Source organism: Leucobacter sp. MMO-125 (genome assembly GCF_037148395.1).
Taxonomy (GTDB): domain Bacteria; phylum Actinomycetota; class Actinomycetes; order Actinomycetales; family Microbacteriaceae; genus Leucobacter.
In genome coordinates, this window is the sequence record NZ_JBBCTL010000003.1 from 456,849 (window position 1) to 542,475 (window position 85,627).

Consider the following 85,627-nt stretch of genomic DNA (forward strand, 5'->3'; position numbering starts at 1 on the left):
GAGGGCGGCGCGGATCTGCAACGGCACGATCTGTGAGCCCTGGCTGATGAGCGCTGCCGCGGTCGCATACGACGAGAACGCGTTGGCGAACAGCAGCAGCAGCGAGCCGAGGAACGCGGGCGCGAGCACCGGCAGGCCGACCCGCAGCCAGTACGCGCCGCTCGACCCGCCCAGGGTGGCGACCGCCTCCGCCCAGCCCGGCCCCAGCGCGCTGACGGCGGGCAGGAAGGTAATGACCATGAGGGGCACCTGGAAGTAGAGATAGGGCAGGATGAGGCCGGGCAACTCGTAGAGCCAGACGCCGCCCGCATAGATGTCGACCCCGCCCCGCTCGCGCAGCAGCACCGTGACGATGCCCTGGATGCCGATGGTCGCGATGAACGCGAACGCGAGCATGACGCCGCCGAACTGCGCCAGCACGGAGCTGGCGGAGTCGACGACCCGGCGCAGCGGCCCCGTCTCCGGCAGAGCCGCGAGGGCCCAGCAGAGCACTGCTCCCACTACTGCGCCGATGGCGGCGGTGAGGGCGCTCACCCAGATGCTGGCGCCGAACGCCTCGAGCGTGGCGGGGGCGAGCAGCGCGCCTAGGTTGTCGAGGGTGAACCCCTCGTCGTCGAAGAACCCGCTGCCGATGGCGAGCAGCGTGGGCACGGCGAGGAACAGCAGCACGTAGGCCGCGAACGGGGCGAGCCCGAGTGCTGGGAGGATGCGCGACTTCATGAGGGAAGCGGAGCGGCGCCCCGCGCGACCCGGGTCGACCGGGAGGTGCGGGGCGCCGCGAGCCTTCACTTGATCGTCGCGGCCCAGCGCTCGGCGAGCACCGCGTTCGCGGCCTCGGTCTGCGCCTGGTCGGGCGAGATCCAGTCGTCGCCCTCCGTTCCGAAGGTCGCGGCATCGATGAGACCCTTGTCGGCGGCGCCCGAGGCCTTCAGTGCGTCGACGCGCACGGGCACGGCGTTCCCCTCGAGGAACAGGGCCTGCGCCTCGTCAGAGAAGATCCACTCCTGCCAGAGGCGGGCGGCCGCCGGGTGCGGGGCGTCGGCATTGATTGCCTCGTTGTAGAAGCTGACGTACGCGGCGCCGGGGATGACCGTGGTCTTCCAGCTCGGCTTGTCGGCCGCGGCCGCGACGTTGTTGAACGACCAGTCGAACACGGCCGGGGTCTCGCCCGACGCGATGGTCGCGGGAGTGGGGTCGAGGGTGAGGAAGTTCCCCGCTCCGCGCAGCTGCCCCACGAAGTCGATGCCGGGGCCGAAGTCGTCGACGCCGCCGCCGTTCAGCGCCGCGAGCCAGCCCAACGCAGCGAACGCCGCACCGGCCTGCGTCGGGTCGCCATTCAGCGCGACCGCACCGCGGTAGTCGTCGCTCAGCAGATCGTCGAGCGAGGAGGGCTCGGGCAGCTTGTCGCTGTCGTAGCCGATCGACATGACGCCCGAGTAGTTGTTCACCCACAGCCCTTCGGGGTGCTTGTTCTCATCGGGGATGTCGTCCCAGGTCTCGACCTTGTAGGGCGCGAACTTGTCGGTGTTCTCGAGCGCGACGGCCGCGCCGAGGTCGAAGACGTCGGGGGCGGTGTCCTGGCCCTTGAGGTTCTCGGCGGCCTGGATCTCCTCGGCGCTCGACGCGTCGGGCGACGCGGAGTTGACCGTGATGCCGTACTTATCCTCGAAGCCGGCGATGATCGCGCCGTAGTTGGCCCAGTCCTCGGGCAGGGCGATCACGTTGAGCTCGCCCTCGGCCTGAGCGGCCGCGACGAGGGCGTCGAAGCCGCCGAGATCGGCTGCGCTGGTTGCGGTCGAGGCGTCGACGGCGTTCCCCGAGGCGGTGTCGTCGCCGCCGCTCGAGGAGCAGGCAGCGAGGGTGCCGCCCAGCAGGAGGGCGGTGGTGACCAGGGCTGCGGAGCGCAGGAGTGCGCGAGAGTTCACGTGGATTCCCTTTCGTGACGTGGGTGCGGATCGCCGGGTCGGCGCTCGCGGCACTACACGGGGCGGTGCCGATCCGACACCACGCTAGGGAGCGCGGATGTCCTTGTGGGGCTCGGCGCGTGACGCGCCGGTGAACTCTCGGTGCGCGAAGGGTCAGTCGTAGGAGAGCGTGACGATCGAGCTGGTCGAGGGCGTCGCGGCGTTCGGGTCGACGTAGACGTCTGGTTCGAGGTAGATCACTGTGATGTCGGGCACTGCGGCCAGCACGCGTCGCTTTGCCTGGTGCAGCACGAACGAGACCTCGCGCATGGTGAGCTCAGGGTCGAGGTCGACCTTCGCAGCGAGGATGAGTCCGTCTTCGAGCTCACCGAGGTCGAGGTTGATGACCCGGGAGATCCTGGCGCTGTTCAGCAGCGCCTCTTCGATGTGTGCCCGGTGCTCGCTGCTCGCGGTCATCTCGATCCCTTCGTCGCTTCCGCATATTCTACGGGCGGGGTGCCTGGATCAGGGCATAGAACGCGGTGTCGCGCCGTCTTGGGGGAGCGCTCCGTACACTGGAGCCATGAGCGATACCGAGCAGCACGAGATCCTTCCGCGCACTGCCCTGATCGGCGTCGGATCCATGGGAGGGGCGATCCTTGCGGGTTTGCGGGCTCCCGAGGTCGACATCGAGTTGCCGATCGCGGTCACCACCGCTTCGCTCGCCAGTGCGGCCTTGTTCGATGATGCTGCCGACGTTGTCGCGACGGCCGCTGAGAGTGATCCTGAAGCCAACCGTCATGCGGTGCGCGGTGCGCGCGTGGTGATTCTTGCGGTGAAGCCGTGGAAGATCGTTGGGGTCGCGCGCGAGATCGCCGATGCGCTTGAGCCCGGTGCGATTGTGGTGAGTGTGGCGGCCGGTGTGCCCAGCAGTGCAATTGAGGAGGAGCTGCCCGAGAGCGTTGCGGTGGTGCGGGCGATGCCGAACACACCGGCGCTCATCGGCCGCGGGGTGACCGGGATTGCCGGCGGCCTTTCGGCCGGTGAGGAGCATGTGGCGGTGGTGCAGCGTCTGTTCGAGACCGTGGGCACGGCGATCGTGGTGCGAGAGGAGCAGATCAATGCGCTCGCGGCGGTTTCCGGATCGGGTCCGGCGTATCTCTTCCTGTACGCCGAACATATGACGGCGGCTGCGCAGCGGATGGGGTTCGAAGCGGATCAGGCGCGGTTGCTCGTGCAGCAGACGATTGCGGGAGCGGCCGAGTTGATGGTGCGCAGCGATGACGAGCCCGAGCAGTTGCGGCGAAACGTGACGAGCCCGAAGGGCACCACCGAGCGGGCAGTCGAGGTACTGCAGGCAGCCGACTGGGGTGCACTGTTCGACCGCGCGCTCGCCGCGAACGTGCGCCGCTCCGAGGAGCTTGAGCGCGGCGAGTAGCCCCGCGCGCCGCTGCACGCGCGCCGCGCGCGACCACCCGCCGAGAGGCGGATATCGCAGGTCCGCGAAGCATCCAGCTGCGAAATCCGCCTCTCGATGGGGTGGATCGGGTGGGCGCGCGCCTGAGGCAGGGCTCAACCGATCGCGGCGAAACGCTCCACATCGGCAGCGGTGCCGCTCACGATGATGAGGTCGTGCGGCGAGATCACCGTGTCCTGAGTGGCGTGAGTGAATGGCTGACCAGGGGTTTTCACGCCGACCACGGTGACGCGGTACCGCGTGCGCACCCCGCTGTCGGAGAGCGAACGACCCCTGATCGAACGCGGCGGGTACATCTTCGCGATCACGTAGTTGTCGTCGAACTGAATGAAGTCGAGCATGCTGCCGCTGAGCAGATGCGCCACCCGCTCGCCGGCCTCCCGCTCGGGATAGATGACGTGGTTCACGCCGATCCGCTCCAGAATCTTGCCGTGCGAGAGCGAGATCGCCTTCGCCCAGATCTGGGGGATACCCAGATCGACGAGGTTCGCCGCGATGAGCACACTCGACTCGATGGACGCACCCGTCGCGACCACCGCGATCTGAAACTCATCGGCACCGATCTGGCGCAGCGCCTCCATCGAGCGGGCGTCGGCCTGCACGGCATGCGTCACGCGATCCGCCCACTTCTGCACCAGCTGAGGATCGGTATCGACCACCAGCACCTCACGGTCCTGGCGGTCGAGCTGCCCGGCGGTCGCCGCGCCGAACCGACCGAGACCAATCACGATCACCGGGGCATCACTACGAATATCAACCAACGGTCTGCCTTTCTCGAAGTGCCCTCGACTGGGCGGCGTGAATTCCTACGCGAGTGCTAGCCAACGATCGGCCTTTCCTCGGGGAGCTTGAAGAGACGGGAACGGCTCGACGCCGCCACAGCCGAGGCCAGCGTCACCGTGCCGACGCGGCCGGCCCACATGGTCGCCGAAAGAATGTACTTCCCAGGGTCTGACACCTCGCTCGACAACCCCGTCGAAAGCCCGCAAGTGCCGAATGCCGAGATCACCTCGAAGAGCACCACATCGAGCGGGCGGCCCGTCAGCTGCAGCAGCGCAACCGTCGACACCAGCACGATCGTCGCACCCCAGATGAGAATCGACACCGACACGCGCAGCACCTCGTCGGGGATCCGCCTGTCGAAGACCTGAATGTCACGATAGCCGCGGGCCTCGGCGTACGCGGCGAGGAACAGCACCGCGAGCGTCGTGACCTTGATGCCGCCAGCGGTCGACGCCGATCCGCCACCCACGAACATGAGCATGTCCATCACCAGCAGGGTCGAACCGTTCATATCGAGAGGATCGATGATCCCGAGCCCGCCCGATCGGGTCATCACCGACATGTAGCCAGAGCTCAGCAGCGTCTCCCAGAAGCCCTGCCCGCCGAGCGTCGCAGGGTTCGAATACTCAAGACCAGCGATGGCGAGCCAGCCCACGATCACGAAAATGAGCGTCGTGGCAAGCGTGAGCTTCGCGTGCAGACCGAGACGCTTATGGGCGCGCCAACCGCCGCCGGTGACATACCGGTAGAGCGCGAAAATGACGGGAAAGCCGATGGCCCCGAGAAACACGCCGACAGCGAGCACGCTCAGCAGGTACAGATCGGTGCTGAACGGCTCCAGCCCGCCAGGCAGCGGCACAAAACCCGTGTTGGTGAACGCCGAGGCCGCAAGGTAAAAACCATTCCAGAGGGCGTGCCAGAAGTCGTAGCCGGCCGCCATGAGCCGGGGGGTGATGAGCGCGGTGAGCGCAACCTCGATGACCACCAGGCTCGTCGCCACCGCGACGAGCAGGCCGCCGATCTCACCCAGACCCACAGCCTGGCTCTCAGAAACGTCGCGGCCCATGCGCATCGGGTTGGTATCGCCTGCGGCGAGTAGGCGCTGCCGCAACCCCAAGCGGCGGGTGACCGTGAGACCCAGAATGCTCGCCAGGGTGAGCACGCCGATGCCGCCGATCTGCAGGCCGGCAAGAATCACCAGCTCACCGAACAGCGACCAGTGGCTGGCCATGTCCACTGTTGACAGCCCGGTCACGCAGATCGCCGAGACCGCCGTGAAGAGCGCATCGGCAAGCGGGGTCATGGTGCCCGAGCTGCTCGCCCAGGGCAACGATAGCAGCGCAGTCCACAGCAGGATCAGGCTGGTGAAGACGAGCAGGGCGAAGCGCGGCGGGGAGGACTGGATCATGGCGTTGATCCACGACTTCCCCGAGAGCGAAGCGGAGGCCCGACGGCTCACAGCGCGTGCCCTCACGGATCCTTCTTCCCCTGCGGCAGTGCGAAACCGGGAGGTCCGGTTCGCTCGATAGCAGTCATGCTACACAGGCGGAGCGGATCAAGCACGACGGGCCGTGGGGCGAGAAACGCGCAGGCCGACTACCCTGGGGAGCATGCCAGATATTTTCGGGGTCATCGCCGATGCCACCCGCCGCGACATTCTCCGCGCGCTGCTCGAACGCCACCAGCAGGACACTGAGATGAGCGTCTCCGAGATCGTCGGGCAGCTCGAGATCAGCCAGCCCACCGTGTCGAAGCACCTGAAGGTGCTGCGGGAGGCTGAGCTGGTTACCGTGCGCGAGGAGGGGCAGCACCGGTTCTACGCGCTCAACCCCGAGCCGCTGGAAATGGTCGAAGACTTCGTGATCCCATTCCTCTCAGCAGGCTTCGACACCGAGGTGACCGTCGAATACCTCTCCGAGGACGGCGATCGTGTGCCGGGGCCCGACGGCGACGATCCCTTCGGCGAACCCCACGCCGACGGCGAAGTGCTCTCCGAAGAGACGGCCGCTGCGGCTGAACGCATCGGCCGCGCCGCCGCGCGCGCCGAGCATCGGGTGAAGGAGCTGGTGGCCCGCTTCAAGCTGCGCGCGTAGCACGCTGCCGGGATCCGCTTCGCTCTCGTTTCGCGCTCATCGGCGAGAGTGAGTAATATAAGTGTTTTGTGGGCCGCGATACCTTCGGCCCGAGAGACGTTGTGAGGTAATCGTGGGTTCAGTAATCAAGAAGCGCCGCAAGCGCATGTCCAAGAAGAAGCACCGCAAACTGCTGCGCAAGACGCGTCACCAGCGTCGCAACAAGAAGTAGTCGCACCGGCGGCGCCGCTTGCGGCGTCACCAAACCGCGAGACGCGAAAGGGCGTCGGGCCACGGCTCGGCGCCCTTTCGTCGTATCAGCGGTCTACACTTGTCGATCGTGACAACTGTGCAGATCACCCTCATCGGCAAACCCGGCTGCCACCTCTGCGAAGACGCCCGCGATGTCATCGCGGCGGTGCGCGAGGAGCTGGAGCAGCGAGGGATCAGCACCGAGGTGAGCGAACTCGACATCACACAAGATGCTGCACTCGCGCGCCGTCACGCCGAGGAGATTCCGGTGGTGCAGATCAACGGCCGCCGTCACGCGATCTGGCGTGTCGAAGCTGCCAGGCTCACCGCCGCCATCGAAAAGGCAGCGCGCGGCCCGCGACTGTTCTCACGGAACTGACCACACCTGAAGGAGCCCCCATGACCCTGCGCCACATTGTGAGCTGGAAGTTCGCCGGAGAGACCCGCGCGGATCGCGACGCCCAAGCGGTTGAGGCGATCGCCATGATCGAGCCGCTGCGCGAGCGTGTGGCCTCGGTGCGCGCACTCTCGCTGCACCGCAACGAACTCTTCGACGGCGCCAACTACGACCTGACGCTCATCGCCGACTTCGACGACGCCGAAGGGCTCGCCGCGTACGCCGAACACCCCGAGCACCTGCCCGTCGTGGCCTACATGAAGACCGTCACCGCGGCGCGCGCCGCAAGCGACTTCACCGTCTGAGCAACATATGAGCCACAAGGCCGCACTCACCGCGCAGGAATTCCTCGACCACGCCGACCACACCCTGCTCGCAAGCGATACCACCCCCGAGCAGCTGGCCGATTTCATCGCCGACGCCGAAACGTTGGGGGTGAAGCGCGTCTGCGTGCTGCCCTCGCTGTTGCCCGTTGACAAGCGGGGGCGCGAGATCGTCACCGTAGTGGGCTTCCCCACGGGGGCGCACGCGAGCGAAGTGAAAGCGGCGGAGACGCGACGGGCTGTGGCCGACGGCGCCGACGAGATCGACGTCGTGGTGAACCTGGGCCTGGTGCGAGCGGCAGATTGGCGTGCCGTCGAAGCTGATCTGCGTGCGGTGCGCGAAGCGTGCCCCGGGCTGGTGCTCAAGGTGATCCTCGAAACGGCTGCACTGAGCGACGAGGAGATCGTGGCCGCTTGCCTGGCCGCGGAGGCCGCGGGCGCCGACTTCGTGAAGACCTCGACGGGCTTTCACCCCGCCGGCGGGGCGAGCCTGCACGCCGTGCAGCAGATGGCGCAAACGGTGGGTGGACGCCTCGGGGTGAAGGCCTCTGGCGGGATCCGCACCGCGACGACCGCGCGCGAACTGTGGGCTGCGGGTGCGACCCGCTTCGGCGTCTCCGCCACCGCGCGCATTCTCGCGTCGTGGGACGACGCGGGGCACCCGGAGGCTGGGGCCACCGGCTCCTACTGAGTCGGTTCAGCTGGCCGCGCGCACCCGATACTCGCTCGGGGTGACCCCGAGTAGCCGCTTGAAATCGGTGGTGAAGTGGGCGTGATCGGCGTAGCCGAGATCGCTTGCGAGGGCCGCGATGCTGAGTTCCGGGTGCTCGCGCAGCTGCTCGGCGCCCTCCTGAATCCGGCGGCGGCGGATCATCGAGTGCAGTGACAGCCCGAAGCAGCGATCGGCGAGCCGCTGCAGGGTGCGTGTGGAGGCGTGCAGCCGCTCGGACAGCTGGTCGACGCGCACGATGCCCGGGTCGGCGAGCGCGTCGGCGAGTGCGTTCGCGAGCGCCCCGTCGCACCCCGCGAGCGAGTCGGGCTCAGGCAGGCGCGCCGCGATCCACTCCGAGAGCAGCGCTGCGGCCTCGGCGCGGCGCTCATCGCCCGATGCTGCTGTGTCGGTGATAGCGCGGGTCACGGCTGCGTGCAGCTGCGGATCGTCGACGGGGCGTGCGGAGTCGCGGATCGCGCCGGGGTGCGGGGCGAGCACCGGCACGGCCGCCGGACGCAGCAGGGCCCCCACGGCCCAGCCACGACCCGTCAGCACCCGCTCGGAGCGACGGGTGGCGGGGCCGACAACGCTGACACCGGACGGCTCGACGACGAGATTGCAGGCGGGAAACGGCAGCACCTCCTGTCGAGACTCCTGCCCGGCCGGCAGATCCCACTCGGGAATCCACAACCAGCGCACTGCGCGCTGCACGCTTAGCGGCGGAGGCAGCCTGTGGAAGGAGGGCAGGCGCTTCGGATAGAGCACCCCGCGCCGATCCTCATGCATGGCTTCCTCCGTCATCGGCCGCGGTTCCAGCGCTGCGAGAACGTGGCGCGAATCTGCAAGCCGCACCTCGAAGTCGATCCTACGCTGAGGGCATGAACGCACACGAGACCCGCGCCGCGAACGGCGCCCACACCACCGCAGGCATGCCGCACGGCGCGACAAGCCTCACCCCCTTCCTCGCGATCCCGGGGGCCGCCGAGGCGATCGAGTTCTACCGCGACGTCTTCGGTGCGCGCGTGATCGACGTCACCGAGATGGGCGGGGCCGTGGTGCACGCCGACCTCGACTTCGGCACGGGCCACCTGCAGCTGGGCGAGCCGATGCCCGACTACCACCTCGTCGCGGCGCCCGCCGGTGATGACGACTGCTATTCGATGGGACTGTACGTGCCCGACGTCGACACCGTCGTGGAGCGGGCCGTCGCCGCGGGCGCCACCGTGCGCGAGGCCCCGGCCGATTTCGTGTCGGGCGATCGCTTTGCGAGCATTCGCGACCCCTTCGGCGTGCGCTGGTCGGTGATGACCCGGGTCGAGGATCTTTCAGAGGAGCAGAGCGTTGCCCGGGTGCGCGAGTGGGCGAAGTCGTTCGAGGGGTGAGCCCGCGGCGGGCAGCTACTCGGCCCCGGTTTCCGTTTCGGGCGTGTGCAGGTGCAGGCGCTCGCCGACGGTGTTGAAGATGCTGATGACCTCGGCGGGGCGGGTGCCCGCGGCGCGCATGCGGTGTGGCACGGCCGTGTCGAACTCGGCGGCCTCGCCGCGGCCGAGCACCAGCTCTTGCTCGCCGAGGGTGAGCTGCAGTCGGCCCGACATCACGTAGAGCCATTCGTGGCCAGGGTGGGTCTGGGGAGCCCGCTCGGGTGCATCCGGGTGGTAGGTGATCTTGAACGCGCGCACCTCGGATTCCTCACGGGTGAGCGGTGCGATGGTCATTCCTTCCCGGCGGATCGCGCTGCGGTGCACGCGGGGGTCGCGGTCGCGCGGTTCGAGCAGGTCGTCGACGCGGATTCCGAGCTGCCGCGTGAGGGGGAGCAGCAGTTCGAGGCTCGCCTGCCGCTTGCCCGATTCGAGGCGGGAGAGGGTGCTCGCCGACATGCCGGCGCGCTCGGCGAGGTCGTCGAGGGTCCATCCGCGCTCCTGCCGGGCCGCGCGCAGGCGGGGTCCGAGCCGGCGCAGTTCGTCCATCACCCACCATCCTTGCCAATTCTGCAAACCTAATTGCAAGTATTGCATGGTTGGCGGAGGCTGGTGGCATGAACGATCGAACCTGGGACACCATCGTGATCGGCGGCGGTGCCGCGGGGCTCAGCGCGGCGCAGGCGCTCGGCCGCTCGCTGCGCCGCACCCTTGTTATCGACGCCGGCAGCCCCCGCAACCGCTTCGCCTCGCACATGCACAACGTGCTCGGCCTCGACGGCACCCCACCTCTCGAACTGCTCGCCCGCGGGCGAGCCGAGGCCGAGCGCTACGGGGTCGAGTTCCGTGCGGCATCGGTGCTCGCGGTGCGCGACGGCGGCTCCGCAGGCTCCGGATCGCGGAGCGCTCTGCAGCTCGTGCTCGACGGCGGCGACACGATCGAGGCTCGCTCCGTGATCGTCGCAACCGGTGTCACGGACGCCCTGCCCACCATCCCCGGCCTCGCCGAGCACTGGGGTGAGCGCGCGCTGCACTGCCCGTACTGCCACGGCTGGGAGGTGCGCGGGCAGCGCATCGCCGTGGTGGCCGCGTCGCCGCTGGCGATGCACCAGGCGCGACTGCTGCGGCAGTGGACCGACAGCCTCACCGTCTTCACCGCCGGGCTTGGTGATCTGACGTCCGAGGCGCGCCGCGAGTTCGCGGCTCGCGGCGTGCACCTCGTTGCCGAGCCGGTCACGGAGATCGTCGGCGACGGGTCCCGCATCACGGCCGTGCGCACCGCCAGTGGAGAGGTCGCCGTCGACGCGGTCTTCACCTCTGGCGAGCTCGTGCCACACGATGGCTTCCTCACCGAGCTCGAGCTCGACCGATCGGAAACCCCGATGGGCTCGGTCATCGCGGTTGATCCGACAGGGCGCACGAGCCACCCCCGTGTCTGGGCCGCGGGTAACGTTGTGAACCCCGCTGCCTCGGTGCCGATCGTGATGGGCGCGGGAACGCTCGCCGGAGCCGCGGCGAACGCCGCGCTCGTCGAAGAGGACTACGCGATCGCCGTTGCCGCCGATGACCCAGCCGCAACCGCCGCCGCAGACCCCGCGCCCATCGCCCCCGGCCACCACGGGACCGACCACGAGGCCGCACACGACGCCCGCCACCCGCACCCCGACCCTGACGAGGATCCGGTGGTGTTCTGGGAGCGACGCTACGGCAGCGCCGGACCCATCTGGTCGGGGCACGTGAACCGCTCGCTCGCCGACGCGACCGCGGGCTGGGTGCCTGGCCGCTCGCTCGACCTTGGCTGCGGCGAGGGCGGCGACGTGCTGTGGCTCGCCGAGCAGGGCTGGCAGGCTACCGGTATCGACCTCTCGGAGACCGCCGTCGCACGCGCCGCAGCCGCCGCACGCGAGCAGGACCTCCCGGGAGCCCGTTTCATCGCGGCCGACCTGGGCGACTGGGTCGAGGATCCGGCCGCAATCGACGGCTCTGACCACGGCTTCGACCTCATCACCGCGAGCTTCCTCCAGTCGCCCGTCGAACTGCCCCGCGAGCGCATCCTGCGCGCCGCCGCCGAGCGCGTTGCGCCGGGTGGCAGCCTCGTCGTCATCTCGCACGGCGCGCCGCCGCCCTGGGCGCAGGGGCACGCCGGGCCCTTCCCCACCCCAGAGAGCGAACTCGCGCTGCTCGACCTCGACCCGGAGCAGTGGTGCATCACCGCCGAGTCCCGCAAGCGAGCCGCCACCGCTCCGGACGGCTCGGGCGCCATGCTCGACGACACTGTCATTGTGGCAACTCGCACGGCCGCGGGCCCGCCCGCTCAGTAGGTGGCGCAGGGGCTGCCGGCCTGGGCCGCCTGCGCTGCCGAGCAGCCCGGCCCCACCGAGGCGCGGCCGAGATAGAGGCGCACTCCGTTCGTGCCCAGACCGTCGAGCACCCCCACCCGCATCGCGGCAACCTCGTAGCGGCCAGCCGGCGGTGCTGTCGGCTGCCCGGGCACCCAGTCCGGGGGCGGCGGGCCGCCCGAGGCCGGGAGGTTCTGCGCGTTGACGGTGATGCGCAGAATGTTCGACAAGAACAGGCCCGTATAGAGGCGCGACACCAGCGTCAGCAGCGCGCCGGTCACGCTGGCGAAGCGGGTGGGCAGGCCCGTCACCACCGGCAGCACCCCGTCGACGACCCCGCTGATCACGCCTCCCGTGCCCGCCACAAGCGTGGCACCCAGCAGATCGACCACCGGTTTCAGCACCCCCTTCGTGAGGAGGTCGGTGAGCCCGCTCAACAGACCGCCGAGCAACTGCAGCTCGGTGGAGACGGTGCCTGGCTTGTTCACGCGCAGATCGGCGAGGCTGCCGTTCACCGTGACCGCGATCTGCCCCACATCGACGAACGGCGTGATCGCCAGGAGTCGCGCCTGCAGATGTACCGAGATCGTTGACGAGATCTGAATGTTGTTGACGGCGCTCACCAGGCTGGTCTCGATGTGACCGAGCCAATCGGAGAGGGCGGCCGTGAGGCTCTGGGTCAGTGCGGTGAGGATCGCCGGGTCGGCGAAGAGGTTCGTGTTGGGCGGCAAGCCATTGAGCCCGTTCCCGACTCGCTGCGGGTACGCCTTCTGCAGGAGCGCGCTCGTGCTGATCGCCACAGTGCCGTTTCTGGCGTCGATAGTGACCACGCGGCCGCTGTCGCTGAAGGGGGTGTTGACCAGCGCGCGGGTGGGCCCCAGATCAACGCTCGCCGTCAGCGTGTTCAAGGTGATCGACCCCAGCGACAGCAGCGGGGTGCTGATCAGGCCGTTGAGCAGTGCGGCAACCCCCGACTCGATCCCCGGTTTCACGCCGTTCTGGCCGATGAGCCCGTTGGTGATGCTCTGCACCTGGCCCAGCAAGGTGTCGAGACCGCCCGCAAGAGCGCCCGCGGTCGGCGAGGAAAAGGTCAGATCGGCCGACGACGCCAGATAGCGGCGTTGCAAGCCAGAGACGATATCCGACGCCGCCGAGGAGGCCAGAGCTTGCTGCGCCACACCGCTCTGCGAGCCCCACGCCTGCGCGCAGGTGTCGAGCTCGGCTTCACCCGAGACTGCCCCCACTTCGAGCGACAGATCGGAAACGTCGCTGAGGGTGTTGCCGAGACCCACATTGCCGAGCAGCGGCGAGTTCAGCAGATTCGAGAGCTTGAGCGTTGCGAGACGGGGATAGCCACCGCTCTGAGGGTTGGCGAGGCCGATACCGCCCGAGTTCGTGACATAGCCGCCGGCGCCGTGGGCGAGCCCGTCAGTGCGGGCCTGCCCGAACTGACTGACAACACCCGTGCTGTTGTCGGCAGGCAGCTCGAGCAGACCCGTGAGCGGCACCCGCAACGCGGAGAGCGCACTCACCGTCAACGGATCGATGAATGCCCCCTCAAGCCCCGAGACGGGTGTACCCGCCGAACCCACAGCCCGTGCACCGTTGTTCGTCACCGTGACGCCCTCGGCCCCGGCGAAGCTATCCAGGTTGGTGTTGAGCAGCGCGCCGCTGAGTGAGCGCCCCTCGCCGCGAGTGGCGAAAGCGCTCGCCGCCGCGCTGCACGTCGAAGTGCCGACCGCGCTGGAGTGCACCCACTCGGTATCGTTCCAGCTGGCGTTCGTGGTGATCGCGCTCTGCGCCACCAGCGCAGTCGACACGAGCAGTGCGGCCCCCGCCGCGCTGATGCCGCGCCCCCGACGCTGCCGCTGAGCGCGCCTCACGACCGCGCCCCCGAACGCCGCCGCAACGCGAGCACCGTGCCCACCCCGAGCAGCCCCACCGCCAGGGTGCTGAGCGGCAGCGCATCGGCGCCCGTCACGGCCAGCGGCATCACCGAACCGCTCGCCGGGAGCGAGCCACCGCCGAGAGACGGCACTGGCGGCGGCACCGGTTCGAGGCCAGCCGGAGCCGGATCCGTCAACTCGCCCGAAGCGTGCACGCCGAGCCCGACGATGGCCAGTTTCCCCGTGAACGCTTGGGGATCAGCCGTGGCAGGCAACGCCAGCGTCACCAGCAGCTGGCGCGGCTCCGAAGCCCACAGCTGCGCGAGCTCCACCCGCCGACCGTCGCGCGGCAGCGCATCGAGGCGCGTCGGGGCGAGCACACTCACCGCAGCCGACGAGCAGATGGCCTCACTAGCCTGACCTGGTTGAAACGTGAAAGAACCAGCGCAGCTTTCCACTCGCGCCGTCAGGCCGCGCAGCTCGTCAGGCACCACCGCAGTGACAAGCTCCACCGCCAGCGTGCTCTGCGGGGCACCGCGCAGTTCGGTCTCCACGAGCCAGTGCGCCGTATCACCAGGGGCGAGCTGCGCCCACAACGGAGTCGCGCTGTCCACGCTGATGCGCAGCACACCAGGGTCTCCCGTCTCAGTGATCTCCTCGAACACCGCAGCCGCACGCGACGCGGTCAGCAGCGCCCCCGCGCAACTCAGCGCTACGAACAGCACCAGCAGGCCTGACACTGAACGATGCCTGATCATGCTCCCACCTCCGCTGCATGCCTGGCGCGAGGCAGCGCACCGCTCGCGGGTGCCGGTGGTGCCGCGGGTGCAGGCACGGCCGCGGTGTCGGTGCTGGTGGGTGGATCAGGCTCGGGATCCGCCCCGGCGACCACCCCGGCTGCCGGCTCGGGATCCGCCTCGCGACGGCGCGGCCAGAAAGCCCAGGTGACGAGCACCCCGACACCGATCACGAGCGCCCCCATTGCAATCGGCGTCTGCATCAGCATGAGCGCGCCACCCAGAAATGGCACCGCGGCCACCACACGGCGCGCACTGCTCACCGTGTAGGGCAGTGCATCCGGCGTCTGGTTGGCATCACCCCGCAGTACGATCTCGCGCGCTGCCGGGTCTGCCCAATCCGGCAACGCCCCACCGGGAACCGTCGCCCGCACGTCGATCCCGCCGGTCGGCTGCGCAGACACCTCGCGGATCTCGACAATGCGGTGCGTAACCGGCATCGCAGCACCCGCACGCTGCACAGTCACCACATCGCCGAGCTGCAACTGCGGGGCGTCCACAGGCACCGTCACCGCGATCGAATCCTGCGGCATCGTCGGGCTCATCGAACCGGTGCGAAACGTGATCAGCGCAGCTCCCGAGATCGACGCGTAGGCGAACCACGCGACCAGGCCGACCGCCACGGCGACGAGCACCGCCGTCACCGCCGCTCCCAGAACCCTGCCGATCATGCTTGTCACCCCCTCGATCGCCCGACCCAGTTCCCCCAGTTCCCCCGGTTATTCCAGTTCCTCCGGTTCCCCGCTCACGAAGCCGGAGAGGCGCCCCTGAGTAGCGCCTCGCCGAGCCTCACCCCGACACTGAGCGGAACTCCCATGCCGGCGCGATCGTTCGACCCTGCAAGGCATCGAGCGACGTGGCGGTGAGGCCCGCCTGCAGTGTGGCCGGCAGCCGCAACGCGAAGCAGTAGTGCTGCGTCGACCCGGCCTGGGCGTCAAGCGTCTGCGTTGTCGAAGCCGCCGTGTCGAGGGTGACATCGCTGATCAGCGGGGTGCCCCAGCTGGCAGCGTTCGCAGCGGTGCAGGTGTGGGTCGGCCCCGCAGGCGTGGTGCGCTTCTCTGTGTAGACCGTGACGCGAATCGACTTCCAGAGATCCTGGTTATTGTCGACGACGGTCACCCCCGTTGCGGGCACGGCCTGATTCAGTGTCACCGTTGCCGCAGCAGAGTCGGAGGTCGTGCGCAGCGCGACGGGGGCGTAGATGGTGTCGCCAGGCGACAGTGTGATCGCACCGGCGGTGAAGGTGAGCCCGCCGCCGGAATTCGTCTCCCGGTTGGCCCAGCTGGGCTCCACATCCGAGAACGGCGAAGTGGTGTTCTGCCGCACCTCGAACGTGCTGGTGCCCACACCGGGCACTCCGCCTGCGCCGCCCCAGACCCACTCCGAGTCGTTCCAGCTGGCGAGTGTGTAGGTGGCCCCGATGCCGACCACGAGGGCCCCGGCTGCAATAGCGGCGATCTTCCGCGTGTTCCGCGTTTTTCGCGAGTTCCCCGATGGTGTGTGCTGTGTGGACAACGTCGTCCCCTCCCCTGAAGCGGCGGAGCCGTGCCCGCTCGCACGCGGCGCGTGGGGCTCCTGATGAACCCGCCCCCGGCCCGCGAAGAACATTGGATCGGCTGCGGTGAGCACACACTAACAGCAGAAAAATCCCAGGCCAAAGGCATAATCTGAGATTTCAGATAGAGGATTCTGCGACCTCAGCGGCAGGCGGATCGGCTCTCAGTAGTGCCGTCAGGGAACGCAGTAGCCCCGCGCCTCCACACGGGAGGGCACGGGGCTACTCGACGGTCGAGCTGCTTACGGCAGCAGGCGGTTCGGGCCGCGGAAGAGGTAGGTCACCTCTCGGATCGACGACTGCTGCAGCAGGAGCATGAGCACACGGTTCAGGCCCATGCCGAAGCCGCCGTGCGGGGGAACGCCGTAGCGGAAGAAGTCGAGGTAGAAGTCGAGCTCCTTCGGATCCATGCCCTTCTCGATGGCCTGCGCCTCGAGCACCTCGATGCGGTGCTCGCGCTGCGCACCCGTGGAGATCTCCGTGCCGCGGTAGATGAGGTCGTAGCTGTTGGTGAGCTCGCTGTCACCCTCGTGGCGCATGTGGTAGAACGGGCGGATCGACCACGCGTAGTCGGTGAGGAAGACGAAGTCATGGCCGTACTTCTTCTTAACGTGCGCGGCAATACGGCGCTCGCCCTCGGGATCCATGTCGGCGTCGGCGCGAGGAATCTCGTAGCCTTCGGCCTTCACGATCTCCTTCGCCTCAGCGAGAGGAATGCGCGGGAACGGGCGCGACGGCACCTCGAGCTCGATGCCGAAGAGCTTCTGAATCTCCTCGCCGTGCTTCTCCTTCACGGCGGAGAGGCCCGCGACGATGAGCTCCTCATGCAGCTCCATGACGTCTTCGTGCGAGTCGATCCAGCTCAGCTCGGTGTCGATCGAGGTGAACTCGGTCGCGTGCCGCGAAGTGAACGAGGGATCGGCGCGGAATGCCGGGCCCACCTCGAAGATGCCGCCGAAGCCGGCAGCCTGCGCCATCTGCTTGAAGAACTGGGGGCTCTGCGCGAGGAACGCCTTGCCCTCGAAGTACTCCACCTCGAACAGTTCGGCGCGCGACTCGGAGGCCGAGGCCATGAGCTTCGGCGTCTGAATCTCGATGAAGCCGCGGTCGACCCAGACCTGGCGCAGCGCGTGCAAGAAGGTGGTCTGCACACGGAACACGAGATTCTGCTCGGGGCGGCGCAGATCGAGGAAGCGCCAGTCGAGGCGCACATCGATGCCGCTGTCGGCGGCGATCGGGTTGTCGGGCAGTGCCTTCGCAACGACCTCGATCTGCTCGATCTGAATCTCGACGCCGCCGAGCTTCACCCGCTCGTTGTGCTGCAGCTCGCCCTCGACGGTGATGAAGCTGCCGTGGGTGAGCTCGCTGATCGTGGTGGTGCGCGGCACGAGGATATCGGAGCGCGGGTTCTCGGGATCCGCCTCGCGCAGCACACCGCCGTTCACCAGCTGCACCGCCCCGCTCTCATCGCGCAGCACGACGAACTGCACGTACCGCTGGTCGCGCACTTTCTCGACCCAGCCGGAAACACGCACGGGGCCGTCTTCACGGGCGGCCAGATCCTTGATCAATACACGCTCAGTCACCCGCACAGTCTACCGGGCCGGGCACGCCCCGGCGGCGTGTAATGCGGGGTGCTGCGCCCCCGCAGCCCGGGAACTCCCAGACACGGCGAACGTAGAATGGAGCCGTGAGCGACAAACTGCTGCATCTGGTGCGCCACGGCGAGGTGCACAACCCCGACCGCGTGCTGTACGGCCGCATCCCCGGCTTCCACCTATCCGAGCTCGGGCACCGCATGGCAGAGGCCGCGGCGCTCGAACTGGCGGGTAGCGACCGCGTCGCGGTGAAGCTGATCGCCTCGCCCCTCGAGCGGGCGCAGCAATCGGCGCGGCCCATCGCCAGCGCATTCGGCCTCGAAATCTTCACCGACGAGCGCATCATCGAACCGACGAACGTGTTCGAGGGCATGGTGAAATCGGGTGAGAACTCGGTCTTCAAGAACCCTCGCTACTGGTACCGCTTCGCGAACCCGCTGCGCCCCAGCTGGGGCGAACCGTTCCGTCAGATTGCCTCCCGCATGCGCGAGGCAATGGACGAAGCGTGGGAGACCACCCGCGGCGGAGACATCGTGATGGTGTCGCACCAGGCCCCCATCTGGGTGGCGCACCTCGACGTGACAGGCAAACCGCTCGCGCACAACCCTGCGAAGCGACGCTGCGACCTGTCGAGCATCACCACTTTCGAGAAGCGTGGCGAACGCTGGTTCGAGGTCGACTATCGCACGCCGGCAGCCGGGCTGACCGAGGGCGCCGTCGATGTGGGGGCCGTATGAACGCGCGCATCAGGGGGCGGATCCGCCGCACCGCGCTCGCCGTGCCGCTTGCCGCGGCGCTGCTGCTCACCGGCTGCGGCGGCGGTGAGAACCTCGCGCAGCAGTGGGAGGAATCGAGTGGCAAGAACTTCGTGTCCGGTGACGGCTCCTCGCTGAGCATCGCCCCCGCCGAGCGCACCGAACCCGTCGAATACTCGGGCAAGACCGAGACCGGCGACACCTTCGGCTCGGCCGATACGCTTGGCAGCGTCACCGTCGTCAACTTCTGGTACGCCGGCTGCGCACCGTGCCGTGCCGAAGCCCCCGACCTCGTCGCCGCCTACAACGAGTTCAGCCCGCAGGGCGTGCGGTTCGTGGGCGTCAACACCCGCGACCAGCTCGCGCAGGCGCAGCAGTTCTCCGAGCAGTTCGGCATCGAGTACCCCTCGATCTTGGACAATGCCGGCGGCCGTGAGGTGCAGCGCGCCTTCGCCGGCCAGGTGCCCCTCAACGCGGTGCCCACCACGCTCGTGCTCGACGCCGAGGGGCGCGTCGCGCACCGCGTGCTCGGGCAGCTTGCCGGTGAATCGCAGCTGCGCACCCTCATCAACGAGACCCTTGCCGAGAGCGGCGAGACGAAACCAGGCGAGCAGTAGCGGTGGATCTGCAGCACCTCGTCGCCGACGGCCAGCTGCTCGTCGCATCGCTGATCGCGATTGCTGCGGGCCTGCTCTCCTTCCTGTCGCCGTGCGTGCTGCCGCTCGTGCCCGGCTACCTCGCCTATGTGGGGTCGACAGCGGGATCGACCCCCGGTGAACCGCCCGCGCGCGGGCGCATGGTGATCGGATCGCTGCTCTTCGTAGCGGGGTTCACGGCAGTGCTCGTCGCCTTCCTTGCCGCCGCTGGCACGGTGGGCGTGTGGCTACTGGAGTGGGAGCAGCTCATCACACGCATCATGGGCGTGTTTGTGATCGTGATGGGGCTCGTGTTCATCGGGCTCTTCGGCGCGATGCAGACCACCAAGAAGTTGCGCATCAAACCGAAGTTCGGCCTGCTCGGCGCGCCGGTGCTCGGAGCGGTCTTCGCGATCGGCTGGACCCCCTGCATGGGGCCGACCCTCACCGTGATCATGGGTCTCAGCCTGCAGCAGGGCTCGGTGGGGCGATCCGTGATTCTCGCGCTCGCCTACTGCCTCGGCCTCGGCCTGCCGTTCGTCATCGCCGCTTTCGGCTTCGGATGGATGACGCAGACCATGACGTTCTTCAAACGGCACATCCGTGCCGTGAACCTGATCGGCGGCGCGCTGCTGATCCTCATCGGTCTCCTCATGGTGACCGGACTCTGGAGCCGGATGATGTACGCACTGCAGGCGGTGATCGGCGGATATGTCACGCCCCTCTGACTACGATGATGGATCGGGTGCCCGCGGGGCACTGCAGGTGGAGGCCCCTGAGATCGGCCTGAAGGGGTGGCTGCGCTGGTTCTGGCGGCAGCTCACGAGCATGCGGGTCGCCCTCATCCTGCTGCTGCTGCTCGCGGTCGCCGCGATTCCCGGCTCGCTCGTGCCGCAGCGCAGTGCCGACCCTAACGGTGTGATCCAGTACGAGCAGGATCATCCGAAGCTGTTCCCCATCCTCGATGCCTTCCCGATCCAGGCTTTCGATGTTTACGGGTCGGTGTGGTTCTCGGCGATCTACCTGCTGCTGTTCATCTCGTTGATCGGCTGCGTGCTGCCCCGCATCGTGCACCACTGGAAGGCGTGGCGGGGTCAGCCGCCGAAGACGCCCGCCCGCCTGCAGCGCATGGCCGGATACACCGAGATCCGCGTCTCCAACCCGGAGGCGAGCGAGGCGGATCGCGCGGCCTTCGCCGAGCGCGCCGTCTCTGAGGCGGCCCGCGTGCTGAAGAAGCTGCGCTACCGCGTGCAGGTGCAGCGCACTTCCCGCCGCGGAGTCGAAGAAGTATCGGTCTCGGCCGAGCGCGGCTACCTGCGCGAGACCGGCAACCTCATCTTCCATGTGTCGCTGCTCGGAGTGCTCATCAGCGTCGGTATCGGCGGCGTCTTCACCTTCAATGGCCAGAAAGTGGTGGTCGAGGGTGAAACCCTCATCAACCAGCTGATCGACTACGACAGCGCAACCTCTGGCCGATCCTTCGACAGCTCGAGCCTCGACCCGTTCAGCTTGCGTCTCAACTCGCTCGATGTCACCTACAACACCCCCGATGACGGCAACGTCGACGCGATCGGGCTGGTCAAGGACTACGTGGCGAACGTCACCCTCACCGAGGGCGAAGGTGAGGAGAGCGAGCACACGATCCGCGTCAACCACCCGCTGCGCGTGCATGGCTCGCCCATCTACCTCATCGCGAATGGGTACGCGCCGCAGATCACGATCCGCAACGCCGAGGGCACTGTCGTCTACAGCGAGGCGATGCCCTTCATCCCACAGGACAACCTCAACATGACCTCGCTCGGTGTGGTGAAGGTGCCCCACGGCATCGTCGACGCCGCCGGCGAGCAGACCCAGCTCGGCCTGCGCGGCTTCTTCTACCCCACGCAGACCGAACTCGACTCGGGGGCCTACACCTCGAACTACCCCGACCTTGAGAACCCCGTGCTCACCCTCGACGTGTTCACCGGTGACCTCGGCCTCGACAGCGGAGTGCCGCAGTCGGTGTACGTGCTCGACACCGAAGGCATGGAGCAGCTCACAGGCCGAGCCGTCGATCGCAAGTCGCTTGAGCTGCGCCCGGGCGACAGCGTCGAGCTGCCGAACGGGCTCGGCACGATCTCGCTCGATGCGGTGCCCCGCTACGCCTCGTTCGACGTGATGCAGAACCCCGCCCAGGAGTGGGTGCTGATCTTCGCCCTGCTCGCGCTCGGCGGGCTGCTGTGGTCGCTGTTCGTGCCGCGACGACGCATGTGGGTGAAGGCCGTGCCGAGCGAGGATGGCATTGTGCTGCAGTACGCGGGCCTCGCTCGCGGCGACGACCCTTCGCTGGAACGCGCAGTCGAAGAACTGAGGGAACGCCACCGAGAGGTGCTGTAGGGCTCGCACCTTTGGCGGAGGGGACTTCTTGCCCTTCTCCACACTCTGCCTTTCTCGCAACCTCCCCCTTCCTGCTGTCAGTGTGGGTGTCGAGAGGTGAAAAACGCGGGTGAACTGGGCGGGCCCGCACGCGATAATCGCCTTTCGGTTGCAGCCGACAGGGGCAGGGGCAAACAGGCGGATCGTGAGGCAGGCGCAGCTTGCGCAGGCCAGGCGCCGGTGAGTGCAGCGCAGCTCAGGGGCGGACGCGAAAGGGCGGGGTGCGGATCGCGTGATCCGCACCCCGCCCTGCGGCGCGAGCCGTGTCTAGAAGCGCCAGACAGCGGCCTGGAAGCCGGCCGGGGGTGCGGGGGTCCAGTGCTCGTTCTTGCTGACGAGGCCGGAACCGCCAGGGTTGTTGGATTCGATGATCGTGAAGGTGCCGTCGTCGTGCACCGCGGTGATTAGCACGGTGTGCACGCCCGTCACCCAAGAAGTGGGGGAGTCGATGTACTCGTACTGGATGATGTCGCCCGGGGCTGCCGTAGCCAGGGTGACGCGGGTGGCGTTGTCGTAGTTCGAGACGGGGTTGCCGCCGCCGCCCCAGTTGCCGCCGCCGGCGCGAATCCAGCGCTGGGCCGACATGATGCACTCGCCGGGAGCGCTCCAGCCGGTGGCGCGGCTCGTGCCGATCTCACTCTCGGCGAGGGCAATCGTGGCGGCCACGTCGAAGTTGTGGGGCACTGTCGCGATCTCCTCGAGTGCCACGACGGCCTCGATCGGTGCGCCTGCGAGTGCTTCGTCGGTGGTGGTGTCGAGTGTCTGGCTGAGCTGCGCGGCGGCTGGCTGCACGGCTGCGACGGAGAAGTCTTCGACGGGAGTCGTTGCGACGGCAGGTGCGGCGCCGAAAGCGAACGTGACGGATGAGACCAGGCCGACTACGAATGCCTTGGCGGAAACTCTCACGCGTGTACTCCAGGGATTGTTCAAACAAAAAGCGCCGGGCGGTGGCCCGAACGCCTCATCCAGTATGCGTTACCAATCCGTTATGTTCAAGTGCAGGGCTGAGAACGTTCCCAGTTTCACCCCCGAAGCGTCCGGTTTCGGATGCGCGGCGGGAACCCGCTAGACTGGACGACGTTGATCGTTTCGGTCGACGAGGAGGATTCGCCTAGCGGCCTATGGCGCACGCCTGGAACGCGTGTTGGGTTCACGCCCTCGGGGGTTCAAATCCCCCATCCTCCGCCAAAACCCCACTGCATCGCAGTGGGGTTTTCCAGTTCTTGAGCGATCGGCCTGTCGGAGACGGTTCGGAGCCCCCTCGGCAACACAACGGCGGGATCACCCGAGGGGTGCCCCGCCGTTGCGTTCCGAAACGAGATCGCCGATCCGCCTCCTATTTTGCGTCGCCCGCGGCCGCGGCCTTCTGCGAGAAGTAGACCGGGATGAGCGACAGCAGGATCATCACGGTGGCGACCACGTTCACCTGATTCACCTCGTTGGGGCGCGCCATCTGGTTCATGATCCACAGTGGTAGCGTCTCAACACCGGGCGGGGCAGTAAAGATCGTCACCACGATCTCGTCGAATGACAGCGCGAAGGCGAGCAGGCCACCCGCGATAAAGGCGCTGCGGAACTGCGGGAAGGTGACGAGTCGGAACGTCTGGGCGATGCCGGCGCCGAGATCCATCGACGCTTCTTCGAGGTTCGGGTTCATGCGACGCAGCCGTGCGATCACATTGTTGAAGACCATCACCACGCAGAAGGTGGCGTGCGCGATGATCATGCCCCAGTAGCCGATGTGGATGCCCATCGGCTTGAGCACCTGGTGGAACGTGTTCGAGAGCGCGACACCGGTGACAATGCCGGGCAGCGTGATCGGCAGCACGATCAGGAGGTTGACGGTCTGCTGCCCGAAGAACTTGAAGCGTTGCAGCGCGAAGGCGGCGAGCGTGCCCAGCAGCAGCGCGAAGGCCGTGGCGACGGACGCCACCACCACCGAGTTGAGCAGTGCCGCGTGCACGGCAGGGTTGGCGAGCGCCTTGCCCCACCATTCGAGCGAGAAGCCGGGGATGGGCCAGCCGGCGACCTTGCCAGCGTTGAACGAGTTCATGACGATCACGAACAGGGGAATGTACATGAAGCCCATGACGATGAGCGTGATGATCGCGAGGGCGATCTTGGTGCCGCGGTTGAGGCGAAGCATTGCGGTTCTCCTTTGATCCTTCTCGGGCGTCTACAGGTTGTTGAGGGCGCCCGTGCGGCGCACGGCGGCGAGATAGATGACGACGAGCACGATCGGCACGACCGAGAAGGCCGCTGCGAGCGGCGGGTTGAGGTTGATGTTCTGCGCGATGATGCTGCCGATCATCTGCGTCGATCCGCCCACGTACATGGCTGCGATGTAGTCGCCGAGGCTGAGCGAGAAGGTGAAGATGGAGCCTGCGATGAGCGAGGGCAGCAGCAGCGGTGCGACGATGGTGCGGATCGTGCGGAAGCCGCCAGCTCCGAGGTCGGATGAGGCGTCGAAGAGGTTGGTGGGGATCTGTGCGACTGCGGCGTAGACGGGGATCGCCATGTAGGGGAACCAGAGGTAGACGAGGGTGAGAATCACGGTGAGCACCCCGAGCCCGGGCCCCTCGATCCCGAGCGGCGACAGCGACCAATTGAAGAAGCCGTTCTCGGTCCAGACGAGGCGCATGCCGATGATCTTCACCAGGTAGCCGGCCCACAGCGGCAGCGTGACGAGCACTGCGAGCACGGCCCGCAGTCGCGGCCCCGCAACTTTCGCCATGAACACGGCGAGCGGCACTGAGAAGAGTGCGCAGATCGCGGTGACGGCGAGCGCGATGCCGAGGGTGCGCAGGGCGGTGTCGCGGAAGGCGGGCACTGTGGCGAGTTGCTGGAAGTTATCGAGCGTGAAGCCGGGCTTGACGCGGGAGGTGAAGGGGTCGGTGGTCCAGAACGCGGTGATGAGCAGCAGCGCGAGCGACAGGATGTAGACCCCGATGAGCCAGGTCATCGGCAGGGTCAGCAGCGAGGCCAGGCGGCCTTTCGGGTGCCTGTAGAGCGCGGTCGAGATCGGCTTGGGGCGGCGTTCGAGCAGGTTCTGGGAGCTCATGGGGGTCCTCGCTGACGGTAGAGCTGGGGGCGCTGTGGTGAAACGGGGGGCGGCGGATCGCGGATCGCGGAGGGGGTCAGCCGGTCGGGCGAGGGGCGTCGCCCGACCGGCTGGGGCGGATCGTTAGGATCCGCGCGGGGCGGAGGGGGTTAGCCCTTCACCGTGGCCCAGGCGCTGGTCCAGTCCTGGTAGTTGGTGCACTGCACGTCCTTACGGCCGTCGAGGCACTGATCGATGGGGGTGGTCCAGAACCACACCTGCGAGTAGTAGTCCTCATCGGTGGCGTTGTAGTAGTCGCAGTGGGCCTTGGCCTCGTCGCTGGTGTCGCAGAATGCGCCGTTCGCGGGGGCCATGCCGAAGTTCATCGCGATCTGGCCGTTGACCTCCGGTGAGCTGGTGTAGTCCATCCAGGCGTAGCCGCAGTTGGGGTTCTTCGCGTCTGCGGCGAGCATCCAGGCGTCAGACCATCCCGTCGAGCCTTCCTCGGGCAGCACGCTCTTGAACTTCTCGTCCTGCGTAGCCTTGCGCAGCACCTCCCACGAGGTGCCGACGACGGAGTTGCCGCCGGTGAACGAGGTGACGTTCGTGGCGGGCGACCAGTATTCCGACACCATCTTGTTCTGCTGCTTGAGCAGATCGGTGGCGGCGGCGAGCTGATCTTTGTCGAGCGCGTAGGGGTTCGTGATGCCGAGATCGGGCTCGTGCTCCATGAGGTAGATCGCGGCGTCGGCGATGTAGATGGGGCTGTCGTAGGCGGCGATCTTGCCGGCGTAGGGGCTGTCGGACTCCCACACGACGTCCCAGCTGGTGGGGGCTTCGGTGACGACCTCGCTGTTGTATTCGAGGATGTTGGCGCCGCGGCCGATCGGGATGCCGTAGACGTTGCCGTTGAGGGTGTCGTAGAGCTGACCCTTCATGCCCTCGACGATGTCGTCGCCGAAGTTGGGGATGAGCTCGGTGTTGAGCGGCTGCACATTGCCGTCGACGATGAGGCGGAGGCTTGCGTCGCCGGAGGCCGAGACGAGGTCGTATTCGCCGGTGCGCATGAGCTGCACGGCTTCGTCGCTCGTTGCGAAGACCTTGCGATTGACCTTGCAGCCGGTGTCGGCGGTGAACTGGTCGGCCCAGGCCGGCTCCACGAAGCCCGACCAGGCGAGGATGTTGACTTCCTTCTCCATGTCGCCGAGCTTTTCCATCATCGGCACGTCGGGCACGTCGATCTGCAGGCCGCTGGCGGTGTCGCCGCCGGCGTCGCTGCTTGCGCAGCCTGAGAGTGCGAGGCCCACAGCAGCCAGCAGGGCTGCGGGGGCGAGCAGTTTCTTGTTCATCAGTACTCCTTTGTAGTGAGTGGTGGTGCGGGAGGTTCGAGGGTGATTAGCGGATCCGGATCGGTGTTCCGGGTCTGCGATCAGGCCGGGGCTGGAGCGGTCGCGGGGCTCGGGGCGGCAGTCGCCTCGCCGGGCACGGTGACCGCGTGATCCGCCGCGAAGCGCAGACTCACCGCGTCGCCGCGACGGATCGAGGGCTCAGTGTGGGGTGTCTGGTTGTTCTGCTTCTCGGCGATGAAGCGCGTGCCGAGCTCGGTTTCGACGAGGTAGCGGGTGTGAGCGCCGGCGTAGACTGCCTCGACGACGCTGCCGGCGAGTGCAACGGTGCCTGCTTCGGGGAGCGTCGTCGGGTCTGCCAAGTGGATGCGTTCGGGGCGCACGCTGTGCGGCAGCTCGCTGCCGAAGATCTGCTGCGCCTGCTCACCGGTGATGAGGTTGGTGATACCGAGGAAGCTTGCGACGAATTCGGTGCGGGGGAATTCGTAGACCTCGCGGGGGCTGCCGACCTGCTCGATTTTGCCGTTGTTGAACACGGCGACCCTGTCGGAGAGGGTGAGGGCTTCTTCCTGGTCGTGCGTGACGAAGACGAAGGTGATGCCGACCTCGCGCTGGATCTGCTTGAGCTCGAACTGCATCTGCTCGCGCAGCTGCTTGTCGAGGGCGCCGAGGGGTTCGTCGAGCAGTAGCACCTTGGGTCGCAGGATCAGGGCGCGGGCGAGCGCGATGCGCTGGCGCTGGCCGCCGGAGAGCTGGGACGGGCGGCGTTCGGCTACGTGGGAGAGGCGCACCTGTTCGAGCGCTTCGCCGACGAGCTTTTCGCGATCCGCCTTCGACATACCGCGCACTTTGAGGCCGTAGGCGACGTTCTCGGCGATGGAGAGGTGGGGGAAGAGGGCGTAGTCCTGGAAGACGGTGTTGACCTCGCGGTCGAAGGGGGCTGCCCGCGTGACGTCGGTGCCGTGGAGCAGGATGCGGCCGGCGGTGGGTTCTTCGAAGCCGGCGATCATGCGGAGCACCGTGGTCTTGCCCGAGCCGGAGGGGCCGAGCATGGAGAAGAATTCGCCGGCGCGGATGTCGATGTCGAGGTCTTTGACCGCGACGAGATCGCCGAACTGCTTGTGGACGCCCTGGACTGAGACGGCGATGTCGCCGTGCTCTGCGGGGGAAGTGGTGTGTCGCATGGGGGCGATGCTCCTCAACGTCGTTGTCGAACCGGGCCCTGGTGGGCCGATGTTTAGAAAGATAACATATGGGTTTATAGGTTTGAAACCGAGTGCGATCTTGGCACGTTACGTTTTCATCACGTTGTGGCTCAGGCAATCCCCACTCGAATCGTGGGAAACTCGTCACGGATCCGCAGGAAGACCGGAGGTCGTCGGTGAACAGTTCGCTCGTGCAGTCGCCTCCGAGTCGCCTGCGCACCGCAGCCTTCGCGCCGATCGGCGAAGAGGGGCGCACCGAGCAGGTGGTATCCCGCATCGTGCAGGCCATCTCCGTCGGCGCCTTCACCGAGGGCGAGCGGCTGCCCAGCGAAACCGAGCTCTCCGGCCTGCTGGGCGTCGCCGTCGTCACCGTGCGAGAAGCCCTCGGGGCCTTGCGGCACCGCGGGCTCATCGAAACCAAGCGGGGCCGACACGGGGGTAGCTTCGTGCGGTCGAGCCACGGCGCCGTCGAAGAGGTCAACGCGCGCGCGCTCATGGAGATGCCCCGAGTCGCGCTCGCCGACCTGGGCGTGCACTACGAGGTGATCGTCGGCACCTGCGCCGACTACGCCTGCCTGCGGGCCACCACCGACGAACTCGACGTGGTGCGTGGCATCCTCGACACCGCACGCGCACTGCCCCCCGAACTCTGGCGCCGTCGCATCACCGAGGTGCAGCTCGAACTCGCGGCGCTCAGCCAGTCGGTGCGGCTCACCAACGAGCATGTGCGGGTGCAGACCGAGTTCACCCCGCTGCTCGGACTGCAAGACGTCGACACCGCGGAGCGGCTGCACACGCACGATGCGCTCGCCGCCCAGATCGAGGCGACCCGCGCTGGCGATGCCGTGGCCGCCCGCGCCGAGGTGCGCGAGAGCGTGCGCAACTCGGTGCGCTGGCTTGTGGCCTTCCGAGCCGAACTCCTCGCCGATCCGCGAGACGAATCGTTTCGTGCCACACTTGAGTCACGCCGGAGCAACCGGTGACGGCTCGAAGGGGAGTGACTGAGGTGGGGAAGGCAGCGGATCGAGCGCTCTCCGATGGGATAGCAGCGGTCGACGAGTTCTTCGACGGCGTCTTCGCGCCGCTCGACAGTTGGGCGCCCCGTCTCGCGTCCCAGCTGCAGGAGCACCTGGGCGCCGGCCCCTTGAGCGGGCACCAGCTCGCAGCGATCGTGGAGCCCGAAGCCCACGCGATCCTCGACGTCGCCGACAGGCCGCTCTACGGCGCAGGCTACTGCGCCAGTGAGGCCGTCGTCTCCGAGGGAAATCCGCTCGCCTGGTGGCAGGGGCCGGAACGCAGCCTGCTGGCCTCGTCGACCTTCGGGCCTGGCCAGGCGGCCATCGACCTGGTGCGTCTCGAGTGGTACCGCGTGCCGCAGGCCACGGGGGAGCGGCACGTCGCCGGGCCCTTCGTCGACTATCTCTGCTCGAACGAGATCACCATCACCTCGTCGATTCCGGTGCTGCTCGACGGTCGCTTCTCGGGCGTCGTCTGCGCCGACGTGCTGGTCTCCTCGCTTGAGGGTGTGCTGTTGCCGAGCGTCGCCGAGCTGCCCGAGGCGACGCTGGTCAACACTGCAGGCCGTGTGGTGGTGTCGAGCGATCCAGGTTACGAGACCGGCGACCGCTTCGCCGGCGGCGACATCGCGTCCCTCGCGGATGCAAAGCGCGTGGCCCGATCCGCGCGCTACCCCTTCGCGCTCGTCGCCCCGCGCTAGAGCAGGTGGCCGCCGCCGGTCACCTTCATGCGGTTGACGAGGTTCTTGACGTCTTGCGCGCGGCTCTTGGTGGTGACGAGCAGCACGTCGGCGGTGTCCACCACCACCACGTCGTCGACACCGACGAGGGCGACGAGGCGTTCGCTCTCGGAGACGACGATGCCGCTCGACGCGTCCGACAGCACCTGCGCGCCGTCGCCGAGCACGGCGAGGTCGCTGCCGCGGCCACGGGTGAGGAGGTTGGCGACCGAGGCGAAGTCGCCCACGTCGTCCCAGTCGAAGTGGGCGGCGATGCAGACCATCTTGCCCGCGGCTGCGGCAGGTTCAGCCACCGTGTAGTCGATCGCGATCTTCGGCAGTGTGGGCCACAGTCGCTCCCGGACATCGGCCCCGCGCTCGGTGCCCCAGCTGGCGGCGATCTCGCGCAGCGCGCGCACAAGCTCGGGATCGGAGAGCGCCATCTGGTCGAGCAGTACGGTGGCCCGCGCGATGAACATGCCAGCGTTCCAGAGATACCCGCCGTGGGCGAGGTATTCTTCGGCCATCTCGGCGTCGGGCTTCTCGACGAACTCGGAGACGTCGTACACATCGAAGGGTGCGAGGTCGCCGCGAGCCTCACCGCAGGAGATGTAGCCGAATCCTGTCGCCGGATGCGAGGGGTGAATGCCGATCGTGGCGATGTACCCGCGATCGGCGGCCTGCACAGCTGTGGTGACGGCGCGCTGGAAGAGTACGTCGCCGCGAATCACATGGTCAGCGGCGAAAGATCCGAGGATCGCGTCCGGGTCACGCAGTTCGAGCAGCGCCGCTGCGAGCCCGATCGCGGCCGACGAATCCTTTGGCTCGCTCTCGGTGATGAGGTTCTGCGGCAGCAGCTCGGGCAGCTGCTGCATGACGGAGTCGCGGTGAGAGACGCCGGTCACCACCATCACCCGGTCTGTGGGGGCGATGGGGGCAAGGCGGTCCCAGGTGGCGCGCAGCAGTGAGTCGCCGGACCCGGTGAGATCGAGCAGAAATTTCGGTGCGTTCGCGCGTGACAGGGGCCAGAGTCGGGATCCGACGCCTCCGGCGGGAATCACGCAGGTGAGTCGCTCGATGGCGGGGCGCAGGACTGTGGCGTCAGACATGGCTCCAGCCTAGGGCGTGTGCGGGGATGCGTGGGGCCGGGATCCGCATATTCATCAGATGAATGGGCGGATCCGCGCGCCCGGGCGGGCGTACGGGGGAGGGTCGGAAAAGGTGTCATAATGGGGGGCGCAGCGGATTCTCGGTTTGGAGAGATCATCGGGTGCGCCCGCGCTCGCCGAGACCGCGCCGTCAGCCGCCGAGCCTAGCTCGGCGAAGCAGGACCAAGGAGGAAGCCCGTGTCAGCCCAAACGGCAGAGGCCGCACCCGCGGCAAAGAAGAAGAGTCGCCCGGGCGGCACGCTCTACCGCGGCAACGAGGGCATGTGGTCCTGGGTGCTGCACCGTATCACCGGCGTCGCCATCTTCTTCTTCCTTCTCGTTCACGTGCTTGACACCGCCCTCGTGCGTGTCAGCCCCGAGGCGTACAACGCCGTGATGAGCGTCTACAAGACCCCCATCATGGGCCTCGGCGAGGCAGCGCTCGTGGGTGCGATCGTGTTCCACGCCTACAACGGCATCCGCATCATCCTCGTCGACTACTGGCGCAAGGGTGCCCAGTACCAGCGCGTGATGTTCTGGATCGTGATTGCCGCCTGGGCGATCACGATGGCCGGCTTCCTGCCGCGCCACCTGATGAACGTGTTCGGGCACTAGGCGAGGAGAGACAGACATGACGATGACCATCGAATCCCCCCGCTCGCAGGCACCCGCCAAGAAGCGCACCAACTGGGAGAAGTGGGGCTGGATCTACATGCGCGTTTCGGGCGTTCTGCTCGTCGTGCTCGTGTTCGGCCACCTCTTCTCGAACCTCATCGCGACGCCGGGCGGCGTGCACGCGATCGACTTCGGCTTCGTCGGCGGCAAGCTCGCCAACCCGTTCTGGCAGGTGTGGGATGTGCTGCTGCTGTGGCTCGCTCTGATCCACGGCGCCAATGGCATGCGCACCATCGTGAACGACTACGTCACCCGCCCCGGCCTTGCGAAGACCTTCAAGGTGCTGCTGTTCCTCTCGGCCGCGCTGCTGATCCTGCTCGGCACCTTCGTGGTGTTCACGCTCGATCCCTGCCCCGCGGGGGCCGATCCGGCGCTCGTAGCGTCGTTCTGCAACGCGTCGTAGCGAACCCGGCAGCCCAGGCTTACAGATTTCGAAGAATAGGACTCACGTGACCACAGACACCCATCAGGGCGAGGAAGTCACCGTCAAGGACGGTGTCACCTATCATCAGTTCGACGTCGTGATCGTCGGCGCCGGCGGAGCGGGCATGCGTGCCGCGATCGAGGCCGGCCCCAAGGCGAAGACCGCGGTCATCACCAAGCTGTACCCCACCCGTTCGCACACCGGTGCGGCGCAGGGCGGCATGGCGGCGGCGCTCGCGAACGTCGAGGACGACAACTGGGAGTGGCACACCTTCGACACCGTCAAGGGAGGCGACTACCTCGTCGACCAGGACGCCGCTGAGATTCTTGCGAAGGAAGCCATCGACGCGGTCATCGACCTCGAGAACATGGGCCTTCCCTTCAACCGCACGCCCGAGGGCAAGATCGACCAGCGTCGCTTCGGCGGTCACACGCGCGACCACGGTAAGGCCCCCGTGCGCCGAGCCTGCTACGCGGCTGACCGCACCGGCCACATGATCCTCCAGACGCTGTTCCAGAACTGCGTCAAGCTGGGCGTCAACTTCTTCAACGAGTTCTACGTGCTCGACCTCGTCATGACGGGCGAGGGCAAGAATCGCCGCCCCGCCGGCGTCGTGGCCTACGAGCTCGCGACCGGCGATCTGCACGTCTTCCAGGCGAAGTCGATCGTCTTCGCGACCGGCGGCTTCGGCAAGATCTTCAAGACCACCTCGAACGCCCACACCCTCACCGGTGACGGCGTCGGCATCATCTGGCGCAAGGGCCTGCCGCTCGAGGACATGGAGTTCTACCAGTTCCACCCGACGGGTCTCGCCGGTCTCGGCATCCTCCTCACCGAGGGCGCCCGAGGAGAGGGTGCGATCCTGCGTAACGCGAGCGGCGAGCGCTTCATGGAGCGCTACGCCCCCACCATCAAGGACCTCGCTCCCCGCGACATCGTGGCGCGCTGCATGGTGCAGGAAGTGCTCGACGGCCGCGGTGCCGGCCCGCACAAGGATTACGTCTACCTCGACTGCACCCACCTGGGCGCCGAGGTGTTGGAGACGAAGCTCCCCGACATCACCGAGTTCGCGCGCACCTACCTGGGCGTTGACCCGGTGACCGAGCCCGTGCCCGTGTTCCCCACCGCGCACTACGCGATGGGTGGCATCCCCACGAACAACGCCGCTGAAGTGCTCATGGACAACGACACCGTCGTGCCCGGCCTCTACGCCGCCGGCGAGTGCGCCTGCGTCTCCGTGCACGGGGCGAACCGCCTCGGCACGAACTCGCTGCTCGACATCAACGTTTTCGGCAAGCGCTCCGGCAACAACGCCGCAGACTACGCGCAGACCGCGAGTTTCGTCGATCTGCCCGCCGACCCTGCGAAGGAGATCCGCGAGCTCGTCGACCGCTTCCGCACCGGCACCGGCACCGAGCGCGTCGCCGATATCCGTCGCGAGCTGCAGGAGGCGATGGACCGTGGCGCCCAGGTGTTCCGCACCGAGGAGTCGCTCACTGAAGTGCTCGGTGTGATTCACGACCTGCGCGTGCGCTACATGAACGTGGGCGTGCAGGATCGCGGTCGCCGCTACAACACCGACCTGCTCGAGGCCATCGAGCTGGGCTTCCTGCTCGACCTTGCCGAGGTGCTCGCCTACACGGCGCGCAACCGCAAGGAGAGCCGCGGCGGTCACATGCGCGACGACTACCCGAACCGCGACGACGAGAACTACATGCAGCACACCATGGCGTATCTCTCGGGCGACCCCCACTCGGCCGACCCCGACGATCACATCAGGCTCGACTGGAAGCCCGTCGTGTTCACGAAGAACGAGCAGGGTGAGTTGAACTACCCGCCCATGGAGAGGAAGTACTAGGCCATGAGCACCGCTACCGCTGAAGCGACCGCCGTCGACTCCACCCAGGCCTCGGCCTCGGGCAGCGCTCCTGACGCACCGAAGCCGTTCACCGTCACCCTGCTGGTGCGCCGCTACAACCCGGAATCGGGTCGCGACGCCTACTGGGAAGACTTCGACGTCGAGATGTACCCCACGGATCGCATCCTCGACGCCCTGCACCGGATCAAGTGGGATCAGGATGGCACGCTCGCGTTCCGTCGTTCCTGCGCCCACGGCATCTGCGGCTCGGATGCCATGCGCATCAATGGCCGCAACCGCCTCGCGTGCAAGACCCTCATCAAGGATCTCGACATCTCGAAGCCGATCTACGTCGAGGCGATCAAGGGTCTGCCCCTCGAAAAGGATCTGATCGTCGACATGGAGCCGTTCTTCGCGGCCTACCGTGCGGTCAACCCCTTCCTCATGCCTAACTCGGCGCCTGCTGAGCACGGCAAGGAGCGCTTGCAGACCATCGAGGATCGTGAGCGTTTCGACGACACCACGAAGTGCATCCTGTGCGCCGCGTGCACCACGAGCTGCCCGGTGTTCTGGACCGACGGCCAGTACTTCGGCCCGGCTGCCATTGTCAACGCGCACCGCTTCATCTTCGATTCGCGCGATGACAACGCTCAGGTGCGTCTCGACGTGCTCAACGACACCGAGGGCGTGTGGCGCTGCCGCACCACCTTCAACTGCACCGACGCCTGCCCGCGCGGCATTCAGGTCACCAAGGCTATCGCCGAGGTGAAGGCTGCGATCCGCTCCGGCAAGACGAAGTAGCGCCCGCGCTGAGCGCCGGGCGGCTGCAAGAGACGGTATGACGACGCCCCGCGATCCGCGTCCCTCACCGCAGGGACGGGATCGTGGGGCGTCGCGCGTTTCTGCGGCTGGTCGCGGCTTGGCGGCACGTGGCATGGGCGTGTGGTCGTGGCTGCGCGTTTCTCGCCCGTTCCGCTCCTTTTTCCACTTCACCGATGTCGGTGGATCGGTGCTTGCTGCCGGGATGAGCTATCAGGCGGTGTTCGCTGTGTTCGCGGCGCTGTGGATCGGTTTCAGCGTGTTCGGCATTGTGCTGCGCGGGCGGCCGGAGTTGCTCGATTCGGTGATTGCGCAGCTCAACCTGTTCGTGCCGGGTCTTGTGGGCACGGATGACGACGGTGCGGTGTCGCTGGCGACGCTGCTGCAGGGCCGCACCCTCGATTGGAGCAGTGCGATCGCGGGTGTGGCCCTGGTGTATGTGGCGGTGGCTTGGTTCACGGGAACGCGCCGTTCGATTCGTATTATTTTCGGGCTCGAAGTGCGCCAGTACCGCAATGTGGTGCTGTTGAAGCTGCGCGATCTTGCGCTGGCGCTGGGGTTTCTGCTGGCGTTCATCGTGTCGGCGGCGCTCACGGTGCTCAGTTCGAATCTCACCGATCTGCTGCTGTCGTGGCTGGGCGGGAATGCAAATGGCTGGCTGCTCGGCGGCTTGGGCACCATTGCGCGTTACGGTGCGATGTACCTGTTCGACACGGTGGTGCTGGTGGCGATTTTCAGGCTGCTGGCGGAGGTGCGGTTGCCGCTGTGGAGCTTGTTGCGCGGTTGCGCGCTGGGCGGTGCGGCGATGTTCGGCATGAAAGTGCTGGGGGCGTCGCTGCTCGGCGGCACCCCGAACAATCCGCTGCTGGCGTCGTTCGCGGTGCTCGTGGGTTTGCTGATCTGGTTCAATGTGATCTGCCGCATTCTGCTGCTGACGGGGTGCTGGATCGCCACGGGGCAGAGTCGCGAATTGGGGAGGCCGGATCCCGCACGTTCGCGCGTGTTCGACGTGTTCTGAGGCTGTTGCGCACCGTGTAGGGATCGTGGCCTCGCCGTAGGGTGGAGGTATGGAGCATCTCCGGGATACCGAACCCTTTGACGTCGTCGATCTGATCACGCGCAAGCGTTTCGCCGGTGCGCTGACGCGTCAGGAGATCGACTGGCTTGTGGATGCGTTTACCCGCGGGGTGGTGGCGCCTGAGCAGATGAGTGCGCTGCTCATGGCGATTGTGATTCAGGGGATGGGGCGTGAGGAGATTAGAGATCTCACCGCGGCGATGATTGCGAGCGGTGAGCGCTTGCGCTTCTCGGGCCTCGGCAGGCCCGCAATCGACAAACACTCGACTGGGGGGGTGGGCGACAAGATCACGCTGCCGCTGGTGCCGCTGTTGACTTCGCTCGGTGTTGCGGTGCCGCAGCTGTCGGGGCGGGGTCTGGGGCATACTGGCGGCACGCTCGACAAGCTGGAGTCGATTCCCGGCTGGCGCGCTGCGTTGTCGAACACCGAGATGGAGCGCATGTTGCGTGAGGTGGGTGGGGTGATTTGCGCGGCAGGTTCAGGGTTGGCCCCTGCGGATCGCGCGATGTATGCCCTGCGAGATGTGACGGGCACGGTGGCGTCGGTGCCGCTGATCGCTTCGTCGATCATGAGCAAGAAGATCGCCGAGGGCGCTGATGGCTTGGTGCTCGACGTGAAGTTCGGTTCTGGCGCCTTTCTGCCTGCGGTTGCAGATGCGCGTGAGCTTGCGACGACGATGACGCGTTTGGGTGCCGATTCCGGGTTGCGCACAGTGGCGCTCATCACCGATATGGATGCGCCGCTGGGGCAGGCTGTTGGTAACGCGAACGAGGTGCGCGAGTCGGTTGAGGTGCTTGCGGGCGGGGGCCCCGCCGATGTGGTGGAGTTGACGCTGGCGTTGGCGCGGGAGATGCTGGCGCTTGCGGGGCGTGAAGATGTGGATCCTGCTGCGGCGCTTGCCGACGGCAGGGCGATGGATGCGTGGCGTCGTCTGATCGCGGCTCAGGGCGGTGATCCTGATGCCCCGCTGCCGGTGGCGCGCGACACTGAGGTGGTGCGGGCCCCCGCTGAAGGTGTGGTGCAGCGGGTTGATGCGCGCGCTGTGGGGGTGGGTGCGTGGCGTCTGGGTGCCGGTCGGGCGCGGCCGGGTGATCCTGTGGATCATGCAGCGGGTGTGGAGGTGCTGGTGCGCCCGGGCGACAGGGTACGGGCCGGGGATCCGCTGTTCGAGGTGGCGTGCGATGTTCCTGGCCGCATGGTGCGCGGCCTTGAGTCGCTTGCTGGGGCGGTGGAACTGGGCGAGGCGGATCCGCTTCCGCGCCCGCTCATCGTCGAGCGCGTAACCGCTGACTGAGGGCGCGTACGGTGCGCCCGGTGCACCCTTGTCGGCTGCCGGTTCGGCAGCCGACAAGGTGCCCGCTCAGCTGAGCGTTGCGAAGGCCTCCGGGATGGCCGCGGCGACGTCGAGCGCGGTGATCGGACTGCCGGCCCCGTGGGCCGTGGCGTCTCCTGAGGCGATGCGGGCGGCGGTGTCGTGCAGCAGCGCCGCGGTGGCGCCGAGCGCGGCGAGCGTGGCAGGGGTCTGCTGCACCTCTTCGGCGTGTGCCGTGACGAGCGCGCCGAGTATGCCCGCGAGCACATCACCGGTGCCGGCTGTTGCGAGCCACGGGGTGGCTGGACCTGCGCGCAGGATCTGGCCGTCGGGCGCGGCGCACACCGTCACTGCGCCCTTCAGCAGCACGGTGGCGTCGAGCTGCGTGGCGAGGCGGGCGGCGGCTCGGGCGCGTGCGAGATGTGCGTTGCTATCGGAGGTGCCAGCGTCGACGCGGGTAGCCCAGTCGTGGGGCAGCTCGCCGAGGCCTGCCGCGCTCCACAGGCGCTCGAACTCGCCGCTGTGCGGGGTGAGGATCACGGGAGCTGTTCTGGTGGACGCGGCTGTCTCGCTGCTGCCGTCGGTGTCGGATACGGCGAGGTCGAGCGCACCGGCATCGATCACAAGCGGTGCGCTGCCGCGCCGCAACTGCCGCAGCGCCGCATGCTCGGCAGGAGAACGCTCAGCCGGGTCGGTGCCCGACCCCAGCAGCCAGGCATCGCACGGGCGTGATGCCGACGCGCCGAACACGGTCTCGGGGTGCACCGCGAGCACTGCAGCCGCCGGCGACGGCAGCCCGTGAGGCGACGGCGCGTGCTCAAGCGGGGGCACGTAGCGCAGCAGGCCAACCCCGGTGCGCCAGGCGGCAGAGACCCCCAGCACCGCAGCCCCGGGATAGGTCACCGAGCCGGTGCGCACCCCCAGCACCCCGCGCAGGTACTTGTCGTCGCCCGCGCCCGGACGACGCAGCCACTCGGCTGCGTGCTCCCGGGACCAGTGCGTAATCACTCCTCGTCGCCCTCCGCCAGCTGATCGAGGTAGTCGCGCACCGCGCGCTCTAGTTGGGTCAGCGAACGCTCGGCAGCGGTGCGTCTCGCCCGGGCCGGGCCCTCATCGCTGAAGGTGTCGAGATAGATCTTGAGTTTGGGCTCCGTGCCGCTCGGGCGGATCATCACGCGGGAACCGTCGGCGAGGTCGTAGCGCAGCACATCGGCGGGCACCTCGGCCAACCCGGGCACCAGCAGATCCTGCGAGGAGGTGACCTCGGCATCGCCGAAAGCGGTGGGCGGAGCCTGGCGCACCCGCGCGGCAAGTGCGGAGGCCGCGGCCATGGAGGGAAGGCGCAGTGTGATCTGACCGCTCGCGAAGTGCCCGAAGCGCTCGCTCGCATCATCGAGCAGATCCCAGACCGTGCGCCCCTCGGAAGCCGCCTCGCGGGCCATCGCGATCGCATCGGCAGCCGCCGAGATACCGTCCTTGTCGCGCACGATCTCGGGGTGGGTGAGATAGCCGAGCGCCTCTTCGAAACCGAAGATGAGCCCGGGCACCCGAGACACCCACTTGAAGCCAGACAGCGTCTCGGCGTAGTCGAGACCGTACTCGGCGGCCACGGCGCGCAGCGCAGGGGAGGACACAATCGTGCAGGCCAGAGCACCCGACGACGGGGTGCCTGCGGTGGCAGCCCGCACCCGCTCGCGCTCGGCGGCGCGCCAGCCGAGCAGCAGACCGAGCTCGTTGCCGGTGAGACGGCGATACCCGGAAGCCTCATCGGGGTGCGGCAGCGCGATCGCGAGACGATCGGCATCAGGATCGTGTGCCACCACCAGTTCGGCGTCGATGCTGCGGGCGGTGCGGAAGGCGAGATCGAGCGCCCCAGGCTCCTCAGGATTGGGGAAGGCGACCGTGGGGAACGCACCATCAGGGCGATCCTGCTCGCGCACCGGCACCACCGAAGGCAGCCCCGCCGAGGCGAACACCCGCCTGGCGATATCGGAACCCACGCCGTGCATCGCCGTATATGCGATCCGCAGCCCCGTATCGGCGCCCACGGCCACACCGGGCGCTTCGGGGCGCTGCGGCAGCCCCCCGAGTAGCGCGGCCGCGGTCTCAGCAATGTAGGCGTCGGCGACGCCGCCCCCCAGCACGGTGTAATCGGTGGATCGCGGCAGTTGCGATACCGGAGTCTGCGCGACCCGTTCGATGTGTGCCGCGATCTCGGCGTCGGCAGGCGGCACGATCTGCGATCCGCCATCATCGTCGCCGAGATACACCTTGTAGCCGTTGTCGCGCGGCGGATTGTGGCTCGCGGTCACCATCACCCCAGCAGACACTCCAAGATGCCGCACCGCGAAAGCGGTCAGCGGCGTCGGGCCGGCCTCCGGCAGCAGGAACACCCGCACCCTGGCACCGGCCATCACCTCTGCGGCGTCACGGGCGAACACCGCTGAACCCACGCGGCCGTCATAGCCGACCACGATCGACGGAGGGGTGTCAGCGCGGCCGGCAGCGGCACGCTCCAAGAGATACGCTGCGAAACCGGCGCTCGTCTGCGACACCACCGTGCGATTCATGCGACGCGGGCCTGCGCCAAGACGCCCGCGCAAACCGGCAGTGCCGAACGCGAGCCTGCCACCGAAGGCATCGCTCAGCTCAGTCGCCGCCTCCTCATCGCCGTTGAGCGTCGCCGTGATGAGGCGCCTCGTCTCCGCCTGCGTATCGGGGTCGATGTCCTGCTCGGCCCAGGCGCTCGCCTCGGTGATGCGGTCGAGCAGCACCTCCTCGAAGTGCCCGGATCCGCCATCCCCCTGCGTTGCCTCATCAGGCAGTGCCATCGCGGTTCTCCCTTCCCGCCACGAGTGTTGCGATCGTTTCAAGCTACCACTGCGGCGGCTCGGCGCGCGTTCAGCCAGGCTCAGACTGCAGGCCCGCTGCCGGGACAGCCGTTGCCTCGGAAGGTTCAAGATCACCGCAGCCGATCGCAGCCTGCACCGCAAGCCAGCACTCGGCGGTGTCCTCGATCGATGACAGATCGCGATCGATGATCTTTTCAATGCGAGAAATACGAGCGATGAGAGTCTGCCGGTGCACGAAAAGACGCTCCGCGGCACGCACCCAACTGCGGTTCTCCTCAAGAAACACGCGCAGCGTCTGCGTGAGTGAAGTGCCGCGCTGCACATCGTAGGTGCGCAGCGGGCCCAGCACCTGATTCGCGATGCGACGCAACTGCTCGGCGCTGCTCGGAAGAAACAAGGACGTGCTGTCGTGCTCGCCGAAATGCAGCACCCCACTCTCAAGATGATTGCGGATCAGTGCGCTGCGAGCCTGCTGCAACGCCGTGGGCAACTCACCGAGATCATCGAACGGCGCGCTCGCCCCCACCCGGGTGCCGGAGACCGCAACCGCATCGAGCGCCCGCTCAAGCGGCTCACCCGCCTCGGCGAAGATCACTAGCTGGTCACCCTCCGCAGCGATCAGCACCGGAAGTTGCTGCGCAGCACAGGCCTCGCGGAGCTGCTGCACCGCCCGCCCACCGGCCCCCTGAGCGACCGCGACCAGCGACGGCTGCCGAATGCCGTGCGGTTCGAGCAGACGGGCCGCAGCAGGGCCGGGGATCGCGCCGGTGCAGAGCACCGCAAGCAGCAGTGCGCCATAACGCTGCTCAGTCTGCTGCACCAGCTTGTCACGGCCGCGCTGCACAGCCTCCGCAACCGACATCGCGAGCGTGATGTACCGCACCTCGTGCGCCGTCGACAGCACCGGAAAACCGATGTGGGCGGCATAGGCCAGCGCCGGCTCTGTGAACGAACCGCCCATCATCTGCTCATCAACGGTCACCGCCGCGATCCCCACAGCCTGCATACCGCGCAAATACGCGCACTGCTCGTCGGTCGTGCGCGGCACGCCGATGCCCGTCGTCATCACCAGTGCGCCGTCGCCCAGCCAACGCCACGGGTCTGGCTGCTCGCACACATGCGCCCAGGTGATCACCCGCTCCTCGCCGATGCCCGGCGTCAGCGACACCGTGCGAGCAGCGGGAAGGTCGAGCAGGGACCTCACAGTGAAGGTCATGACTCAAGCGTACATTCGCCGGAGGACATCATGCCTCGAGAGCGCGCTCGATCGCGGCTGCGGCCCGATAGCCAGAGTCGACCGCACCCGAAAGCGACTGGGCGAGCCCCGTGTGCTCGCCGGCGATCGCGACCCTGCCGGCGGCGAGCTCGAACGCGCCGGCATCAGCAGCCTCCCAGTCGAGACCGGGCGCGGTGTAGGAACCACGCGTCCACGGATCGTCGGCCCAGGTTGTGAGCAGCACCTCACCGTCGATCTCAAGCTCCGGGCGCATCTTCTTAAGCGCTGCAACCCAACCATCCGCGCCCTCCGTCACACCCAGCGCATCAAGTGCGAATGGGCCGCCCGCGAACGACGACAGCGCCGAGATGCGGTGCTCGCCATCGATCGACAGCGAACGCCACGACCACCAGGTGTGCTCGGGATGCTGCAGGGCGATGTCTTCGTCAACGCGCGAGAAGGGCACGCCGAGCTTCGCAGCGACACCCATGAAGCGATGGTCGAGCGCGCGCTGCTGCCCCTCAGGCAGTGCGAACCCCAGATCGAGCTCCCGCAAAATCGGCAACGGCACTGCCAGCACCGCAGCGTCTGCGTCGAAGCGCGTGCCATCGATGAGCGTCACCTGCACCGCGGACTCGGACTGATCGAGCGCCGCGATCGGATGTTCCAACCGCACACGGTCGCCGAGACGCCGCGCAAGCTCCAACGAGAGCGCCTGATTGCCGCCGACAAAGCGGCCACCATCCTCGATGTATCCGCCGACCGTCGACGACTCGTGCAGCAGCACCGCCTCAGCGCTGACACGCTCAGGGTCGGCCGCCGCCGAGGTTGTGGTGCGCCGGTAGACAGGGTCGAGCCGGTAGCCGGAGCCCAGCGCCTCCGCGAAGGCGCGCTCCAACGACACCCCGCGCTCGCCGTCGGCGATCATCCGGGCGAGCGTGTCGCGCACCAGCGCCGTTGTCTCGCCGAGCTCGGCGAAGGAAATGACGCGCCCGTTCACGGTGCGGCGTCCGTAGCGCACGTTGTGCGACATGATCGGCACGCCCACCTCGGCCGCGAGCCGGCGGATCGGAAACTCCGTGGGGAAGACGTACTCGCCCCCGCGCTCAGTCACCTCGCCGTTGCCGAGGCGCTGCGACCAGGTGCGGCCTCCCACGCGATTGCGCGCTTCGAGCACGGTGCACCGATGGCCTGCCTTTTCCAGCTCCCACGCGGCGGTGAGGCCGGCAAGACCGGCTCCGATGACGACGATGTCCATTGCGTTCCTCCTTGAACGATGAGCGGTGCCCGAACACCCATGCTAAGGACCGAAACCGGGCATCGAGCGCTCCGCGGGCATACTCGGGGCCGAATCCTTATGTTCGTACTACTGCTGAGGGGCCCGCCATACGAATCTATGAAAGATGCCTCGCAGCGGTAACGAAGGGGTAACGGGGCGGGGGTGGGCCCGAATGCGGCGGCTAGGTTCGGGAAGCGGCAGGGGGGACCACCCACCCGGTCGCAAGCGCCAGCCGGAGCCGCACCAGCAGCCCCGAGTGGCGCGACCATCACGATGAAGTGAGGAAGTTCATGGCACATCTCAGAGACACGAAGACTCGGCGCGGCGTGACACTCGTCGCCGGTTCGGCGGCGCTCGCGCTCGCGCTCGTCGGTTGCAGCGGCGGAGGCGGTAGCGAAGAGCCCGCGCCCGAGCGCGACCTCGGCACCCCGGTGGCGGGCCAGATCAAGGAAGGTTCCCTCGACGGGGTCACGCTCACCTTTGCAGGATCGGGCGGCGTCTTCCAGGACGGCCAGACCGAGGCGCTGTGGAACCCCTTCGCCGAGGCCTCCGGTGCGAAGTTCAACCAGGACGCCTTCGACGCGGGCAAGCTCAAGGCCATGGTCGACAGCGGCAACGTCAGCTGGGACATCGTCAACACCACCCAGTTCGACACGGCGCGCGGCTGCGGCACCCTCTACGAGAAGTACGACTACTCGCAGATCGACACCTCGAAGATCCCCGAGGGCACTATCACCGACGAGTGCATGGTGCCACAGATCCTCTACGGTCTCGTGGTCGTCTACAACACCGACAAGTTCGGCGACAACCCGCCCACCAGTGCGGCCGACTTCTTCGACACCAAGAAGTTCCCCGGCAAGCGCACCGTGAGCCAGTCCACCTACGTCGACCCGCAGACCGTCGAGTTCGCGCTCACCGCGCAGGGCAAAGACGTGAAGAACCTGAAGCCCGAAGATATCGAGGGTGCGTTCGACATGTACCGCAACCTCGGTGACGACGTGATCGGCTGGACCACCGGTGCCCAGGCGCAGCAGCAGCTCGAAGCCGGTGAAGCCGTGATGGGTCTCGTGTGGTCGGGCCGCGGCTACGGTGCGGCCAATGCCGGCGCACCGGTCGCCCCGATGTGGGACCAGTGGATGATCATGGTCGACTCGAACGGCATCCCGAAGGGCGTGAAGGACAAGCAGGCCGCCTTCGCTGCCGTGAACTACTCGATCGGCGCCGAACAGCAGGCGAAGATGACCGAGCTCACCTCCTACGGTGGGGTGAACGTCGACGCGAAGCCGCAGATGGACGAACTGCTCAGCCAGTGGATGACCACCGAGCACCTCGATACGGGCATCGCCCCGAACGTCGACTTCTGGGTGAAGAACTACGACGCACTCTCGGCCGCCTGGGCCGGATGGGCGACAGGAAACTAGCCCATGAGTGATGGCACTGTCACCGAGGCCATTGCGGTCTCTGGTGCGGATGCCGGACGGCGGAAGCGGGGGCCGAGAAATTGGCGCCCGCTTCTGCTGCTCGTCCCGGCATTCGTGATCGTCACCCTGTTCTTCCTGGCTCCCCTGATCGACGTCTTCATCCGCTCGATCACTGATCCCCAGCCGGGAGTGCAGAACTACGTCTGGCTGGTCAGCACTCCGGCGAACCTCAACGTGGTGCTGCGCACCTTCGGCACCGCGATCCTGGTGACCATCGTGTGCCTGCTGCTCGCGTACCCGTACGCCTACCTGATGACCATCGTCTCGGATCGCACCCGCAACCTCATGCAGCTGTTCATCATGATGCCGCTGTGGACCTCGATTCTCGTGCGTACCCTCGCCTGGATGGTGCTGCTGCAAGACACCGGCCCCATCAACGGGCTGCTCGCCGCATGGTTCGGGATCGGGCCGATTCCGCTGATCCGCACCACCTTCGGTGTCGCCCTCGGCATGTCGCAGGTGCTGCTGCCGTTCATGGTGCTCCCGCTCTACTCGTCGATGGCGAAAATCGACAAGCGGCTGCTGCCGGCGGCATCGAACCTGGGGGCGAACCCCGTCACGGCGTTCTTCACGGTGTACCTGCCGCTGTCGAAGCCGGGCATCTTCTCCGGCGGGGTCACCGTATTCATCCTCGGCCTCGGCTTCTACATCATCCCCGCACTGCTGGGATCCTCGAAGGAGATCATGATCTCGGCGCTCATTCAGCAGCAGATCAGCGTGTTCCTGATGTGGGGCCAGGGCACCGCACTCGGCATCTTCCTGCTCGTGTGCACGATCCTGATCCTCGTGGTCGTGTCGCGGCTCAACCGCGGCGGCAGCCTCTTCCCGGGGGTGAACCGCTGATGGTCTCGAAGCGCATCCTCGGCGTCTTCTCGGCGCTGATCGTGGTCTGGCTGATCGTGCCCACCCTCGTCATCATCCCGATGTCGTTCAACGAGGCGTCCTCGTTCAACTTCCCGCCCAAGGGGTTCTCGACCCGCTGGTACGAGAACTTCTTCACCGACCCGTCGTGGCTGCAGGCGCTCGGCTCGTCGCTGCAGGTCGCGATCCTCACCATGATCGTGGCGACCGCGGTCGGCGTGCTCGCCGCGCTCGGGCTCTCGAAGGTGCGGTTCCGGGGCAAGGGGCTCATGGAGGGGTACTTCCTGCTGCCGCTCATCGTGCCCGGCATCGTGCTCGCGGTGGGGCTGTACTCGCTGTTCCTGCGCCTGGACCTGCTCGGTACTCTGCCCGGTTTCGTGCTGGCGCACACGATCGTGTCGATGCCGCTCGTCATCACCAACGTGATGGCGTCGCTGCAGGGCCTCGACCCTCGACTGGAGCAGGCCTCAGCTTCGCTCGGCGCAGGCAGGGTGCGCACCTTCTTCAGCATCACCCTGCCGCTCATCGCGCCGGGTGTGACGGCGGGCGCGCTGTTCGCGTTCGTCACCTCCTTCGACGAGGTGATCCTGTCTCTGTTCATCCAGTCCCCCTCCCTGCAGACGCTGCCCGTGAAGATCTTCAACAGCGTCACCCAGACCAATGACCCCACGGTGGCCGCCGTGGCGGTGATCACGATGCTCACCTCGGTGATCGTGATGCTCATCGCCCAGTTCGCCACGCGGAAGAGAAAGCGACCGGTAGCGTGAACGCTATGACCCACAACGAGATCCCCGTGCCCGAAGGGCACGAGCAGGAGTTGCGCGCCGAAGGGCTCAACACTTCGGCGATCCACCAGATCGGCGAGGCCGGTATCAGCCTGAGCCAGGTGACGAAGCGCTACGGCGACAGCACCGTGGTCGACGAGATCGACCTCGTGATCGAGCCAGGCGAGTTCATGACCTTCCTCGGCCCGTCGGGATCCGGCAAGACGACCACGCTGAACATGATCGCGGGCTTCACTTCGGTCACCGAGGGGCACCTGCACATCTACGGCAAGCCCGTCGCGAAACTGCCCCCGCACAAGCGCGACATCGGCATGGTGTTCCAGAACTACGCGCTGTTCCCGCACAAGACCGTGGCTGAGAACATCGCCTACCCCCTGCAGCGCCGAAAGATCGGCAAGGAGCAGCAGAAGCAGATGGTCGCCGACGCACTCGCGATGGTGCGCATGGGCGACTACGGCGATCGCTACCCCTCGGAGCTGTCGGGCGGTCAGCAGCAGCGCGTAGCACTCGCGCGCGCCCTCGTCTACGAGCCGCGCGTGCTGCTCATGGACGAGCCGCTGGGCGCGCTCGACAAGAAGCTGCGCGAGTGGCTGCAGGGCGAGATCAAGCGGATCCACCGAGAGGTGGGCTCCACCTTCGTCTACGTCACCCACGACCAGGAGGAGGCGCTATCGATGTCTGACCGCATCGCCGTCTTCAACAACGGTCGCATCGAACAGGTCGGCACCTCGGAAGATCTCTACGAAGCACCGCAGACCCTGTTCGTGGGGCGCTTCCTCGGGGAATCCACGGTGCTGCTCGGCAAGGGCGTGCGTGACGGGGATCGCCGCACCGCGATCGAAGTGGCCGGTCACCGGGTAGTGGCGGACGGCCACTCGGCGCACGAGGACCTCGCGATCCTGATCCGCCCAGAAAACCTGCGGCTCGAAACCGCAGGCACCCCCGCGGGTGCGCACGAGAACTCCATTCCGGTGACCATCACCGATGTCACCTACCTGGGAGCCTCGCGGCGCTACTCGGTGCGGCTGCCCGACGGCACTGAGGGGGCGGTGCGGCTCGGCCAGGACGCCCGCATCCACAACCGTGGTGACGAGGTCGCCATGATGTGGAGCATCGCCTCGGGTGTGCTGCTGGTGAACACCGGCGAAGCTGGAGAGTCGACCACCTGAAGTAGTCGCAGACGTCGAAAGGCGGATTTCGCACGCGAACCGAGAGGTTCAGCTGCGAAATCCGCCTTTCGGCGTTTATGGGAGTGGGGGAGAGGAGGCTCCAGGGGGCACCCGCCCAGGAGGCCCTAGGCCTCCATGTCGATGTTCTTGGTCTCGGGGGCCAGGATCAGCGCGATCAGGGTGAGCACCGCGGCGCCGGTCAGGTAGACCCCCACGAAGACGGGGCTGCCGTCGGCGAGGCCCCACAGCCACACCGCGATGATCGGCGCAAGGGCCGCGCCGAGGATCGACGACACGTTGTAGGCCACTGCCGAACCCGTGTAGCGCACATTAGTGGGGAACATCTCGGGCAGGAACGCGCCCATCGGCCCGAAGGTGAGGCCCATGAGGGTGAAGCCGAGCGCCAGGAAGAACATCACCGCAGCGGTGCCGCCACCGAGCAGCGGCACGAAGGTGAACCCGAAGAGCGCGATCACCGCGGTGACGCAGATTAGCGTGCGACGGCGGCCGAAACGGTCGGCGAGTGGGCCGGAGACCAGCGTGAAGATACCGAAGAAGACCACGCCGAACACGAGCATCAGAATGAACTCGTTGTAGCTGTAGCCGAGGCCGGGCACGTAGGCGGCCGGATCGAAGGGAGTGCCGGCAGCTTCGGCAGCGGTCTGCGCGGCGGCAAGGCCGGGGCGGGTGCCAAAGGTGAGGGTGTATGAGGTCATCAGGTAGAAGAGCACGTAGGTGGCGAGCATCGCGAAGGTGCCGAGGATGAGCGCCTTCCAGTGATCCTTGAACGCCACGGCGAGCGGCATGCGCGTCACCTTGCCGCCCTGCTTGGCGTTCTCGAAGGCGCTCGACTCGACGAGCTTCAGACGCACCCAGAGGCCGACGATCACCATGACGGCAGAGAACAGGAATGGCACGCGCCAACCCCAGTCGAGGAATGCCTCGGAGGCGACGCCGGGGTGCTCGGGGTCGGCCAGGGCGTTGTTGATCACGAAGAACAGCATGTTCGCGATGATGAAGCCGAGCGGTGCGCCGAGCTGCGGGAAGGTGCCGTACCAGGCGCGCTTGCCCGCGGGGGCGTTCTCGGTGGCCACGAGCGCGGCACCCGACCACTCGCCGCCGATCGCGAAGCCCTGCGCGAGGCGCAGCACGAGCAGCAGCACCGCCGCCCAGACGCCGATGTTCTCGTGGGTGGGCAGCAGTCCGATGAGGAACGTCGCGATGCCCATAGTGAGCAGCGATGCCACCAGCGTGGTCTTGCGGCCGAGGCGGTCGCCGAGGTGCCCGAAGAACACGGCGCCGATGGGGCGGGCGAGCATTGCCGCGCCGAACGTCGCGAAGGAGGCGATCAGGGCGGTGGTGTCGTTGCCCGTGGGGAAGAAGAGCACGGGGAACACGAGCACGGCCGCGGTGGCGTAGACGTAGAAGTCGTAGAACTCGATCGTCGTGCCGATGAGGCTCGCGAGGATCACGCGCGACGGCGCATTGCGGGGCGCGTCGCCCCGGCTGACGGAAGTGGCGGAGATGGCGGACAAGATTGGAGCAGCTTTCGATCGCGGTGATGCGCCGGCCACGCAACGTCGCTGTAGTGTCGATGGCTCAGCGCCATTGACTGTGCAGCTCCCTCGTGAGGAACCGCACACCAGTGTACGCCCGCAGCTCCGCGTGCGAGGGAGCTGCGGGCGTGAGCCGCTGGGTGCCGCTACTGTCCCACCACCATGATTTCGTGCGGCAGCTTTGACAGGAGGCGCGTGGCATCCTCTTCGATGACGAAGGAGTCGAGGAGGCCGATACCGCACATGCTTTCGAAGTTCGCGACCATCCCGGCTTCGAAGACGCGGTCGTCGTTTTCGCCGTCGACGACGGTGAACTTCCATTCGCCCACCCAGTCCGGCGGGAATGCGATACCCATCTCGTAGCCGCCGATCCACACGCTCGTGTTGAGTTCGAAGACGCCGGCGTCGCGGTAGTAGTTGTAGAGCTCGGCGTTGACGTCGCCGATGCGCACGCCGGGGCGAGCTCGTTCGGTCAGGATATCGAAGGCGCCGGCGAGCATGTGGAGGAGTTGCACGGCACCCTTGGGGGGCTCCTTGAAGGTGTAGAGCTGGGAGCGGTTCGAGTGGTAGCGCTTGTAGACGCCGCAGGGGTCAACGTCGAGGAAGTCGTCTTCGGTGATGATGCGGTGGCCTGAGATCTCGTGGTAAACCCCGAGAGCGGCGAGGCCGACGAAGGCGACCTGGTGCAGGCCTGCGGGTTCTCCGCCTGCGGCTGACAGGCCGCGGATGAGTTCGCCGTGCGCTTCGAGTTCGGTCATGCCTGGGCGCAGCACGCTGGCGAGGTGGAGCAGTCCTGCGTCGCAGATCTCGGCCGCCTTCTTGACGGCGACGATTTCGGCTGGTGATTTGATCATGCGCACGCGGCGGGCGGTGAGCGTCGCGTCGACGACGCGGGCACCGGCGTCGAGGAGGGCGCCCTCCATCATGCGTGAGACGGCGGGGTTGGGGATTGCGGAGAAGAGTTCGACGCCGACGCGCGATCCCGCGACCCAGCCTTCACGGGTGATCTCGGAGACGATGAAACGCAGCATGCCGTTGCGTTCGTAGCGGGGGAGGAGCCTCACGTCGCGGGCGACGGAGGTTCTGCGGATCATCTCGGTGTGCTCGACGCCTTCGAAGAGGATGTACCCGGCATCGACGCGCACGACGGTGCAGGTGAGGGGGCGCCAGTCGCGGGGGCCGTTCGCCTTGTACCAGCGCAGTGCGAGGCCGTGCAGCCAGTTCTGCGCCTCCGGTGACGACAGGATGAGGGTGTCGACGCCGTCTTCGGCCATGGCGCGTTGGAGGCGCTGGAGGCGTGCGGCGTATTCGTCTTCCGAGAAGGCGACGTGTGGCTCGGTGCCTGAAATTCGCTGCTGCTGGTCGGCGAGGAATTGGGTAATCGTTGAATCGAGCATGCTCACCTCTGAGTGTCTCTGGGTCGAATCGGCGACGCCGGACAGGGCTCGACGTCGAGTGATTGTGATAATAACATATTATTGCAATGTGAGTGCGGCTGCTTCGGAGTGGGTGCTGCGGGGCTCAGTGGCGGATCCGCAAGCTTCGTCTGCTCTGCGCCAGGGTGCGTCAGGCGACTGATTCGTGGATGAGCGCGGCGGCTACGAGTTCTGGCGTGAGGGCCGGGGGGAGGTCGGTTTCGGCCTCGCTGGCGAGTGCGGCGATGTGGCGCGCGGCCTCTTCTGCGGTGATGCCGAGCTGGGTTGTGGTCCACTCGTTCAGGATCTGCAGCATGAACTCGGGGGTGAACACCGCAGGTTCGGCGAGGGTGCGGATTGAGAGGCCGTCCATCAGTGCGAGCATGCCAGCAGTCAGGTGGGCTGGATCGGCGCCTTTCGGAAGCCGGCCGGCCTCTGCGAGCCGACGCAGTGCGGCCTCCAGGGGTCGCGCCCAGAGCTGGTACACCTGGGTCGCGACCTCCCGCAGTTGATCCGATCGCCCGGAGGCTGCCCAGAGTTCGCTCCAAAAGCCCCAGCGCTCGGGAAAGCCGACGGTGCCGAGCACGTGCAGGCGGTGCATGGCGAAGATGTAGCGCACGGGATCGCTGCCGGAGCCGGTGCGCTTCGCGCTCTCGTGGGAGACCACGCGCATCATGGCGGCGAAGGTGGCGTCGACGAGCTTCTCGCGGGTGTCGAAGTAGTGCTGGATGAGGCCGAGACTCACGCCGGATTCGCGGGCGATATCTTTCAGCTTGGCCGCGACGACGCCGTCGCGGGCGATCACGCGGATGGCGCCGGTGAGGATCTCGGCGCGACGGCGCGTCGCGAGATCTGGTTCCCCCGCTGGGGCGGTGTGCTCGAGTGCGATAGTCACGGGGTCCCTTCTGGCGGAGTGCGGGCCACCCCGCTCCGATCGGTGTCTTCACCCTAGTGGGAACCAAGAGGGTCTTGCATCAATGCAATAATGCGTTATTATGATAGTCCAATCACGCTGACGAAGGAGTCACGAAGATGAGAAAGTCACCCCTGGTGCTGGTGTCCGTCGCGGCGGCCGCCGCGCTGTCGCTCGCTGCCTGCTCGTCGGGAGCGGCACCCGACGCCGCCGAGGGCGGCGGGTCGCTGGTGTTCGCAAGCTACGGCAGCGCCTATCAAGACGCGCAAAACGAGGCCTTCCTCGATCCCTGGGCCGCAGAATCCGGCGTGACCGTGCAGAACGACGGTCCGACCTCCTACCCGAAGATCCAGCAGATGGTCGAGTCCGGCAACACCATCTGGGATGTCGCCGACACCGAGCCGTACTTCCCCGTGGCAAACTGCGGCACCCTCGTCGAGAAGATCGACTTCAGCAACATCGACACCTCGAACTTCCCCGAGGGCACCTGGTCGGACTGCTCGATCCCGATCGCCCAGTACTCGACGATGATGATCGTCAACACGAAGACCTTCGACGGAGCCGACGCTCCCTCGACTCCGGCCGACTTCTTCGACCTCGAAAAGTTCCCCGGCACCCGCATGGTGCCGGGCTGGGCCGGCGCCGGAGCGCTTGAGTTCGCGCTGCTCGCCGACGGCGTCGCACCCGACAAGCTGTATCCGCTCGACACCAAGCGGGCCTACGCCAAGCTCGACACGATCCGCGACTCGCTGACCTTCTGGAACACGAGCTCCGAGTCGCAGCAGTCGATGGAGGACGGCTCGGCCGACCTCTGGCTTGCATGGTCGGGGCGCGGCTACGAGGCCGAACGCAACGGCGCCGAGATCGCACCGGTGTGGCAGGACAACCTGCTCGCCTGGGCCAGCCTCTCGATCATCAAGGGCACCAAGAACCCGGATGCTGCGCAGAGCTTCATCGAGTACGCCGCCCAGGCCGAGCCCCAGGCCCGCTTCGCAGAACTGCAGCCGTACGCGCCCGCAGACCTCTCGGCGAAGCCCGAGCTCGACGAGCTGCAGCAGAAGTGGAACGTTGCCTCGCCCGAAGTGCAGCAGCAGTCGATCGTGACGAATGTGCAGTGGTGGGCCGACAACTCCGCTGAGGCCGAGGCCGAATGGACAGCCTGGTCCACCAGCTAACCGGGAAGCCGCTGCGCCGCCGATCGGCGGCGCAGCGGCCCCGGCCGGCGCAGGCCGGATTCCGCTCACCCGACCCTGGAGGTTTCATGCGCGCCTCGCGCCTCTTCAGCGGCGTCGCCATCGTACCGGCGCTCGCCATCGTGCTGATCTTCTTCCTGTTGCCGATCGCCGTGATCATCGTGCGCTCGTTCACCGACCCCGAACCTGGGCTCGGGCAGTACACGGCGGCCCTCGCCGACCCCACGACGCTCCGGGTGCTCGGTCGCACCTTCGCGACCGCTGTCATCACGGTGATCGTGTGCATTCTGCTGGGCTACCCCTTCGCCTACCTGCTCACCCTGGTGGGGCCGACCGCGCGCACATTGCTTCTGGTGCTGGTGCTCGTGCCGTTCTGGACCTCCCTCATGGCTCGCACCTTCGCGTGGATCTCGCTGCTGCAGCGCGACGGCCCGGTATCGGCGATCCTCGGCTTCTTCGGCGCTGAGAACACGACCCTGCGCGGCACGCTCGCGGGCGTGGTGCTCGCCATCGTGCAGATCCTGCTGCCCTACATGATCCTCACCCTGTACACCGCGCTCGCGGCGATCGACAGGCGGCAGCTGGCCGCGGCGCAGAGTCTCGGCGCAAATCGCTACCGCGCGTTCTGGCAGGTCTACCTGCCGCAGTCGTTGCCCGGCCTCTTCGCCGCCAGCTCGCTGGTGTTCATCCTCGCGCTCGGCTTCTACATCACGCCCCAGCTGATCGGCAGCCCGAAGGAGGCCATGATCGCTCAGGTGATCGGTCAGCGCGTCGAGAAGATCGTCGACTTCGCAGGGGCCGGTGCGCTTTCCGGCATCCTGCTGATCGCCACGGTCGGCCTGTTCTGCGTGGTGATCCTCGCGGTGGCTCCGCTGCGGCGAGGCGTTTCGCAGATGATCTCCGGAGGTGACGCCCGATGAACGAACCGACCCGCATCCGTCTGCCGCTGCGCATCTGGGCCGCGGTCGCGGCGCTGCTGCTCGTGGCGCCAACGCTCGTCGTAATCCCGCTGTCGTTCTCCGACAAGCGCAGTTTCGCCTTCCCCATCGAGGGCTGGTCGCTGCAGTGGTACGAGAAGTTCTTCACCGATCAGCGCTGGCTTTCCTCGCTCGGCACGAGCCTGTGGATCGCGCTCGTCGTCGCGGTCATCGCGACAGCGCTCGGCACGCTCGCGGCGCTCGGTCTGCGTGGTCTGCGGGCGCGGCTCGCGGCGACCGCCCAGGTCACGATGATGCTGCCGATTCTGGTGCCCGGTATCGTCGCGGCAATCGCGATCTTCGGTATGTACCTGCGCTGGGGGCTCAGCGGTTCGCCGCTCGGCCTCGTGCTGGCGCACCTCGCGCTCGCTTTGCCCTTCGTGCTGATTCCCGTCGGCACCGCGCTGCGCGGTCTCGATGAGACGCTGGTGCGGGCTGCGGCCGTGCTGGGGGCCGGGCCTGTCGCGCGCTTTGTGCAGGTGCAACTGCCGATTCTGCTGCCCGGCATCGTCACCGGCTTCATCTTCGCCTTCGTCACGAGCCTTGACGAGGTTGTCGTGGCGTACTTCCTGCAGTCGCCGACGGTGCGCACGCTGCCGGTGCAGATGTACAGCTCGGTGACCGTCGAAACCGATCCGAGCATCGCTGCGGCCTCCACGTTGCTGCTCGTGCTCTCCACTCTCATCATCCTCATCCCCCGCCTCGTGCAGGTCGTTCGTGAACGACGTGCCGCGAAACGACTAGGAGACGTCGCATGACTGTCACTGCCACTGCCGGCGCGGAGCTTCGGCTCAGCGGCCTCGTCAAGCGCTACGGAGGCGCAGCCGCCGTGCAGCATGTCGATCTCGATGTAGCCTCTGGCGAGTTTCTGACGCTGCTCGGCCCGAGCGGGTCTGGAAAGACGACGACGCTCTCGATGGTTGCCGGTTTCACCACCCCGAGCGAGGGCAGCGTCGTCTGCGACGGCGCTGAGATCACCTCGGTGCCGCCGCACAAGCGCGGCCTCGGCATGGTGTTTCAGAACTACTCGCTGTTTCCGCACCTCACGGTGCGCGAGAATGTGGAGTTTCCGTTGCGGCAGCGCGGTGTGCCGAAGGCCGAGCGCACGGCGCGAGCGCTCGCCGCGCTCGAACTCGTAGAGCTGCACACGCGGGCCCAGGCGAAGCCGGGGCAGCTGAGCGGCGGCCAGCAGCAGCGTGTCGCGCTCGCCCGCGCCCTCGTCTTCGAACCCCGTCTGCTGCTCATGGATGAGCCGTTCGGTGCGCTCGACCGCGCTCTGCGCGAGCGACTGCAGCTCGAGCTGCGCCGCCTGCACCGCGAACTCGGGATCACCGTGGTGTTCGTGACCCACGACCAGGAGGAGGCGCTGACGCTTTCCGACAGGATCGCCGTGTTCAACGAGGGGCGGATCGAGCAGGTTGGCACGCCGGAGGAGCTGTACGAGCACCCCGCGACGCTCTTCGTGGCGCGCTTCATCGGAGAGTCGAACGCTGTCGCCGGCGAGACGATCGGTGGCGAGTTCGTAGGAGCGGCGGGTGTCAGGCTCACCGCGCACGGTGTCGCAGATGGTCCAGCTGTGGCGATCGTCAGGCCCGAGCGGGTGCGGGTGCTCCCGGCGGGGGCCCCGACGGCCGAGTGCGAACTGACGGGCGTTGTCACCGATCTCACCTATCTCGGGTCGCAGAGTCGCCTGGAGATCACCACCGGCGCCGGCACGCTGATCGTGCGCGCAGGCGTCGAATCGCCGACGCCGGCTGTGGGGGCCGAGGTGCGCCTGGGCTGGTCGGCGGAGCGAACCACAGTCTTTCCCACACGCAACGAAGCAACAGAAACGAGGAACCCATGGACCGCAACCCTCGCCCAGTCCACGTCAAGCTCGCAGAGCTGAGCCCAATCGATGCGGTATCCGCGCCAACGAAGGTGCGGATCAAGCGGGTTATCACCCGGGCTGAGCATCAGAGCGAGCTCACCCAGGGCGTCTGCTGGATGGATCCGGGAGAGCAGACGAACCGGTGGTCGAGCCGAGAGCGCTTCGACCCCGCCGAGGCCGACCACTGGTACGGCCCGGTCGACGAGACGTACTACGTGATTCGCGGGCATTTGCGCCTCACCTGGGACGAGGGCGTCTTCGAACTCGGCCCAGACGACACCGTCTACCTCGCCCCCGGCTGGACGTACCACCTGGAGAACGTGGGAGACGAGCCGGCCTTCTTTGTCTACAACATGACGCCGGCGCAGGAGTGAACATGGAAACGACGACATCTGAGGGGGCGCTCGCATGACGCGGCAGCGGCCCCTGGCACTGCACTTCGACGCGCGGGTGCTCGACCACGACACCGGTAGCGCGCTGCACGAGACGACCCCCAGCCCCTGGTTCGCGGTGAACGAGCCGCACACCGAGGGTCGGCTGCGCATCGAACGGATGCACGATCTGCTCAGCCGCGGGCCCGCAGCCGACGCGATCCGGTTCGCGCCGGGCAGGCTCGCTTCCGAGGAGGACCTGGCGCGCGTGCACGATGCCGAGTACATCGCCGAGGTGCGGCGAGCGACTGAGCGAGGTGGCGGATGGGTGACGGGTACCACCCGCCTGGGCGCTGATTCTTATGTGCCGCTGCTCGCCGCGGCTGGCACCGCGCTCGCCGCAGCCGAGACCGTGCTCTCAGGGGCGGCGCCCTTCGCCTACGCCCTGACCCGCCCGCCGGGGCACCACGCGCAACGGGCCCAGGCAGACGGGTATTGCTTCTTCAATGGGGTCGCGCTCGCGGCCGATGCTGCCCGTCAGGCTGGTGCGGATCGGGTGCTCGTGATCGACTGGGATGTGCACCACGGCAATGGCACGCAGGACATCTTCTATGAGCGTGACGATGTGCTGACGGTGAGTCTGCACATGGATCACGGCGCTTGGGGAGCGAGCCATCCGCAGACCGGCCGTCTTGAGGAGCGCGGGGCGGGACCGGGCGCTGGTTTCAACCAGAACGTGCCGCTGCCGCTCGGGGCGGGAAACGCCGGGTACCTGCGCGCCTTCGACGAGGTGATCGCGCCGCTCGCTGAGCGCTTCCAGCCGGACATGATCGTTTGCGCGAGCGGCCAGGACGCGAGTGCGTATGATCCGAACGGCCGCCACAACGTGTCGATGCCCGGCTTCTACGGGATCGGCGCGAGGGTGCGCGAGCTTGCCGAGCGCCACACCGACGGTCGCGCGATCTTCGTGCAGGAGGGCGGCTACAACCCCTCGTATGCGCCGTACTGCCTGCTCGCCACGGTGGAGGGCCTGCTGGGGCTCGACGCGACACCCGATCCGCTCGCCTACGTGCCCGATCAGACCCTCGGCCTTGATGACCTCTTCGCCGAGATCCGTGATCTGTCGGCTTTGCCTGGCGGGCCTGGGGCGGCGGCGTAGCCGCGACGGTTTCGGCGCACGCGGCTGTGGTGGGTGACTGCCGCTTGCGCCGAAGCCGAGGCGGATGTACGTTGTGAGAAGAATACTGAACACACTGTTCAGTGCTCATGCGGCTCCGGCCGCGGCATCAAGGAGGAGCCAATGGGCGCGGCACCGCGCGACACCCCGGGGAATGACGCTCTCGGCCGTCGTGTCGCATCGTTCCGCCACCTGCGCGGTATGAGCCTGCGCACCCTCGCCGCCGCAGCTGGCGTCAGCTCCAGCTTCCTTAGCCAGCTCGAGAACGGGCATACCAACGCAAGCGTCGCCTCGCTGCGCAAAGTCGCCGCAGCGCTCGGCGTCGCCCCGGCCCAGCTGCTTGACGACTCCGCAGCCCACACCCGCGGCGTGCTGCGCGCCGCCGATCGGCCCACCCTGCCCCTCGCCGGAGCACAAAAGCACGTGGTCGCCCTGCCCCCGCTGGGCAACCTTGAAATCTACGCCGGCCGCTTCCCACCCGGCGGTTCCACAGGGGCAGAGGCCTACACCCACGGCAACTCGCAGGAGTTCATCGTGGTCACCGAGGGGCGAGTGGTGCTCGAACTCGACGGCACCCGCTACGAACTCGACACCGACGACTCCATCGAGTTTCTGAGCTCGGTGCCGCACCGGGTCGTCAACGAACTAGACACCCCGGCCGCGATCCTCTGGATCAACAGCCCACCCACTCCCGACGAGGCACCCCACTCGTCCACACCCGACGACACTCGCACCACCCAACAACGAAGGAACCTCGCATGATCAACGGCAACGTGTCCCACTGGTGGCAGCAGATCGGCGCGCCCAAACCGCGCCCCGAGCTGCCAGGGAACCTCACCGCCGACGTCGCCATCGTGGGGGCCGGCTACACCGGCCTCTGGACCGCGTACTACCTGAAGCAGGCCCGCCCCGAGCTTCGCGTGGTGATCCTCGAACAGCGCCACGTCGGCTACGGCGCCTCCGGCCGCAACGGTGGTTGGTTGACCGCAGCGATCACGGGCGGCCGGGGCCAGTACGAGGCGACGCACGGCCGCGACGCCGCAGAGCGCTTCCAGCGCGCGATGAACGAGACCGTCGAGGAAGTCATCAGGGTCGCTGCCGCTGAAGGCATCGACGCCGACATCAAGAAGGGCGGCGAGTTCAACGTCGCCTACACCCCGGCCCAGGAGGCGCGCATCCGCGCCTTCGCTGCCGCCGAACAGGCATGGCAGTACACCGACCTCGAACTCCTCGAAGCCGACGCGGCGAAGGCGAAGATCAACGTCACCGGCACCCGCGCTGCGGTGTGGCACCCCCACGCGGCGCGCATCCAGCCCGCCAAGCTCGCCGCCGGCCTCGCCGACACCGTCGAACGCCTCGGCGTGGAAATCTACGAGCGCACCCGCGTCGTGGAGATCGCACCGCATCGGGTCACCACCACCCACGGCACAGTGTCGGCCGAGTACGTGGTGCGCGCAACCGAGGGATTCACGGCCAACCTCAAGGGCCTGCACCGGCTGTGGCTGCCCATGAACTCATCGCTCATCGCCACCGAGCCGCTCGCCCCCGAGGTGTGGGACGAACTGCACTGGAACCAGGGCGAAGTGCTCGGCGACTTCGCGCACGTCTACATGTACGCGCAGCGCACCGCCGACGACCGCATCGCCATCGGCGGGCGCGGCGTGCCCTACAAGTTCGGGTCGAAAACTGACACCGACGGTCAGACCCCGCCCGTCACCGTCGACACGCTGAGCGAGATCCTGCACCGCTTCTTCCCCGCCACGAAGGGTGCCGCCATCGACCACGTCTGGTCAGGCGTGCTCGGCGTGCCCCGCGACTGGGCCGCGACCGTCGGCCTCGACCGCCAGACCGGCATCGCCTGGGGCGGTGGCTACGTCGGCACCGGAGTCACCTCCACCAACCTGGCCGGCCGCACCATCACCGACCTCATCCTCGGCAACGACACCGAGATCGCAGGCCTGCCCTGGGTGAACCACCGCGTGCGCAAATGGGAGCCCGAGCCGCTGCGCTGGATCGCCACCAAGGGGCTCTACGCCGCCTACGGCATCGCAGATAAGTCCGAACTCGCAGGCCGCCCCACCACCTCGCCCATCGCCCACATCGCCGATGTGGTCACCGGACGCCACTGATCCGCCGCCGTCGCGAGCGACAGCCGAGAAAGGACACCGATGAACGACATCATCACCACCCACGCGGCCCACAACACCGCCGCAGCCGAGCTTGGCGCGCACGCCGCCAAGCCGACCGCGCTCACCGAAGGCCTCACCGAAGCCGCAGTGTCGACCTGGTCGAACGGCCGCATCGACACCGGCCTGTGGGAGTGCACCCCAGGCGACTTCACCGCCGAACGCAACGGCTACACCGAGATCTGCACCATTCTCTCGGGGCGCGTCACCCTCGAAGTCGAAGGCCAGCAGCCCGAAGAGTTCGGCCCCGGCGACGTGATGGTGATGCCCTCCGGGTGGAAGGGCGTGTGGCGCGTGCACGAGCCGCTGCGCAAGCACTACACCACCATCGACGACTAAACGGCACCCAAGGAGCCCCATGCACACCGCCACCACCGGAGGAGACCTCGCCGTCATCGGGGCGCACTTGCGCACCAACTCCGACCGCGACACCACCGCCGATCCCGCCCTCACCGCGATCCTCATCCGTGATGGTCGCATCGTCGCCCTCGGCGACGACGCCACGATCCGCGCCGCCGCCGAAGAACACCGCATCGAGGTGCGCGACCTCGCCGGAGCCACCGTCACTCCGGGCCTCTTCGACGGACACACCCACCCCCACTGGGCTGCGGAAGTCACCGCCGGTATCGACCTCGGCGGCCTCGGCACCATCGAGGAGCTGCGCGCCGCCATCGCCGCGGAGCATGCCCGCCTGCCCGAGGGCGCCTGGTTGCGGGGCTGGAACCTCGAATACGAACCCTTCGAGCACGCCGCCCTCGACACCGGTGGCCCCGGCGGCCTGCGCGGCGAGCTGATCGAAGACGCCGCCCCCGGCCGCCCCGTCGCGCTCATCTGCTACGACCTGCACACCGCCCTCGGCACGGCCCCCGCGCTCGCCGCCGCTGGCATCACTGGGGCCCGCGACTTCGACGACGCGAGCGAGATCGTGGTCGACGCTGACGGCACCCCCACCGGGGAGCTGCGCGAGCCCACCGCGTACAGTCTGCTCTTCGCGGCCGCACCGCAGACCTCGCCTGAGGCCGAGCGCGACGCCCTGCGCGACATGTTCCGCCGTCTGGCAGCCACCGGTCTCACCGGCGGCGCCATCATGGACGGCAAGGAGCGCACCGTCGAACTGCTGGGCGAACTCGAAGCGCGGGGCGAACTCGACCACCGCGTCACTGTGCACCACTGGCACGCCGTCGGCGACACTGACGACGATGTGGCGCGCGTCATCGCGGTGAAGGATCGCCGCGGCCGACTCTGGCAGACGGGCGCCATCAAGCTGTTCAGCGACGGTGTGATCGACACCGGCACCGCCTGGTTGCACGCCCCCGACAGCTGCGGTGACGGCCGCTCGGCGTTCTGGCCCTCCTGGGATCGTTTCGCCGAGGTGGTGCGCGCCTACCACGACGCCGGCATGCTCATCGCGACGCACGCGGTGGGCGACTACGCCGTCAGTCGGGTGCTCGACGTGTATGCGTCGCTGCCGCCGCGCGAGGGCCTCCCCTTCCATTCCATCGAGCACCTCGAAGTGCTCTCCGACGCCGATGTCGAACAACTGCGCAGCTGCGCGGCGGGCGGTGAGGCAGGCACTGTGGCGCGGGTCACGGCGTCGATGCAGCCGCTGCACATGCAGTGGCGTGCAGCGGATCACAGCGACGGTTGGGCGGCCAGGCTCGGCGAGGGGCGCAACGAGACCGGCTACCGGGTGCGCGATGTGATCGACGCGGGTGTCACCTTGGTGCTGGGGTCGGATTGGCCGGTTGCGCAGTACGACCCCCGCATCGGCATGGCGTGGGCGCGCGGGCGACACACGCCGGGTGACGCTTCCGCGCACGTGTTCGAGCCGTCGCAGCGGCTGAGCGGCGAAGAGGCGCTGCTGGCCTACACGCTGTGGCCGGCGCGCGCCCGCGGGCATGCGGATCGCGGTGTGCTCGCCGAGGGTGCGGTGGCAGACCTCACCGTATGGGGTGCCGACCCGGTCGCGGTCTCGCCCGATGAGCTGCCGGAGGTGCCGATCCGTCTCACCGTGGTCGACGGCCGGGTCGTCTTCGAGGGGTAGTGGCCCGGGAGCGCTCGCACCTCGCGTTTCAGCGCGGTGCGAGCGCTTCGGTGACCCGGCGGGCTTCTCGCAGCCCGCTTTCGATGGCGCCGTCGATGAAGCCGCCCCAGAGGTTCGCGTTGTCGGTGGTGGCGAAGTGCACGGCACCGGCGGGCTGCTGTAGCTCGGCGAGGTCGCGGGTGAGCTGGCCGGGGCGGTGGGTCATCCAGGTGGTGCGGGCGAGGGGGTCGGTCATCCAGTCGTGCGCGGTGGCTTCGACGACGGTGACGCCCGGGCGGCAGGCGTCGACGGCGGCCTGGATGCCTGCGAGGTCGTCGAGGTCGATGCGGGTGTGGTCGGGGCCGAAGCCGACGAGGATCGTGGAGTCGCCGCGCTCGTCACTGCAGTAGAACTCTGCTTTCAGCACGGAAATGGGGTCGTGCTGGCTGGCGTAGGCGAAGAACCGGGGTAGGTGCCCTGCGGCCCGGATCCACACTTTGGTGCCCTGCGAGGCGACCGTTTCGGCATGCTGTCGCTGCCAGGCTGCGGGGAGGGGCGGATCGAAGCTGATGCCGGAGATCGCGTTGACGGGCAGGGTGCTGATGACGCGGCGGGCGCGGATCCGCTCGCCGTCGGCGGTCTCGACGATGACGTGCGTGCCGGTGTTGTCGCCGTTCTCATGTTGGGTCACCGACACGACGGCGGTGTTCAGGCGGATCTCGCCTGGCACGTCGGCGGCGATGCGATCCGTGAAACCTCGCATGCCGTCGACCACCCGGAAGGTGGCCGAAGCTTCGTGCATCAGCTGCCAGTGGCCGCCGGTGGCGGCCACCCAGCGCAGCGCACTTGACAGGCCTACCTGATCGAGCGGGGCATTGACGTGCCCCACCCACACCGACTCGTTCGCGGCACGCGCCTCTGGGTCGAGGTCGAGGGTGTCGAAGCGATCCTGCAGGCTCAGTGCGTCGAGTTGCGTGATGCGCCCCGTAGTGGGCTCGGTGCCGCGCGGCATCGCCTCGCGCACATCGTCGATCACCAGCTGCTGGCCTTCGTCGATGAGCGCCATGAACTCGGCGAGATCGCCCTTTCGGGGAGTGCCGTCGGCGCCGCGCCAGTAGGCCTCCTCAGCGGCTGGGCTTCGTACGATCTCGCGACCGTATCGGGTGGCCTCGGCCCAGACGTGCGGCTGCACCCAGTGAATCCAGTTCGCGCCCATTTCGAGGTCGTGTCCGAGGCGGTGGTCGGTCCAGGTGCGACCGCCGATTCTGTCGCGCGCTTCGAGCGTCACCACCTCGAAGCCTGCTCGGCCGAGCTCTCGCGAGGCCACGAGCCCCGCGAACCCGGCGCCGATGACCACGACGTCGACCGACTGCATATGTTCTCCTCCGAGTGGCGACTCTGCCTGCAATGCTGTTCAGCCTAGCCGCCGGGTGCGCCCCACCCCGTCAGACGTTCTCACCGAAAACGGGGCGCTGATCGTACGAAGGTATGCGATCCGCCCCCGCCTTATAGGCGCGTCACGATGCGGGAGAGCAGATCGGCGAGGCGCGGCTCGGCAGCCTTGCCCTCGGCGAGCACCTCATCGTGGCTGAGCGGATCGCCCATGCCTGCGGCGGGGTTCGTGATGAGCGACAGCCCCAGTACCTCCATGCCGGCCTGCCGGGCGGCGATCGCTTCGAGCGCGGTCGACATGCCCACGATCTGGCCGCCGATCACGCGCAGGTAGTGGATCTCGGCGGGGGTCTCGTAGTGCGGGCCCGGCAGCTGCACGTAGACGCCCTGCTGCAGTGCGGGCTCGGCCTCGCGGGCGAGGTCGCGCAGGCGCGATGCGTAGAGGTCGGTGAGGTCGACGAAGTTGGCGCCCTCGATCGGTGATGCGGCGGTGAGGTTGAGGTGATCCGAGATGAGCACGGGCTCACCGGCCCGGAAGGCGGGGTCGATGCCGCCGGCACCGTTGGTGAGGATCATCGTCGTTGCGCCGGTGGCTGCCGCGGTGCGTACACCGTGCACCACGGCGCGCACGCCGCGCCCCTCGTAGAAGTGGGTGCGTGCCCCGATCACGAGCGCATGCTTGCCGCTCGCGAGGCGGATCGAGCGCAGCGTGCCCGAGTGGCCCGGCACACCAGAAACGTGGAAGCCAGGCACCTGCCCGGCGGGGATCACCGCGACGGTCTCACCGATCACGTCGGCGGCTTTGCCCCAGCCGCTGCCGAGGGTGAGGCCGATGTCGTGCCGCGCCACACCGGTGAGGCGGGCGATGGCTGCGGCGGCCTCGGCGGCGAGGGCGGCGGGGTCGGATGAGGAGGCTGCGTGATCCTGCGCGTCGTTCATGGTCACCAGCCTATTCGGCGCGCAGCACCCGGTAGCCGCGGCGAGGGTCGTAGCCGTGGATTTCGCGGGTGTCGAGCACGGCCATGAAGTCGAGCACTTCTGCGGTGATGATCTGCCCGGGCACGAGCACGGGGAAGCCGGGCGGGTAGGGAGTGACGAAGCCTGCCGAGACCGGCTGCTCGCTGCGCAACACCCGCTCGCGCAGCTCCTCCGGCAATACGTGCTCGATGTGGCGGCGCTGCTGGCCGCGGAAGAACGCGGTGCGCACATCGCCGTCGGGCAGCCCTGGGGCGTCGTAGCCCGGCGCGAACGAGCTGAAATCGGGCAGCGGCGGCATGGGGGCCGTGGCGGTTTCGGTGGGCTCTGGATCGCGTTGCGCCCGATCCTCCTCGAAGCGCTCCGCAAGTTTCACGAGCACCTCGATGAGGTAGGCGATCGCGCTGCGCGTGGTGCCGATGTTCGTCATGAAGAGCACCGTATTGCGGCTGGTCTTGTTGACCTGAATGCCGTAGCGGTTCATGAGGTGCTCGTGCTTGAAGGTGTCGCCGTCGACGCCGGTGCGAGTGATCTCGACGGTGACGCGCGATGGGTCGATCACGAACTCGTCGGCCGCCCACGCCTGCCACATCGAGGCGAGGCCGTCACGCAGCGGCATGGGGCGCCGTGTTTCGCGGTGCCCTGCGGGGATGAGCTCGTTCGCGGTGAGCACGCGGTAGGTGCGGCGCAGTAGCGGGTGCCGCGCGATCGCCTGGGAGAGGCTGGTGGCGAGGTCGAGCTGCTGCTGCACGAGGGTGAAGCCTTCGAGCTCGACCTGCCGCCGCCCGAGGTCGAGCGACGCCAGGATCTGGTAGTTCGGCGAGGTGGAGGTGTGGGTCATGAAGGCCTCGTGGAAGGGCTCTTCTGCCTCGCGCACCCAGTCCTGGTCGTAGACGTGGATCATGGAGCCCTGCCGCAGCGCGGTGAGCGTCTTGTGGGTGGAGTGGGTGGCGTACACGCGAATGCGGGCGTCGGGGCTGGGGATCAGCCGTTCTTCGAGCCACACGGCGTCGGGCGCCGGGGTGCCGTCGGGCCCGTGGAGCCGCTGCTGCTGGGCCCGGTAGGCGGCCGCGTGGGCGGAGGTCTTGAGGCGTTCTTCGAGGTTTTTCGCCGACGCCATCGCGGTGCGGCGACGGGTCACCGGGTGGAAGGCCGCGAACGCGAACCAGGCCTCGTCCCACAGGAACACGAGGTCGGGTTTGATGGCGAGGCACTCGGCCATCACGCGTTCCGGGTCGTAGACGATACCGTCGAAGGTGCAGTTGGTGAGCGTCACCATGCGCACCTCGTCGAGGCGGCCGGCGGCGCGGTAGTCGAGCAGCAGCTGCTTGATGCGGTCAAGGGGCACGGCACCGTAGAAGGCGAAGTCGTTGAGGGGGTACGCCTCGAGGTAGGCGGCGCGGCCGCCGGTGAGCATCATGGCGTGGTGGTGCGATTTGTGGCAGTTGCGGTCCACGAGCACCACGTCACCCGGGCTGACGAGCGCCTGGTGCACGATCTTGTTGGCGGTGGAGGTGCCGTTGGTGACGAAGAAGGTGTGTTTCGCCCCGAAGGCGCGTGCGGCGAGATCCTGCGCCTTCTTGATTGCTCCGGTGGGGGCGAGCAGTGAGTCGAGGCCGCCGGAGGTGGCGCTGGTTTCGGCGAGCAGCAGGTTGAGGCCGTAGAAGTCGGCGAGGTCGCGGATCCACTTCGAGTTGACCACGGATCCGCCGCGGGCGATGGGCAGGGCGTGGAAGACGCCGACGGGCCTGCGCGCGTGATCTTGGATGGCGGAGAAGAACGGGGTGTCGTAGAGGTGCGATACGCGGCGCAGCAACGACAGATGCAGTTCGAGTTGGTCTTCGCGGCGGAACACGCGGCGGAAGCGGCGGGTGAGCGCCCCAGCGAGATCCTCGATGTGTGCGCCCGCCATGAGGTAGAGGTCGAGTTCTGGGCGGATCGCGGCCAGGGTGTCGGCGAGGCCCAGCACCCGCTGCACCGAGGCGAGCGAGGACCGTTCAGAGGTGCGGCCGGTGCTCACTTCGGAGCGGGCCAGTCTGATGGCGTCGATGAGGTCGCGGCTGAGGCGCTGTCTGGTGCTGTCGCTGAATCCGGGCCGCACCACGCAGGCGAGAATGTTGGGGTTGGTGAGCACAGCGGCGACGGCGTCGTCGGCGGAGGGCACCACCACGAACTCGTAGGTGAAGGTGTCTGCTGATCCGCGCAGGCGCAGTGCTTCTGAGCGCATCAGGTCGCGGTCGGCGGGGGTGGTTTCGTCGACGATGAGCACTTCGAAGCGGGGCCGGGTGTCGGTGTCGGCTGCTGCTTCGGCCCGCTCCTGCTCGTCGAGGTGCTCGTCGCGCGGTTCTTCGGGCACGGTGTCGCTGCGCAGTCGGTTCACCACGCGGCCGATGCGGTCGAGGGCAGCGCGGTAGTCGCCGATCTCGAGCAGTTCGCCGATGCTGCGCACGTAGCGCTGCCCGAAGCCGGCCCAGTACATTTCAATGGTTTCGAGGGCTCTCAGGCTGCGGTGGATCTCGCTGTCGCCGGCGAGCGCTTCGGCGTCTTCGCCGCCGAGTGCGAGCCGTTTCACTGCGAAGCGCAGGTACTCCCAGGCGTCGCTCCGCAGGCGCCAGGTGCTTGCGGGCATTCCGGGGTCGCGTTCGAGGGCGGCGGATCCGGTGCTGCGGGGCGGCTGCGTCGCGCTGAGGCTGTGCGTCTCAGCGAGGGGGATCCCGTGCTCGATCCTCGTCATGTGCAGTCGTCCTTCCCAACCTCTTTGTTTGCTCGGCACCCGCTCGCGTTGCCGAGATCGATCCTAGGGTGTTGAGAATGCCTGCACGGGCACTCGGATGTGAACGGTAGTCATGTACGTCATACACGACGATTTCGCCTGTTTTTCAGCGAAATGCATCACCATTTCGAAGGTTGCCGCGAGCGTGATCCGCGACGGCGAACGCAGGGCGCAGCGCCTAGGATGGAAGGCATGGCGAAAGCGTATGAACGGAAGCATCGGATCGCTGTGCTCGGCGGCGGCCCAGGCGGATACGAAGCGGCGCTCGCGGGTGCCCAGCTCGGCGCCGAAGTCACGCTGATCGAGCGCGCCGGCGTGGGCGGGGCCGCGGTGCTCACCGATGTCGTGCCCTCGAAGAGCCTCATTGCAACAGCCGGCGGTGTGCAGGCGGTGCGCGATTCAGGTCGTCTCGGCGTCCAGGCCTTCGTGCCGGGCGGCGATGGCAAGCCTGTGCGGCCCGAGATCGCCGTCAACCTCGCAGCCGTCAACAAGCGCCTGCTCGCCATGGCCGGCGCGCAGTCCGTCGACATGCTGCAGAGCCTTGAGACCGCTGGGGTGCGCGTCGTGCAGGGTGAGGGCCGCCTTGACGGCACCGGTGCGGTGCTCGTTTCCACGGCGGCCGGCGACGGCGGCACCGACTTCGACAGGGTCGAGGCCGACACCATCGTTGTCGCTGTGGGATCCAGCCCCCGTGAACTCGACTCGGCGAAGCCTGATGGCGAGCGCATCCTCACGTGGAAGCAGCTCTACAACCTGCCCGCCATCCCCGAGCATCTCATCGTGGTCGGTTCGGGTGTCACCGGGGCCGAGTTCGCCAACGCCTACCGCACCCTGGGAGCCGAGGTGACGCTCGTCTCCAGCCGCGAGCAGGTGCTGCCGGGCGAAGACCCCGACGCTGCCGCCGTGATCGAGCGTGAGTTCAAGCGCCTCGGCATGAACGTCATGTCGAAGTCGCGAGCCGACTCTGTCGTGCGCAGCGCCGACGGCGTTGTCGTGACGCTCTCCGACGGTCGCACCATTGAGGGTTCGCACTGCCTCATGGCTGTCGGCTCGATCCCCAACACCCGCGGTCTCGGTCTCGAAGAGGCGGGGGTGCAGCTCACCGACAGCGGGCACATCCGCGTCAACAAGGTGGCCCGCACGGGGGTGCCCTCCATCTACGCCGCAGGCGACTGCACCGACTTCTTCCCGCTGGCCTCGGTGGCGTCCATGCAGGGGCGCACCGCAATCATGCACGCGCTCGGCGACTTCGTGCGCCCGATCGATCTGCGCAATGTCGCAGCCAACGTCTTCACCTACCCCGAGATCGCAACCGTGGGCTGGAACGAGCGCACCCTCGCCGAATCCGAGGGCCTCGCCCAGCACGTCACCCACACGGTGCCGCTCAGCGTGAACCCGCGCGCGAAGATGATCGGCTTCACCGACGGCTTCGTCAAGCTCTTCGCGTGGAAGGCCTCGGGCACGGTGATCGGCGGCGTCATCGTCGCACACCGCGCCAGCGAGCTCATCTTCTCGCTCGCACTGGCGGTCGAGCATCGCCTCACCGTCGACCAGGTCGCCTCGGCCTTCGCCGTGTATCCGTCGATGACCGGTGCGATCACCGACGCCGCTCGCGCCCTGCACCGCCACTGAGCGGGTGCGAGCGACCCCCGCTTCCCAACCCCAGGAGTTGCACAGTGTTCCGTGAAACCTCAGCGATCACCCGCCGCGCCGTGGTGCTTGGCGCGCTCGGCGTCGGATCCCTCGTCGGCCTGACGGCGTGCTCTGCGTCGAAGCCTGCGGCGGTGCCGTCTGACGACGTCGAGACCGACGTCGTGGTGCACATCATCGACAATCGCTACGTGCCTGCCGAGATCGACATCGCAGCGGGCACCGCCGTGCGCTGGGTGTTCGAGGGCACTGCCGAGCACGACGTCGTCGCAGCCGACGGCAGCTTCGTGAGCGAGCTCATGACCGAGGGCAGCTACACCCACGTGTTCAAGAAGGCGGGCGATTTCGCCTACGACTGCTCTGTGCACCCCGAGATGACGGGTGTGGTGCGAGTCAGCGCGCAGTAGGCCACGATCCACCGCGATCCGCCCTCGGATCTCAGGCAGCTTGACGCGCTGATCCGCTGCCGCGTGGCTGAGGGGCGCGAAGCACCCCTCAGTATCTCCGCTACGCGCGCTGGAAGGTCGCGAGGCTCTCGAAGTGGTGGGTGTGCGGGAAGATGTCGAAGGCGCGCAGGCCGGTCAGCTCGTACCCCGACTCGCGCAGCGTCTTCGTGTCGCGGGCGAGCGCCACCGGATCGCATGCCACGTACACGATGTTCGCCGGGGCGAGTTCGATGAGCTGCCCCGTTACGCCGCCGCCCGCACCCGAGCGGGGCGGATCCAGCACCACCGTGCCACGACGCAGCCTGTCGCGCACCGGGGCCGACGCCCGCAGCAACTCGGAGAGATGCCGATCCACGCGGGCAGTGAGTGCAAGCGCCCCCACCAGCTCCGACAGGTTCTCGGCGGCGTCATCGGTGGCTCCGGGCTCAGCCTCCACAGTGGTCACCTTGACGCCGGGGCCCGCAGCCTCAGCCATCGCAGCAGCCAGCAGGCCGGCACCGCCATAGAGATCAAGGTTGCCCGCCGCGGGGTCGAAGCGGCCCTCATCGATGAGCTCGGCGATCGCGTCACGCACCGCGGTGAACAGCACCGCGGGCGCTTCACGGTGCACCTGCCAGAAACCGCCGGCGCGCACGAGGAAGCCCCGATCTTCCACCAGCTCATGAATCGTGTCGTTCTCACCGGCGCGAGTCTTCTCGCCGGCGAGGCCGATCAACATGCGCGGATCTGCCGCGGCAGGCGCGATCAGGTCGACGGTCGCGACGCCGGGCATCAGATCGCCCAGCGGCGCGATCTGCGCGATGCCCTCGCTCGCGAGCGGCAGCGACTCCACCGGGATCACACGACGGCTGCGCGCCGCGTAGGGGCCGACCACACCCGTTTCGGGGTCGACGTGCAAGCGAACGCGCGTGCGGTAGCCGAGGCCGCCGTTCTCCTCGTCGCCGGGTGCCGGCTCGACGAGCTCGGCCAGCGCTTCGGCGAGGTTTTCACCCTCTTCGGCGGCGAGTTCGACGTCGCCGAAGCGGCGCATCGCATCGGTCAGCACCTCGGCCTTGAGCGCACGCTGGCGCTCCAGCGAGATGTGGCCGAACTCGGCACCGCCCGCCCGATCCTCAGGATCGCGGTCGATCGCGGCCTCGGCCCAGACGTGGTCGCGGCGATCGGCGGAGGCGTCGAGCACCTCGACCGTAGTGGCGCGCGCGAATGACTTCTTCTTCGCATCGGTCACTCGGGCACGCACTCGCTCGCCGGGGATCGCATCCGAGACGAACACGACACGCCCTTCGTGCCGGGCGACGCTCACCCCGCCGTGGGCGATGCCGGTGACGTCGAGTTCGATCGTCTCGCCGATTTCGAGCGGCGTGTGTGCGGAGTGTTCCCGTGAAGACATGGTCACCATTCTCCCATCCCGCCAGCCGCTTGGTGCAACGCGTTAGCGTTGCGCGGCTATGCCGCCGGAGGAGCTTGCGACGACGGTTTCGGGTTCTTGAGGGTTCCCGGAGGTTGTGAAACGGGGGAAGGCCCGCCGAAGCGGGCCTTCTGAAGTGGAGGGACCGACGGGAATCGAACCCCGGCCAGCCGCTTGGTGCAACGCGTTAGCGTTGCGCGGCTATGCCGCCGGAGGAGCTTGCGACGACGGTTTCGGGTTCTTGAGGGTTCCCGGAGGTTGTGAAACGGGGGAAGGCCCGCCGAAGCGGGCCTTCTGAAGTGGAGGGACCGACGGGAATCGAACCCGCGTTCTCAGCTTGGGAAGCTGATGTCTTACCATTAGACGACGATCCCAGGGCGATAGCGCCGCACCAACTATAGCAGTGCGCGGCGTGATCGCCTGCCGCCTGCTACTCGGTGGCTTCTTCCTCTGGTGGCGCCTGGCAGATCGCGGCGCTGGCGAGTGCTGCGGTCTGGTCGGCTGCGGTCCACGGCAGTTCGGGGCCGGCACCCGCCTCGGTCGCGAGCGCGGCAAGTTCGAAGGCGAGTGTCTTGACGAAGGCGGCTCCCGCAGAGGAGTTGTTGAGCGCTACGACCACCGAGAACCCGGACTCGGGGTCATGGTAGGCGGCTGTCAGCGTGCCCGTGATGGCACCGCTGCGCCCGTAGAGGGCGCCGATCTTCTCCATGCCGAAGGCCCATTCGCCTGCTGCGGTGTCGGGTTCGCTGGTGGGGTTGCCTTCGGCGTCGCGCTCGGGGTTCTGGAGGGGCACGGTTTCGGTGATGCGCTTCGAGGCTGCGCCGCCGAACGTGCCGTCGAGGTAGTGCTCGTAGAAGTTCTTGAGGTCGGTGACCGTGGTGACTGTGGCACCTGCGCCTCCGAGCATGGAGGGCGAGACCTCTGGCTTTTCAGCGACGCCGGCTTCGCAGACGGGCGCGCCGCCGCTCGACGGGTAGGCGAGGCCGGAGAGCGTGTTACCGCTCACCGTGGTGCTGGAGAGATTGGGGAAGTAGCTCGAACCCATGCCTGCCGGTTCGAAGACCTTGGCTTTGAGCAGGTCGGAGATGTCTTCGCCGGTTTTCACGTGCAGGGCGCGGGAGAGCACGAGCGCATTGGTGTCGGAGATGTTCACGTCGCGGCCGGGCCAGGGGAGCGGCGAGCCTGCGAGGCCCTGGGCGATGAGTTCTTGGTCGGGCCAGGGGCGGGTGGGGTTATTGACGAAGATATCGGCGATGGTCGCTTTGAAATCGGCGAGCCCTGAGGTCATGCCGCAGAGCTGTTCGTAGGTGATGTCGTCGATGCCGGATAGGCGGGTGAGGTCTTTCTCAACGAGACGGTCGAGCTTGATGGTGCCTTCTGCGACGTAGTCGAGCAGCAGTGCGCACAGCACCGGCTGGGTGGCTTGCGCGCCACGGATCAGGCTGTTGCCGTCGACGCCTTCACCGTAGCCGCGCACGTAGGCGTTGTCGCCTGACCAGACGCCCACGACGGCCTCAGTGGAGCCGCTCTGCTGCATCGCGGTGGCGATCGCATCGTCGATGCTGCTGGCGAGGCCCTTGTCGAGGGTCGCCACGTCGCTCGAGGCTGAGATGGCGGGCCCGCCGGTGCACGCGGTGAGGCCGAGTGCGGCGGTCGCGAGGAGCGCGACAGCCGCGAAGCGGGTGCGCTGTGCAAGTCTCGGGATCAAACTCGACCGCCAATCTCGGCTCGGAACACGAAGAACACACGAGATTCTAGTGCGCGCGGCTGGGAGTCATGCGGCTCGACTTACCAGGTAAGGCTTGCCTGAGTAAGATGGGACGGTGATGAGCTTTGCAGATGACGTGATCGCCGCAGTGACCGGCCACATGAACGGCGACCATCCGGAGGACAATCTGCTGATCGTCCGTGCGTTCGCAGCCCCTGATGCGGTGTCGAGCCGCATGGTCGGCGTGACCGGTGAGGCCGGTGTCTGGCTCGTGACCGACGCCGCGGGTGAGCGCGAGGTGTCGATTCCCTGGCCCGGCGGCGAGATTGCTGAGCGGCCGCAGATCCGCCGCGAGGTGGTGGCTCTCTACAAAGCCGCCTGCGAGAAGCTCGGCGTGCCCGCGCGGGAGGAGCACGGCAGCGCTTCGCACCACGGCGAGGCACACGCCCACGGCGAGGGCCACTCGCACGGTGCCCCGAAGGGCCGTCACGCCGCCGATGCGGATGAGGCGTCGGGCGAGAAGCCGTTCTCCGCGGTGATCCGTGAAAGCTCCTGGTCGGATCACTCCGACAGCGAAGGGGCCACCTTCATGGAGGACATCATGCGGGGCAAGGGCACGCTGCAGGATTACATCGACCTCGTGGCGCAGCACTTCTTCATGTACGAGGCGCTCGAGGAGAGCGCCGCCAGCCTCGCCGCCGATCCGGCGTTCGCGCCGTTCAACGTTGCCGGGCTGGTGCGCATGCCCGCTCTCGAAGCTGATCTGCGCCACCTCATCGGCGACGACTGGCGTGATCGCATCGCCCCGGTGCCTGCGACGGCCGCCTATGCGGCCCGCATCCGCGAGGTTGCCGAGGAGGGGTGGGCTGCTGGCCTCGTCGCGCACCACTACACCCGCTACCTGGGCGACCTGTCGGGCGGTCAGATGATTGCGAAGCGCGTTGCGAAGCAGCACGGGCTCGATCATGACGGCATTGCTTTCTACGACTTCGAGGCACTGGGTTCGCTGGCCGATTTCAAGACCGAGTACCGGGCCTCGCTCGATGCGCTCGGCGTCGGTCTCGACGCAGATGAGCAGGCGCGCATGCTCGATGAAGTGCGTGCCGCATATGCCTTCAACACTGCTGTGTTCAGGGATCTCGGCAAGGCTCGCGACGCCGTCGCTGCCTGATTGGGAACGCGGCCGGGCTGGGCCTGATCGGCGTGCACGGCGCGCACCCCGCTGAGCCGCGGGCGCGGGTGGTGCCGGGCTGCGGCGGCGGGTCGGCGAGTGGCGGATCCGGTTTCGGATCCGCCCCCTGTCAGGAAGCCGCGCCCTGCTCCGTGCCGCGCTCCGCGAAGAACCGCACCACATGGGGGTCGACTATCACGTCGCGCGGTTGCAGCGGGCGCCTGAGAAACAGCCCGTCGAGGGAGCGCACCCGGCTGAGCGCCACGTAGGTCTGCCCTGCGCTGAAGGCGCGCGGGCCGAGGTCGACCACGGCGGCGTCGTAAGTGTGGCCCTGCGATTTGTGCACGGTGACGGCCCAGGCGAGGCGCAGCGGAAACTGCTCGAACTCGGCTACCACCTCTTTTTCGAGCTTCTTCGTTTCGGCGTCGTAGCGGTAGCGGTAGCGCTCCCACGTTGTCGGCTCGACCTCGAACTCCTCGCGATCCACCTCCACCCAGACGGTGCCGTCGACCCGTGAAACGGTGCCGATGGTGCCGTTCACCCAGCGCCCGTCGGGGTCGTTGCGCAGGAACATCACCTGCGCGCCAGGTTTGAGTTCGAGCACCTCGTCGGCGGGGTAGGTGTTCTCGCGGAACTCGCCGTTGACCTCGGCGACGGCTCGCAGCGATGAGCCGCGAATCTCGGCGAGCCGTTCCGCGTTGATGCGGTTGACGGTCGCGTTCGTCGTGGCGAGGGTGATCACATCGCGCGGTGCCGGGCGGGCGCCCGCAGCGTTAAGCTCGTTCGCCTCATCCTCTGCGACGACACCGTGCCGCACCGCGCCCAGAATCTGCTTGAAGCGGTCGTCGCGCTGCCGGTGCACCTCGTTGAGTTCGATCACCGACATGGGCGTCGTCGCCCACACCTTCGCGTCGAAGAACCACAGCGAGCGGTAAGTGTCGGCGAAGTATGCGCGCTCGTGGGGATCGCGGGGCGGCACTGGCGGCAGTTGGAACGGGTCGCCGAACATGATGATCTGTGCTCCGCCGAAGGGGTCGTGCCGCTTGCCGCGGGCGAGCCGCAGGGAGCGGTCGATGGCGTCCATGAGGTCGGCAGAGACCATGGAGATTTCGTCGATGACGAGGGTGTCGATGGAGGCGAGCATCTTCTTGAGCTCGGCGGGCTGATCGAGATCGTGATCGGCGATGATGCCGGTGGGCAGGCGCAGCAGCGAGTGGATCGTCTGGCCGCCCACGTTGAGGGCGGCGACGCCTGTCGGGGCGCAGACCGCGATGATCTTGCTGGTGTTCCAAGAGAGGTGCCCGAGGATCGTCGATTTGCCGGTGCCGGCGCGGCCCGTCACGAAGATGTGCTCGCGGGTGTGCTCGATGCGCTCGTATACGGCGAGCTGCTCGGGGGAGAGGTCGGGGCGTGCCACCGGTCCAGGGTACCGCTGCTGGGGCTCTGGCGCGGTGCGCTGGTGTGGCCGTTGGTGCGCCGGCTTGAGCTGTCGGCTGCCTCGGGCTCAGCTCGCCGGCACCCGCACGGGGAGGAGGAGAGCGAGGCCGACGAGCAGCACGAGGGCGATGCCGATGATGCCGAAGATCGTGGAGCCGCCCAGGGCGACCGCGATGGTGAAGGTGAGCGGGGCGAGGAAGGAGACGGCGCGACCGGTTGTGGCGTAGAGGCCGAACATTTCGCCCTCTTTGCCTGGCGGGGTGAGGCGGGCGAGGAAGCTGCGGCTCGACGACTGCACGGGCCCCACGAAGATCGTGGCGAAGAGGCCCACGATCCAGAATGCTGGGGCGCCGAGGGGTGCGAGGGCGAACATCAGCACGAGCGCGATCACGAGCAGCACGAGCGAGACCGTCATCACGTTCTTGGCGCCCACGCGATCTTCGACGACGCCTCCGAGGATGGTGGCGAGACCCGAGATGACGTTTGCCGCGATGGCGAACATGATGACGGTGGCGGGCTCGAATCCGAAGGAGAGCGAGGCGACGATGCCTGTAAAGGTGAAGATACCGGCGAGGCCGTCGCGGAAGATCGCGCTGGCGATCAAGAAGAACAGGGTGTGGCGGGAGGTGCGCCAGAGCTGGCCGATGCTGCGGAAGATCGCGCGATAGCCGGCGACGACGCCTACGACCCGGCGGTCGCTGTCGGCTGAGATCTCGGGCACTGCGAAGAAGGTGGGGATCGCGAAGACGGCGAACCAGAGCGCGCACACCACCATGGCGAGGCGCACGTTCCAGCCGCCGTCGCTGGTTACCCCGAACCAGCCGGTGTCTGGCAGGATGAAGCCGACGAGCACGATGGTGAGCAGCACGATGCCGCCGAGATAGCCCATGCCCCAGCCGAAGCCGGAGACGCGGCCCACGTTTCGGCTCGTCGAGAGCTGAGTGAGCATCGAGTAGTAGTTGACGCTTGCGAATTCGAAGGCGATGTTGCCGATGGCGAGCAGCACGAGCCCGAGCATGAAGTATTGGGGTGCCGGGGCCACGAGCACCATGAGGGCGGTGCAGGCGACCACGATGCCCGTGGTGACGGCGAGGGAGTGTTTGCGGTGGCCGGTGGCGTCGGTGAGTCTGCCGAAGAGGGGGGCGAAGAGTGCGACGGCGATGCCCGCGATCGAGAGGGTGGTGCCGAGGGCGACAGAGGTCTGCTCTTCTGGGCCGAAGGCGGCTGAGGTGATGTAAACGGTGAAGACGAAGGTAGTGACGACGGCCTGGAAGGCTGCGGATCCCCAATCCCAGAGCGACCAGGCGAAGATCGTGCGTTTCTTGACCTGCGGGGCCGCGGGGTCGTGCAGATGATTCTCGTGCAGCGCGGAATCCGACGCGGTCTCGGTCATGGGGTCACTGTACTCGATCATGGCAAACAGATGGGAGCGTGCGGGTGAACCCTGAGAGTTGAGTGTGTTCGACTCAAGTTTACGGAATCCTACTTGACTGTCGCGCGACGCCGAGTAAACTTGAGTGCATCAGGCTCAAGGTCTTCCCTGAGGGGAGCGCCGTGGGCGTCAGGACCACGGATTCCTCCCCGCAGTGGGCAACGGATCCGAAACAGTACATACAGAAGGAGAACACATGTCACGTGCAGTAGGCATCGATCTCGGCACCACCAACTCGGTCGTCGCCGTGCTCGAGGGCGGCGAGCCCACCGTCATCGCGAACGCCGAGGGGTTCCGCACCACTCCCTCGATCGTCGCATTCACCAAGGATGGCGAGGTGCTCGTCGGAGAGACCGCGAAGCGTCAGGCCGTCACCAACGTCGACCGCACCATCGCCTCCGTCAAGCGCCACATGGGCACCGACTGGAAGAGCGACGAGATCGACGGCAAGCGCTACACCGCGCAGGAGATCAGTGCCCGTACGCTCATGAAGCTCAAGCGCGACGCTGAGACCTACCTCGGTGACAAGGTCACCGACGCCGTCATCACCGTTCCCGCCTACTTCAACGACGCCGAGCGCCAGGCCACCAAGGAGGCCGGTGAGATCGCGGGCCTCAACGTGCTGCGCATTATCAACGAGCCCACCGCAGCCGCCCTGGCCTACGGCCTCGACAAGGGCAAGGAAGACGAGCTCATCCTGGTCTTCGACCTCGGCGGCGGCACCTTCGACGTCTCGCTGCTCGAGGTGGGCAAGGACGACGACTTCTCCACGATCCAGGTGCGCGCCACTGCCGGCGACAACCGCCTCGGCGGCGACGACTGGGATCAGCGCGTTGTCAGCTGGCTCGCAGATCAGTTCAAGGCCTCCACCGGCGTTGACGTATCGAACGACAAGATCGCGCTGCAGCGCCTTAAGGAAGCAGCAGAGCAGGCGAAGAAGGAGCTCTCGAACTCGACGAGCACCCAGATTCAGCTGCCCTACCTCTCCCTCACCGAGAACGGCCCCGCCAACCTCGACGAGACGCTCACCCGCGCCAAGTTCGAGGACCTCACCAAGGATCTCCTCGAGCGCACCCGCAAGCCCTTCGAAGACGTGATCAAGGAGGCCGGCGTCAAGGTCTCCGACATCGCCCACGTGGTGCTCGTCGGCGGCTCGACTCGCATGCCCGCTGTCACCGAGCTCGTGAAGAAGCTCACCGGTGGCAAGGAGCCCAACAAGGGCGTCAACCCCGATGAGGTTGTCGCCGTGGGCGCCGCGCTGCAGGCCGGCGTGCTGAAGGGTGAGCGCAAGGATGTGCTGCTCATCGATGTCACCCCCCTGAGCCTCGGCATCGAGACCAAGGGCGGCATCATGACGAAGCTGATCGAGCGCAACACCGCGATTCCCACGAAGCGCAGCGAGACCTTCACCACGGCCGAGGACAACCAGCCCTCTGTCGCGATCCAGGTCTTCCAGGGCGAGCGCGAGTTCACTCGCGACAACAAGAACCTGGGCACCTTCGAGCTGACGGGCATCGCCCCGGCACCCCGCGGCATCCCGCAGATCGAGGTCACCTTCGACATCGACGCCAACGGCATCGTGCAGGTCTCGGCCAAGGACAAGGGCACCGGCAAGGAGCAGACCATCACCATCTCGGGTGGTTCGACGCTCTCCAAGGAAGACATCGAGCGCATGGTGCGCGAGGCCGAAGAGCACGCCGCCGAAGACAAGAAGCGCCGCGAGTCGGCCGAGCAGCGCAACAACGCCGAGCAGCTCGCCTACTCGGTCGAGAAGCTGATCTCCGAGAACGAAGACAAGCTGCCCGAGGACGTCAAGACTGAGGTGCAGGGCGATCTCGACGCGCTCAAGCAGGCGCTCGCCGGCGACGACGACGAGGCCGTGAAGACGGCTGCCGACAAGCTCGGCCAGAGCCAGACCAAGCTCGGCGAGGCGATCTACGCGGCCGCACAGGCTGAACAGCCCGCCGCAGACGCCGACGCCGCAGGGTCGAACGATGACGACGTGGTTGACGCCGAGGTCGTCGAAGACGAGGAGCAGAAGTAACCATGGCAGCACAGGAACAGCGCACGCCGGGCGAAGACCCGAACCGCGACGATGTTCCTGCGACGACGGGGCCGGAGGCGAATGCCTCCGGCCCCGTGCCGCAGGAAGACGGGCTCACCGTCGATGACATCCTGAACGCAGACCAGAGCACCGACGCGAAGGCCGCCGACGCAGCTGCAGCCGAGGCCGCTCCCGAGGAGAACCCCTACCTCGAAGATCTGCGCCGTCTCACCGCGGAGTACGCGAACTACCGCAAGCGCACCGAGGCCAACGCGCAGCTCGAGAAGCAGCGCGCCGTGGCCGCGGCGGTCACCCCGCTGCTCACAGTGCTCGACGATCTCGACCGCGCTGAGCAGCACGGTGATCTCGTCGAGGGCACCGCGTTCTTCACCATTGCGCAGAAGATGCGCGCCACTATGGAACGTCTCGGCTTGGTGAGCTATGGCGAGAAGGGCGAACCCTTTGACCCGCAGCTGCACGAGGCCATTGCGCAGGTGCCCGTGCCTGGCACCGAGCAGCAGACCGTTCTGGACGTGATCGAGCGGGGGTACCGCGTCGGCGACGTCGAGCTGCGCCCCGCCAAGGTAGCGGTGGCGGTGGGGGCAGATGGCTAGTCAGGATTGGCTCGAGAAAGACTTCTACGCGATCCTCGGCGTCTCAAAAGACGCGAGCGAGGCTGAGCTCAAGAAGACGTACCGCAAGCTCGCCCGCAAGCATCACCCCGACTCCAACCCCGGCGACGCCGTCGCCGAGGCGAAGTTCAAGGAGATCAGCGAGGCCTACTCGGTGCTCTCCGACAAAGAGCAGCGCGCCGAGTACGACCAGATTCGCGCCATGGGTGCTGGCGGCGCCCGCTTCACCGCAGGCGGGGGCGGCGGTCAGGGCTTCGAGGACATCTTCGGAGGCATGTTCGGCGGTGGTCGCGGCGGTGCCAACTTCAGCTACCAGGGTGGGTTCCCACAGGGCGGCCAGGGTTACGAGGACATCTTCAACATGTTCGGTGGCGGCCGCAGCGGCCCGCAGCCGGGGCGCGACATCCAGGCCACGACCACGCTCGATTTCGAGACCGCCGTGCAGGGCAAGACCGTCACGCTGCAGACCCCGAATGGTTCGGTGAAGGTGAAGATTCCGGCGGGTGTCTCGGACGGGCAGAAGATCAAGGTGCGCGGCAAGGGCGAGCCGAGCCCGAACGGCGGGCCCGCGGGCGACATCATCCTCACGGTGAGTGTTCGCAAGCACCCCGTGTTCGAGCGCGACGGCCAGAACCTGCGCCTCAAGCTGCCGGTCACCTTCTCGGAGGCCGCGCTCGGCGCGACCGTCGAAGTGCCGACCCTCGGCGGCGATCCCGTGCGCCTCAGGGTGCAGCCGGGAACGCCCAGTGGGCGGGTGCTGCGGGTGAAGGGGCGTGGTGTGCAGAGTGCCAAGGGCACCGGCGACCTGCTCGCCGAGGTGCAGGTGGTCGTGCCGTCGCACCTCTCCGAGGAAGCCCGCGCGGCGCTTGAGGCCTTCCGCGAAGTGGAGCCCCGGGAGAACCCGCGCGAGGATCTTCTGTCGCGCGCCCGTGGCTGAGAGCGGTGAGACCCATGGCTGAACCTCAGATGGATCGCTACACCCCGGTATTCGCGATCGCCGCCGCCGCGGAGCTGGCCGAGATGCACCCCCAAACGCTGCGACAGTACGACCGAATCGGGCTCGTGTCGCCGCAGCGCACCCGTGGCAACACCCGCCGCTATTCGCTGCACGATGTGGCGCGTCTGCGCGAGGTGTCACGGCTGTCGGCCGAGGGGCTCAGCTTGGAGGGGATCCGCCGGGTGCTGCGGTTGGAGGATCGGGTGCGCGAGCTCGAGGGCCGTGTGCACGAGCTCGAACAAGCGCTCGCTCAGGAGCAGCTGCAGCGGCCCGAGCGGCGTGTGTTCGCTGCCGGTGCCGCGGGCGGGGAGGTCATCACCCTGCGCCGCGGCACCCGCGTGCGGCGCAACGCCGAGGTTGTCGTGTGGAAGCCGTAACCGCGCTCTTCGCGCAGCTTTCGCGAGAGCCTGATTTCGATGCTCCTGAGTTGCAGGCCTACGATTCTGCCGATGAGCTGATGCTCGACACCGTCGCCGATGAGCTGCGCGGCATCGACGACGGTGAGCTGGTGGTGATCGGTGACCGTCACGGTGCGCTCACGCTGGGTGCGGCGAGCCTCGGTGCGCGGCGGATCCGCGTGCACCAGGATCCGCTGCTCGCCGAGCGCGCGCTTACCGCGAACGCGGAACGTCTCGGCCTTGCCGGGATGCACAGCTCGCACCCGCTCGACGAGTCGCTGCTGCGCGATGCGCGGCTGGTGCTGCTGCAGTTGCCGCGGGGCCTCGACGCGCTCGATGAGATCGCCTGGTCGATCGCGCGCTGGGCGCATCCCGAGGTGCGGGTGGTCGCCGGCGGGCGCGTGAAGCATATGACTCGTGCTCAGAACGAGGTGCTGGGCCGCTCCTTCGGCGAGGTCTCGGCGGGGCTCGGGTGGCGCAAGGCTCGGGTGTTGCGGGCGAGCGCGCGGCGTGACATCGGCCCCGCGCCGTTTCCGCAGTGGGGATCGGATGCTGCGCTCGCGTTTCGGGTTGCCGCGTTCGGGGCGACATTCGGGGGTGCCACGCTCGATCACGGCAGCAGGCTGCTGCTCGAAGGGCTGGGTGTGCCCGAAAGGCCTGGCGTGAAGCCCGCCCGTATCGTTGATCTCGGCTGCGGCAATGGGGTGCTGGCCGTTTCTGCGGCGCTGCGCTGGCCCGACGCCGAGGTTATCGCGACAGACCAGTCGGCCGCCGCGGTTGCTGCGGCTCGGCTCACCGCGGCAGAGGCGGGTGTGGCGGATCGGGTGGCGATCCACCGTGCTGATGCTCTTGAAGCCGTGCCCGATGGGTGGGCGGATCTGATCCTGCTCAACCCGCCGTTTCACACGGGGGCGACGGTGCACGCGGGAGTGGCGCACCGCCTGATCCGCGCGTGCCGTCGCGCACTCGCTCTCGGTGGCGAGCTGCGTCTCGTTTTCAATTCGCACCTGCGCTATCGGCCCCTCGTGGAGCGCGAGATCGGCCCGGTGCGCGAGGTTGCCCGAGACCGCACCTTTACGGTGCTGTCGGCGATGCGTCGCTGAGCTGGGTGTGCTCGCCAGTGCGGCCCACCGCGGCGCCGGCGAGGGCCGTCAGGCCTGACTATCGAGAGTGGTCAGGCCTTGCGGCGGCGCGGAGTGCCCTGCTCTGCGCGGGCCCGAATGAGGTCGCGGGCCGAGATCTGGTGCACGCGCACACCGTAGTCATCAGCGCTGAGGCCTGACAGAAAACTGCCCGGATCCACTTCGAGCGCGGTGCCGAGGCGCACCAGCGTTTCGGCAGTCGGGCTGGAGACGCCGCGTTCGATCTTGCCGATGCTGGTCCAACTGATCTCCGCGAGCTCGCCGAGATCTTCCAGCGAGATGCCAAGGTGCTGGCGGATCTCGCGTACGCGGCGGCCGATCTTTATCGCGGCTTCCGAGTGAATGTTTGGCACGCACCCAGCGTGCTCGACTCATGCATTCGGCACCAGGCCTTGCGAGTACTGGCTAAAAATGACCAGTGTGTTAGCGCATTATTCGGTGAGGATGAAAGCCCGAACTCGCCCGACGGTGGCTGACCGTGGGCGTACTCTGGAAGCGACATGTCGAACGCCACACGGGAACTGCTGCTGCGTCTTGCCCCGAGCATCTACGGGCCGACAATCCTGTTCACCCTCGGTGCCTACGCCATGCTGCCGATCGTGCCCCTCATCGCGGTATCGCAGGGGGCCGGGCTGGGCCTCTCAGGAGTGATCGCCTCCACGGTGGTTGTCGGCAGGCTCGTCGGCAACCTGCCGGCCAGCTGGCTCGTGGCGCGGGCGGGTGAACGCATCGCGATGCTCATCGCCTCCGGCGTTGCCCTCCTGGGGGCCCTCGGAGTCGCACTCGCACCCGGCCTTGCCGTGCTCGGCGCCTCAGCGTTCGTGATCGGCTTCGCTGAGGCAGCGTTCGGGCTAGCGCGCCACTCCCTCATGACCACGCGCGTGCCCGTCACGTTCCGGGCCAGAGCGCTGTCGCTGATCGGCGGCTCCCACCGCTTCGGACGATTCGCCGGGCCGTTCCTCGCAGCAGGGCTGCTCGGGATCACCGGTGACCAACACGCCCCCGTCTGGGCGTTCGTCGTCTGCCTCGCGCTCACCGCGCTGCTCGTGGGCTTTGCCCCTGACCCCGAGCGGCTGCTCTCGCACGGCCCTGCCGGCGAGGCGGGCCCCGGTCGAGGAGCCGGGGCGCCACGAGGATCGGACGGCATGCTCTCCGCGATCCGCCACGGACACGCTCCGCTGCTGCGCATCGGCGGCTCCGCAGCGATCCTCTCAGGCCTGCGTTCCGTGAAAGACGTGCTGCTGCCGCTGTGGGGCGTCTCGATCGGTCTCGACGCGACGAGCGTGGCGCTCGTCGTCGGCATTGCAGGCACCATCGACTTCGCACTGTTCTATGCCAGCGGCCAGGTGATGGACCGCTTCGGGCGGCTCTGGGCGGCGCTCCCGGCCATGATCGCGATGGCGCTCAGCTTTCTGGTGCTCGCCGCCACCCACGATCTCCCCGGCGCGGCCTGGTGGCTGACGGGCTGCGCTGTGGTGATCGGGATCGGCAACGGCCTATCGAGCGGCATTCTCCTCACGCTGGGAGCCGACCTCGCCCCGCGCGACAACCCCGCCCCCTACCTCGCCGCCTGGCGCACCCTCACCGACCTCGGGGGCGCCACCGCACCCCTCGCGGTCTCCGCGATCGCCGCGGCGTCCCTGCCGCTCGCGAGCGCCGTCGCAGGCATGCTCGCGGTCGCAGGCGCGGCAGGATTCGCGCGCTGGATCCCGCGCTACATTCCGCGTCTGCGGCCCCGTGTCGGCCGCAATCCCGATGCGGATCGCGGGTCCGACACGAGTGATCCCGGCCCAGGCGCCCCCTCCACCAGGTGACCGGATCCGCCACCGCCGCGCCGCGCAGCTCCCCGCTACGCCGACTCGGGGCGCTGCTGCGCCGATTCTGAGGAGACGCTGCATACACTTGAGTGCGTTCGCCCACCGGCAAACGCCTCATCGACCGAAGGACTCCCGCACACCGTGAGCACCACCGATCGCCAGCAGCCGCTCCGAGTTCTCATCGGATGCGACACCTTCTCGCCCGACGTCAACGGGGCTGCTCGCTTCGCCGAACGTCTCGCAGCCGGCCTCGTGCAGCGCGGCCACGACGTGCACGTCGTCGCCCCGTCGAAGCGTGCGACCAGCGCCGGCACCTTCGCGGAGACCATCGAGGGCGAGCGCATGACCGTGCACCGGTGGACGAGCTGGCGGTGGTACCCGCACGACTGGCTGCGCTTCGTGCTGCCCTGGCGGGCCCGCTCATACGCTCGCAGACTGCTCGACTCCGTGCGTCCCGACGTCATTCACATCCAGTCGCACATCGTGGTGGGGCGTGCGCTCGCGAAAGAAGGAGCCAAACGCGGCATCCGCATCGTGGCCACCAACCACGTCATGCCGGAGAACGTGCTCGATTTCACCCTGCTGCCCGAGCGGGCAAAGCGCGTCTTCGTGCGCTGGGGATGGAACGACGCCGACCGCGTGCTCACCCGTGCCGCGGCAGTCACCACACCCACCCGCCGCGCCGCCGACTTCCTGGAACGCAATACCCACCGCCGTGGTGTGCTGCCCGTCAGCTGCGGCCTGCGCGCCTCCGACTACACCGCCGACCTCGAACCGCGCACCGCGAACAAGCTCGTGTTCGTCGGCCGCGTCACCCTCGAAAAAGAAATCGACGTGATCCTGCGCGCCATCCCGCGCATCGACCCCGCGTTCGATGTCAGCTTCACCATCGTGGGCGACGGCGACCAGCGCAAGAACCTCGAGAAGCTCGCCACCGAACTCGGCATCGCGGATCGTGTGCGCTTCACCGGACGCGTGAGCGACCAGCAGCTGCGAGCCCACCTCACCGAGGCGAGCGCGTTCGTCATCGCCTCGATCGCCGAACTGCAGTCGATCGCCACAATGGAGGCCATGGCCTCCGGGCTGCCGATCGTCGCCGCCAACGCGATGGCCCTGCCGCACCTCGTTCACGAAGGCGAAAACGGCCACCTCTTCCAGGCAGGCAACGATCGAGAACTCGCCGAACAGATCGAAGCAGTGCTGAGTCTCACGCCCGAGGAGTACCAGCGTATGCAGCGTGCATCGCTCGCGGCCGTGCAGGTGCACGACATCGACCGCACCCTCGACACCTTCGAAGCGCTGTACCGAGGCGAAGCCTGACCATGCACGTGCTCGTCGTCACCGATCAGCACGCCGAATCGCTCGGCGGCGTGCAGGTGGCGATCCGCCTGCAGCGGCGATACCTCGAACGGCTGGGGCACCGCGTCACCATCGTCGCGCCCGCGCTGCACCGCCAGGGGTACACGCCACGCGACAACGCCTACATCGACCTGCCCTCACGACCGATCACCCGCGACCGCGAATACGGCATCGCCTGGCCGGGCCGCCGCACCGACCGGGCGCTCTCCCAGGCGCTCGCGCAGCTGCCTCCCGTCGACCTCGTGCACGTGCAAGGCGACTTCTGGGGTGCCATGATCGGGCTGCGCGCCGCCCGCGGGCTCGGGGCCGCGCGCGGTCTTCCCGGCGCCCTGCCGGTAGTGCACACGATGCACAACCACGTCGACGAGGGAACCCGTGCGGTCACCCCGCTTGCCCCGCTCGCGTTCTGGGGGCTGCGCGTGTGGCGGCGACTCGTGCTCGGGCGCGCGCGTGGCGAGGTGGCGAGGCGATCGAAGGGTGCCTGGCGTTACCTCGCAGAACTCGCCGCAGAGGCCACCGTGGTCACCGCCCCATCGCGTCACTTCGCCGACGAGCTGGAACGGCATGGTGTGGCCAGCGAGGTGCAAGTGACGCGCGGCGGCGTCGATGACGAGGAGATCGCCGGGGCGATCACGGCGCCCCGCACGCCCCGCAGCCGCCCGCGCCTCGTCTGGCTCGGTCGCATGAGCCACGAAAAGCGAGTGCTCGAATTCATCGACGCCATCGCCCTCGCCGACATCGACGCCGACGTCGTGCTGCACGGGGCGGGGCTGCTGCTGCCCAAGATGCGCGAACGGATTGCGCGCGCTGGGCTCGCGGATCGCGTCACCATCGCCGGGCCCGTGCCCTACCGCGACGCGCTCGCCGCGATGCGCGACGCCGATGCGCTCGTGCAAACCTCGATGGGCTTCGAAACGCAGGGGCTCACCCCCTTCGAAGCGGCCGCGCTCGGCACGCCCACCATCTTCTGCGACCCCCAGATCGCCGAAGACGTTGACGCCTCGGTGGAGTGGCGGGTCGCCGATGCGAGTGTGGCCGCGCTCGCCGACACGCTGCGGCTCGCCGTCGGTGAGCTGGCTGTCGGCGTGCGGTCGGCAACCCGCGGCGCGGGGGGCGAGGGTGCGCGGATCGCGGATCCCGATCCGCTGCGCATCCCCGACGCCGAAGGCCGCCGTTTTCTGCAATCGGCCCAGACCGAGCGCCTGGTCGAGGTGTACGAGCGTGCGATGGGCTCGGTGGATGGGCGCTGAACCCGGGCGATTTCCGATGGGCCCGATCGTCCGGTTAGAATGGGTGACGTTGTTCGCGTATGGAGACGTGCCGGAGCGGCCGAACGGACTTCACTGCTAATGAAGGGTCGGGCTTAAACCTGACCGGGGGTTCAAATCCCCCCGTCTCCGCCAGAGGAACAACAGAGATAAGCCCCCGACTCCCCTAGTAAACACTGGGAAGTCGGGGGCTTATCTGTTTGTGGAGATCGTGCCGATTTGCGCCTTTGCCCACATTTTGCCCACACTCTGCGCAGCCAGAGCGTGAATGTCGGTGGCGCGGCCTAGTCTCCCCGCATGGGTGGGATGCCGTGGAGTCCGTTGATGACGCTGACGCGCGTGAGCGATGGGGAGGCGTGGATGTACGACGGTGCTCTCCGAATCGCGATCATCCGTCGAGTGCGGATCGGGAGGCCGTCTGCGCTGCTGTGGCGGTCGGTGACCGGCGACGAGAATCCCGACGATCGCGCCTTGGTCGGGTATTTTCCGAGCCTGCAGATGGCCGCCGCGGTGACATGGCGGTCATGGGATCAGCGGCACAAGCCGGTGGAGCGGCACAGCCTCTCATGACGGCGGTAGTGATGGGAAGGGATCGCCGACTGGGCCAGGCCGCCTTACGATCTGCTACAGGGTGCCCCGGGTCATGTTTCCCGCACGCTTGCCCATAGGCCATCCCGGGGCGCCTGTGAGGAAATTTCCTGAATCAATCGCTCAATGACCTCGGCGGTGTCAGATTCAGAGATCAAGACCAGTCCGAGCGGTGTGTGGGAAGCGCGTTCCATGATCGCGACCCAAGCCTCGTTGATCTGCGGAGGCGTGGAGTCTCCGTATTCGAAGTCGAGTGCGACATCAGGCGTCATCCACAACGACGTCTTCTGAGTATCCTCGTCAGCGGCCGGAAACCAACTCATGCGAAAGCTCCCGTGCCGAGACAACGAACGTTCCAGGGCGAGCTGTAAGTGCGCGAGTTGCCGATCCTCGAACTCATAACGGGTGCCGCCGTAGATCATATGACCCATCGGGACACCCACTGACTTGATGAGAAGCTGAGCTGTGAAAGCCGACGCGAATGCGTTCCGGCGTAGGTAGGCGACAACACCTCAGGCCTGCGTGATGCCCTGCTGGGACTTTTTCTTGAGCTTCTGAGCGAGAGCCTCAGCGTCTTGCTCCGGAATGAGTACGAGTCCGCGAGGCGTATGCGAGGTGTGCTCGAGCACCGCGAGCCACTCCTCGTTGAGGACCGGCTGTCTGCTGCCCGAGAAGTGGAAAGCGAGCGGGATCGCAGGCGACATCCACAAGGACACGCGACCACTGCCGTCCGAGGGTTCCACCGTCCAACTCATGAGGAAGCACTCCTGTTTGCGGAGCTTTCTCTGCAGCGCAACTTTGATGTGCGCGAGTTGTCGATCTTCGAATGAGTAGCGATTCCCGCCGTACAACATGAGTCCCATGACCCTAGATTCCCACACCCGGAGGAAAACGTGAAGATCTGAACGGGGGTTCCTCTGCCGCTGGCCTCAGAGCTCGCCGGAGAATCTTATCGCCTGCATTCACCCCCAGCTAGCCCCCTCTAGCGCGACGGCGCTTTTGCATATGGTTGACGGCATGAAACGAGTTCACTACGGAAACTTGACCATTGATGTTTCGGACAACGTGGCAGATGCGGTCCTCGAACTGGCGCATGCCGCAGCCTCGAGACCCCACATGAATTTCGAAGAGTACGGGAACCCCGCGTTCGGGGTGAAACAAACACAGTATGCCCACGGAGCCGCGGAGCTAGCCGAGTTCTCTGGCTATATCAACGGACGCCAGCAGCTTTCTCGCGTCGTTCTGCTGCTCGGGGCAGGGTTCCCGATCGCCGTCTCAACGATCGACACTTCGCTCCACGATCCCGCTTCAAGCGCCAAAGACGAGTCCTCGCTGCGCCTTCAAGTTGAGGAGTACGGTGCCGATACCGACGGCGCGAACTAGACACTGAGCGCGCACCCAAACAGCGAAGGCCGCTGAGAGTATCGGCGGGCTATCCCTGGTAGTGGCTCTAGATGATCCGGATTGCCAAGAATGCTGAGAGCCACACAAAACTTGGAGTACTGTGCACTTAGGGTGCTCCGGATTCCCACCCCATTTCGTGGACGCTGCGATGTGGGTCTTCCCCCGAAGACCGGGGCACCCGCCTCTTCAGGCACACGAAAAGTGCCCCCGCCGCTCCGAAGAGCAGCGGGGGCGCAGAAGTAAGTGTGCTGTCTGCCTAATCGCCTTCAACTATCAGATCAGAGTCCCACCGAAGCGGCAAAGA

At 67.5% G+C, this 85,627-nt stretch carries 82 protein-coding genes and 3 tRNA genes (1 of these 85 running past the window's edge); 49 read left to right on the plus strand and 36 right to left on the minus strand.

Annotated elements, in window-relative coordinates:
* From WFI54_RS09730 to WFI54_RS09740, 3 genes are all read right to left on the minus strand, one after another.
* On the minus strand, positions 1-720 hold the 5' portion of the coding sequence (locus WFI54_RS09730; protein ID WP_336652592.1) for an ABC transporter permease. Its footprint begins 129 nt before the window's first position; only the first 720 of its 849 coding nucleotides appear in the window; it begins with the start codon at positions 718-720; its stop codon lies off the left edge, out of view.
* A 65-nt stretch (positions 721-785) separates the two neighbouring features.
* Positions 786-1,925, minus strand: coding sequence for an ABC transporter substrate-binding protein (locus WFI54_RS09735; RefSeq protein ID WP_336652593.1), 1,140 nt, complete (start codon positions 1,923-1,925; stop codon positions 786-788).
* 153 nt (positions 1,926-2,078) lie between these two features.
* Complete coding sequence (locus WFI54_RS09740) at positions 2,079-2,381, minus strand: hypothetical protein (RefSeq protein WP_336652594.1); 303 nt, start codon at positions 2,379-2,381, stop codon at positions 2,079-2,081.
* Between the two features lie 106 nt (positions 2,382-2,487).
* On the opposite strand from WFI54_RS09740, the gene proC reads away from it, so the two are divergent.
* Positions 2,488-3,342, plus strand: coding sequence for a pyrroline-5-carboxylate reductase (gene proC / locus WFI54_RS09745; RefSeq protein WP_336652595.1), 855 nt, complete (start codon positions 2,488-2,490; stop codon positions 3,340-3,342).
* A 134-nt stretch (positions 3,343-3,476) separates the two neighbouring features.
* Here the strand turns inward: proC and WFI54_RS09750 are convergent, their stop codons facing one another.
* On the minus strand, positions 3,477-4,142 hold the full coding sequence (locus tag WFI54_RS09750) for a potassium channel family protein (RefSeq protein ID WP_336652596.1): 666 nt from the start codon (positions 4,140-4,142) through the stop codon (positions 3,477-3,479).
* A gap of 56 nt (positions 4,143-4,198) precedes the next feature.
* Positions 4,199-5,572, minus strand: coding sequence for a TrkH family potassium uptake protein (locus tag WFI54_RS09755; RefSeq protein WP_336652678.1), 1,374 nt, complete (start codon positions 5,570-5,572; stop codon positions 4,199-4,201).
* A gap of 202 nt (positions 5,573-5,774) precedes the next feature.
* Between WFI54_RS09755 and WFI54_RS09760 the strand changes: the two genes are divergently transcribed.
* From WFI54_RS09760 to deoC, 5 genes are all read left to right on the plus strand, one after another.
* Positions 5,775-6,257: an ArsR/SmtB family transcription factor gene (locus tag WFI54_RS09760; protein ID WP_336652597.1), complete on the plus strand. Its 483-nt coding sequence runs from the start codon at positions 5,775-5,777 to the stop codon at positions 6,255-6,257.
* A 112-nt stretch (positions 6,258-6,369) separates the two neighbouring features.
* Complete coding sequence (locus WFI54_RS09765) at positions 6,370-6,468, plus strand: 30S ribosomal protein bS22 (RefSeq protein ID WP_005504750.1); 99 nt, start codon at positions 6,370-6,372, stop codon at positions 6,466-6,468.
* Positions 6,469-6,576: 108 nt separating this feature from the next.
* Positions 6,577-6,867: a glutaredoxin family protein gene (locus WFI54_RS09770; protein ID WP_336652598.1), complete on the plus strand. Its 291-nt coding sequence runs from the start codon at positions 6,577-6,579 to the stop codon at positions 6,865-6,867.
* 20 nt (positions 6,868-6,887) lie between these two features.
* On the plus strand, positions 6,888-7,190 hold the full coding sequence (locus WFI54_RS09775; protein ID WP_336652599.1) for a Dabb family protein: 303 nt from the start codon (positions 6,888-6,890) through the stop codon (positions 7,188-7,190).
* Between the two features lie 7 nt (positions 7,191-7,197).
* On the plus strand, positions 7,198-7,899 hold the full coding sequence (deoC, locus tag WFI54_RS09780) for a deoxyribose-phosphate aldolase (RefSeq protein ID WP_336652600.1): 702 nt from the start codon (positions 7,198-7,200) through the stop codon (positions 7,897-7,899).
* A 6-nt stretch (positions 7,900-7,905) separates the two neighbouring features.
* Here deoC and WFI54_RS09785 read toward each other — a convergent pair whose 3' ends face one another.
* Positions 7,906-8,706: an AraC family transcriptional regulator gene (locus tag WFI54_RS09785; RefSeq protein WP_336652601.1), complete on the minus strand. Its 801-nt coding sequence runs from the start codon at positions 8,704-8,706 to the stop codon at positions 7,906-7,908.
* A gap of 92 nt (positions 8,707-8,798) precedes the next feature.
* On the opposite strand from WFI54_RS09785, the gene WFI54_RS09790 reads away from it, so the two are divergent.
* Entirely contained in the window at positions 8,799-9,302 is a 504-nt protein-coding gene (locus WFI54_RS09790) for a VOC family protein (RefSeq protein WP_336652602.1), read from the plus strand.
* Positions 9,303-9,317: 15 nt separating this feature from the next.
* Here WFI54_RS09790 and WFI54_RS09795 read toward each other — a convergent pair whose 3' ends face one another.
* Positions 9,318-9,887 carry a helix-turn-helix domain-containing protein gene (locus WFI54_RS09795; RefSeq protein WP_336652603.1) on the minus strand — a complete coding sequence of 190 codons (570 nt, stop codon included), beginning with the start codon at positions 9,885-9,887 and terminating at the stop codon, positions 9,318-9,320.
* A gap of 68 nt (positions 9,888-9,955) precedes the next feature.
* Here WFI54_RS09795 and WFI54_RS09800 point away from each other — a divergent pair, with 68 nt between their 5' ends.
* Positions 9,956-11,659: an FAD-dependent oxidoreductase gene (locus WFI54_RS09800; RefSeq protein ID WP_336652604.1), complete on the plus strand. Its 1,704-nt coding sequence runs from the start codon at positions 9,956-9,958 to the stop codon at positions 11,657-11,659.
* Here WFI54_RS09800 and WFI54_RS09805 read toward each other — a convergent pair.
* The 5 genes from WFI54_RS09805 to aspS all read right to left on the minus strand — a co-directional run bounded on the left by WFI54_RS09805 (position 11,653) and on the right by aspS (position 17,501).
* Positions 11,653-13,560: a choice-of-anchor G family protein gene (locus tag WFI54_RS09805; protein WP_336652605.1), complete on the minus strand. Its 1,908-nt coding sequence runs from the start codon at positions 13,558-13,560 to the stop codon at positions 11,653-11,655. The genes WFI54_RS09800 and WFI54_RS09805 overlap by 7 nt on opposite strands.
* Positions 13,557-14,321 carry a hypothetical protein gene (locus WFI54_RS09810; protein WP_336652606.1) on the minus strand — a complete coding sequence of 255 codons (765 nt, stop codon included), beginning with the start codon at positions 14,319-14,321 and terminating at the stop codon, positions 13,557-13,559. Before WFI54_RS09810 ends, WFI54_RS09805 begins: the two co-directional genes overlap by 4 nt.
* On the minus strand, positions 14,318-15,031 hold the full coding sequence (locus WFI54_RS09815; RefSeq protein WP_336652607.1) for a hypothetical protein: 714 nt from the start codon (positions 15,029-15,031) through the stop codon (positions 14,318-14,320). The genes WFI54_RS09810 and WFI54_RS09815 overlap by 4 nt, the downstream gene beginning before the upstream one ends.
* 118 nt (positions 15,032-15,149) lie before the next feature.
* Positions 15,150-15,875 carry a SipW-dependent-type signal peptide-containing protein gene (locus WFI54_RS09820; protein WP_336652608.1) on the minus strand — a complete coding sequence of 242 codons (726 nt, stop codon included), beginning with the start codon at positions 15,873-15,875 and terminating at the stop codon, positions 15,150-15,152.
* A 282-nt stretch (positions 15,876-16,157) separates the two neighbouring features.
* Positions 16,158-17,501 carry an aspartate--tRNA(Asn) ligase gene (aspS, locus tag WFI54_RS09825; RefSeq protein ID WP_336652609.1) on the minus strand — a complete coding sequence of 448 codons (1,344 nt, stop codon included), beginning with the start codon at positions 17,499-17,501 and terminating at the stop codon, positions 16,158-16,160.
* A gap of 104 nt (positions 17,502-17,605) precedes the next feature.
* Between aspS and WFI54_RS09830 the strand changes: the two genes are divergently transcribed.
* From WFI54_RS09830 to resB, 4 genes are read left to right on the plus strand one after another with little or no spacing between them, the layout of a single operon-like run.
* The gene (locus WFI54_RS09830; RefSeq protein WP_336652610.1) at positions 17,606-18,250 is read left to right on the plus strand and encodes a histidine phosphatase family protein; all 645 of its coding nucleotides are present in this window, start codon (positions 17,606-17,608) and stop codon (positions 18,248-18,250) included.
* Positions 18,247-18,885 carry a TlpA family protein disulfide reductase gene (locus WFI54_RS09835; RefSeq protein WP_336652611.1) on the plus strand — a complete coding sequence of 213 codons (639 nt, stop codon included), beginning with the start codon at positions 18,247-18,249 and terminating at the stop codon, positions 18,883-18,885. The genes WFI54_RS09830 and WFI54_RS09835 overlap by 4 nt, the downstream gene beginning before the upstream one ends.
* A 2-nt stretch (positions 18,886-18,887) precedes the next feature.
* Positions 18,888-19,631 carry a cytochrome c biogenesis CcdA family protein gene (locus WFI54_RS09840; RefSeq protein WP_336652612.1) on the plus strand — a complete coding sequence of 248 codons (744 nt, stop codon included), beginning with the start codon at positions 18,888-18,890 and terminating at the stop codon, positions 19,629-19,631.
* Complete coding sequence (resB, locus tag WFI54_RS09845; RefSeq protein ID WP_336652613.1) at positions 19,615-21,279, plus strand: cytochrome c biogenesis protein ResB; 1,665 nt, start codon at positions 19,615-19,617, stop codon at positions 21,277-21,279. The genes WFI54_RS09840 and resB overlap by 17 nt, the downstream gene beginning before the upstream one ends.
* A 306-nt stretch (positions 21,280-21,585) precedes the next feature.
* Here resB and WFI54_RS09850 read toward each other — a convergent pair whose 3' ends face one another.
* Entirely contained in the window at positions 21,586-22,224 is a 639-nt protein-coding gene (locus WFI54_RS09850) for a CHAP domain-containing protein (RefSeq protein WP_336652614.1), read from the minus strand.
* A 194-nt stretch (positions 22,225-22,418) separates the two neighbouring features.
* Between WFI54_RS09850 and WFI54_RS09855 the strand changes: the two genes are divergently transcribed.
* Positions 22,419-22,506: transfer RNA gene (locus tag WFI54_RS09855), tRNA-Ser, on the plus strand.
* A 148-nt stretch (positions 22,507-22,654) separates the two neighbouring features.
* On the opposite strand, the gene WFI54_RS09860 is transcribed toward WFI54_RS09855, so the two are convergent.
* The 4 genes from WFI54_RS09860 to WFI54_RS09875 form a co-directional block, all read right to left on the minus strand.
* Positions 22,655-23,464, minus strand: a complete 810-nt coding sequence (locus WFI54_RS09860; protein WP_336652615.1) for an ABC transporter permease — start codon at positions 23,462-23,464, stop codon at positions 22,655-22,657.
* A gap of 30 nt (positions 23,465-23,494) precedes the next feature.
* Positions 23,495-24,379, minus strand: a complete 885-nt coding sequence (locus tag WFI54_RS09865) for an ABC transporter permease (RefSeq protein ID WP_336652616.1) — start codon at positions 24,377-24,379, stop codon at positions 23,495-23,497.
* A gap of 149 nt (positions 24,380-24,528) precedes the next feature.
* Entirely contained in the window at positions 24,529-25,707 is a 1,179-nt protein-coding gene (locus WFI54_RS09870; RefSeq protein ID WP_336652617.1) for an extracellular solute-binding protein, read from the minus strand.
* Between the two features lie 80 nt (positions 25,708-25,787).
* Positions 25,788-26,888 (minus strand): ABC transporter ATP-binding protein, encoded by a 1,101-nt coding sequence (locus WFI54_RS09875; protein WP_336652618.1) that lies wholly within the window; start codon positions 26,886-26,888, stop codon positions 25,788-25,790.
* A 197-nt stretch (positions 26,889-27,085) separates the two neighbouring features.
* On the opposite strand from WFI54_RS09875, the gene WFI54_RS09880 reads away from it, so the two are divergent.
* A complete protein-coding gene (locus WFI54_RS09880; RefSeq protein WP_336652619.1) occupies positions 27,086-27,892 on the plus strand; it encodes a FadR/GntR family transcriptional regulator in 807 nt (268 codons plus the stop codon).
* Positions 27,893-27,915: 23 nt separating this feature from the next.
* Positions 27,916-28,626: a cache domain-containing protein gene (locus WFI54_RS09885; RefSeq protein WP_336652620.1), complete on the plus strand. Its 711-nt coding sequence runs from the start codon at positions 27,916-27,918 to the stop codon at positions 28,624-28,626.
* Here WFI54_RS09885 and WFI54_RS09890 read toward each other — a convergent pair.
* Entirely contained in the window at positions 28,623-29,753 is a 1,131-nt protein-coding gene (locus tag WFI54_RS09890) for a mannose-1-phosphate guanylyltransferase (protein ID WP_336652621.1), read from the minus strand. The two genes, WFI54_RS09885 and WFI54_RS09890, sit on opposite strands and share 4 nt — an antisense overlap.
* Before the next feature lie 237 nt (positions 29,754-29,990).
* Here WFI54_RS09890 and sdhC point away from each other — a divergent pair, with 237 nt between their 5' ends.
* Genes sdhC through WFI54_RS09920 form a run of 6 tightly spaced genes read left to right on the plus strand, consistent with a single transcriptional unit; the run spans position 29,991 to position 35,940 of the window.
* Positions 29,991-30,407 carry a succinate dehydrogenase, cytochrome b556 subunit gene (gene sdhC, locus WFI54_RS09895; RefSeq protein WP_076623914.1) on the plus strand — a complete coding sequence of 139 codons (417 nt, stop codon included), beginning with the start codon at positions 29,991-29,993 and terminating at the stop codon, positions 30,405-30,407.
* A 16-nt stretch (positions 30,408-30,423) separates the two neighbouring features.
* Positions 30,424-30,870 (plus strand): succinate dehydrogenase hydrophobic membrane anchor subunit, encoded by a 447-nt coding sequence (locus tag WFI54_RS09900; RefSeq protein ID WP_336652622.1) that lies wholly within the window; start codon positions 30,424-30,426, stop codon positions 30,868-30,870.
* A gap of 46 nt (positions 30,871-30,916) precedes the next feature.
* Positions 30,917-32,749 (plus strand): succinate dehydrogenase flavoprotein subunit, encoded by a 1,833-nt coding sequence (gene sdhA / locus WFI54_RS09905; RefSeq protein ID WP_336652623.1) that lies wholly within the window; start codon positions 30,917-30,919, stop codon positions 32,747-32,749.
* A gap of 3 nt (positions 32,750-32,752) precedes the next feature.
* A complete protein-coding gene (locus WFI54_RS09910) occupies positions 32,753-33,550 on the plus strand; it encodes a succinate dehydrogenase iron-sulfur subunit (protein WP_336652624.1) in 798 nt (265 codons plus the stop codon).
* Between the two features lie 37 nt (positions 33,551-33,587).
* The gene (locus WFI54_RS09915) at positions 33,588-34,586 is read left to right on the plus strand and encodes a YihY/virulence factor BrkB family protein (RefSeq protein ID WP_336652625.1); all 999 of its coding nucleotides are present in this window, start codon (positions 33,588-33,590) and stop codon (positions 34,584-34,586) included.
* A 49-nt stretch (positions 34,587-34,635) separates the two neighbouring features.
* Positions 34,636-35,940: a thymidine phosphorylase gene (locus tag WFI54_RS09920; protein WP_336652626.1), complete on the plus strand. Its 1,305-nt coding sequence runs from the start codon at positions 34,636-34,638 to the stop codon at positions 35,938-35,940.
* A 66-nt stretch (positions 35,941-36,006) separates the two neighbouring features.
* Here the strand turns inward: WFI54_RS09920 and WFI54_RS09925 are convergent, their stop codons facing one another.
* From WFI54_RS09925 to WFI54_RS09940, 4 genes are all read right to left on the minus strand, one after another.
* Complete coding sequence (locus tag WFI54_RS09925) at positions 36,007-36,966, minus strand: ADP-dependent NAD(P)H-hydrate dehydratase (protein WP_336652627.1); 960 nt, start codon at positions 36,964-36,966, stop codon at positions 36,007-36,009.
* Positions 36,963-38,789 (minus strand): phospho-sugar mutase, encoded by a 1,827-nt coding sequence (locus WFI54_RS09930; RefSeq protein ID WP_336652628.1) that lies wholly within the window; start codon positions 38,787-38,789, stop codon positions 36,963-36,965. The genes WFI54_RS09925 and WFI54_RS09930 overlap by 4 nt, the downstream gene beginning before the upstream one ends.
* Positions 38,790-38,859: 70 nt before the next feature.
* The gene (locus WFI54_RS09935; RefSeq protein WP_336652629.1) at positions 38,860-40,026 is read right to left on the minus strand and encodes a PucR family transcriptional regulator; all 1,167 of its coding nucleotides are present in this window, start codon (positions 40,024-40,026) and stop codon (positions 38,860-38,862) included.
* A gap of 28 nt (positions 40,027-40,054) precedes the next feature.
* Positions 40,055-41,284, minus strand: a complete 1,230-nt coding sequence (locus tag WFI54_RS09940) for a flavin monoamine oxidase family protein (RefSeq protein ID WP_336652630.1) — start codon at positions 41,282-41,284, stop codon at positions 40,055-40,057.
* A gap of 311 nt (positions 41,285-41,595) precedes the next feature.
* Between WFI54_RS09940 and WFI54_RS09945 the strand changes: the two genes are divergently transcribed.
* Genes WFI54_RS09945 through WFI54_RS09960 form a run of 4 tightly spaced genes read left to right on the plus strand, consistent with a single transcriptional unit; the run spans position 41,596 to position 45,601 of the window.
* A complete protein-coding gene (locus WFI54_RS09945) occupies positions 41,596-42,726 on the plus strand; it encodes an extracellular solute-binding protein (protein ID WP_336652631.1) in 1,131 nt (376 codons plus the stop codon).
* Between the two features lie 3 nt (positions 42,727-42,729).
* The gene (locus WFI54_RS09950) at positions 42,730-43,629 is read left to right on the plus strand and encodes an ABC transporter permease (protein WP_336652632.1); all 900 of its coding nucleotides are present in this window, start codon (positions 42,730-42,732) and stop codon (positions 43,627-43,629) included.
* Complete coding sequence (locus tag WFI54_RS09955; protein WP_336652633.1) at positions 43,629-44,414, plus strand: ABC transporter permease; 786 nt, start codon at positions 43,629-43,631, stop codon at positions 44,412-44,414. Before WFI54_RS09950 ends, WFI54_RS09955 begins: the two co-directional genes overlap by 1 nt.
* A 5-nt stretch (positions 44,415-44,419) precedes the next feature.
* The gene (locus WFI54_RS09960; protein ID WP_336652634.1) at positions 44,420-45,601 is read left to right on the plus strand and encodes an ABC transporter ATP-binding protein; all 1,182 of its coding nucleotides are present in this window, start codon (positions 44,420-44,422) and stop codon (positions 45,599-45,601) included.
* A 125-nt stretch (positions 45,602-45,726) separates the two neighbouring features.
* On the opposite strand, the gene WFI54_RS09965 is transcribed toward WFI54_RS09960, so the two are convergent.
* From WFI54_RS09965 to WFI54_RS09975, 3 genes are all read right to left on the minus strand, one after another.
* The gene (locus WFI54_RS09965; protein WP_442918940.1) at positions 45,727-47,136 is read right to left on the minus strand and encodes an MFS transporter; all 1,410 of its coding nucleotides are present in this window, start codon (positions 47,134-47,136) and stop codon (positions 45,727-45,729) included.
* A 167-nt stretch (positions 47,137-47,303) separates the two neighbouring features.
* The gene (locus WFI54_RS09970; RefSeq protein WP_336652635.1) at positions 47,304-48,554 is read right to left on the minus strand and encodes a Xaa-Pro peptidase family protein; all 1,251 of its coding nucleotides are present in this window, start codon (positions 48,552-48,554) and stop codon (positions 47,304-47,306) included.
* A 169-nt stretch (positions 48,555-48,723) separates the two neighbouring features.
* Entirely contained in the window at positions 48,724-49,467 is a 744-nt protein-coding gene (locus WFI54_RS09975; protein WP_336652636.1) for a TetR/AcrR family transcriptional regulator, read from the minus strand.
* Between the two features lie 137 nt (positions 49,468-49,604).
* On the opposite strand from WFI54_RS09975, the gene WFI54_RS09980 reads away from it, so the two are divergent.
* From WFI54_RS09980 to WFI54_RS10025, 10 genes are all read left to right on the plus strand, one after another.
* Positions 49,605-50,660, plus strand: a complete 1,056-nt coding sequence (locus WFI54_RS09980; RefSeq protein ID WP_336652637.1) for an ABC transporter substrate-binding protein — start codon at positions 49,605-49,607, stop codon at positions 50,658-50,660.
* Positions 50,661-50,746: 86 nt separating this feature from the next.
* Positions 50,747-51,598, plus strand: coding sequence for an ABC transporter permease (locus tag WFI54_RS09985; RefSeq protein ID WP_336652638.1), 852 nt, complete (start codon positions 50,747-50,749; stop codon positions 51,596-51,598).
* The gene (locus WFI54_RS09990; protein WP_336652639.1) at positions 51,595-52,413 is read left to right on the plus strand and encodes an ABC transporter permease; all 819 of its coding nucleotides are present in this window, start codon (positions 51,595-51,597) and stop codon (positions 52,411-52,413) included. The genes WFI54_RS09985 and WFI54_RS09990 overlap by 4 nt, the downstream gene beginning before the upstream one ends.
* Positions 52,410-53,543: an ABC transporter ATP-binding protein gene (locus WFI54_RS09995; protein ID WP_336652640.1), complete on the plus strand. Its 1,134-nt coding sequence runs from the start codon at positions 52,410-52,412 to the stop codon at positions 53,541-53,543. The genes WFI54_RS09990 and WFI54_RS09995 overlap by 4 nt, the downstream gene beginning before the upstream one ends.
* On the plus strand, positions 53,498-53,899 hold the full coding sequence (locus WFI54_RS10000; protein WP_336652641.1) for a cupin domain-containing protein: 402 nt from the start codon (positions 53,498-53,500) through the stop codon (positions 53,897-53,899). The genes WFI54_RS09995 and WFI54_RS10000 overlap by 46 nt, the downstream gene beginning before the upstream one ends.
* Before the next feature lie 34 nt (positions 53,900-53,933).
* Complete coding sequence (locus WFI54_RS10005) at positions 53,934-55,055, plus strand: hypothetical protein (protein ID WP_336652642.1); 1,122 nt, start codon at positions 53,934-53,936, stop codon at positions 55,053-55,055.
* Between the two features lie 141 nt (positions 55,056-55,196).
* Positions 55,197-55,835, plus strand: coding sequence for a helix-turn-helix domain-containing protein (locus tag WFI54_RS10010; protein WP_336652643.1), 639 nt, complete (start codon positions 55,197-55,199; stop codon positions 55,833-55,835).
* The gene (locus WFI54_RS10015) at positions 55,832-57,202 is read left to right on the plus strand and encodes an NAD(P)/FAD-dependent oxidoreductase (RefSeq protein WP_336652644.1); all 1,371 of its coding nucleotides are present in this window, start codon (positions 55,832-55,834) and stop codon (positions 57,200-57,202) included. The genes WFI54_RS10010 and WFI54_RS10015 overlap by 4 nt, the downstream gene beginning before the upstream one ends.
* Positions 57,203-57,241: 39 nt before the next feature.
* Positions 57,242-57,598, plus strand: coding sequence for a cupin domain-containing protein (locus WFI54_RS10020; protein WP_336652645.1), 357 nt, complete (start codon positions 57,242-57,244; stop codon positions 57,596-57,598).
* Positions 57,599-57,617: 19 nt separating this feature from the next.
* The gene (locus WFI54_RS10025; protein WP_336652646.1) at positions 57,618-59,303 is read left to right on the plus strand and encodes an amidohydrolase; all 1,686 of its coding nucleotides are present in this window, start codon (positions 57,618-57,620) and stop codon (positions 59,301-59,303) included.
* A 28-nt stretch (positions 59,304-59,331) separates the two neighbouring features.
* On the opposite strand, the gene WFI54_RS10030 is transcribed toward WFI54_RS10025, so the two are convergent.
* From WFI54_RS10030 to WFI54_RS10040, 3 genes are all read right to left on the minus strand, one after another.
* Entirely contained in the window at positions 59,332-60,657 is a 1,326-nt protein-coding gene (locus WFI54_RS10030) for a flavin monoamine oxidase family protein (protein ID WP_336652647.1), read from the minus strand.
* 131 nt (positions 60,658-60,788) lie between these two features.
* Entirely contained in the window at positions 60,789-61,613 is an 825-nt protein-coding gene (locus tag WFI54_RS10035) for a purine-nucleoside phosphorylase (protein WP_336652648.1), read from the minus strand.
* 10 nt (positions 61,614-61,623) lie between these two features.
* On the minus strand, positions 61,624-64,383 hold the full coding sequence (locus WFI54_RS10040) for an aminotransferase class I/II-fold pyridoxal phosphate-dependent enzyme (RefSeq protein ID WP_336652649.1): 2,760 nt from the start codon (positions 64,381-64,383) through the stop codon (positions 61,624-61,626).
* A 231-nt stretch (positions 64,384-64,614) separates the two neighbouring features.
* Here WFI54_RS10040 and WFI54_RS10045 point away from each other — a divergent pair, with 231 nt between their 5' ends.
* Together WFI54_RS10045 and WFI54_RS10050 are read left to right on the plus strand one after the other, a co-directional pair.
* Positions 64,615-66,054, plus strand: coding sequence for an NAD(P)H-quinone dehydrogenase (locus WFI54_RS10045; RefSeq protein WP_336652650.1), 1,440 nt, complete (start codon positions 64,615-64,617; stop codon positions 66,052-66,054).
* 44 nt (positions 66,055-66,098) lie between these two features.
* Positions 66,099-66,479: a cupredoxin domain-containing protein gene (locus WFI54_RS10050; RefSeq protein ID WP_336652651.1), complete on the plus strand. Its 381-nt coding sequence runs from the start codon at positions 66,099-66,101 to the stop codon at positions 66,477-66,479.
* A 100-nt stretch (positions 66,480-66,579) separates the two neighbouring features.
* On the opposite strand, the gene WFI54_RS10055 is transcribed toward WFI54_RS10050, so the two are convergent.
* The 3 genes from WFI54_RS10055 to WFI54_RS10065 form a co-directional block, all read right to left on the minus strand.
* On the minus strand, positions 66,580-67,917 hold the full coding sequence (locus tag WFI54_RS10055; RefSeq protein ID WP_336652652.1) for a class I SAM-dependent RNA methyltransferase: 1,338 nt from the start codon (positions 67,915-67,917) through the stop codon (positions 66,580-66,582).
* 309 nt (positions 67,918-68,226) lie between these two features.
* A tRNA-Gly gene (locus WFI54_RS10060) sits at positions 68,227-68,300 on the minus strand.
* A gap of 56 nt (positions 68,301-68,356) precedes the next feature.
* Complete coding sequence (locus WFI54_RS10065) at positions 68,357-69,634, minus strand: serine hydrolase domain-containing protein (RefSeq protein WP_336652653.1); 1,278 nt, start codon at positions 69,632-69,634, stop codon at positions 68,357-68,359.
* Between the two features lie 118 nt (positions 69,635-69,752).
* On the opposite strand from WFI54_RS10065, the gene WFI54_RS10070 reads away from it, so the two are divergent.
* Complete coding sequence (locus WFI54_RS10070) at positions 69,753-70,805, plus strand: biliverdin-producing heme oxygenase (protein ID WP_336652654.1); 1,053 nt, start codon at positions 69,753-69,755, stop codon at positions 70,803-70,805.
* Between the two features lie 130 nt (positions 70,806-70,935).
* Here WFI54_RS10070 and WFI54_RS10075 read toward each other — a convergent pair whose 3' ends face one another.
* Together WFI54_RS10075 and WFI54_RS10080 are read right to left on the minus strand one after the other, a co-directional pair.
* A complete protein-coding gene (locus tag WFI54_RS10075) occupies positions 70,936-72,222 on the minus strand; it encodes an ATP-dependent DNA helicase (RefSeq protein ID WP_336652655.1) in 1,287 nt (428 codons plus the stop codon).
* 87 nt (positions 72,223-72,309) lie between these two features.
* Complete coding sequence (locus tag WFI54_RS10080) at positions 72,310-73,635, minus strand: MFS transporter (RefSeq protein WP_336652656.1); 1,326 nt, start codon at positions 73,633-73,635, stop codon at positions 72,310-72,312.
* A 235-nt stretch (positions 73,636-73,870) separates the two neighbouring features.
* Between WFI54_RS10080 and dnaK the strand changes: the two genes are divergently transcribed.
* From dnaK to WFI54_RS10105, 5 genes are read left to right on the plus strand one after another with little or no spacing between them, the layout of a single operon-like run.
* The gene (gene dnaK, locus WFI54_RS10085) at positions 73,871-75,718 is read left to right on the plus strand and encodes a molecular chaperone DnaK (protein ID WP_336652657.1); all 1,848 of its coding nucleotides are present in this window, start codon (positions 73,871-73,873) and stop codon (positions 75,716-75,718) included.
* A 2-nt stretch (positions 75,719-75,720) separates the two neighbouring features.
* Positions 75,721-76,332 carry a nucleotide exchange factor GrpE gene (locus WFI54_RS10090; protein ID WP_336652658.1) on the plus strand — a complete coding sequence of 204 codons (612 nt, stop codon included), beginning with the start codon at positions 75,721-75,723 and terminating at the stop codon, positions 76,330-76,332.
* Positions 76,325-77,287: a DnaJ C-terminal domain-containing protein gene (locus tag WFI54_RS10095; protein WP_336652659.1), complete on the plus strand. Its 963-nt coding sequence runs from the start codon at positions 76,325-76,327 to the stop codon at positions 77,285-77,287. The genes WFI54_RS10090 and WFI54_RS10095 overlap by 8 nt, the downstream gene beginning before the upstream one ends.
* Positions 77,288-77,301: 14 nt before the next feature.
* Positions 77,302-77,724 (plus strand): heat shock protein transcriptional repressor HspR, encoded by a 423-nt coding sequence (locus WFI54_RS10100; RefSeq protein WP_336652660.1) that lies wholly within the window; start codon positions 77,302-77,304, stop codon positions 77,722-77,724.
* Positions 77,712-78,848: a class I SAM-dependent methyltransferase gene (locus WFI54_RS10105; protein WP_336652661.1), complete on the plus strand. Its 1,137-nt coding sequence runs from the start codon at positions 77,712-77,714 to the stop codon at positions 78,846-78,848. The genes WFI54_RS10100 and WFI54_RS10105 overlap by 13 nt, the downstream gene beginning before the upstream one ends.
* Positions 78,849-78,919: 71 nt before the next feature.
* On the opposite strand, the gene WFI54_RS10110 is transcribed toward WFI54_RS10105, so the two are convergent.
* On the minus strand, positions 78,920-79,240 hold the full coding sequence (locus WFI54_RS10110; protein ID WP_336652662.1) for a helix-turn-helix domain-containing protein: 321 nt from the start codon (positions 79,238-79,240) through the stop codon (positions 78,920-78,922).
* A 147-nt stretch (positions 79,241-79,387) separates the two neighbouring features.
* Here WFI54_RS10110 and WFI54_RS10115 point away from each other — a divergent pair, with 147 nt between their 5' ends.
* The 5 genes from WFI54_RS10115 (at position 79,388) to WFI54_RS10135 (ending at position 83,901) form a co-directional block, all read left to right on the plus strand.
* On the plus strand, positions 79,388-80,701 hold the full coding sequence (locus tag WFI54_RS10115; protein ID WP_336652663.1) for an MFS transporter: 1,314 nt from the start codon (positions 79,388-79,390) through the stop codon (positions 80,699-80,701).
* A gap of 144 nt (positions 80,702-80,845) precedes the next feature.
* Complete coding sequence (locus tag WFI54_RS10120; RefSeq protein ID WP_336652664.1) at positions 80,846-82,024, plus strand: glycosyltransferase; 1,179 nt, start codon at positions 80,846-80,848, stop codon at positions 82,022-82,024.
* A gap of 2 nt (positions 82,025-82,026) precedes the next feature.
* On the plus strand, positions 82,027-83,313 hold the full coding sequence (locus WFI54_RS10125) for a glycosyltransferase (RefSeq protein ID WP_336652665.1): 1,287 nt from the start codon (positions 82,027-82,029) through the stop codon (positions 83,311-83,313).
* A gap of 61 nt (positions 83,314-83,374) precedes the next feature.
* A tRNA-Ser gene (locus WFI54_RS10130) sits at positions 83,375-83,466 on the plus strand.
* Positions 83,467-83,655: 189 nt separating this feature from the next.
* Positions 83,656-83,901, plus strand: coding sequence for a hypothetical protein (locus tag WFI54_RS10135; protein ID WP_336652666.1), 246 nt, complete (start codon positions 83,656-83,658; stop codon positions 83,899-83,901).
* Positions 83,902-83,972: 71 nt separating this feature from the next.
* Here the strand turns inward: WFI54_RS10135 and WFI54_RS10140 are convergent, their stop codons facing one another.
* Both WFI54_RS10140 and WFI54_RS10145 read right to left on the minus strand, forming a co-directional pair.
* A complete protein-coding gene (locus WFI54_RS10140) occupies positions 83,973-84,350 on the minus strand; it encodes a DUF7882 family protein (protein ID WP_336652667.1) in 378 nt (125 codons plus the stop codon).
* Between the two features lie 81 nt (positions 84,351-84,431).
* Complete coding sequence (locus WFI54_RS10145; protein ID WP_442918874.1) at positions 84,432-84,782, minus strand: DUF7882 family protein; 351 nt, start codon at positions 84,780-84,782, stop codon at positions 84,432-84,434.
* A gap of 154 nt (positions 84,783-84,936) precedes the next feature.
* On the opposite strand from WFI54_RS10145, the gene WFI54_RS10150 reads away from it, so the two are divergent.
* Positions 84,937-85,302 carry a hypothetical protein gene (locus tag WFI54_RS10150; RefSeq protein ID WP_336652669.1) on the plus strand — a complete coding sequence of 122 codons (366 nt, stop codon included), beginning with the start codon at positions 84,937-84,939 and terminating at the stop codon, positions 85,300-85,302.
* Positions 85,303-85,627: the final 325 nt, after the last annotated feature.

What these genes read in the sequence shown, in the direction of transcription:
- WFI54_RS09740 (WP_336652594.1), bottom strand. Translation starts at nt 2,381, where the DNA reads ATGACCGCGAGCAGCGAGCACCGGGCACACATCGAAGAGGCGCTGCTG.
- proC (WP_336652595.1), top strand. Translation starts at nt 2,488, where the DNA reads ATGAGCGATACCGAGCAGCACGAGATCCTTCCGCGCACTGCCCTGATC.
- WFI54_RS09755 (WP_336652678.1), bottom strand. Translation starts at nt 5,572, where the DNA reads ATGATCCAGTCCTCCCCGCCGCGCTTCGCCCTGCTCGTCTTCACCAGC.
- WFI54_RS09760 (WP_336652597.1), top strand. Translation starts at nt 5,775, where the DNA reads ATGCCAGATATTTTCGGGGTCATCGCCGATGCCACCCGCCGCGACATT.
- WFI54_RS09775 (WP_336652599.1), top strand. Translation starts at nt 6,888, where the DNA reads ATGACCCTGCGCCACATTGTGAGCTGGAAGTTCGCCGGAGAGACCCGC.
- deoC (WP_336652600.1), top strand. Translation starts at nt 7,198, where the DNA reads ATGAGCCACAAGGCCGCACTCACCGCGCAGGAATTCCTCGACCACGCC.
- WFI54_RS09785 (WP_336652601.1), bottom strand. Translation starts at nt 8,706, where the DNA reads ATGCATGAGGATCGGCGCGGGGTGCTCTATCCGAAGCGCCTGCCCTCC.
- WFI54_RS09790 (WP_336652602.1), top strand. Translation starts at nt 8,799, where the DNA reads ATGAACGCACACGAGACCCGCGCCGCGAACGGCGCCCACACCACCGCA.
- WFI54_RS09795 (WP_336652603.1), bottom strand. Translation starts at nt 9,887, where the DNA reads ATGGACGAACTGCGCCGGCTCGGACCCCGCCTGCGCGCGGCCCGGCAG.
- WFI54_RS09800 (WP_336652604.1), top strand. Translation starts at nt 9,956, where the DNA reads ATGAACGATCGAACCTGGGACACCATCGTGATCGGCGGCGGTGCCGCG.
- WFI54_RS09810 (WP_336652606.1), bottom strand. Translation starts at nt 14,321, where the DNA reads ATGATCAGGCATCGTTCAGTGTCAGGCCTGCTGGTGCTGTTCGTAGCG.
- WFI54_RS09815 (WP_336652607.1), bottom strand. Translation starts at nt 15,031, where the DNA reads ATGATCGGCAGGGTTCTGGGAGCGGCGGTGACGGCGGTGCTCGTCGCC.
- WFI54_RS09835 (WP_336652611.1), top strand. Translation starts at nt 18,247, where the DNA reads ATGAACGCGCGCATCAGGGGGCGGATCCGCCGCACCGCGCTCGCCGTG.
- resB (WP_336652613.1), top strand. Translation starts at nt 19,615, where the DNA reads ATGTCACGCCCCTCTGACTACGATGATGGATCGGGTGCCCGCGGGGCA.
- WFI54_RS09860 (WP_336652615.1), bottom strand. Translation starts at nt 23,464, where the DNA reads ATGCTTCGCCTCAACCGCGGCACCAAGATCGCCCTCGCGATCATCACG.
- WFI54_RS09865 (WP_336652616.1), bottom strand. Translation starts at nt 24,379, where the DNA reads ATGAGCTCCCAGAACCTGCTCGAACGCCGCCCCAAGCCGATCTCGACC.
- WFI54_RS09870 (WP_336652617.1), bottom strand. Translation starts at nt 25,707, where the DNA reads ATGAACAAGAAACTGCTCGCCCCCGCAGCCCTGCTGGCTGCTGTGGGC.
- WFI54_RS09875 (WP_336652618.1), bottom strand. Translation starts at nt 26,888, where the DNA reads ATGCGACACACCACTTCCCCCGCAGAGCACGGCGACATCGCCGTCTCA.
- WFI54_RS09890 (WP_336652621.1), bottom strand. Translation starts at nt 29,753, where the DNA reads ATGTCTGACGCCACAGTCCTGCGCCCCGCCATCGAGCGACTCACCTGC.
- WFI54_RS09900 (WP_336652622.1), top strand. Translation starts at nt 30,424, where the DNA reads ATGACGATGACCATCGAATCCCCCCGCTCGCAGGCACCCGCCAAGAAG.
- WFI54_RS09910 (WP_336652624.1), top strand. Translation starts at nt 32,753, where the DNA reads ATGAGCACCGCTACCGCTGAAGCGACCGCCGTCGACTCCACCCAGGCC.
- WFI54_RS09915 (WP_336652625.1), top strand. Translation starts at nt 33,588, where the DNA reads ATGACGACGCCCCGCGATCCGCGTCCCTCACCGCAGGGACGGGATCGT.
- WFI54_RS09920 (WP_336652626.1), top strand. Translation starts at nt 34,636, where the DNA reads ATGGAGCATCTCCGGGATACCGAACCCTTTGACGTCGTCGATCTGATC.
- WFI54_RS09930 (WP_336652628.1), bottom strand. Translation starts at nt 38,789, where the DNA reads ATGGCACTGCCTGATGAGGCAACGCAGGGGGATGGCGGATCCGGGCAC.
- WFI54_RS09935 (WP_336652629.1), bottom strand. Translation starts at nt 40,026, where the DNA reads ATGACCTTCACTGTGAGGTCCCTGCTCGACCTTCCCGCTGCTCGCACG.
- WFI54_RS09940 (WP_336652630.1), bottom strand. Translation starts at nt 41,284, where the DNA reads ATGGACATCGTCGTCATCGGAGCCGGTCTTGCCGGCCTCACCGCCGCG.
- WFI54_RS09945 (WP_336652631.1), top strand. Translation starts at nt 41,596, where the DNA reads ATGGCACATCTCAGAGACACGAAGACTCGGCGCGGCGTGACACTCGTC.
- WFI54_RS09950 (WP_336652632.1), top strand. Translation starts at nt 42,730, where the DNA reads ATGAGTGATGGCACTGTCACCGAGGCCATTGCGGTCTCTGGTGCGGAT.
- WFI54_RS09955 (WP_336652633.1), top strand. Translation starts at nt 43,629, where the DNA reads ATGGTCTCGAAGCGCATCCTCGGCGTCTTCTCGGCGCTGATCGTGGTC.
- WFI54_RS09960 (WP_336652634.1), top strand. Translation starts at nt 44,420, where the DNA reads ATGACCCACAACGAGATCCCCGTGCCCGAAGGGCACGAGCAGGAGTTG.
- WFI54_RS09970 (WP_336652635.1), bottom strand. Translation starts at nt 48,554, where the DNA reads ATGCTCGATTCAACGATTACCCAATTCCTCGCCGACCAGCAGCAGCGA.
- WFI54_RS09980 (WP_336652637.1), top strand. Translation starts at nt 49,605, where the DNA reads ATGAGAAAGTCACCCCTGGTGCTGGTGTCCGTCGCGGCGGCCGCCGCG.
- WFI54_RS09985 (WP_336652638.1), top strand. Translation starts at nt 50,747, where the DNA reads ATGCGCGCCTCGCGCCTCTTCAGCGGCGTCGCCATCGTACCGGCGCTC.
- WFI54_RS09990 (WP_336652639.1), top strand. Translation starts at nt 51,595, where the DNA reads ATGAACGAACCGACCCGCATCCGTCTGCCGCTGCGCATCTGGGCCGCG.
- WFI54_RS09995 (WP_336652640.1), top strand. Translation starts at nt 52,410, where the DNA reads ATGACTGTCACTGCCACTGCCGGCGCGGAGCTTCGGCTCAGCGGCCTC.
- WFI54_RS10000 (WP_336652641.1), top strand. Translation starts at nt 53,498, where the DNA reads ATGGACCGCAACCCTCGCCCAGTCCACGTCAAGCTCGCAGAGCTGAGC.
- WFI54_RS10005 (WP_336652642.1), top strand. Translation starts at nt 53,934, where the DNA reads ATGACGCGGCAGCGGCCCCTGGCACTGCACTTCGACGCGCGGGTGCTC.
- WFI54_RS10010 (WP_336652643.1), top strand. Translation starts at nt 55,197, where the DNA reads ATGGGCGCGGCACCGCGCGACACCCCGGGGAATGACGCTCTCGGCCGT.
- WFI54_RS10015 (WP_336652644.1), top strand. Translation starts at nt 55,832, where the DNA reads ATGATCAACGGCAACGTGTCCCACTGGTGGCAGCAGATCGGCGCGCCC.
- WFI54_RS10020 (WP_336652645.1), top strand. Translation starts at nt 57,242, where the DNA reads ATGAACGACATCATCACCACCCACGCGGCCCACAACACCGCCGCAGCC.
- WFI54_RS10025 (WP_336652646.1), top strand. Translation starts at nt 57,618, where the DNA reads ATGCACACCGCCACCACCGGAGGAGACCTCGCCGTCATCGGGGCGCAC.
- WFI54_RS10030 (WP_336652647.1), bottom strand. Translation starts at nt 60,657, where the DNA reads ATGCAGTCGGTCGACGTCGTGGTCATCGGCGCCGGGTTCGCGGGGCTC.
- WFI54_RS10035 (WP_336652648.1), bottom strand. Translation starts at nt 61,613, where the DNA reads ATGAACGACGCGCAGGATCACGCAGCCTCCTCATCCGACCCCGCCGCC.
- WFI54_RS10040 (WP_336652649.1), bottom strand. Translation starts at nt 64,383, where the DNA reads ATGACGAGGATCGAGCACGGGATCCCCCTCGCTGAGACGCACAGCCTC.
- WFI54_RS10045 (WP_336652650.1), top strand. Translation starts at nt 64,615, where the DNA reads ATGGCGAAAGCGTATGAACGGAAGCATCGGATCGCTGTGCTCGGCGGC.
- WFI54_RS10055 (WP_336652652.1), bottom strand. Translation starts at nt 67,917, where the DNA reads ATGGTGACCATGTCTTCACGGGAACACTCCGCACACACGCCGCTCGAA.
- WFI54_RS10070 (WP_336652654.1), top strand. Translation starts at nt 69,753, where the DNA reads ATGAGCTTTGCAGATGACGTGATCGCCGCAGTGACCGGCCACATGAAC.
- WFI54_RS10080 (WP_336652656.1), bottom strand. Translation starts at nt 73,635, where the DNA reads ATGACCGAGACCGCGTCGGATTCCGCGCTGCACGAGAATCATCTGCAC.
- dnaK (WP_336652657.1), top strand. Translation starts at nt 73,871, where the DNA reads ATGTCACGTGCAGTAGGCATCGATCTCGGCACCACCAACTCGGTCGTC.
- WFI54_RS10090 (WP_336652658.1), top strand. Translation starts at nt 75,721, where the DNA reads ATGGCAGCACAGGAACAGCGCACGCCGGGCGAAGACCCGAACCGCGAC.
- WFI54_RS10095 (WP_336652659.1), top strand. Translation starts at nt 76,325, where the DNA reads ATGGCTAGTCAGGATTGGCTCGAGAAAGACTTCTACGCGATCCTCGGC.
- WFI54_RS10100 (WP_336652660.1), top strand. Translation starts at nt 77,302, where the DNA reads ATGGCTGAACCTCAGATGGATCGCTACACCCCGGTATTCGCGATCGCC.
- WFI54_RS10115 (WP_336652663.1), top strand. Translation starts at nt 79,388, where the DNA reads ATGTCGAACGCCACACGGGAACTGCTGCTGCGTCTTGCCCCGAGCATC.
- WFI54_RS10125 (WP_336652665.1), top strand. Translation starts at nt 82,027, where the DNA reads ATGCACGTGCTCGTCGTCACCGATCAGCACGCCGAATCGCTCGGCGGC.
- WFI54_RS10135 (WP_336652666.1), top strand. Translation starts at nt 83,656, where the DNA reads ATGACGCTGACGCGCGTGAGCGATGGGGAGGCGTGGATGTACGACGGT.
- WFI54_RS10140 (WP_336652667.1), bottom strand. Translation starts at nt 84,350, where the DNA reads ATGGGTCATATGATCTACGGCGGCACCCGTTATGAGTTCGAGGATCGG.
- WFI54_RS10145 (WP_442918874.1), bottom strand. Translation starts at nt 84,782, where the DNA reads ATGGGACTCATGTTGTACGGCGGGAATCGCTACTCATTCGAAGATCGA.
- WFI54_RS10150 (WP_336652669.1), top strand. Translation starts at nt 84,937, where the DNA reads ATGAAACGAGTTCACTACGGAAACTTGACCATTGATGTTTCGGACAAC.